This is a genomic window from Corynebacterium senegalense, assembly GCF_900411315.1.
In the GTDB taxonomy this organism is placed as follows: domain Bacteria; phylum Actinomycetota; class Actinomycetes; order Mycobacteriales; family Mycobacteriaceae; genus Corynebacterium; species Corynebacterium senegalense.
Genome location: NZ_LS990887.1, coordinates 2179737 through 2264124, shown reverse-complemented (window position 1 = coordinate 2264124; position 84388 = coordinate 2179737). Strand labels below are relative to the sequence as shown.

The following is an 84388-nucleotide window of genomic DNA, read 5'->3' as shown; positions in this document are numbered from 1 at the left end:
CGCTGAAGAGGAGTCTGTCGGCATGTTTTGCCTGTGTGCTCCGAGCCGTGCTGGACGTTGCACAGGGAGGTTCGTGGACGGCGCCAGAGGTGTATAAGGGACATTGTTATCAATTTATCAACCACCCGCATTTATCAATTTATCAACCCGCACGCCCCGCCAGCGCTACACTAAACCCATGCACAACCCCTTCCGCCCCACCTTCGGCGCCAGCCCGCGCGTCTGGGCCGGCCGCGAGGCCGTCCTGGACGAGTTCGGCCGCGCCCTCGACAACGGCCCCGGCGACCCCCACCGCAGCATCATCGTGTCGGGGTCGAGGGGTATCGGCAAGACGGTGCTGCTCACGGAGCTGGAGGACATCGCGCGCAAGCGCGGCTGGATCGTGCTGCGCGCCTCGGGCCGGGAGGGGATGGCCGACACGCTGACCAACTCGACCATCCCGGAGGCGATCCACGACGTGAACCCGCAACCGGAGCGAAAGGTGACCGGGGTTTCGGTGGCGGGTATCGGCTCGATTCGCACGGACATCAACGAAACAGCGCCGCAGCCGCGGCTGACCACCCGGCTGCGGGAGCTGCTCGGGGCGATCGAGACGGGGGTCCTCGTCACCATCGACGAGGTGCAGGACGCCGACCCCGACGACCTGAGCCGCATCGCGGTCGCCTACCAGGACCTTGTCCGCGACGACGCCGAGATCGCCCTGGCGATGGCCGGCCTGACCCGCGGGGTCAACCGCCTGCTCGATCTTCCCGGCGCGACCTTTCTGCGCCGCGCCCGCCACTACGAGCTCGGCCCGCTCACGCTTGACGACGCCACCCGAACCCTCACCCTCACAGCCGCCGAGGCCGGCACACAGTTCACTCCGGAGGCCGCCGACGCCGCGGCCCGCTTCACGCAGGGCTACCCCTACCTCGTGCAGCTCATCGGCTACCTGGCGTGGGAGCAGGCCACCGGGGTGATCGATGCCGGGGCTGTGGAGTCGGTGCGTCGGGAAGCGATCGAGCGTTTGGGCACCCAGGTGCACCAGCCCTCGCTTCGCGACGTCCCACCCCGCCAGCGGGAGTACCTCGACGCGATGGCCCGCCTCGGCGGGCAGGACGTGACCAGCGCCGACCTCGCGGAAACTCTGGGCCGGCCGGTGACCAGCCTGAGCGACACGCGCGCCAAGCTCATCGAGCGCGACCTCATCACGCCGTCCGGCTGGGGCGCCGTCTCGTTCGCGCAGCCCTACCTGGGCGAGTACATCACCAGCCACCAGGGCCCGCGGCGCGTCAGCTAGCCCGCAGCACCGTGTATCGGGCGTTGCGCGCGACCTCGTCGACCGCGGAGAAGCGCCGGGCCACCGCGGGGCGGTAGCGCAGGTGGGAGTTGTGCACCATGTACAGGGCGCCGCCGGGGGCGAGGAGGCGCTGTGAGGCGTCGAGAAGCCCCTCGACGAGGGTGGCGTCGACGGTAGTGCCCTCGTGGAAGGGCGGGTTGAGCGCGATGGTGTCGAAGCTGCCCGGCGCGAAGCGCGAGCCGGCGTCGTCCCAGGTCGCCTCCAGTCCGATGGCGCGGGCGGAGAGCACCGCGTCGGCGGACGAGTCGGTGGCGACGGCGCCGCGGATGCCCCGGGAGACGGATCCGTTGCCGCAGCCGAGGTCGAACAGGCGGCCCGGCTCGGCGGGCAGCACGGAGCGAAGCAGCTCGCCGCCGTGGTCGGGGCTGGCGCCGGAGAAGACCCCGCCGACGGCGACGAGGCCATCTCCGCGGACCGGCTCGTAGGTGACCGGGCGCGGCCCGGAGGCGACCAGGCAGCGGTACTTGCCCCGGCCGCGCGAGGCGGAGACCTCGGTGAACGATTCCCCCAGCACCGCGTTCATGGAGCGCGCGAGGTGCTTGTTGTTCGCCCCGAGCACCAGGCGCGCGGAGGAGAAGCCGGCGCCCGCGATGGAGCGGGCCAGGTAGTCGAGCCGGGCCAGGGACTTCGGCATCTCGCCGAGCGCGACCGCGGAACCGGAGGACCCGGCGAGGAAGGAGTCCAGCCGCACGTCCCCCGCGATGGACGCGCCCGCGGCCGACGCGCGCTGGCAGCGGGAGTAGTCGGCGTCCAGGAACACGACCCGCTTACCCGAGTCGACGGCCGCCCGAGTCAGGTCCCCGGTGGCGTCCTCGCAGACCAGGACGGTCTCGGCCTCAAACCCGGCGGTGTCGACGATCAGCTGGTCAAGCGTGCGCAAGGCCCGCCACCTCCCCGATGACGTAGACGGCCGGGGAGGCGACCCGCTCGCGCTCCATCACATCGGGCAGCTCGGACAACGAGGTGAAAAACGCCCGCTGCGCGGCGGTCTCGCCCTCCTGGATCACAGCCGCCGGCGTTCCCCCACCAAGACCGGCGGCGAGCAGCTCGCCGCAGATCGCGTGGGCGTTGCGCACCCCCATGATGACCACGATCGTCCCGCCGACGCGGGCGAGGGCTGGCCAGTCCACAAGCGAGGACGGGTGCCCGGGAGGCAGGTGGCCCGAGACAACCGTGAAGGCGTGCGTCACACCGCGCTGGGTCACCGGCACCCCGGCGGCCGCGGGGACGGAGACGGCGCTGGTCACGCCCGGGACGACGGAGCAGGTCAGGCCCGCGGCGGCGCAGGCCTGCAACTCCTCGTAGCCGCGGCCGAAGACGTAGGGGTCGCCGCCCTTCAGGCGGGCCACGTTGCGCCCGGCCAGGGCGTGCTCGACCAGCAGCCCGTTGATGCGCTCCTGGGCGACCTGCCTGCCGTAGGGCAGCTTGGAGACGTCGATAAGCTCCTTGCCCGAGGTGTCGAGGAATTCCTCGACCTGGTCGGCGGGCCCGAGGTGGTCGGTGAGGATCACGTCCGCGGCCTCGAGCGCGCGCAGCCCCCGGATGGTCAGCAGGTCCCAGCCGCCCGGACCGCCTCCAACGAGCGTCACCGTCCCAGAAGTCCCATGAGTCATAGGCAACAAGTCTAGGGTGGTCCCATGAGCACGACAGCACAGCCCAACCTCAACCACTCCTTCGCGGAGGCGCTGCCCGAGCTCTGCGCCGAGTCCCGCGCCGCGGATTTCCCCGCGCCCGCGATCGTGGCGCTCAACGAGCCGCTGGCGCACGAGCTCGGGCTCGACCCCGGGTGGCTGCGCAGCGCCGAGGGCACCGCCTGGCTCGCCGGTTCCGCGGGCGGGCACGCCACGGCCTACGCGGGCCACCAGTTCGGCCAGTTCGTGCCTTTGCTTGGCGACGGCCGCGCGCTGCTCCTCGGGGACCTCAACGGCAGGGAGATCCAGCTCAAGGGCTCCGGACCCACCCCCTTCTCCCGCCCGGGCTCGGACGGGCTGGGCGCGGTCGGGCCGATGCTGCGCGAGTACCTGGTCAGCGAGTTCATGCACGCCGTCGGGGTCCCCACCACCCGCTCCCTGGCGGTGCTGACCACCGGCGCGAAGGTGCTGCGTCAGCAGGGCGCGGTGGCCGGCGGCATCGTGGTGCGGGTGGCGCGCTCACACCTGCGGGTGGGCACGGTGCAGTACGCGGCGACGCAGTCGGCGGAGCTGGTGGACAAGGTCGTGCGCGCGGCGGGCTTCAGCGATGCGCCGGAGCTGCTGCGCACGGTAATGGACCGGCAGCTCGAGCTGGTCGTGCGGTGGATGCGCCTCGGCTTCGTCCACGGCGTGATGAACACCGACAACACAGCGCTGTCCGGGGAGACCATCGACTACGGGCCGTGCGCCTTCACCGAGCGCTTCGTCGGATCGGCGAAGTACTCCTCCATCGACGTCGCGGGGCGCTACGCCTTCGGCAACCAGCCCACCATCATCGCCTGGAACCTGACCCGCCTGGCCGAGGCACTGCTGCCGGTCATGGACCAGGGCGCGGCCGAGGAGATCCTCGGCACCGTCCAGCAGCGCTGGGACCACCACTGGGCGCGGCACTTCGAGGGCGCCGAGGGTATCGCCGAAGCTGCCGACATCACCACCTTCAACCGCGAGCACGGCGGCGGCCCCGTCTTCGTGCCGCGCAACCATATGCTCGAGCGCGCCATCACGACGGCCGAGCGCGACGGGGACTACGCGCCCTACCGCGAGCTGCTCGCCGCGGTGACCGACCCGTACAACCCGGCGGCCGGGCCGGAGTGGATGGCCCGGCCGGAGGGAGACGAAAACCCCTTCGTCACGTACTGCGGGACGTGACGAAGGGGCGTCGACAAGCGGGCTCTAGGCCTCCAGGCCGAGGGTCTTCTGGGTCCAGTCCCACTGCTTCTGGAAGGCAGCGGCGTCGGACTTCAGGGAGACGCCGTAGGTCGGGAACATGTCGTGGAGCTTGTCGGCCCACTCGATCATGTGCTCACCGAAGCAGCGCTCCAGGAGCTCGAGCATCGCGGCCGGGGTGATGGAGGCGCCCGGGGAGGCGCCGAGGATACCGGCGATCGAGCCGTCCTGGTCGTTGACCAGGGCGGTGCCGAACTCGAGGGAGCCGAAGCTCGGGGCCGGGGCGGGCTTGATCACCTGGACGCGCTGGCCGGCGACGACGATGTCCCAGTCCTTGCCGTCGGCCTCCGGGTAGTACTCGTGCAGGGCCTCGAGGCGGCCGTCGAAGTCCTTGAACACCTCGGAGACGAGGTACTTGACCAGGTCGATGTTGGTCGCGGCCACGCCGAGGTAGGACGGGATGTTGTCCGGGCGGATCGAGGTGAACAGGTCGAGGTAGGAGCCCTTCTTCAGGAACTTCGGGCTCCAGCCGCCGTAGGGGCCGAAGAGCAGGGACTGCTCGCCGTCGATGACGCGCAGGTCGAGGTGCGGCACGGACATCGGCGGGGCGCCGACCTTGGCCTTGCCGTAGACCTTCGCCTGGTGCTGCGCGACAAGCTCCTGGTTGGTGGTGCGCAGCCACAGGCCGGAGATGGGGAAGCCCGCGTAGCCGCGGACCTCGGGCACGCCCGCCTTGCGCAGCAGGTCGAGGGCGTAGCCGCCGGCGCCGACGAAGACGAAGCGGGCGGTGACAACCTGCTTGTCGCCCGTGTGGACGTTGCGGACGGTGACCTTCCACTTGCCGCCGTCGCGCTTGAGGTTGATCACCTCGTGGCCGTAGCGGACGACGGTGCCGTTCTGCTTGGCGGTCTCCACGAACTTGGTGGTCAGCGCGCCGTAGTTGATGTCAGTGCCCTCGTCGATCCAGGAGATCGCGACGGGCTCCTCGGCGAAGTTGCGGCCCTTCGCCATGAGCGGCAGCTTCTCGGAGAACTCGGCCTCGTCCTGGGTGAACTTCATGTTCGGGAACATGTGGTTGCCGGAGAGGTTCTCGTAGCGGCGGCGCAGGTAGTCGATCTGGTCCTCACCCTGCGCGAAGGAGACGTGCGGGACGGGGTTGATGAAGTCCTGCGGGTCGCTCAGCAGCCCGGCCTCGAGCTGGTGGGACCAGAACTGGCGGGCCAGCTGGAACTTCTCGTTGATGGCCATCGCCTTGGAGACGTCGATGCGCCCGTTCTTCTCCGGCGTGTAGTTCAGCTCGCAGAGCGCGGAGTGGCCGGTGCCGGCATTGTTCAGCGGGTAGCTGGACTCCTCCGCGGGCCCGTCGAGGCGCTCGTAGATCGCCTGGGACCAGTCCGGCTCGAGCTCCCGGAGCATGGCGCTCAGGGTGGCGCTCATGATGCCTGCACCAATCAGCAGAACATCCACTTCGCCGCTAAAGTTATTGCCTTGTTCTTCAGACATCCGTTCAACCCTCTTCGCTTTAGATTGTCAGTGCGGATTCGGTGCTTCATACCCATTGTGGCCGACCGCTTGGATGGACACCCGCGCCGCAGGCCCGTTTCGGGTCCCGCATGGCAGGGGTGTCCGCAAATCGACTTGCCACTACACTCTACGCCCCTTCGCGGACGCGAGAACAATAGACCGCGCACTCATTTCCCCGGGCGCGGCCGCTTTCGGTTGTGGCCTACCATCTACGGCATGAGCAACAACGACAGCACGAGCACGCTTCTCGACGCCCTCCCCTGGCGCCCCGACATCCTCGGCGAGAGTTTCGAGGCCGCCACCCTCACCACCCCCGATACTCCCGAACACGCCACGCTGGTCCGGGCGCTGCCCGACGCGCCCACGGGCAAGCCCGCGCTGCTGTGGATCCACGGCATGTCCGACTACTTCTTCCAGGCCCACGTGGCGGAGCATTTCCTCGCCCAGGGCCACCCCTTTTACGCCATTGACCTGCGCCGCTGCGGCCGCTCCCGCCAGGACGGCGAGTACTGGCACTACACCACGGACCTCGCCGAGTACTTCCCCGAGCTGAACGAGGCGCTGCGGCTGGTGGCGGCGAAGCACCACCGGGTCGTCCCCGTCGCCCACTCCACCGGCGGGCTCATCGCGGCGCTGTGGCTGGATCACCTGCGCCGCGAGCGGCCGGCCGAGCATGCGGCCGTCGCCGGGCTCCTCCTGGACAGCCCCTGGCTCGACATGCAGTTCCCCCCGTTGGTGGTCAGGGCGCTGCGGGGGCCGGTCTCGGTGCTGGGCAAGCGCTTTCCCGGGCTCAAGCTGCCGAAGAGCGGCACGGGCACCTACGGGGAGTCGATCTCCGCCTCCGCCCACGGGCGCTGGGAGTTCGACACGGACATGAAACCCATCAGCGGCCACCTCGTGCGGCTCGGCTGGCTCCGGGCAATCTTCCGCGGCCAGGAGGAGATCCATTCGGGCGTCGATACCGGCGTGCCCACCCTGACGCTGTGTTCCTCGCACTCGTATCTGAACAAGCCGTACTCGGCCGCCGCAGACACCGCGGACACGGTTCTCGACGTCGAGCAGATCCGCCGCTGGGCCCCGACCCTGGCGCAGGGCGCGCGGGTGGAGACGATCAACGGCGCGCTCCACGACGTGTTCCTCTCTGAGCCGCACCCCCGCGAGGCCGCGTTCCACGCCGCCGACGCCTGGCTCGAGGCCCTGCCGGCCGGAAACTAAGACCTCCGCTTAGACCTTATATATTAGGAGAACAAAACTTTCATGACTGAGACTCAGGCGCAGCCCGCTGCAGACCGCGTCGACGCGCACTATGACCTCATCATCATCGGGGCGGGTTCCGGCAACTCGATCCCCACGCCCGACTTCGACGACTGGTCGATAGCCATCATCGAGGAGAACCGCTTCGGCGGGACCTGCATGAACGTGGGCTGCATCCCCACCAAGATGTACGTCAAGGCCGCCGACCTCGCCTTCAGCGCCCAACACGCCGACCGCCTCAACCTCGACATCGAGTACCGGGGCGCGGACTGGCCGGGGATCGTCGAGCGCGTCTTCCACAACCGCATCGACCTCATCGCCGAGGGCGGCGAGGCCTTCCGCCGCGGCGAGGGCTCGCCCAACGTGACCGTCTACGACCGCCACGCGACCTTCGTGGCCCCCAAGACGCTCAAGACGGGCCAGGGCGAGGAGACGAAGATCATCTCCGGCGAGACGATCATCGTCGCCGCGGGCGCGCGTCCCGTCGTCCCCGAGTGGGCGGAGGCGGTGCCGCACCACACCAGCGACGACATCATGCGCCTGGAGCGCCAGCCGGAGTCCCTCACCGTCGTCGGCGGCGGGTTCATCGCCATGGAGTTCGCCCACATCTTCAACGCGCTGGGCACGAAGGTGCGCATCGTGAACCGCTCCCCGCTCCTGCGCGCCCTCGACGCCGACCTCACACGGCACTTCAACGAGATCGCCGAGCAGACCTACGAGACCCACCTCGGGCGCACGGTCACCTCCGCCGAGGGCGACGAGCACTCGGTCACGCTCACGCTTGACGACGGCACCCGGGTGACCTCGGAGGCCCTCCTCGTGGCCACCGGCCGCCGGCCCAACGGCGACCTGCTCAACCTCCCGGCCGCGGGCATCGAGGTGCGCGAGGACGGACGGATCCGCGTTGACGAGTACGGGCGCACCACCGCCGACGGCGTGTGGGCCCTCGGTGACGCCTCCTCCCCCTACCAGCTCAAGCACGTGGCCAACGCGGAGACCCGCGCCGTGCGCCACAACATCCTCCACCCCGACGACATGGTGGCGATGCCGCACGAGCACGTCCCCTACGCCGTGTTCACCCACCCGCAGATCGCCACCGTCGGCTTGACCGAGGAACAGGCGCGCGAGGCGGGCCACGACGTGACCGTGAAGATCCAGAACTACGGCGACGTGGCCTACGGCTGGGCGCTCGAGGACACGACGGGCATCGTCAAGCTCGTCGCGGACCGGACTTCGGGCAAGCTCCTCGGCGCGCACTACATGGGCCCTCAGGCCTCCACACTCATTCAGCAGATGATCACGGTAATGGTTTACGGCCTCGATCTGCGCTCCTTCCCCCGCGCGCAATACTGGATCCACCCCGCGCTTGCCGAGGTCACGGAGAACGCGATCCTGGGGCTCGACCTGGAATTTCCCGAGGTGTGACGCCTCCTGCCTCTCCCCCTTTCCGGGGGGCGACATATAAACGCTTTGAATTGCGTTCGCGCGCGACGTTTTCCCACGTGAGACGGTCGCGGTGTAACGAAGCACAGGCCCTCGGCAATAGCCAAATTCACGGGCTAGTATAGCTTCTTTGCATTTAATTGCCAGGTTTTTGTGCAAGAACCGAAAGGGTTCCGTTATCGTTCCTTCGCGACACCGGGAAATCGCCGGAAACGGCACGACATCGGTCTACACCCCCAGGGGAGTTTCCCGAAGCCCGCCCGGACGTCTCGCAAGCACTCAAAGAGAAGGATTTCGTCTCATGCGTAATTTCCGTAAGGCAGCCCTCGCCGGCGCCACCGCCGTCGCCCTCGCATTCGGCTCCGCTTCCGGCGCCACCGCCGCCGAGACCCAGGTTGTCACCGACACCAAGGGTGAGGGCGGCTCCTCCACCAACCTCGGCCACTCCCTCGAGGTCTGGGAGAAGGACGAGGCCGGCAACACGGTCAAGACTGGTGCCGATGGGCAGGCTCTCTTCGGCTCCTCCAAGGAGAACGGCGGCTTCGAGGCTCAGCCCCTGTGGGCTCAGCTGTTCTACGTGACCACCATCTTCACCAGCGTCTCCGCCATCGTCGGCCTCATCGTTGGCCCGGCCTACAACTTCTTCGTCCACGGCCCCTTCGCCGCGTAACCTGCGCCCCTCCGCCGATCACCACTCCCTTTTCCCGAAAGTAGGAATTCCCATGCGCAACTTCCGCACCGCAGCCGTTGCTTCCGCAACCGCACTGACCATCGCCTTCGGTGGCGTCGCCACCGCCTCCGCCCAGAGCTCCGACGCGGAGAACAACGCTGAGACCACCACCTCCGGTTCCGCTGTCTTCTCCGGCAAGCAGGACGGCGACAAGGACTTCGGCGACGTCATCAAGGACGGCACCAAGGGCCTGTTCAACAACCAGGGTTCCTCCCAGTACTTCAACGACACCGATGAGCCCTTCTTCGCTGCCGATGCCGGCGGCAAGGAGAAGGACATCGACAACATCCCGCAGTGGGGCCGCTACTGGGTCGACGGCACCGTCGTTGCCACCATCGGCTCCCTCGTCGGCCTGGTCATCGCCGGCTTCAACTGGGCTTCCTACAACGGCTGGATCAAGTTCTAAGATCCCCGCGTAGCTCCCTGAGCTGACAAGCATTCAACGGCCCTCCCGCGTCGAGCGGGAGGGCCGTTTCGCGTGCCCGGGGTGGCGGCAGGTTAGGCGTCGCCAAGCATGAGCATGCCGGAGGCAACTGCGGCGTCGGGGACCGTGAGGATCTCGTTGCCCGTCTCCGTGATGACGATGGTGTGCTCGAACTGAGCGGTGTACTCGCCGTCGAGGTTCTGCACCGTCCAGTCGTCGTCCCAGATGCGGTAGGGCAGAGCGCCGAGGTTGATCATGGGCTCAATAGTCAGGGTCATGCCCGGCTCGAGGACGTCGCGGTAGGCGTCGGAGTCGTAGTGCAGCACCACCAGGCCGTTGTGGAAGGTGGGGCCGACGCCGTGGCCGGTGAAGTCCGTGACCACGTTGTAGCCGAAGCGCTTGGCGTAGGACTCGATGACGCGGCCGATGACGTTGATCTCGCGGCCCGGCTTCGCCGCCTTGATGCCCCGCATCATCGCCTGGTAGGTGCGTTCCACGAGCTCGCGGTGGCGCGGCTCTACCTCCCCGGCGAGGAAGGTGGCGTTGGTGTCACCGTGCACCCCGTTCTTGTAGGCGGTGACGTCGATGTTGACGATGTCGCCCTCCTCGATCACCGTCGTGTCCGGGATGCCGTGGCAGACGATTTCGTTGAGCGAGACGCAGCACGACTTCGGGTAACCGCGGTAGCCCAGCGTGGAGGGGTAGGCGCCGTGGTCGAGCATGTACTCGTGCGCGACGCGGTCCACCTCGTCCGTGGTTACACCGGGCTTGACGGCCGCGCCCGCAACGGCAAGGGCGTTCGCCGCGATCTTGGACGCCTCGCGCATCCTCTCGATCGTCTCCGGGGTCTGGACGAAGGGCTCGCCGATGTTTTCCTGCACGTCCTCCTTCCACGCGTACTCCGGGCGCTCAATGTCCTCCGGGACGGTGCGGACGGGGGTGGGCTTTCCGGGCGTTAGCAATCCTCTTCTGCTCATAGAGGACATGCTAGCCCCGTCTCCGCGGACCCCTCACTCCCCTCCCGGGTTGCGCGCCTGGTCGAGGTTGACGAACATCCTGTCCGTCACCGCCACGGCGGCCTCCGAGCCCCCGCCGAGGACAATGAGGGTGGCAAACGCGATGTCGTCGTCGGCGCGGTAGCCGGTGAACCAGGCGTGCGATCCGCCGTTGATCTCCGCCTCGCCCGTCTTGCCGCGGATATCGCCCCCGGCGCTCATCCCGGCCGCGGTGCCGCCGGGCGCCGTCACTGCAGCCATCAGCTGCTGCAGCTGCCCTATGACCTCGGGCGGCGGCGCCGCCGCGGGCTCTGTCATCTCGGTTTTCTGCCCCTCGATGAGGAAGGGCACCGGCATCGAGCCGTGAGCCGCGGTGGCGGAGACCAGCGCCATGCCGAATGGGCTCGCCAGGTCGTGACCCTGGCCGTAGCCGGCCTCGGTGCGGTCGAGCGGCTCCTCCCCCTCGGGGATCGAGCCGGTCACGGTATCCAGCCCGGGGATCGTCAGGTCGATGCCCAGCCCGAACTGCTTGCCGACGTCCCTCAGCTGCCCCGGCTCCAGCTGCGTCGAGATGTCCGCGAAGGTCGTGTTGCACGAGCGCGCGAACGCGGTCTCGAGCGGAACGCTGCCGAGGGCGAAGCCTGCGTAGTTGGTCACCACTCGCCCGTACAGGTTCATCGCCCCCGGGCACGGCACGATGCTGCCCGGGTTGAGCCCGCGCAGCTGCAGCCCGGCGGCGCTGGTGATGATCTTGAACGTCGAGCCCGGCGGGTACTGGCCCATCGTGGCGATGTTGCCCTGTTTGTCCGCCGCGGGCGTCTGCGCGACGGCGAGGATCCCGCCCGTCGACGGCCTGATGGCCACCAACATCGCCTCCTGCCCGGCGATCGGTTCCAGGGCCTTCTCGGCCGCCAGCTGCACCGCGTGGTCCAGGCTGATGTGGATCGCCGGGGAGGGCTCCGCCTGCTCGCCAGTGAGCTCCTCGAGCGCGTTGCCGTTCGCGTTGACCACGCTGACGTTCCAACCGGAGGTGCCCTCCAGGTCATCGCGGACCAGCTCCCCGACGCGCGCCATGATGTCCGGGGCGAAGCCGGGGTCCGAGTTGACCATCGCGGCTTCCTCGTTCAGGCGCACCTCGGGGGCGTCGCCGAGCGCCTCCTGGAACGCGCCCTGCGCGGCCGCGGGGATGAGGGCCACCGAGTAGCTTCCCGACGCCCCCTCGAGCGCCCTCGCCACCTCCTCCGCATCCCGGACCGGCACCGACTCGTCGGCGGCGTGCGCTCGGGCCAGCGCCGCGGCGACGCGCGAGGCGGTGTCGCGGGCATTGCGGACCTGGGTGGTGTCCACGAGCACCCGGTAGGCCACCCCCGGTTTGAGCAGCTCGACCCCGTCGGAGGAGACCACGCTGGCCTTGTCCGCGGGCTCGCTGCGCAGCTCCAGGTGCTGGCCGGCGCCCAGGCGCGGGTTCATCACGGCGGGCTGCCAGCGCACGGTCCACTTCTCCCCCGACTGCGTGAGCGTCATGGAGGAGTCGTAGGAGTAGGAGCGCTCGCGCGGCAGATCCCAGTCCATGGTGTAGCGGACGGTGGCGACGTTGTCCTGCTGGGATACCTCGCGCACCTCGGCGTCCAGGCCCTCGGCCTGCAGGCCCTCCCACGTCTCGCGGACAGAGCCGGTGGCGGTGGCGGGGTCGTCGACAAGCGCCGCGAGCGCGTCGTAGTCCTGCGCCTTCACGGCGTCGAGGAAGTCGGCGGCCGTCGGCTCGGCGTCGTTCGGCTTCGGCGTGCAGGCGGACAGCGAAGCGAGCAGCGCACAGGCGGTGCCCACGGCACCCGCTGCGACCACGGATCGGTTCATGGGCAAAAAGTAACAGCGCCGGGCGTGTGCCCGGCGCCACCACTCCGAGTGGACCCGAAAGTCTAGCGGGTAACCTTGACTTCCGCCTTCGCCCCGGCGACCTCCTCGAGGCCCTCCTCCTCCGCGATGCGCAGGGCGTGGGCGATGAGGGTTTCCACGATCTTCGACTCCGGCACCGTCTCTACGACCTCACCCTTGACGAAGATCTGCCCCTTGCCGTTGCCCGAGGCCACCCCGAGGTCGGCGTCGCGCGCCTCGCCCGGGCCGTTGACCACGCAGCCCATGACGGCGACGCGCAGCGGGAACTCCATGCCCTCCAGGCCGGCGGTGACCTCCTCGGCCAGCTTGTACACATCCACCTGCGCGCGGCCGCAGGACGGGCAGGAGACGATCTCCAGCTTGCGGGGGCGCAGGTTGAGCGACTGCAGGATCTGGTCGCCCACCTTGATCTCCTCCACCGGGTCCGCGGACAGGGAGACGCGGATGGTGTCGCCGATGCCCTGGGACAGCAGCGCGCCGAACGCGACGGAGGACTTGATGGTGCCCATGAACTTCGGGCCCGCCTCGGTCACGCCCAGGTGCAGCGGGTAGTCCGTGACCTCCGCGAGCTGGCGGTAGGCCTCCACCATGAGCACCGGGTCGGAGTGCTTCACCGAGATGGCGATGTCGCCGAAGCCGTGCTCCTCGAACAGACCGGCCTCGTACACCGCGGACTCGACCAGCGCCTCCGGGGTGGCCTTGCCGTACTTCTCCAGCAGCCGCTTGTCCAGCGAGCCGCCGTTGACGCCGATGCGGATCGGGATGCCCGCATCCCCGGCCGCCTTGGCGACCTCCTTGACGCGGCCGTCGAACTCCTTGATGTTGCCCGGGTTCACGCGCACCGCCGCGCAGCCGGCGTCGATGGCGGCGAAGATGTACTTCGGCTGGAAGTGGATGTCCGCGATCACCGGGATCGGGGACTTCGCCGCGATCGCCGGCAGCGCCTCCGCGTCCACCGTCTTCGGACAGGCCACGCGCACGATGTCGCAGCCCGCCGTGGTGAGCTGCGCGATCTGCTGGAGCGTGGAGTTGATGTCGTGGGTCTTCGTCGTGGTCATCGACTGGACCGAAATCGGGTGCTCGGAACCGACCCCGACGCCACCGACCATCAGCTGACGGGTTTTGCGCCGGGGCGCAAGGGTCGGGGGCGGGCCGTCGGGGATTCCCAAAGCAATAGGCTGATTCATAGGCCCCAACTCTAGCACCGCTAGCCGAATACCCTGACGGGGTTCACCACGTCCGCAACCATGACGAACACGCCCACGACGAGCAGCGCCGACGCCATCGCGTAGGTCAACGGCATGAGCTTCTCGTAGTTCGCCGGGCCGCCCGGCGGCAGGCCGCGGAGGCGGCGCAGGGCGTCGCGAAGCTTCTCGTAGAAGATCACCGCGATGTGCCCGCCGTCGAGGGGCGGCAGGGGCACGATGTTGAACAGGGCCAAGAAGAAGTTCAGGGAGGCGAGCAGCATCCAGAACACCGACCACATGTCGCGCTCCACGAGCTCGCCGCCGGCCCGCGACGCCCCGACAACGCTCACCGGTCCCGCCGCGTCGCGCTGCGCCCCGAAGATCGAGGCCACCACCCCGGGGATCTTCCCCGGGAAGGCAATGAGCCCCTCGACGGTGCCGCGCAGCATCTGCCCCGTCAGCGCAAACGTGGCGGGGACAGCCTCCACCGGGCCGAAGGACGCCGTGGGGTTGGCGACGGGCCTGCTGCTCACCCCGATCGCCCCGGCCTTCACACGCTCGCCGGAGGTGGCGTCGATGCGCTCGACCTCCGCGACGCGCACCAGGACGTCGAGCTCCTCGCCGTCGCGGCGCAGGTGCAGGGTGACGGTCTCGCCCGGGCGGGCCAGCACGTAGGTGCGCAGCTCGTCGAACGTCGCGATGCGCGTGCCGTCGACCGCAAGGACCTGGTCGCCCGCGCGCACCCCGGCCTCGCCCGCTGGGCCCGGGCCCGCGCACTCCGCCAGCTTATCCGGCGCCACCTGGTCCGAGGTGCAGGAAACCTCCCCCACCGTCGGCGTGCGGTCGGCGTAGGGGTTCGGGATCGCGGCGAACACCGCCACCAGGTAGGTGATCACCAGGCCCAGAAGCAGGTTCATCGCGATGCCGCCGCTCATCACCGCCACGCGCTGCCACCACGGCTTCTTGTACATCGCCACCGGCTCTTCCTCCGGCGTCAGCGGGTCCTGGGCGGTCATGCCCGCGATGTCACAGAAGCCGCCGAAGGGCAGCGCCGCCACCCCGTAGGTCGTCTGACCCCGCGTGGTCTGCCACACCGGCGGCCCGAAGCCGATGAAGTAGCGCCGCACCCGCATGCCGAAGGCGCGGGCGGTGACCATGTGGCCGGCCTCGTGCAGCGCGATCGAGGCCGCGATGCCGAGGGCGAAAAGGACGATCCCGAGCGCGAAACCCACCTGCGCCCCCTACCCTGCCGCCAGCTCGTCGAGCCGGGCCCGGGCGCGGCGGCGCGCCTCGTCCTCGACTCCGGTCACGTCCTCGAACGACGCCGGGGCGACCACGAACTCCGCGGCGGAGTCGAGCACCTCGGCCACCACGTCCACGATCTGCGGGAAGCGCAGCCGGCCCGCCAGGAAGGCGGCGGCCGCCTCCTCGTTCGCCGCGTTGTAGACCGCCGGGTACGTCTGCCCCGCAGCCGCCGCCTCCCGCGCCAGGCGCACCGCGGGGAAGGCGACATCGTCCAGCGGCTCGAAGCGCCAGTCCATCGCGCCGGAGAAGTCCAGCGCCGGCTGCGCCCCCGGCAGGCGGTGCGGCCAGGCGAGCGCGTGCGCGATCGGCAGCTTCATCGACGGCGGGGACGCCTGGGCGATCGTCGCCCCGTCCACGAAGGTGACCATGGAGTGGACGATCGACTGGGGGTGCACGGTGACGTCGATAAGCTCGGGCTCGACGTCGAAGAGCAGGCTGGCCTCGATCAGCTCGAGGCCCTTGTTCACCAGCGTCGCCGAGTTCAGGGTGTTCATCTGCCCCATTGACCACGTCGGGTGCGCCGCCGCCTGCTGCGGGGTGACGTCCCACATCTCCTCGCGGGTTCTGCCGCGGAAGGGCCCGCCCGACGCGGTGAGCACGAAGCGCGCGACCTCACCGCGCTCGCCGGAGCGCAGGCACTGCGCCATCGCAGAGTGCTCCGAATCCACCGGCACGAGCTGGCCCGGCGCAGCGCGGTCGAGCACCAGCCGGCCGCCCGCCACGAGCGACTCCTTGTTCGCCAGCGCGAGTGTCGCCCCCGTCTCCAGCGCGGCCAGCGTGGATGCCAGCCCCAGGGAGCCGACCAGGGCGTTCAGCACGGTGTCCGCCGGCTGAGCGCGCACGAGCTCCTCGGGGCTTCCCAGCACCCGCCCGCCGAGCTCGGCGGAGACCTCGCGCGCCGCCTCGGGGCGGGACACGGCCACGGCCTCGGGCCCGAGGCCGAAGGCGCGAGCCTGCTTCACGACGGCCCCCGGGTCCCTCCCCCCGGCTGCGATGCCCACCACCTCGAAGGCGCCGGGGTTGGACGCGATCACCTCCTCGGCCTGGGTGCCGATGGAGCCGGTCGAGCCGAGAATCACAATCTTTTTCACCCCGCCATTGTGGCACGCCCCCGGGCCGGCGCGGCGGCGGCGTGCCCCGCCGGCACCCTCCGGGCACCCTCCCGGAGCCCTCAATGAAAAGTATGAAACATTTGGGGGGTATCCACTCACCACTCGGCGCGCCCGTATGGGAAGATGGAACGCAGGTATCATTCCGCCCGGCCGCCCGGGCTCATACGGTTTAGCAAGGAGAAAGCTGTGGCCCACCACGCGCACGAAAAGGCACCCCAGGTGTACAACGGTGTTTCCGAAGCGGACGTCCCCTCCGCCAAGTTCGGCTGGAGCGAGTTCACCCCGGCCACCATCCAGATCGCGGGCTGGATCTCCGTCGCCTTCCTGGTGGCCTACAACTTCGGCAACCACAAGGGCCACGTGGAGACCATCTGGCTGATTGCCCTCGCCGTGCTCATCGCCATCGGGCTGATCCTCTTCGCCGTGCGCCCGCAGCTGAACCAGGTGCGCACCGTCACCGCCCACAACAAGCCGGTCGGTTACGAGGAGCGCGACTGGGCCTACGACCAGGCCACCCTCTCCGGCGCCTACGCGGACCTGGAAGACCGCTCCCTGCGAGCCCTGAACATCGACCCCTCCCGCGTCGCGCACCTGCGCGGCCACCAGAACGCGGTCAACGCCGCCAACGCCATCGAGGCCGAGCGCTAATCCCCCGCTAGCCGCACAGCGAACGGCGGGCCCCACGGTAGGAACTCCGTGGGGCCCGCCCCTTTTTGTGTGTCGGACCTCAGCCCGCTTTAGCCCGCCTTCTCGTCGGCGGCGAGCTGGCCGCACGCGGCGGCGATCTCCTGGCCCTTGGTGTCGCGCACGGTGCACGTCACACCCTGGGCGATAACCCGGCGCACGAACTCATCCTGGCGCTGCCGCGGCGAGGCGTCCCACTTCGACCCGGGCGTCGGGTTCAGGGGGATGAGGTTGACGTGGACGAGGGGGCCGAGGGCGTCGTGGAGCTTCTTGCCCAGCATGTCGGCGCGGAAGTCCTGGTCGTTGATGTCGCGGATCAGGGCGTACTCGATGGACACGCGGCGGCCCGTCTGGTCCGCGTAGTAGCGCGCGGCATCGAGGACGTCGGCGACCGCAAAGCGGTTGTTCATCGGCACGAGCTCGTCGCGCAGCTCGTCATCCGGGGTGTGCAGCGACACCGCCAGGGTGCACGACAGGCCCTCGTCCGCCAGCCGGCGGATCTGCGGGGCGAGGCCCACCGTGGAGACGGTGACGTTGCGCTGCGAGATGCCGAAGCCGTCCGGCGCGGGGCCGGTGATCTGGCGCACCGCGGAGACGACGCGGTTGTAGTTGGCCAGCGGCTCACCCATGCCCATGAACACGACGTTGGACAGCCGCGAGCCCTCGCGCTGCATCGCCGCGGCCGCCTCGCGGACCTGGTCCACGATCTCCGCGGTGGACAGGTTCCTGTCCAGACCGCCCTGCCCCGTCGCACAGAAGGGGCATGCCATGCCGCAGCCGGCCTGGGAGGAGATGCACAGCGTCGCCCGGCCCGGGTAGCGCATGAGAACCGACTCGAGCAGGATGCCGTCGTGAAGCCTCCACAGCGTCTTCGTCGTGTCCCCCTCGTCGGTCTCCACCGTGCGCACGGGGGACAGCAGCTGCGGGAACAGTGCGTCCTTGACCGTCTGGCGCTGCGCCTCAGGCAGATCCGTCATGGTCAGCGGGTCGGCCTCGAACTTGCCGTAGTAGTGGCGCGCGATCTGGTTCGCGCGGAACTTCGGCAGCCCCAGCTCGGACAGCGCCTCGACTCGCTCCTCGGCGCTCAGGTCGGCGAAGTGCTTGGGCGGCATGCCGCGCTTGGGGGCCAGCAGCTGGATTTTGGGGAAGTCGCTCATAACGCCCCCATCTTTGCACGGCGTGGGGCGTTTGACGAATCCCCCGCAATGCTCCCGGAGCGGCTAAAGGGCCGCGACGAGGCTGAGCACGAGCCAGGTGGAAGCGGCCGCCGGGAGCACCCCGTCCAGTCGGTCCATGATCCCCCCGTGGCCCGGCAGCAGGTGCGACATGTCCTTGATGCCCAGCTCGCGCTTGAACTGGCTTTCCACCAGGTCGCCCATCGTCGCGCAGATCACCAACGCCACGCCGAGCAGCACGCCCAGCCACCACGGCCGGTCGAGCAGGTAGGTCACCACGAGGATCCCCGTGGTCACGCCGAAAACCACCGAGCCGGCGAAGCCCTCCCAGCTCTTGTTCGGGCTGACCGCCGGGGCCATCGGGTGCGAGCCGAACATGACTCCGGCGGTGTAGCCGCCGATGTCGGAGGCCACCACCCCGAGCATGAAGGTGAGGATGAAGAGGCTGCCGGACTGGCCGTCGCCGTCGACAAGCGAGATCAGCGCGGCGAAAGAGCCGAACAGCGGGATCCAGGCGAGGACGAAGATGCCCACCGCCGTGTCGCGCAGGTAGTTCTCCGGCTTGCGCTGCCGGCCGTTGTGGAACAGTCGGTAGAACATGAGGAACAGAACACTGAAGGCGAAGGCGGAGACGAGCCCCTCGACGCCGAACGGGGCGGAGGCCCAGAGCATGGCCTGCCCCAGGATGATAAGGAAGGTGCGCGGCTGGCGGTAGCCCGCCTCGCGCAGGCGCGTGAGCACCTCCCACATGGCGAGCCCCACCGCCACGGCCACGAGCGGGTACCAGGCGACGGGGCCGGCCCACGCTGCCAACAGCACGAGCGCGCCGAGGGCGAGGCCCGTCGCGGTGGCGACGGGCAGGTTGCGCCCCGCCTTGTTCTTCGGCCGGGGTGCCCGGATGACTCGGGAGTGGCCGTCGGCGCGGATCTCCGCTGGCGAATCAGACACGTGACCTGGCTTTCTAGCGCGGGGGCGCTCGTTGCGTGGGCGGGCGCGGGACGGAGGGTTAGACCTCCATCAGTTCGGCTTCCTTGCGCGTGACAACCTCGTCGATCTGCGCGACGTACTGCGAGGTGGTCTTGTCCAGCGCCTTCTCCGCGGTGACGACCTCGTCCTCGCCGGCGTCGCCGTCCTTCTGGATCTTCTTCAGCGCCTCCATGCCGTGGCGGCGGATGTTGCGGATGGCGATCTTCCCCTCCTCACCCTTCTGCTTCGCCTGTTTGACCAGGTCGCGGCGGCGCTCCTCGGTCAGCTGGGGGATGGTGACGCGGATGACCTGGCCGTCGTCAGTCGGGTTGACGCCGAGGTCGGAGTTGCGGATCGCGTTCTCGATGACTTTGAGGGTGGACATGTCGTAGGGCTTGACCAGCAGCATGCGCGGCTCCGGGACCGAGATGGTGGCCATCTGGTTGATCGGGGTCGGGGCGCCGTAGAACTCGGCCATCACGCCGTTGAACATCGCCGGGTTGGCGCGGCCGGTGCGGATGGTGGCGAGCTCGTCGCGGGCGTGCTCGACGGAGCTGGTCATGCGCTCTTCGGCGTCGAGGAGTACGTCGTCAATCATGCTGATCCTTCGGTTTCATCGGGTGCGGGGGCCGTCCCCGCGCGCTTCTCCAACAATCTACCAGTGGGGCCGGGCTTATCGACGTCCCCTCACTGAACCAGGGTCCCGATCTGCTCCCCCGCCACGGCGCGGGCGATGTTGCCCTCCTTCAGCAGGTTGAACACCAGGATGGGCATCTTGTTGTCCATGCACAGGGAGAAGGCGGTCGCGTCGGCTACCTTGAGGCCCTTCTCCAGCACCTCGCGCGGGGTGACCTCGGAGTAGAGGTTGGCGTCGGGGTTGACGCGCGGGTCGTCGTCGTAGACGCCGTCGACGCCCTTGGCCATGAGCAGCACCTCGCACCCGATCTCCAGGGCGCGCTGCGCGGCCGTGGTGTCGGTGGAGAAGTAGGGCATGCCCATGCCGGCGCCGAAGATGACCACGCGCCCCTTCTCCAGGTGGCGGGCGGCGCGCAGCGGCAGGTAGGGCTCGGCGATCTGGGCCATGTTGATGGCCGTCTGCACGCGGCAGTCCACGCCCTTCTGCTGCAGGAAGTCCTGCAGCGCCAGGCAGTTCATCACCGTGCCGAGCATGCCCATGTAGTCCGAGCGAGCCCGGTCCATGCCGCGCTGCTGGAGCTGGGCGCCGCGGAAGAAATTGCCGCCGCCGATCACCACGGCGACCTCGGTGCCGCCCTGGGCGACCTCGGCGATCTGCGCCGCGACGCTCTCGACGACGTCCGGGTCGATGCCGACCTTGCCGCCGCCGAACATCTCACCTCCGAGCTTGAGCATCACGCGCTTGTATCCGCTGCGGGCGTGGGGGGCTTCAGTCACCTGTGGGCTCCTTCGTGGCGAGGGGTGGTCGTTGGGTCCATCAGACGATACTAGCGATCCCCCGGAGCCCATCCGTAACGGCCGTGGTGGGCGCGCGTTGGGGCGTCGAAAAGCGAAAAGCCCCGCACGGGGCGGGGCTGGACGCGGACCGGCTTAAGCCTGGCCGACCTCGAAGCGGACGAAGTCGGTGACCTCGATGCCGTTCTCGTCGGCGAACTGCTTGACGGTCTTCTTGGAGTCAGCCAGGGAGGGCTGGTCGAGCAGGACGACGTCCTTGAAGAAGCCGCCCATGCGGCCCTCGACGATCTTGGCGATGGCAGCCTCGGGCTTGCCCTCGTTGCGGGTGATCTCCTCCTGGACCGCGCGCTCCTTCTCAATGACCTCGGCCGGGATGTCGGACTGGTTGAGGAAGCGGGCCTTCATCGCGGCGATCTGCAGGGCGACCTGGTGGGCAGCCTCGGCGTTGTCGCCGGTGTAGGCGACGAGGACGCCGACGGCCGGCGGCAGGTCAGCGGAACGCTGGTGGAGGTAGGTGGCCAGCTTCTCGCCCTCGATGGTGGCGGCGCGCCGCAGCTCGAGCTTCTCGCCGATCTTGGCGGAGAGGCGCTCGATGACGTCGTGGGCGGTCTCGCCGTTGACGTCGGCGTTAGCCAGCTCCTCCTGGGAGTTCGCCTTCACCGCTGCGGCGGCCTTGGCGATCTCGTCAGCGATGTCCTTGAACTCCTGGTTCTTGGCCACGAAGTCGGTCTCGGAGTTGATCTCGACGATGGTGTTGCCGGAGACGGCGACGAGGCCCTCGAGGGCGTTGCGCTCGGCGCGCTTGCCCACGTCCTTGGCGCCCTTGATGCGCAGGACCTCGACGGCCTTCTCGAAGTCGCCGTTGGTCTCTTCCAGGGCCTTCTTGCAGTCGAGCATGCCGGACCCGGTGGTCTCGCGGAGCTTCTTGACGTCTGCAGCGGTGTAGTTCGCCATAATGGGGCGATCCTCCTCGTTTCTCAAAACTGTTTGTTCACCCTCGCGCCCCGTCGGCTTCTCAGCTTCGGGTAACGCGGCAGGGCTCAACGTTCATGATCGGTTTTACAGAGTAGCCGACATCTGTGCGGCGGGCACTCCCAGCCGCGCGCCCAGCGACGCGAAACACCCCGCACCCTGTCCTCGCCCTGCCTGGTAAGCGGACGGGAACAGGACGCGGGGTGTTCTAGCGCACGTGAGCCTTTACAACCGCGGGGTCTTACTCGCCCTGCGCCTGCTCGGCGGCGCGCACTGCGTGCGGCTGCTCGACCGGGGCGACCTCCTGCGGAGCGGCGGCCTCAGCTGCGACAGCGGCCTTGGCGGCGTCGGCGGCGGAGACGTCCTCGGAGGCTGCGGCGTCGGCGGCGGCCTGCGCTGCCTCTGCCTGGCGCTTCGCGTCGGTGTCGCCGGCGGCGTCACGCGCGGCGGAGAGCTGACGCTCCTCGCGCTGCTGCTTGCCCGCCACGACGGCCTCGCCCACGATGTGGGTGAGAAGCTTGACGGAGCGGATGGCGTCGTCGTTGCCCGGGATCGGGAAGTCGACGACGTCCGGGTCGCAGTTGGTGTCCAGCACGGCCACGACGGGGATGCGCAGCTTCTGGGCCTCGGAGACGGCGATGTGCTCCTTGTTGGTGTCCACGATCCACAGCGCGGACGGCGCCTTGGTCATGTCGGAGATGCCGCCGAGAACGCGCTCGAGCTTGATGCGCTCGCGGTTGAGCATGAGGACTTCCTTCTTGCCGCGGCCAGCGTAGCCGTCCTCGGCGGCCTCCATGGCCTGAAGCTCCTTCATGCGGGCGATGCGCTTGGAGACGGTCTGGAAGTTGGTGAGCATGCCACCGAGCCAGCGGTGGGTGACGTAAGGCATGCCGACGCGCTGCGCCTCTTCCTGGATGGGCTCCTGGGCCTGCTTCTTGGTACCGACGAACAGGATGGTGCCGCCGTGGGCGACGGTCTCCTTGACGAACTCGAAGGCCTCGTCAATGTAGGTCAGCGTCTGCTGCAGGTCGATGATGTAGATGCCGTTGCGGTCCGTGAAGATGAAGCGGCGCATCTTCGGGTTCCAGCGACGCGTCTGGTGGCCGAAGTGCACACCGGCGTCGAGGAGTTCGCGCATGGTAACAACTGCCATGGGAATTGTCTCCTTCGGAGAAAAGTAGTTCGGTTGATCGTGTACTGCGCGGGTTTTTATCCCGCGCCCTGGCACCGTGCCCGCCCGGCACCCTCGTACTGTGGGACCGTTGCTGAGCTGGCATTTTCCGGCGCGCGTAGTCAGCCCAAAAAGACTGCCGCAACAACATTACTTCCCCCGCCCGGAAAACGCCAATTGAGCTGCGACGTTGTGGATGGTTCCCGCGGGTATCCACAGCCCGCCCGCTTCTCGACGCCCCCACCCCGCGCCCCGGTGCTACCCCTTGTGGCATGAGACAGCCTTGGTCCGCGCCCCTCACGATTCTTTTGGCCCTGGCGGCGCTACTTTCCTGCGTTTTCTGCGCCCCGCCCGCTGCCGCCTGGGTCGACCCCTCCACCGGCTCCCCCTCCGCCTCGCGGGTCACCCGGGCGCCGTCGATTCCGGCGAAGAACTGGATGCCGGGGCACCGCGGCGTCGACCTCGCGCTCTCCCCCGGCGGGGACGTCCGGGCCGCGGGCGACGGCATGGTGGCCTTCGTCGGCGTGGTGGCGGGGGTGCCGAGCGTGTCCATCGAGCACGACGGCGGCATCCGCACCACCTACCTGCCCGTCCACGCCCGCGTGCGCGCCGGCGAGGAGGTGACGGAGGGGCAGGTGGTCGGAACGCTCGGCCGTTCCCCCGACCACGAGGGCCTGCACTGGGGCGCCCTGACCGGGCCGGACGCCTATATCAACCCGCTGACGCTGCTCGCCGCCCCGACCATCCGCCTCAAGCCCGTCGGCGCTGAGTAGGGTGAGTGGGTCCGGGTTAGCGAGGAGGGTGCGTTGGAGCAGAAGGTCTCGCGCGGCGCCGCGGCAGCGGTGGCGCTGAACTACTTCGTGTGGGGCATCCTGCCCCTGTTCTGGATCCTCCTGAGCCACGTCGACTCCCTCTACATCTTGGCCCAGCGCATCATGTGGGCGGCGCTGATCAGCGGGTGCTGGGTGCTCGCCACCTCCCGGCGCGCTGGCGGAGCTGCCGTGTTCGCGGGGGCCTCGCCAGCGCTCGTGCTTTCCGCAGCGGCGATCGCGGTGAACTGGGGGCTCTACATCTGGGCGGTGGGAAACGGCTACGTCTCGTACGCGGCGCTGGCCTACTTCGTCTCCCCGCTGCTGAGTGTCTTCCTCGGCGCGGCCGTCTTCGGGGAGCGTTTGTCGCCGGCCCAGTGTGCGTCGATCGCCCTCGCCGCGGGCGGCGCGGCGCTGTTCGGCTGGGGCCAGGCGGGCGCCGGCCTCCTCGTGGTCTTCGGCGTGGCCGGGTCCTTCTCGGTGTACGCGGCGCTGAAGAAGACGGTGCGCGTCAAGACGGTGCCCGGGCTGTTCATCGAGTCGGCCGTCCTCGCCCCCGTCGCCCTCGCGCTGGTCTGCACGGGTGTGCTCCGGCCCGGGAGCGAGCTGAACCTGCGCACCTGGCTCCTGTTCGTCGCGGCCGGCCTGGTGACCTTCCTGCCCCTGGTGGTGATGTCGCACTACGCGCGCCGCGTCCCCCTCTCGCTGCTCGGGATGCTGCAGTTCATCTCCCCCGTCGCCCAGCTCGCCCTCGGGGTGACGGTCTTCGGCGAGGAGCTCTCCGGCCGCCAGGTCGCGGCTCTGGCGCTGATCCTTCTCGGCGTCACCATCTTCCTCGGCCAGGCGCGGGCCTCCCGTCACACGCGGCGCAGCCAGGTGTAGAGCTAGGTGTGCGGCTAGGCGCGGGGGTGCGCCTGGTCGTAGACCTTTTTCAGCCGCTGCGCCGAGACGTGGGTGTAGATCTGCGTGGTCTGCAGGCTGGAGTGGCCCAGCAGCTCCTGCACCACGCGGAGGTCCGCCCCGCCCTCGAGCATGTGGGTGGCGGCGCTGTGACGCAGCGAGTGCGGGCTGAGATGCCCGGGCTGCCCGGGTTCGCCCTCCCCCGTGCGCGTCGCGGCCCGCTCCACCACGCGGCGCACCTGACGCGGGTCAATCCTCCTGCCGCGCGAGCCGACGAACAGGGCCGTCTCGCCTTCGGCGGCGAGCTCGGGGCGCCCCCGGCGCAGCCACCCCTCGAGGGCGTCGGCCGCCCGCTGGCCGTAGGGCACGACGCGCTGCTTGTTTCCCTTGCCCGTGACGCGCAGCGTGCGGCGGGCGGCGTCGACGTCTCCCGCGCCCAGTCCCGTCAGCTCGGAGACGCGCATGCCGGTGGCGTAGAGCAGCTCGAGCATCGCGGCGTCACGAAGCGCCTCCGCAGTGTGGTCCTCGTCGTTGATGTCCGCCTCGACGAGCTGCCCGGCGCGCTCGGCGGTGAGCACCTTGGGGAGGTGCCGGTTCACCTTCGGCACCGCGAGCCTCGCCGCCACGTCGGAGTCGAGGTGGCCCTGGTTGTAGGCCCAGGTGGAAAAGGCGCGCACGGCCGCCGTGCGCCGAGCCATGGTCGAGCGGGCGAGGCCGCGCGCGAGGGCGTCGGCAAGCCAGGCGCGCAGGGCGGGCAGCGTGAAGTCCGCGAAGCCGCCGACGAACGCGCCGAGGGTGGCGAGGTCCGAGCAGTAGGCCCGCACGGTGGCCTCGCTTCGCCCCAGCACGAGGCGGGCGTGCTCGGCGAAGTCCTCGATGGCCTCCGCCAACTGCGTCCCACATGTATCACTCATGCACGGGAGTTTACCCCTGCCCCGCGGCTGCCGGCACGCGCCGCCAGAGCGCACCCTCCCGCGCGACCATGCCCCGCTTGCTCAGCTCCACGAGGAGGTGCACGGTGAGCGCCACCGAGAGCCCCGCCTCGCGCGCCACGGCGTCAGCCCCCGCGCCCTTGGACGTGGTCGCCGGCAGGGCGTCGAAGACGCGCAGTTCGTTGCGGGAGAGGGACTGCACGGGGTCGGCGGCGAAGTCCAGCTCGCGCTGGCCGTCGACGTCGACCTCCCCCACCCGGCTCAGCATCTCGTGGATGTCGCCCGCGCTCAGCGCCATCGCCGCCTTGCCGTCCCGGATGGCCAGGTTCGTGCCCAGGGACCCGGGTCCGAGGATGGGGCCCGGCACCGCCATCGCCCGTCGGCCGTAGTAGTTGGCCCAGCTCAGGGTGTTCAGGGCGCCGGAGCGAAACGCCGCCTCCACGATCACGGTGCCCTGGGTGAGGGCGGCGACGAGCCTGTTGCGCGTGAGGAAGCGGTGCCGGTCGGGCGCCGTGCCGGGCGGGTATTCCGAGACGACGCAGCCCCCGCTGCCCGCCACCGTGTCGAACAACCCGGTGTTGGCCCGCGGGTAGGACACGCCGGGGCCGCACGCTGCGACCACGACGGTCGGGGCGCCGTTGGCCAGGGCCGTCTCGTGCGCGACGGTGTCGATGCCCAGCGCGCCGCCGGAGACGATGGTGTACTGGTGCTTCGCCAGGCCGCGGCAGAGGTCCGCGGCAGCGTGGTGGCCGTAGGCGGAGGAGGCGCGTGTTCCCACCACGCCCACCGAGCGGGCGAACAGAGAGGCGAGGTCGCGGTTGCCCCTCACCCACAGCGCGTGCGGCGCCGCGCCCCGGTCCCGCACCTGCTCCAGGTTCGCGGCCCCGGCGGCCACGCCCGCGTCGAAGGCGGCGCTGATCTCTTCCCCCGGCCACCCGGCGTGGTCGGGGGTGAGCAGCGCGAAGCCGAGCCGTTCCGCTTCGTGGAGGTCCTCGCCGGGGCGGTCCCAGGCGTGGCGCGCCTCCGTCTCGCCGGCCAGGCCGCCCAGCCAGCTGGCGCGGGCGCGGACCCCGGCCGCGATCTCGTCTGCGTCCCGGCCCGCGCGCAGCAACCGCTGGAGGTGGTGGCTGGGCCCCTCGATCACCCGGCTGAGGTAGGCCCAGGATTCGATGCGGCTCACGCGAACACCCCCTCGGAATGGGGCGTGCGCAGCTCGACGGCCCGGGCGACGTGGTCCAGGTTCGGCCGCGCCTGCTCGTCGAGGTCGGCGAGCGTCCAGGCGAGCCTGAGCACGCGGTCCACTCCCCGCTGGGTGAGGGTGCCGTCGGCGAGGTACGCCCCCACCAGCGCCATGGCGTCCTCCGTGGCGGGGTGATCGCGGCGCAGCAGGGCGGCGCTGACGCGCGCATTGACCCGGGCGGTGAGGCCGGCGCGCAACCACCGGTGCGCCGCCCTGTCCCGCGCCGCGGCCACGCGCTGGGCGATGTCCGCGGAGGCCTCCGCGCCCCGGGCGCTGACCACCGCGTCCTGCGCCGTGATGTGCAGGGAGATGTCCAGCCTATCGCGCAGCGGGCCCGAGAGGTTGCGCAGGTGCGCCGCCCGCTCGTGGGCCCTGCACACGCAGCGGCTCGGCGTGGCGGCGCCGCACTTGCACGTGTTCGCCGCCAGCACCAGCTGAAAGTCGGCGGGGTAGACCACCTCGCGCCGCGTCCGGCTCAGGCGCACCGCCCCGGACTCCAGCGGGATGCGCAGCGCGTCGAGGACGGCGGCGGGGATCTCGGACGCCTCGTCGAGGAAGAGCACCCCGTGGTGGGCGAGGCTCACCGCACCCGGGCGGGGGCGCCCGGAACCCCCGCCGATCAGGGCGGCGCGGCTCACCGAGGGGTGGGGCGCGACGAACGGGCGACGGTTGACCACCCCGCGGTGGGGCCCGCCCGCGACCGAGTGGAGCGCCGTCGCCTCGATCACCTCCGCCGGGTCAAGCGGCGGCAGGATGGACGGCAGCCGCTCCGCCAGCATCGACTTGCCCACCCCGGGCGGGCCGACCATCATCACGTGGTGCCCGCCGGCGGCGGCGACCTCGAGGGCGTGGCGCTCGGGGAGCTGGCCGGCGATGTCGCGGAAGTCCGGGGCTGGCGATGTGGCGTCGTGAAGCTGTGCGGGCCCAGGGCGCTCGAGCGGCGCGATACCGAGCAGCCAGTTCCACACCTCCGACAGCGAGCGGGCGACCAGCACCCGCTCCGAGCCCAGCAGCGCCGCCTCGGCGGCGTTCTCGGCGGGAACGACGAGCCACTCCAGGTGCTCGGGCGCGGCGAGCAGCATCGGCAGGATCCCCTCCACCCGGCGCAGCGTGCCGCTGAGCCCGAGCTCGCCGAGCACCATCGCGGACTCGAGACGGAGCTGGGCGCGCGGGTCCATCCCCGCGATCACGGCCAGCGCCACGGGCAGGTCGAAGTGCGACCCGGCCTTCGGGATGTGCGCGGGCGAGAGCGACACCATGACCTTCGTGCGCGGCCACGGCAGCGCCGAGTTCGCCACGGCGGTGCGGATGCGCTCGCGCGATTCCTTCACCGCCGCGTCCCCCAGGCCCACCATGTGCACCCCGGGCAGGCCGGGGCCGATGTTCGCCTCCACCGTGACCAGGTGGGCGCTGACTCCCTCGAGGGTCGCCGCGTGGGTGCTAGCAAGCGCCATGATCGACGTCCTCGTAGATCTGGATGCGCACCTCGTCGTCCGTGAACAGGACCTCGGCCACGTCGAAGCGCACGGGCCCGTAATCGCGGCCGTCGAGCCACTCTGCGGCGCAGCGCCGCATCGTGGCCAGCTTCTTCGGGGTCACCGCCTCCGCCGCCCCGAAGTCGAGGCCGTGTCGGGTCTTCACCTCCACGAAGACGGTCTCGCCGTCGGGTGCGGCGAGGATGAGGTCGATCTCCCCCAACCTCGTGCGCACCCGCGTGCCCACGAGGGCGTAGCCCGCTCCCTCGTAGAACCCGCAGGCGAAGCCCTCCCCGGCCACCGCGAGCAGATGGTTGTCGGCGTACGTCGATTGCGCCATATGAATTTCCCCCCGGAAATCGTCCAACAAAAACTGTCCCACTATTGGACTGCCCCGAGCCCCGAACAGTTCCCCCGGAACACAAAAAAGGGGCGGCACACGCCGCCCACGAAGCAGAGAGCCCCTAGCGCTCCGGGAAGGTCAGGTCCGGTTTGTCCAGCTCCTCGATGTTGACGTCCTTGTAGGTGATCACGCGGACGTAGCGCACGAAGCGCACCGCCCGGTACATGTCCCACACCCAGCAGTCCGACATCCGGACCTCGTAGTAGACGTCCTTGCCCTCGCTGTGCGGGATCAGCTCGACGGCGTTGGCCAGGTAGAAGCGGCGGTCGGTCTCGACGACGTAAGAGAACTGGCTAACCACGTCCCGGTACTCGCGGTACAGGGAGAGCTCTACCTCGGCCTCGTAGTTGTCCAGATCTTCAGCGCTCATAGTGACCTCTCGAATTCCTCGTGGGCGGATTTCACGTTGGCATAACTATAACGATGATGCGGGCTCGCGCCGTGGCGGCGCACCGCAGCCATGTGGGCGGCCGTCCCGTAGCCCTTGTGGCCCTCCAGGCCGTAGACCGGGTAGTCGCGCGCCATCTCCCGCACCAGCCGGTCGCGGCTCACCTTCGCCAGGACGCTGGCCGCGGCGATGCAGCGGGCGGTGTAGTCCCCGCCGATGATCGGCAGCTGCGGCGCGGTCAGGCCGGGCACGCGGAAGGCGTCGACAAGCACGTAGCCGGGGCGCTTGCTTAACGACGCCACAGCGCGCCTCGCCCCGTCGAGGTTGGCCGCCTGGATGCCCCGGCGGTCGATCTCCGCGGCGCTGACGTGGATGACGGCGGTGGCGAGGGCGTGGGCGGAGATGGCGTCGAAAAGCTCCTCGCGCCGTTTCGGGCTGAGCTTCTTGGAGTCGGTCAGCCCGTCGAGCGCCGCGAGGGGCTGCGGGGGCAGGACGCAGGCCGCGACGGTGACGGGGCCGAAGCAGGCGCCGCGGCCGGCCTCATCGATGCCCGCGACGGGGCCGAGTCCGGCCTTGTGCAGGGCGACCTCGTAGGTGCGCAGCTGTTTCAGGCGGCGCACTTAGCCCTGGATGTCCGGGTCCGCGACCCCGCCCATCCTGCCCAGCGGGAAGACGACGGCGGCGACCTTGCCGCGCACGTTCTCCCTGGGAATCGTGCCCTGGAACTCGTCGCCGAGGTGGTAGCGGGAGTCGAGGGAGTTGGTGCGGTTGTCGCCCATCATGAAGTAGTGGCCCTCGGGCACCGTGACGGGGCCGAAGTACTGGCCGCCGCAGGCGTCGGAGCCGGTCTCCGGGTCGACCGGGTAGAAGTTCGGCTGCAGGATGTAGGACTGGTCGATCGGCGCGCCGTCAACCATCACCGCCGAGTCGCCCTCCTGGCAGGACACGGTCTGCCCGCCGGTGGCGATGACGCGCTTGACCAGGTCGTTCTCGTCCGGGGGCACGACGCCCGCCCAGGAGCCGACCTGCTGCAGCCCCGCGATGAGGGGGTTGGTGGAGCGGTTGGACTGGTACTGGGTGTTCCAGGAGTCGGTGCCCTCGAAGACGATGACGTCGCCGGGCTCGGGGTCGGAGAAGTAGTAGCTGATCTTCTCCACCGCGATGCGGTCGCCCTTGCCGTTCTGCCCGTGCAGGGTGGGCTCCATCGAGGCGGAGGGGATCACGTAGACGCGCCCGATGAAGGTCTGGATGAGGAAGATGAACACCAGCGTCAGGGCAATGACCAGCGGCACCTCGAGGTACCAGGGCATCGTCTTCGCTTCGTCGCGGCCCTCGGCCCCGTCGACGGTGTAGGCGGGGTCGGCCGGCGCTGCGGTCGGCCCTGTGGTCGGGCGGTTCTGATTCGTCACCCGCAACACTCTAGCACCGCGCCGCGACACGGCCCCCGGACGCGCGAACGCCCCGCACTCCGGCGTGGAGTGCGGGGCTTTCCGGCGCTGAAGACTAGCGGCGCTCCTTGATGCGGGCGGCCTTGCCGCGCAGCTCGCGCATGTAGTACAGCTTGGCGCGGCGGACGTCGCCCTTGCGCAGGACCTCGATCTTCTCGATGTTCGGGGAGTGGACCGGGAAGGTGCGCTCGACGCCGATGCCGAAGGAGACCTTGCGGGCGGTGAAGGTCTCGCGGATGCCGCCGCCCTGGCGGCGGACGACGAAGCCCTCGAAGAGCTGGGTACGGGTGACGGAGCCCTCGATAACCTTGACGTGAACGCCCAGGGTGTCGCCGGGGCGGAAGTCGGGGATGTCGTCGCGCAGCTGGCCTGCGTCAACAAGGTCAATAATGCCGTTGCTCATCTAAGCAATCCTTTACGTTTAAGGACAGAGGACCCTAGCGGCTTTTCCCCTGCGGGGCGCTCGGCTGGTTCATGTCTCCTACAACAACCTGTGCGATTTTACATAGGCGCCGGTCAGTTACCAAATCCGGCCTTCTTCAGGGCGTCAGCCATGGAGCCTCCCGCTTGTCGACGCCCTCCCCCGCGCCCCTTCTTCCCCGCGGCGTTTCCGGCGTCCCTCCCCTGGCCGCGCCCACCGCCCTTGGGGGCCGGGGTGCCCGGCTCGTCGCTGAGCCTGAGGCTCAGCCCGATGCGCTGGCGCTCCACGTCGACGTCCATGACCTTCACCTTGACCACCTGGCCGGAGCGGACGACGTCGTGGGGGTCGGAGACGAACTTCTCGCTCATGGCGGAGACGTGGACGAGCCCGTCCTGGTGCACCCCGACGTCGACGAAAGCGCCGAAGGCGGCGACGTTGGTCACGGTGCCCTCGAGGATCATCCCCGGGGTGAGGTCGGAAACCTTCTCCACCCCTTCCTTAAAGGTCGCGGTGACAAACTCGGGACGCGGGTCGCGCCCAGGCTTGTCCAGCTCGGCGATGATGTCGGTGACGGTGGGCACGCCGAAGGTCTCGTCGGCGAACTGCGCCGGGTCGAGGCGGGTCAGGACCTGCGTGTTGCCGATCAGCTCGACGGTGGCCAGCCCGGTCGCGGCGGCGATGCGCTCGACCACCGGGTAGGCCTCGGGGTGCACCGCGGAGGCGTCGAGGGGGTTCGACCCGCCGCGGATGCGCAGGAATCCGGCCGACTGCTCGAAGGCCTTGGGGCCGAGGCGGGCCACCTTGCCCAGCTCCTTGCGGGTGGTGAACGAGCCCTTCTCGTCGCGGTAATCGACGATGTTCTTCGCGATTGTCGGCGAGACGCCGGCAACGCGCTCGAGCAGCGGGACGGACGCGGTGTTGAGGTCCACGCCGACGGCGTTGACGGCGTCCTCGACCACCGCGTCGAGCGCGTGGGCAAGGGCCGCCTGGTTCACGTCGTGCTGGTACTGCCCCACCCCAATAGACTTCGGGTCCACCTTCACCAGCTCCGCCAGCGGGTCCTGCAGGCGGCGGGCGATGGAGACAGCCGAGCGCAGCGAGACGTCCATGTCCGGAAACTCGGCCGCGGCGATCTCGGAGGCGGAGTAGACGGACGCCCCGGACTCGGAGACCACGACGGGCGTGGGCCGCGCGCCGCCGGCCGCGGCGATGAGGTCCGCGACTTCGCCCGCGAGCTTCTCCGACTCGCGCGAGGCGGTGCCGTTGCCCACCGCGATCAGCTCGACGCCGTGGGTGGCCGCCAGCGAGGACAGCTCCTTGACGGCCTCGGACCAGCGGTTCTGCGGCTGGTGCGGGTAGACGATCGTGGTGCCCAGCACCTTGCCGGTGCCGTCGACGACGGCGCACTTCACCCCGTTGCGGTAGCCCGGATCGAGCGCCAGCGTCGCGCGCTGGCCGGCGGGCGCGGCGAGCAGCACGTCGCGCAGGTTGGTGGTGAACACCTCGAGCGCACCCTGCTCCGCCTTCTCCCGCAGGCGGGTGCGCGTGTCCAGGTTGGAGGAGACCTGCAGCTTGGTGCGCCAGCCCCACCGCACCGCCTTGGCCAGCCAGGCGCTGGTGTGAACGTCGAGGTCGAAACGCCCGGCGATCATGCCCTCGTAGACGGCGTCCTCCCCCGGGTCGAGGTCGAGGGTGAGCACGCCCTCCGACTCACCGCGCAGCAGCGCGAGGATGCGGTGGCTGGGAAGGGAGGAAAACGGCTCGGAGAAGTCGAAGTAATCGCGGAACTTCGCGCCCTCGGTCTCCTTGCCCTCCACGGCGGAGGCCTTCATCGTGCCGGTGGAGTAGAAGCGCTCGCGGACTTCGCCGACCAGGTCGGCGTCCGTGGTGAAGCGGTCGACGAGGATGGCGCGGGCGCCCTCGAGCGCGGCCTTCTCATCCGCGAAGCCCTCGGTGGTGAAGCGGCTGGCGAGGGCCTCCGGGTCGGCGGAGGGGTCGTCGACAAGCAACTGCGTGAGCTCCTCGAGCCCCGCCTCGCGCGCGATGTCGGCCTTGGTCTTGCGGCGCTTCTTGAAGGGCAGGTAGAGGTCCTCCACGCGGGCCTTGGTGTCGGCCTCGGCGATCTGGCGGCGCAGCTCGTCGGTGAGTTTTCCCTGCTCCTCGATGGCGGCGAGCACCGCCTCCTTGCGCTCGGCGAGCTCGGTGAGGTACGCGTTGCGCTCCTCGATGTGGCGCAGCTGGGCGTCGTCGAGCCCGCCCGTGGCCTCCTTGCGGTAGCGGGAGATGAAGGGGACGGTGTTGCCGGCGGCGAGCAGCTCGAGCGCCGCCGCCACCTGCTTGTCCGCCACCCCGAGTTCTTTCGCGATGGTGCCTGCGATGAATGTCATTCGTGTAACTTTAGCCCGCCTCGACCGTGCTCCCCTCCCAGTGCCCCTTCATCCCCGCCGTCCGCGCGACGGCGGCGGTGGCCTCCTCGCAGCCGAGCGCGGTGCGCCCGCGGACCGTCACCTCGCCCTCCCCGAGGGTCACCTCCGGGTCGCGGTAGCCCGCCTTGCGCAGCGCGCGGCGCATCCGCTTGACGACGTCCCCCTCCCGCCCCCGGGGCACCTCCCCGCGCAGGGTGGTCACCACGTCCCGGCCGTGCAGCGCAAAGACGTCGTCCTCGTCGAGCTCGACGGCGTCCAGCAGCTCCGGGCGCACCCGGCGGGTACGCAGGAGCGACTGGTCGCGCCGCCACCGCCGCACCCTGGCGTGGTCGCCGGAGAACAGGACCTCGGGGGCGTCGAGCCCGCGCCAGGAGCGCGGCCGGGTGTAGGACGGGCCCTCGAGCAGGCCGTCGGAGAAGCTGTCCTCCTCGTGGCTCTCCGTGTTGCCGAGGACCCCCGGGATGAGCCTCGTGACGGCCTCGGCGATCACCAGCGCCGCGACCTCGCCGCCGATGAGCACGTAGTCGCCGATGGAGACCTCGCGCACCCGGTAGCGCTTCTCCGCGTCCTCGAAGACGCGCTGGTCGATGCCCTCGTAGCGCCCGCAGGCCACCACGATGTGCTCCTCGCGCGACCACGCGCGGGCGTCCGCCTGCGTGAACGGCGCGCCTGCCGGGCTGGGCACGAGGAGCAGGGGCCGCGCGCGGTCCTCCCCCGAGTCGGCGTAGGGGCGCGGGGCGACGGATTCGACGTCGTCGTGGCGCGGCCGGTCGTTGCGGTGCAGGGCGGCGGAGTCGAGGGCGCGGCCGGAGCGGCCGGCGGCGACGTCGTCGAGCGCCGGGCCCCACACCTCGGGCTTCATCACCATGCCGGGGCCGCCGCCGAGCGGGGGCGCGTCGACGGACTTGTGGTTGCCGGTGGCCCAGTCGCGCAGGTCGTGGACCCCGACCTCGACGATGCCCTGCTCGATCGCCTTGCCGAGCAGCGCGTGGCGCAGCGGCTCGAGGTACTCGGGGAAGATGGTGATGACGTCCAGGCGCAGCCGCGGGCTAGACATCGAGCAGCCCCTCGGGCGGGGTGATGGTCAGGGTGCCGCCATCCAGGTCGATCTCGGGGACGAAGTCGATGACGAAGGGAACGAGGACCTCGCGGCCCGCGTAGTCGATCTCGAGGATCTTGCGGTTCGGGGTGTCCATCACCCCGGTTACCTCGCCGACCTGCTCGCCCTCGTGGATCACCTTCAGGCTGATCAGCTCGTGGTCGTAGTACTCCTCGGATTCCTCCTCGCGCTCGAGCGGGGCGGCGAAGAACTGCATGCCGCGGAGGCTGTCCGCGGCCGTCCGGTCGGGGACCTCCTCGAAGCTGAGCAGGAGGCGCTTCTGGTGCGGCCGGCAGGTCTTGACCGTCAGGTCGCGCTTCTTGCCCGCCTGCTTGCCGTGCAGCACCTCCCCGACTGCGAAGCGGACGTCGGGCTCGTCCGTGAAGACCTCGACGGCCACCTCTCCCCTGATCCCGTGGGACTTCACGACCTTGCCAATCAGTAGCTCCATGGGCGTACACAGTAGCAGGCGGGCCCGACACGGCCGCCTCCGCAGACAGCAAAAATCCCGGCCCCGCCGAGCGGATGCTCGTGGTGCGGGAACCGGGATCGCAGAGGCCAGTAAGGCTTCTGCCTTAGTTCTCCTCGGATGCCTCGGCGTCGGCGGACTCAGACTCGGCAGCCTCAGCCTCAGCAGCCTCGGCGGCGGCGGCAGCCTCGGCCTCGGCAGCGGCCTTGGCCTCCGCCTCCTCCTTGGCCTTCTTGCGCTTCTCGGTGATGGCCTCGGCGGACGGGCCGTTGTTGGCTTCCTCGAGGGCCTTGTTGAACAGCTCGAGCTTGGACGGCTTCTCCTCGGCAACCTTAAGGGTGCCCTCGGCGCCCTCAAGGCCCTTGTGCTTCTGCCAGTCGCCGGTGATCTTCAGCAGGGCGAGGACGGGCTCGGTCGGCTGGGCGCCGACGCCGAGCCAGTACTGGGCGCGCTCGGAATCGATGCGGATGAGCGAGGGCTCTTCCTTCGGGTGGTAGATGCCGATGTTCTCGATGACCTTGCCGTCGCGGCGGGCGCGGGCATCGGCGATGACGACGCGGTACTGTGCGTTGCGGATCTTGCCGAGACGCTGGAGCTTGATCTTGACAGCCATGAAAGTTCCTTCGTGAGTCACTGGGCAGTTCAGACACCCGCCGCGGATCGGCGGGCCGGTTCAACCCTTCTTCTTTTACCTGCGCGTGACAGGCCGGCCGACCAGTGGGACGGACCCGGCGCTTACGCAGAATGATCGTGTGGCACGCTGGCACGCCTCGCGGCAACCGGCACACAACCCGCATTACACTACCCGGGCGGTGGGCGCCAGCCAAATCCCTCCGGGGCACGCGGGCAGCCGATTCACCTGAAATTAACCAAGCCCGTCGCGCGCTGGGTATGGTCGTGAGACGTCTTCCGGCGCGAACGATGAGCGCCGGACGGGAGAAGCGGCAGTCCAGAAAAAAGAGAAGCGAGGTTCGTCCCCATGGGCGGTTCCACACCGCAGCAGCGAGCGAGCTCCTACCGGGTCGACCTCGACGGGCTGCGCGGTATCGCCATCGCGCTCGTAGTCATCTTCCACGTCTTCGTCGGCAGGGTCTCCGGCGGCGTCGACGTATTCCTGCTGCTGTCGGGGTACTTCTTCCTCGGCTCGCAGCTGCGCTACGCGCTGCGCCCCGGGCCCAACCTCAACCCCTGGTGGCCGATCTGGCGGACGCTGCGCCGCCTCGTCCCCGCGCTGGCCGTGGTCATCGCGGCGACGGCCGCGCTGGTGTTCACGCTCACGCCGGGCCTGATGAACACCGAGCTGGCCCGCCAGTTCACCGCCTCCCTGCTCTACTACCAGAACTGGGAGCTGCTCCGACAGGAGGCGGACTACGCGGCCGCCGGTCAGGGCACGTCGCCGCTGCAGCACTTGTGGTCGATGAGTGTGCAGAGCCAGTTCTACCTGGCGGGCATCCTCCTTGGCGTGGCCCTGGCCTGGGTCACCTCGCGCGGCGGCCTGGCCACGCGAACTGCCCGCAGGGCGGCGGCAGTCGTGCTCGCAACGGTAACCGTCGCCTCCTTCCTCTGGGCCTCGCGCTACGGCCTCGTCGGCACGGCCGCGAACTACTACTCAACGTTCTCCCGCGCCTGGGAGCTCACGCTGGGCGGCCTGCTCGCGCTGCTGCCCTCCACGGTGCGCATCCCCCGCAGGTGGGCGGGCTGGACCGCCGGGACGGGCCTGGCGATGATCGCCCTGACCGGCGTTGTCATCCCCACCTCGCTCGCCTTCCCCGGCCCCCTGACGCTCCTGCCGCTGACAGGAGCCGCGCTGGTGATCCTCAGCGGCAACGACAACCCCGTGTCCGCGGCGCTCGCCTCCCGTCCGGCCACGTGGCTCGGCGAGACGGCCTATTCCCTGTATCTGTGGCACTGGCCGCTGCTCATCCTCGTCTCGGTCCTCGGCGGCTACGACACGCCTCCGTACTGGGCCGGGCTCGCGGTGATCGCGGTCTCCCTCGCCCTCGCCCACGCCACCCACCAGCTGGTGGAGCAGCCGCTGCGGCAGCACAGGAAGCGCCCCTCCGCCGGGGACGCACCCGTGGACGGGGCGCGCCAAAGCCTGCGCACCAGGGAAGGAGCCGGCCGCGCGGCGGGGGGCGTCGTCATCGCGGGGCTCGCCGCCGCGGTGCTGGCGGTGCAGCCGTACTGGCACCAGCGCGTCGTGGAATCAGACGGGCCCCTCGACCCCTACCGCTACCCCGGCGCCATGGCGCTGCGCGGGGCGGAGGTACCGGATCTTCCCCCGCTGCCGGACCCCGGCATCGTCTCCAGCATTTACCCGCCGATCGGGGTCGACGGCTGCATGGTCTTCATGACCCAGGGCGCCGACGACATGCCGGGGCCCGAGTGCGTCTACGGCGACGCGGCGGCCTCGACCACGGTCGTTCTCGCCGGCGGCTCGCACGTCGAGCCGCTCGGGGTCCCCCTGGACATCCTGGGCAGGCAGCACGGGTTCCGTGTGGTCCCAATGGTGCGGCAGGAGTGCCCCATCGTCGTGCGCTACGACGACGTCGTCTCCGACGTGTGCGCCGAGTGGTCCCGCAACGCCCTCGACGCGATCGAGACTTTGGACCCCGACCTGGTCATCTCCACCTCCACCCGGCCCGGCGGCCGCGCGGGCGGGGCCAAGCTGAGCGTCGACGAGGTGCCGGAAAGCTACCGCGAGGTCTGGGCGGAACTGGCCGACTACGGCATCCCCTTCCTCGGGCTGCGCGACAACCCGTGGATCTTCACCCCCGAGGGCGACCACATGGATCCGAACCTGTGCCTGGTCAGCGGCGCGAACGAAGAGGACTGCTCCATGGCGGCCGAGCTCGTGTACGGTCCGGCCGACCCGGCCGCGCTCTACCTCGACGGCACGGGCAAGCAGTGGGGGGCGGACACGGCGGGCTGGTACTGCCCGGGCACGACGTGTCCGCCGTCGATAGGCAATGTTTCCGTCTACCGCGACCAGAACCACATTTCCAACGCCTACGCCGCGACGCTGGCGCCCCTTCTGTGGGAGGTCATCGAGCCGATTTTCGACGACCTCGGCACCGTCTACAGCAAAAAGCCCGCTCCCCTGCCCGAGTAGGGCTGAGGGAGCGGGCCGCCGGTCCAGCTACTTGCGCTTCTTGCCCAGGTTCTTCATCGCCTGGTTGAAGTCGAGGTTGTTCAGGTCGAGGCCCTCCATCCCCGGGGGCATCTGACCCGTCTGACCCATTTGACCCATCTCGCCCTGGAGCTTCTTCAGCTCGTTCATGTCGGGCATCCCGCCCGGCATCGGGGGCATTCCGGGCATCCCGCCGGGCATCTGCGGCATGCCCGGGTTGCGGCGTTTCGCGGGCTTGCGCTTGCCGCTCTTGGTCTTGCGCCCCTTGGGCTTCTTCTTCGTGGCGGAGCGGCCCCCGCCCACGCCGGGCATGCCGGGCATGCCGAACTGGCTGGCCATCTGCCCCATCATCTTCTTGGCCTCGAAGAAGCGCTCGACCAGCTGGTTGACCTCGGAGACGGAGACGCCGGAGCCGTTGGCGATGCGCTTGCGGCGCGATGCGTTGAGGATCTTCGGGTCCTCGCGCTCGGCGGGGGTCATGCCGCGGATGATCGCCTGGATGCGGTCGAGCTGCTTCTCGTCGACCATGTCGGCCATCTCGTTCATGGCCTTGCCGCCAGGCATCATCTTCAGCAGGTTGCCGATGGGCCCCATGCGGCGCACCATGAGCAGCTGGTTGAGGAAGTCCTCGAGCGTCAGCTCGCCGGAACCGAGGCGCGAGGCGGCCTTTTCCGCCTCCTTTTCGTCGAAGACGGTCTCCGCCTGCTCGATGAGGGAGAGCAGGTCGCCCATGCCGAGGATGCGGCTGGACATGCGGTCGGGGTGGAAGACGTCGAAGTCGTCGAGCTTCTCGCCGGTGGAGGCGAACAGGATCGGCTTGCCGGTGACCTCGCGGATGGACAGGGCGGCACCGCCGCGGGCGTCGCCGTCGAGCTTGGTCAGGACGACACCGGTGAAGTCGACGCCGTCGGCGAAGGCCTGCGCGGTGCTCACCGCGTCCTGGCCGATCATCGCGTCGATGACGAAGAGGACCTCGTCGGGGTTGACGGCATCGCGGATGTTGCGCGCCTGGGTCATCAGGGTCTCGTCGATGCCGAGGCGGCCGGCGGTATCGATGATGACCACGTCGTTCTTGTTCTGCCGCGCGTATTCGACGCCACGCTTGGCGACGTCAACCGGGTCGCCGTGGGAGGTCCCCATCTCGTGGCCGTAGGAGTCCGTGGACGTACCCGGGTCCGGCGCGAAGGTGGGCACGCCGGCGCGCTCCCCGACGATCTGGAGCTGCTGGACGGCGCCGGGGCGCTGCAGGTCGCATGCGACGAGGACCGGGGTGTGGCCCTGCTTCTCCAGGTGCTTGGCCAGCTTGCCGGCCAGGGTCGTCTTACCGGCACCCTGCAGGCCGGCGAGCATGATGACGGTCGGCGGGTTCTTGGCCAGGTGGAGGCGCCTCGTCTCGCCGCCGAGGATGTTGGTGAGCTCCTCGTCGACGATCTTGATCACCTGCTGCGCTGGGTTGAGAGCCGCCGAGACGTCGGCGCCGAGCGCGCGCTCCTTGACGCGCTTGATGAAGGCGCGCACCACCGGCAGCGACACGTCCGCCTCGAGCAGCGCGATGCGGATCTCGCGGGCGGTGGCGTTGATGTCCGCCTCGGTGAGCTTGCCCTTGCCGCGCAGGCCCCCCAAGGCTGTTTGTAGGCGGTCGGACAGAGACTCAAACACGGTGGGCACTCCCTTTGCTGCTTGTTCGGGGCTGAAACGAGCGTGAAATCAACTCGCTACAGCCTAGCGCGTGCGCCGCTCGGCGGGCACATCCACCCGATCAGATCGCGTCGTGGTCGGTCTCCCCCGTGCGCACGCGGATGACCTTGCAGACGTCGCTGACCCACACCTTCCCGTCGCCGATCTCGCCGGTGTAGGCGGCGCCGACGATGGCGTCGAGGGCGTCGTCGGCCTGCTCGTCGGTGACGAGCACCTCGATCTTCGCCTTGGTGACGAAGGCGGAGGAGTACTTCGCCCCGCGGTAGTACTCGACGCTGGCGATCTGCCTGCCCGCCCCCTGCACCTCGGTCACTGTGATGCCGTGCACGCCGACGCCGTCGAGGGCCTCGCGGATGTCGCTGACGGTGAACGGTTTGACCACTGCGGTGATGAGTTTCATTCTCCACTCCCTCCTTGCGTCGCGGCGGCCGGGGCCGACGCTTTCTTGGCGGAAACCTTACCTTGCGGCACCGGGCGCGCGGAACGGCGCTTCGCTTCCTCGCCGTGCGGCTCGCGGGCCTCGTTGAGGCCGAGCTCGGCTGCGGACTTGTTTCCCGCCGGGACCCCGCCCGGGCGCATCCCGGGCCCGCCGAGGTCGTAGCCCGTCTCGCGGTGGACGGAGTAGTCGACACCGTCGAACTCTTGCTCGCGGCTCACGCGCCAGCCGATGGTGTACTTGATTGCCAGCGCGATGAGAAGGGTGAGGACACCGGCGAAGACCATGGCGGCGAGTGCGATGACGGTCTGCACGACTAGGAGACGCCAGCCGTCCGCGCCACCGCCGGTGAAGATGCCGTTGCCCGCGGAGAAGAACGCCAGCCCGATCGTGCCCCACACGCCGGCGACGAGGTGGACACCGACGACGTCGAGCGAATCGTCGTAATTGAACCTGTATTTCAGGCCGACGCCGTAGCAGGCCAGCACTCCCCCGATGAAACCGAGGGCCAGTGAGGACACCGGCGAGAGAGCCCCGGCGGCCGGCGTGATTGCCACGAGCCCGGCGACCACGCCCGAGGATGCGCCGAGGGAGGTGGCGTAGCCGTCGCGAAGCTTCTCGATGGCGAGCCAGCCGAGCATCGCCGCGGCCGCGGAAGCCGTGGTGTTGACCCAGGCCAGGCCCGCGAGCCCGTCTGCCGCGAAGGCGGAGCCGCCGTTGAAGCCGAACCATCCGAACCACAGAAGCGCCGCGCCGAGCATCACCATCGGCAGGTTGTGGGGCCTGGAGTTGGACTTCGGGAAGCCTTGACGACGCCCAATCACCACCGCGAGCACCAGAGCGGCGGTACCCGCGGAGATGTGCACGACGGTGCCGCCGGCGAAGTCGATCGGCGCGATGCGCGCCTCGCCGTTCTCGGTGCCGTACATCCACGCCGCGATGGAGTGTTCGTGATGGCTGAGAAGGCCGCCACCCCACACCATGTGGGCGAGGGGGAAGTACACGAGGGTGGACCACACGCCCGCGAACAGCACCCACGCGCCGATCTTCACGCGGCTGGCGATCGCACCCGAGATGATGGCCGCGGTGATGGCGGCGAAGGTGAGCTGGAAGCCGACGTCGATGATCGCCGGGTAACCGTTCGCGCCGGCGACGTAGTTTCCGTTGGCGTCCATGACCGCGTTCCTCAGCCCGAAGAACTCGAAGGGATTGGCCACCACCCCGGCCAGCGACTGGGTGCCGTAGGACATCGACCAACCCCAGAGGATGTATACGACCGTGATGATCCCCAGCGCCGTGAAGGACATCATCATCATGTTGAGCACGCTGCGGCGCGAGGACATCCCGCCGTAGAACAGTGCGAGCGCCGGTGTCATGAGCAAGACCAGGGACGCCGATACGAGTATCCAGCTCGCATTTCCTGATGCCGCAAGTTGATCTGCAGTCACCGCCATCACCTCTTTCGCATTATCTATCTATCGTTCGATTGTTTTCAATCCCCTAAACCGTAGAACGACAACCAAAACCTTGGGAATACCCGTCGATTAATTGAGATGCACATCACATGGTGGGTAGTCGTGCGTCTTTCATGGACCGGCTGCGGGTTTTTGTGGGCGCGGGAGAGTCGAAACTACGTACGGTACTTTTGCGCATTTTTCCATTGCTTGGTCTTTCGAGCCGTTCATATGTTCGATATAATAAAAGCAGGAAAACAAGGGGGACATATACATGGACCAGCGCACTGACCCGCGCCTGGCGGGGGCACAACTCATCATCGACGGCGAGCACCTCATCTTCCGCCGCTTCGCCGACCCCGACGACGACATCCTCGACGGTGACGTCGAAGAGATCACCACCGAAACGATGCTGCTCACCCGGCGGGGCAAAAGCTACGTCGAAAACGGCATCTTCGCCTACGCGCGCTTGCGCGACCTGCCCCAATTACGGGAACTGCACAACCGCCACAAACACCTGGACATCCCTCGCCTCAATGCCATCGACCGCACCCTCAACGTCCTGCCCGCCGATACCTCCGAAGAAGTCTGGCAGACTATCGACGCCATGCTCAGCGACATGCTCTCCCCCACCCACCCGACGCGCCCGTTGCCGACCATCTGGGCGATCACCCGCCGCCTGCGCCGCCTGATTGCCACCATCGACGCATCGGTCAACTTCGACCCCGTCGCGCGAAAGAAGCGTTCCATCCCCACCGCCACGCAGGCCAGCATCTATCCCATCAACATCAACGGCCAGCCCCTCGGCGAACTCACGCTCACCACCAACAACGCCACCATGGCGGGAATCCGCGCACACCTGACCGCGACCGCCCGCCACCACAAGCTCTCTCTGCCCGACGCCATCATCAAGCTCCTCGCTGGCGACATCACCCCCGCGGTACAACCCGTGATCTACCTCTACACCCCCACCACTCCCGGCCAGACCCCACACATCCCCGGCTTCGGCCCCGCAACCGCCGATGACCTCGAAACACTTCACCGCATCTACGACGCCAGTCCGCCCCGCACCATCAATCTCGACGCAGCCAGCGAGGCGCACACCGACGCCTATCGACCCACCGACGCCATGGCCGCCTACATCCACGCCCGCAACCCCACGTGCATCTACCCCGACTGCCACCAGCCGGCCCACCGCTGTCAGCTCGATCACCGCATCCCCCACGACCAGGGCGGACCCACTACTCCCGCCAATCTGTATCCCCTGTGCCAACACCACCACAACACGAAAACAGACAAGCGCGCCTTCTACATCCCCGATCCCCACACTGGAGACATCATCTGGCTCTTCCCCAACGGCACCTGGACCACCGCCGCCACAGACTCCATCATCCGCCACCACACAACCCCCACCAACCCCCGCTGGGCGGTCAGCCTCGCCCAGGAGCGCCACGAACGGGCCACCGTGGAGCGCTTCCACGCCGCCTGCCACACCTTGTGTGACACCTACGACGAAACCGGAGACCTCGAAGAATGCCTCACCGGGATCCGCGCACTGGAACGGGAATACGGCCTCACCTTCGACTTTGCGCCCCAGCCCGACACCTCCTGGCTCCCACCCGAACCGGACCCGCACGAGCCTCCCTACCCCGACCCCCTCGATACCACGGCCGACGAACCGCTGGCCAACGCAATGTAGGCCCCACCGAACGGCAGGGCCTACACCACAAACGAACTACCCGAGCAAGGCGTCGACGAAGCTCTCTACCTCGAAGGGAGCCAGATCATCCGCGCCCTCGCCGAGGCCGACGAGCTTGACGGGCACACCCAGTTCTTCCTGGACCTGGAAGACAATGCCGCCCTTCGCGGTGCCGTCCAGCTTGGTCAGCACCACGCCAGTGATGTCCACAACGTCCCGGAAAACCCTCGCCTGCGTGATGCCGTTCTGCCCGACCGTCGCGTCGAGAACAAGCAAAACCTCGTCAACATGGGTCTTCTTCTCCACGACCCTCTTGACCTTGCCCAGCTGGTCCATCAGGCCGGTCGCGGTGTGCAGGCGGCCCGCGGTGTCCACCAGGACCACGTCCGCGCCCTGGTCCACGCCGGTGGCGACTGCATCGAAGGCCACGGCCGCCGGGTCCGCACCCTCCTTGCCGCGCACGGTGGAGGCACCCACGCGGCGCCCCCAGGTTTCCAGCTGATCCGCCGCAGCCGCGCGGAAGGTGTCAGCGGCGCCGAGAACCACGGAGTGCCCCATCGAGACGAGGACTCGCGCCAGCTTGCCGGTCGTGGTGGTCTTGCCGGTGCCGTTGACGCCGACAACAAGGATGACGGCGGGTTTGCCGTCGTTAGGCATGGCCTTGATGGAGCGGTCCATCTCGGGCCGCGCGGCCTCGATGAGGGTCTCGCGCAGCATCGCCCGGGCCTCGGCCTCGGAGGTCACGCCACGCTCGGCGATCTTCTCGCGCAGGCTGTCGGTCACCTTCATGGTCAGCTGCGCGCCGAGGTCCGCCATGATGAGGGTGTCCTCGATCTCCTCCCAAGCGTCCTCGTCGAGGTCGCCCGCGGTGAGGATGCCGAGAAGCCCCTGGCCAATCGCGTTCTGCGAGCGGGACAGGCGCCCGCGCAGCTTGCCGATGCGCCCCGCGGCCGGCTCAATCTCATCGAGGGGCTCGCCCGGCTCGGGCTCCGCCACAACCGCGTCCTCCGACGGCTCGGCCCCCTCGCGGAGCGCCTCGTCGGCCGCCTCCGCGGTCACAGCAGCGGCCTCGGCGGCCTCCTCGGCTTCCTCCTCCACGGCACGCTGCTTATCGACGTCCGCGGGCTCTACAGGCTCCACCTCCTCAACCGGCTCCGCTGCCTGGTCCTGCGCGGGTTCGGTGGGCTGAGCGGGCTCTACGGGCTCAACCTCCTCAGCCGGCTCCGCCTGGGGCTCCGCCGGCTCGGCAGGCTTAGCGGGCTCTACCGGCTCCACCTTCTCAACCAGCTCCGCAACCTCAGGCTCTACCGGCGCGGACGCGGCCTCGAACTCGGGGTCGTCCGGGGCGACGGGCTCCTTCGGCGTCTCCGCGACCTTGGGCGCCTCATCAGCCTTGGATGCGACGGTGCTGCCGTCGCGGCGGACGAGATCGGGCTGGGCGGCCGCGGGAGCGAAGTTGAATCCGCCCGTGGCCTGGTAGTTGCCAGACTTATCCTGCTGGGTCAGCTCCTTCGGCTCCTCCTTCTTTTCGAAGGTCACCGTCTTCGACTTCTTGCGGCGGTTGCCGGCGACGATCACGCCCGCGACGATGAGGACGAGCGCCACCAGGGCAACGATGATCCAGAGAAGGGTCGTACTAGTCATGGTGTCCATAGTGCCAGCAACCCGGTGCGTCGCGCGCGATTACTCCCCGGCGGGGTTCATCCGCTGGGAGATGACGCGGGTGACACCGTCGCCGCGCATCGTGACGCCGTAGAGGACGTTCGCGACGTCCATCGTGGGCTTCTGGTGGGTGATCACCAGCAGCTGGGAGTCGCGGCGCAGCTCCTCGAGCAGGGCGATGAGGCGGCGCAGGTTGACGTCGTCGAGCGCGGCCTCGACCTCGTCGAGCACGTAGAACGGGCTGGGGCGCGCGCGGAAGATCGCCACCAAAAACGCCAGCGCCGTCAGCGACTTCTCCCCGCCCGACAGCAGGGAAAGGCGCTTGACCCGCTTGCCGGGCGGGCGGGCCTCGATCTCGATGCCGGTGGCGAGCATGTCCTCCGGCTCGGTGAGGACGAGGCGGGCCTCGCCGCCCGGGAAGAGCGTCTGGAAGACCCGGGGGAACTCGGCCTCCACGTCGCGCCACGCGTCGGTGAACAGCTGGAGGATCTGGGCGTCCACTTCGGTGATGACGCCGCTGAGGTCCCGGCGCGCCTGGATGACGTCGTCAAGCTGCGTGGACAGGAAGCTGTAGCGCTCCTCGAGTGCCTTGTACTCCTCGAGCGCGAGGGGGTTGACCTTGCCCAGCGCACGCAGGTCCTTCTCGGCCTGGCGCAGGCGGCGCTCCTCGGCGGCGCGGTCGAAATCCTCGCCGGGGGTGTATCCGGCGAGGAGGTCGGAGATGGCGATGCCGAGAGACTCCGTGATCTTCGCCTCCGCCTCATCGATGCGGACCTGCGCCTGCGAGCGGGCGATGTCGGAGGAGTGCGCGCTGTCCGTCAGCCGCTCGAGCTGTTGGCGGGTCGCGCTGACCTTCGACCGGGCCTGCTGCAGCTGGGCGCGCAACGAGTTGACGGTCGCGGCGAGCTCGTCGCGCTCCGCGGTGGCGCGCTCGAGCGCGGCGGTGGCACGTGCCACGATGTCGCGGGCGTGCCCCGCCACGACGCGGGCCAGCTCCGCCTGCGCGCGGCGCTTCGCCACCGCGGCCTCGTGGCGGGCCTTCGCCTGGCGCTCGTGCTCCGCCTGCCGCCGCAGGGCGTCACCCCGGCCCGAGAGGGAGTCCGCGGCCTGCTGGGCGCTGCGGGCGGCGAGGGTGGCCTCCATCTCCACGGCCTTGGCCTGGCCCAGGGCAGCGCTGGCGCGGTCGCGCTCCGCGGTGGAGGGCTCGTCCGGGTTGTCTTCACCATCGACGCGGGCGAGGCGCTCGCGGGTCTCGGCGAGCTCTCTGCGGCGCTCGGCCAGGCGCGCCTCCGCCTCGGTGGCGCGGTCGCTGGCGCGCCTGTGCTCGGCCTCGTTCGCCTCCAGCTGCTTCTGCAGGCGCTGGTGGTCGCGGCGCCACGCCTCAAGGTTCGTGTCGTGCTCGCGCAGCGCCGCCTTCGCACCAGCCGCCGCGACGCGGGCGTCCTCCGCCGCGATCTTCGCCCCCTCCAACGTGCCGGAGAGCTCCTCCAGCTGGGCCTGGGCGACCTCGAGCTCGGCGGTGGCGCGGTCGATGTCCCCGCTGAGCTCAACGGAGGTGGCGCGGCCCGACCCGGCCGCCACCCAGCCCTCGCCGACCACGACGCCCTCGCGGGTGACGGCGCGCAGCCGGGGATCCGACTCGACGAGGCGGCGGGCGTGCTCCGGGGTGTCTGCGAGGGCGACGTCGACGAGCAGGCGCGTCAGCGGGCCCCGGATCTCGGGGGCTACGTCGAGGTGGTCGAGGAGCCAGTCCACCTGCCGGTCGCTGTCGAGGCGCCACGTGCCGCCGCCCTCCGGGCGGATCACCACCGTGCGCTCCGCTGCGGCGAGCCTGTCCACCACGTCCTCCGCGCTGCCGACGAGCGCCTCCGCGTAGGGCCCGAGCACCGCCGCGAGCGCCGTCGAGGTGCCGTCGCGCGCCGTGAGCAGCCCAGCGAGACGCGCGAAGCCCTCCCCCAGCACATCAGCCGCCGCGCCCTTCGGGGTCTGCTCGCGCAGGGTGTCGATGCGCGCGGAAAGGGTGAACACCGCGCGCTCCCGCTCGAGCTGGGCGGCCCGCAGCTGCTCCAGTCGCTTCTCGGCGGCGCCGGACTCGGTGTAGGCGCGCACGTGAGCCTCGTCCAGCGGGTCGCGCTCCGCCTCCAGGTCGGCGAGGCGCTCGGCGACACCGGCGGCCTCGCGCTGCGCGGCGCGGGAGCGCTCCCGGGTTTCGGCGAGCGTCTCCCCCAGCCGGGCGATCTCCGCCTCGGCCGCCTCCACCGCGGCGCTCTGCGACTCCTCCTGCGCCAGCAGGCGGACCACGCCCTCGCGGCGGTCGGCGATCGCCCGGACCTGCGCGAGGTGCTCGCGCTCCGCCTCGTCGAAAGCCTTCTGCAGGTCAGCGACCTCCTCGCGGACCGACTCCAGGCGCTCCGCCGCCTCCTCCGCCTGCTCCAGGGCCTCGGCGAACTGCTCGTCGGCAGCGGCCGCGCGCGCGGCCAAGTCATCCGGGTCCTGCCCGTGGTAGGCCACCTCGGCGCGGGCGTTGCCGGCGCGCTCGGTCGCGATGCGCACGGTGGCCCCGGCGCGCTCCACCAGCGTCGACAGGGCGAACCACACCTGCTGCGCCTCCTCGGCGCGCGGCTGAACGTCCTGCTGCTCCTGCTCGATCGCCTCCTGCGCCTCCACGGCCTCCTCCAGCGCGGCGGAAACCGTCTCGACCTGCTCGGCGAGGATCTGCGCGTTGCGGGTGGCGTCGGAAAGCTGGGCACGCAGCGTGACCACCTGGTCCCCGGCGAGGGTCAGTCGGGCGTCGCGAAGCGTCGACTGCACCGTCGCGGCGCGCTTGGCGGCCTCGGCTTGGCGGGCCAGGGGCTTGAGCTGCTTGCCCAGCTCGTCCGTGAGGTCCTGGAGCCTGTCGAGGTTGCCCTGCATGCTGGCCAGCTTGCGCTGCGCCTTCTCCTTGCGACGGCGGTGCTTGAGCACACCGGCGGCCTCCTCGATGAACGCGCGGCGGTCCTCGGGGCGCGACTCGAGGATTTCCGAGAGTTTGCCCTGGCCGACGATGATGTGCATCTCGCGGCCGATTCCGGAATCCGAGAGCAGCTCCTGGATGTCCATCAGGCGCGCCTTCGCGCCGTTGATCTCGTACTCGGAGGCCCCGTCGCGGAACATGCGGCGGGTGATCGCCACCTCGGTGTACTCGATCGGAAGGTGCTTGTCCGAGTTGTCGAAGGTCAGTGTGACCTCCGCGCGCCCGAGGGGTTTGCGCTCGCCCGCGCCAGCGAAGATGACATCCTCCATCTTCCCGCCGCGCAGGTTCTTCGCCCCCTGCTCGCCCATCACCCACGCCAGCGCGTCCACCACGTTCGACTTGCCCGAGCCGTTCGGTCCGACCACGGCGCAGATGCCGGGCTCGAATTTCATCGTCGTCGCAGACGCGAAGGACTTGAAGCCCTTGAGCGTCAGCGATTTGAGGTGCATTGGGGTGATTTTAGCGGGTTCGGGCCCTACCGCTCCTCAAAGCCCTCCGCGCCGCGCGGCTGCGAGTACTGCTCGACCACGGTGTCGACCCTCCCCGGCCGCTGCGCGGTGGAGGGCTCTTCCCGCAGGAGCTCGAGAAGCTTCTCGACGCCCCCTTCCGCGCCCTCGGCGACCACCTCCACGCGCCCGTCGTCGAGGTTCTGGGCGTAGCCGGTAAGGCCCAGTTCGAGGGCGCGAGAGCGCGTCCACCAGCGGAAGCCCACGCCCTGGACCCGACCGTGCACAAAGGCCGTCATTCGCGTTTCGCTCATGACGGCCAGTGTATCGGGTGTGGGTTCTAGAACTCGCGCAGCGAGCGGCGGTCCTCCCAGGTGCGGCGGGTGACCGGGTCGGAGCCGTCCCACACCTCGACGTTGGGCAGCTCGGGGAGCATGTCGCGGTGGAAGACGGGGTCGATGCCCTTGGTGCGCTGCTCATTGAAGTTCTTGAGCAGCTTGATGGCCACCCCGCCCAGCGGGACGAGGGCGATGATGTTGATCGTGGCCATGATGCCCGCCATCGTGTCGCCCAGGGACCACACCAGCGGCACCGATCCGAAGGCGCCGAAGAAGACGAAGGCGATGACGCCGAGGCGAAACAGCGTCATGACGGTCTTGGACTCGGAGAGGTACTCGATGTTCGCCTGCGCGAGGTAGTAGTTGCCGATCACAGAGGAGAACGCCAGGAAGAACAGGATGAAGGTGATGAAGTGTGCGCCCCAGGCACCGACGGAATCGGCGAGGGCGGACTGGGTCAGCGAGGCGCCCTGGATGTCGTCCTTTCCGTAGGTGACCGCCGGGCCGAGGAGCACGATGAACGCGGTGATCGAGCAGACGACGAGGGTGTCGAAGTAGACGCCGAGCGTCTGCACCAGGCCCTGCTTCACCGGGTGCGACACCGTCGCGGTGGCGGCGGCGTTGGGCGCGGAGCCCTGCCCGGCCTCGTTGGAGAACAGGCCGCGGCGCATGCCCCACATGAACGCCATGCCCAGCGTCGCGCCGCCGACCTGCTTCAGGCCGATGGCGTGGCCGACGATGAGGGCGAACATGCCCGGCACCTCACGGATGTTCAGGGCGACCACGATCAGGCCGACGATGATGTATGCGATTGCCATGAACGGAACGATGATCTGGGTGGCGCTGGCGATGCGGGTGACACCGCCGAAGATGATGGAGGCCGTCAGGGCCGCGATGACGACGGCGACGACCAGCTTCAGCGTGTTGGAGTCGCTGCCGAGGGAGCCGCCGACCGCCTCGACGATGGAGTTGGTCTGAATGGCGTTGTAGACGAAGCCGTAGGTGAACGACAGCGCCACCGCGAAGACGACGGCCAGGGGCTTCCAGCCCAGGCCGCGGGTCATGTAGAAGGCCGGCCCGCCGTGGTAGTGGCCCTCGGGGTCGCGGGACTTCCACAGCTGCGCCAGGGTCGACTCGACGAAGGCGGTGGCGCCGCCGACCAGGGCGATCGTCCACATCCAGAAGACGGCACCCGGCCCGCCGACCGAAATGGCCAACGCGACACCGGCGATGTTGCCGGTGCCCACGCGGGAGGCGGCGGAGATGGTGAAGGCTTTGAAGGCGGAGATGCCGTCGTGGTCCTCGTCCAGCTGGTTGCCGTTGGCGTCGACAGCCTTCGGCTTCTCGGTCACCGCCTTGAACATCTCGGGCAGCAGGCGCACCTGGACGAAGAAGGTGCGCAGCCCGAAGTAAATGCCCGCGGCGAGCAGCAGCCAGGGCACGATGTTCCAGATGATCCCGTTGAGAGTCCCGTCGACGAACTCCGTAGCTTTATCCATGGGGGAGATCTTAGGCGTAGATCACAGAATCACCACACCGAGCTGTCAGCTCACTACAGCACCTGGCACTCCGGGCAGTGGTGGCTCGAGCGACCGTTGACCACCACGCGCCGCAGCGGGGTGCCGCACCTGGCGCAGGGCAACCCCGCCCGCCCGTAGGCGTTGAGCGAGCGTGAGAAGTACCCCGAGGCGCCGTTGACGTTGACGTAGAGCGAGTCGAAGCTCGTCCCGCCCTGCTCGAGGGCTCGGGCCATCACGGCGCGGGACTCCTCCAGCAGCCGCACCGCGTCGCGCTGCCGCAGCGAGCGCGCCCGCCGGGTGGGTTTCACCCCGGCCGCCCACATCGCCTCGTCGGCGTAGATGGAGCCGATCCCGCTGACCAGCGACTGATCCAGCAGCACCGTCTTGACCGCCGAGTTCCGCTTCCTCATCAGCCGCGCAGTGCCCACCAGGTCGAAGGCCGGTTCGAAGGGGTCGGGGGCGACGTGGGTGACTGTTGCGGGGATGCGGCGCCCGGTGGGCATCAGGGGGTCGTCGATAAGCGCGGCATATTGCCAGGAGCCGAAGGTCCGCTGGTCCACGAACGCGAGCTCGCCATCGCCTATCGACGCCCGAATCCGCAGGTGCGGGCTGCGCACCGCCCCCGGCTGCCCCACGAGCATCTGGCCGCTCATGCGCAGGTGGACAACGAGCGCTGCGCCGTCCGACAGCTCGAGCCAGAGGAACTTGCCGCGCCTCCCCGTCCCCGTGACGCTCAGGCCGGGAAGGACCTGGGTCAGATCGACGGAATTGCCGCGCGCCGCGCGCGGGTGGAGCACCTCGACGGTGCCGAAGGTGCGACCGACGACGTGGTCCGCCAGGCCGCGGCGCACCACCTCCACCTCGGGAAGTTCCGGCACCCGGCTACCCCCTGTTCGCGAGCGCGACGACCTCGGGGTGGTCGTGGAGGAAGAAGACGGCCTCGCGGGCGGCGTTCTGTTCCGCGGTCTTCTTGTTCTGCCCACGGCCGCGGCCGCGCGACTGCCCCTCGATGAGGACGTCCGCCGTGAAGACCTGCTCGTGCTCGGGGCCCTCCACGGTGGCCCGGTACTCGGGCTGCTCCCCGCCCAGCTCGGCGACGCGCTCCTGCAGGGCGGTCTTCCAGTCCTGGTTCGGCTGCGCCTCGTCCATCTTCTTGCCGAACAGCCGCACGATGACGTCGCGCGTCACCTCGAAGCCGTGCTGGCGGTAGATCGCGCCGAGCAGGGCCTCGGTGGTGTCGGCCAGAATGGAGTCCTTGTCGCGCCCGCCCGTGACCTCCTCGCCCTTGCCCAGCAGGAGGTGTGGGCCGAGGCCGATCTCCCGGGCGACGTCGGCCAGCGCGTAGCGCGAGACCACCCGGGAGCGCATCGGGGACAGATCCGACTCCGGGCGCGAGGGGTAGCGCTCGAACAGCGCGTTGGCCACCGACAGCCCCAGCACGGCGTCGCCGACGAACTCGAGGCGCTCGTTGTTCGGCAGGTTGTCGTGCTCGTTGGCGAAGGAGCGGTGCGTCAGGGCGAGACGCAGAAGCTCCGGCTCGACCTCCGCGCCGAGGCTGGCAAGCAGCGGGGCGTGGTCGACGGCCGCGAAGCCCGCGTCCCAGGCCTCCTCGCCGGTGATCCTGTTCTTCCGGGAGCGCCGGCTCACAGGAACTTCTCCAGTCCGGCCCAGCGGGGATCGAGCAGGTCGTTCTCCTCCCCCGAGACCCCGTCCGGCTCCGGCACCTCCGAGTCCGCCGCGCACTCCGGCAGGCAGGTGGGGTTGAACGGCAGGTTCATCCCCATCTCGTCCACGAACGCCTGCTCCAGGTCGACGGTGGTGCCCACCATCTCCGGGACCTCGTCCCCCGAGCCCTTGTCCTCCTCGGCCTCCGGGTCGCCGACGATGAAGTCCCCGCCGCCGGAGAAGACCTGGTTGACCGTGACGTCAAACTCGGGCGTGAGCGGGGCCAGGCAGCGGGCGCACTCCCCCGCCAGGCGGCCGGTGGCCGTGGCGTCGACCATGACGCCCGAACCGAGCGGCGTGACGACGGCTTCGACGGTGACCTCCCCGCCCTCGGGCAGGGCGATCATCTCCGGGCCGATGCGCGAGGGTGAGGGGCCGGTCTGGGTGAACGTGACCGGCAGGCCGTCGCCCCCCAGCGCCTCAGCGACGTCGAAAACAAAGGGATTAGTAGCCATAACAGCCACTACACTACAACGAAACCGGGTTCCTAGTAATCCACGTCGGAGTCGGCCCGATCCGCCCGCTCAGCGCGCGGGCGGCGGGTGTATTCGCGGCGCTCCCCGCGCCCGTAGCGCTCGTGGGGCTCGTAGGCCTCGCCCGAGATCCCGGCGCCGCGGCGCAGCGCCGAGCGGTCGGAGGAGACGGTCCGCAGGACGGAGGTTAGCGACTCCTCGAACTCCGCGAGCTTGGAGTCGACGTAGTCGTCGCACTCGGAGCGCAGCCGTGCCGAGTCGGAGTGGGCCGACTCGACCAGGCGGCGCGCCTCCTCGTCCGCGCGGCGCATGACCTCGGACTCGCTGATGAGGCGCTGCTGCTCCGCCAGGCCGTCGTCGACGCTGCGCTGGTACTCCTGGTTGCCCGTCTCCACCAGGCGGTCCGCCTCCGCGCGCGCCGAGGCCACCGCGGCGTCCGCGTCCTCGTGGGCGCGGGCCACGGTGCGCTCCGCGTCCTCCTCCGCGTTGGACACGAGGAGGGTGGCGCGCGACTGGGCGTCGGCAAGCATGCTCTCGGTCTGGTTGTGAACGTCGCGCATGATGCGCTCGGCCTCGTCCTCGGCCTCGCCCACGACCGTCGCCGCGCGCTCCTGCGCCCCCCGGAGGATCTCGTCCTGCTGGTCCAGCACGTCCTGCGCGTCGTCGATCTCGACGGGCAGGGCGTTGCGCAGGTCGTCGAGAAGCTCGAGCATCTGGTTGCGCGGGACCATGCAGTTGGCGGTCATCGGCACGCCGTAGGCCTGCTCCACCGTCTGGACGAGTTCATCGAGGGCTTCAAAAACGCGGTACATGATTACTCAGCGTACTGATTAACGGCGCGGCCGGTGATAGCGCGCGCTAGATCACGCCCTGCGCGAGCATCGCGTCGGCGACCTTCTTGAAGCCGGCGATGTTCGCGCCGACGACGTAGTCGCCCTCGCGGCCGTACTCCTTCGCGGTCGTGTCGGCCATCTTGAAGATGTTCGACATGATCTGGTGCAGGCGCTGGTCGGTGTAGTCGAAGGTCCAGGAGTCGCGCGAGGCGTTCTGCTGCATCTCCAGAGCCGAGGTGGCCACGCCGCCGGCGTTGGCGGCCTTGCCCGGGCCGAAGCTGATCTTGTTGTCGCGGTAGACCTCGACGGCCTCCGGGGTCGAGGGCATGTTCGCGCCCTCCGCGACGTACTTCACGCCGTTGGCCACCAGGTTCTTGGCGTCCTGGCCGGTCAGCTCGTTCTGCGTCGCGCACGGCAGGGCCACGTCCGCCTGCAGGTTCCAGATGCAGCCGTCCTCGTGGAAGGTCGCGCCCTGCGCCTCGGACACGTAGGAGGAGACGCGCTCGCGGCGGACCTCCTTGACGTCCTTGAGCAGCTCGACGTCGACGCCGTTCGGGGTCTCCACCCAGCCGGAGGAATCGGAGAAGCCGACGACGGTGGCTCCGAGCTCCTGGGCCTTCTCGATGGCGTAGATGGCCACGTTGCCGGAGCCGGAGACGATGACCTTGGCGCCGTCGAGGGACTCGCCGCGGGCCTTCATCATCTCGTCGGTGAAGTAGACGCAGCCGTAGCCGGTGGCCTCGGTGCGCACCAGCGAGCCACCCCAGGTCAGGCCCTTGCCGGTGAGCACGCCGGACTCGTGGTTGTTGGCCAGGCGGCGGTACTGGCCGAAGAGGTAGCCGATCTCGCGGCCGCCGACGCCGATGTCACCGGCGGGGACGTCGCGGTACTCGCCGATGTGGCGCCACAGCTCCGTCATGAAGGACTGGCAGAAGCGCATGATCTCGGCGTCGGACTTGCCCTTCGGGTCGAAGTCGGAGCCGCCCTTGCCGCCGCCGATGGGCAGGCCGGTCAGGGAGTTCTTGAAGATCTGCTCGAAGCCGAGGAACTTGATGATGCCGAGGTTCACCGACGGGTGGAAGCGCAGCCCGCCCTTGTAGGGGCCGAGGGCGGAGTTGAACTGGACGCGGAAGCCGCGGTTGACGCGGACCTCGTTGTTGTCGTCGATCCACGGGACGCGGAAGATGATCTGGCGCTCCGGCTCGCAGAGGCGCTCGATGAGGCCGTAGTCGGCGTAGTGGGAGTCCTTCTCGAGGACGATCTTGAGGGAGTCGAGGACTTCCGCGACAGCCTGGTGAAATTCGGGCTCCCCCGCGTTTCGCTTGAGGAGCTTGTCGTAGTAGCCAGCTACTTCCTGGTCAATGGAGGTCATGCGATGCACCTTTCTGTTGCGGCGACATGTGGTGGAGCTGCCCGGGCGGGCCGTCCCGTAAACCGAATACCTAACGAACGGCAGGTTTACAACGTCCCTAACAATACGCCCACCCACCGAACGCGCAATAGTTATTCCCGCATTTTCCCGCCCCGCCGCGTGAGCCGCCGGGCCGGGCCGCCGTCTAAAATGGCCCGGAGCACACGTTTTCTCCCCCACCCCGGAAGCAACTATGACGCACATCACTACAGTTCCCGCCCCGTCGACGAAGGTCATCGTGGCCCCGGACGCCTTCAAGGGCACCGCCAGCGCCGAGAAGGCCGCGGAGTGGCTCGGCGAGGGCATCCGCAGCATCATCAAGGACGCCGAGGTCACCCTCGTGCCCATGGCCGACGGCGGCGAGGGCACCTCCGCCCTCTTCGCCGGCGAGCGCATCACCCTGCCCACCACCGACGCCGCCGGGCGCCTCACCGAGGCCAGCTACACCTTCGACGCCTCCACCGCCACCGCCTTCATCGACGTCTCCGCCGCCTCCGGGCTTCCGGCGGTCAAGGACAACCCCGTAGCCGCCACCGGCGACACCTACGGCACCGGCGTGCTCATCGCCGACGCGCAGACCCGCGGGGCGACGAGGGTGGTCCTCGGCCTGGGCGGCTCGGCCACCGTCGACGGCGGCACCGGCATCCTCGTCGCCCTCGGCGCGCAGCCCGTCGACGCGGCCGGGTACAACCTCCCGCCCGGCGGCCGCGCCCTCGAGCGGCTCGCCGACATCGACACCGCCACCGTGAACATCCCGGCAGGCTCCGTCGAGTGGCTCTTGCTTGCCGACGCCCTCGTCCCCGCCACCGGAGACCGCGGAGCCGCCCGGGTCTTCGGCCCGCAGAAGGGCGCGACCGAGGAGGACGTCGAGGCGCTCGACCGCGGCCTCGCCCACCTCTGCGAGTTCGCCGGCGTCGACCCGGACCTGCCCGGCTACGGCGCGGCCGGCGGCGTCGCCATCGGTATTACCTGGCTCTCCCGCCTCCTCCACGGCACGGACGAGCACGTCCGGGTCGTGCCCGGCGCGCGCCTCGCCGCGGAGACACACGGCCTCGCCGAGCTCGTCTCCTCGGCCTCTCTGGTGGTCACGGGGGAGGGCCGCTTCGACGACCAGAGCCCCGAGGGCAAGGTCGTCTCCACCGTGCTCGACATCGCCGCGCAGGCGGGCACCGCCGCCGCCGTGGCCGCGGGTGCCATCGAGCACGAGCTTCCCGCAGGTGTCATCGGCGTCGAGCTGGAGGACAACCCGGACACCCGCGAGCAGCTCATCCGCGCGGGCGCCGAGATCGCGGTGAACTACCTGCGGATCTCCACCGTCCAGGGGTAGATCGAGGGCACCTCGAAGCGCTCCTGCACCATCAGGGCCGCCGGGTCCCGCGGCAGCTCCGCCTTCGGGGTGAGCACCCGCGACAGGCCCATCGCCAGGCGGTTGTAGCTGTCGGCCCCTCCGGCGTCGATGCGGAAGCGGTGCACGCGCGCGCCCTCAGCGTCCGGGTCCGCCCCGCGGTCGGCGCGGTAGACCTCGCGCAGCTGGGCGTCGGTGGTGGCGTCGACAAGCGGCGGCTCCGCGTGCTCGGCCGTGCCCGAGGTGAGCATCCCGCGGCGCACGAGGATGTCGAGCGCGCGCTGGAAGGCGGCCCCGACCTCGGGGGCGGCGGCGTCGGGGACGAGGACGTCAAACTGGATGATCGGCATGGACCAAGGCTAACTAATACCCTTGGCACACATGACTTCCTACATCCACGGACACACCGAACCCCTCCTGACGATGGCCGACGGAACCATCAAGCAGATCAACCCGTTCTCGGGAACCGAGGTGTGGACCGTGCCGGGCCGCGGGGACCGGCCCCTCAGCGCCCCGGTGAAGGATGCCCGCCCGCTGCAGCCCGAGGACTTCACCCACTCCTGCGCCTTCTGCTCCGCCAACCAGCTCAGCACGCCGCCCGAGAAGGCGCGGATGGTGCGCATCGGCGAGGAGTGGAAGATCCTCCGCCGGCTTCTGCCCAGCGAGCTCGACCGGGAGCAGGCCGAGTTCCGCCGCGTGCCCAACCTCTTCGAGATCGTCTCCTACAACTACTGGCACGAAAACTACGGCTACGAGATGACCGAGAAGCAGCGCTGGTGGATGGAGACCTACCTCGCCGACCCCGAGGGCCGCGAGCACCTGCTCGCCGTGGCCCGCCGCAGGCTCGGCGCCAGGGCGGCCGGCGCCGGGGAGGAGGAGCTGCTGCGGCTCGCGCCCGCCTACTTCGGCGGGGGCCACGACGTCATCATCGCGCGGCGCCACTTCGTCGACGGCGCGACTGACGACTCCCAGCTCGCCTCCTCCGGCACGCTCACCCCCGAGGAGCACCACGGCTTCATCGCTTTGACCATCGACGCGATGCGCGACCTCTACGACACCAACCGCTATGCGCCCTACGTCGCCGTGTTCCAGAACTGGCTCGCTCCCGCCGGCGCCTCCTTCGACCACCTGCACAAGCAGCTCGTCGCCATCGACGAGCGCGGAGTGCACAACGACCAGGAGATCGCCAAGCTGCGGCAGAACCCGAACATCTACAACGAGCACGCCGTCAACCACGCCTTCTACAACAACCTGGTCATCGCGGAGACCGACCACGCCATCCTCATCGCCGGTGTGGGCCACCGCTATCCCACCGTCGTGGTCTACTCCAAGTCCAGCGCCCCCGAACCGTGGGAGCACACTCCCGAGGAAATGCGCAGCTTCTCCGACCTGCTGCACGCGGCGCACGCGGCTACGGGCCCGCGGGTGCCCTGCAACGAAGAGTGGCACTACAAGCCGATCGACCTCGACATCCCCATGCCCATGCGCGTGAACCTGAAGTGGCGCGTGTCCACCCTGGCGGGCTTCGAGGGCGGGACGAAGATCTACGTCAACACCCTGTCCCCCCAGGACATCCGCGACCGCATGGTCTCCAGCCTCTACGCGCTGCGTGACCAGGGGCGCATCGCGGGAAACATCCGCATCGCCACCGAGTGCCACCCGGTGCGCAACTGCCTGCGCTACAACCGGGCGCTAGGTTAGAACCCGACGCCCACCCACCGGACCGACCCCACAAGGAGCCCTGGACACCCGATGAGCGAGACCGACGAGCCCACCCTGGCCGGGAAGCTGGAGCGCATCTCATCCTCCTACGAGATCGACCCCGTCTGGCAGCGCCGCCTCTACGAGATCCTCCACGCCAACCCCGAGCTGTCCATGCAGGAGACGGAGACCCACCGGCGCATCCTCACCGAGCTGGGCCGCTTCGACTGCGAGGTCGTCGCGCCCGTCGGCGAGTACGGCATCGTGGCGGTCTTCCGCAACGGTGACGGCCCGAGCGTGCTCTACCGCGCGGACTTCGACGGCCTGCCCGTCACCGAGGACACCGCGGTGTCCTACGCCTCGCACAAGGTCGTCCCCGGGCCGGACGGCAAGCCCGTGGGCACCATGCACGCCTGCGGCCACGACGTGCACACCACGGCCCTGCTGGGCCTGTGCGACGTCATGGACCACACCCGCGAGCACTGGTCCGGCACCTTCATCGCCCTGTTCCAGCCGGGCGAGGAGATCGGGGCGGGTGCCGGCGCCATGGTCGACGACGGGCTGGTCGAGCGCGTCCCGCGCCCCGACGTCTGCTTCGGCATGCACGTCATGCCGGGCCGCGCCGGCCAGGTGATGAGCAAGGCGGGCCCCCAGTTCGCGGCCTGCGACTCGATCCGGGTGACCATCCCCGGGCGCAGCGCCCACGGCTCGATGCCGCACGCCGCGGTCGACCCGACGTTCACCGCCGCGATGATCATCACCCGCATGCAGGGCATCGTGGGCCGCGAGGTGGACCCCGACGACTTCGCCGTGGTGACCGTCGCGCGCATGCGCGCGGGCTCGACGAACAACATCATCCCCGCCGAGGCCGAGCTGACCCTCAACTGCCGCTTCTACAGCGACAAGACCAAGGCCAAGGTCTACGCCTCCATCGAGCGCGTCGTCCACGCCGAGGTCCTCGCCTCCGGCATCACCGACGCCCCCACCATCGAGTACTTCGCCCACGGCGAGCTGCTCAGCAACGACGCCGTCGTCTACAACAAGGTCCGCCCCAACTTCGACGCCGTCTTCGGCACCGACTCGGTGCGCGCCCCGCGCAAGACTGTTTCCGAGGACTTCCCCAGCATCCCCCTGGCCTTCGGCGTGCCCTACTTCTTCTGGCTCATCGGCTGCACCCCGCGCGGGCAGTGGGACGCCGCCGTGCGCTCGGACCGGGTCAACGAGGACGTCCCCGTCAACCACATGTCCACCTTCCTGCCCGAGTACGAGCCGACAATCGATGCGGCCAACCGGGCCGCGCTCACCGCCGTGATGACCTACCTGGCGCGCTGAGGCGAGCGCGTCGGCGCCGCCGGGAATAGGTAGGCTCGGGGGCGTTGCAGCCCGGCGCGCCGCGCCCGGCACCACCGCCAGCCCGACAGAAACGAACACGTCCAACCAGCGAGGGAGACGCATGACCACACCAGCACACCCGCGAGAGTTCGATTCCACCGTGGAGGGCCACGTCCGCGCCTTCTCCGGCGCGACGCCCCGCACCGCCACGGTGAAGAAGTTCTGGACGGGCATGTCCGCCGCCGTCATGGAACAGATCGCCGACGACTGGGACGCCACCCGCGCCGCCTACGCCGCGACGCGCCAGCAGGCCTACTTCTCGGCCGAGTTCCTGCAGGGCCGCGCACTGCTGAACAACCTGACCAACCTCGGCCTCGTTGAGGAGGCCGCCCGGGTGGCGTCGGAAAGCGGGCGCGAGCTCAGCGACGTCCTCGAGGCCGAGCACGACGCCGCCCTCGGAAACGGCGGCCTGGGCCGCCTCGCCGCCTGCTTCCTCGACTCCGCCGTCACGCAGGACTACCCCGTCACCGGATACGGGCTGCTCTACCGCTACGGGCTGTTCCGCCAGGAGCTGGTCGACGGCTTCCAGAAGGAGCACCCCGACGCCTGGAAAGAGTCCTTCTACCCCTTCATCGTGCGCCGCGGCTCCCAGCAGCGCATCGTGCGCTTCGACGACATGACCGTGCGCGCCGTGCCCTACGACATGCCGATCACCGGTTACGGCACCCGCAACGTCGGCACCCTCCGTCTGTGGGACGCGAAGCCGATGCACGAGTTCGACTACGACGCCTTCAACCACCAGCGCTTCACCGACGCCATCCTCGAGCGCGAGGCTGTCCACGACCTGACCCGCGTGCTCTACCCGAACGACTCCTCCTTCGCCGGCAAGGTGCTGCGCGTGCGCCAGCAGTACTTCTTCGTCTCCGCCTCCCTGCAGGAGATGCTGGACAACTACATCGAGCACCACGGCACCGACCTGCGCGGGTTCCACACCTACAACTCAGTGCAGCTCAACGACACCCACCCCGTCATCGGCATCCCGGAGCTGATGCGCCTGCTCATGGACGAGCACGGCCTCGGCTGGGAGGAGGCCTGGGAGGTCACCACCAACACCTTCGCCTACACCAACCACACGGTGCTGCAGGAGGCCCTCGAAACCTGGGACGTGGCCATCTTCAAGCAGCTGTTCTGGCGGATCTGGGAGATCATCGTGGAGATCGACCGGCGCTACCGCATCGACATGCAGGCACGCGGCATCGACCCCGACGCGGCCCACCACTACTCGCCCGTCCACGACGGCAAGGTGCACATGGCGTGGATCGCCGCCTACGCCTCCTACTCCATCAACGGCGTCGCGGCGCTGCACACGGAGATCATCAAGCGCGACACCCTGGGCTACTGGCACGACCTGTTCCCGGAGAAGTTCAACAACAAGACGAACGGGGTCACACCCCGGCGTTGGCTGCGCATGTGCAACCCGAAGCTCTCCGCGCTGCTCGACCGCCTCTCCGGCTCCGACGAGTGGGTCACCGACCTGGACAAACTCGCCGATCTGCGCCACTTCGCCGAGGACGACGAGGTGATGCGCGAGCTGCGCGACATCAAGGCCTCCAACAAGTCCGATTTCGCCGCCTGGCTGGCCGCGCACCAGGGCGAGACGGTGGACGTCGCCTCCATCTTCGACACGCAGATCAAGCGCCTGCACGAGTACAAACGCCAGCTGATGAACGCGCTCTACATCCTCGACCTCTACTTCCGCATCAAGGAGGACGGGGAGACGGACGTGCCGAAGCGCACCTTCATCTTCGGCGCCAAGGCGGCCCCCGGTTACACGCGCGCCAAGCGCATCATCAAGCTGATCAACGCCATCGGCGAACTGGTCAACAACGACCCCGAGGTCTCCCCGATCCTGCACGTGGTCTTCGTGGAGAACTACAACGTCTCCCCCGCCGAGCAGATCATCCCCGCCACAGACGTCTCCGAGCAGATCTCCACCGCCGGCAAGGAGGCCTCGGGCACCTCGAACATGAAGTTCATGATGAACGGCGCGCTCACCCTGGGCACGATGGACGGCGCGAACGTGGAGATCGTCGACGCCGTCGGCGAGGACAACGCCTACATCTTCGGCGCCCGCGAGGAGGAGCTCGACACCCTGCGCCAGCGCTACAACCCGCAGGCCCACTACGAGCAGGTCCCGGGCCTCAAGCGCGCGCTTGACGCTCTCACCGACGGCACGCTTGACGACGCCGGAACCGGCGCCTTCCACGACATCCGCGGCTCCCTGCTGGACGGCAACGGCTGGGAGACCCCGGACGTGTACTACGTGCTCGGTGACTTCGCCGACTACCGCGACACCCGCGACCGCATGGCCCGGGAGTACTACGCGGACCCGCTGCACTGGGCGCGCATGTGCTGGATCAACATCTGCGAGTCCGGCCGTTTCTCCTCCGACCGCACGATCCGCGACTACGCCACAGAGGTGTGGAAGATCGAGCCGACCCCGATCGAGGGCCAGTAAGTGCCCGACCACCTCGCCCGCGCCATCGAGATCGCCGAGCGCTCCGCCGCCACCGGCGGAGGGCCCTTCGGCTGCGTCGTCGTCGCCGCCGACGGCGGCCTCCACGAGGGCAGCAACGAGGTGGTGGCCCGGCGCGACCCCACCGCGCACGCCGAGATCCAGGCCATCCGCGCCGCCTGCGCCGCCGCGGGCACGCACGACCTGACCGGGGCCGTGCTGTACTCCTCGGCCCGCCCCTGCCCGATGTGCTTCGCCGCCATCCACTGGGCGGGCGTCGAGTCGGTGGTCTACGCCGCCGCGTCCGCCCAGGCCGCGGCGGCGGGTTTCGATGACTCCTGGATCGAGGAGATCCTCGCCGGCACGCGCCGCGACCCGGTGCCTTTCGTCCACGACCCTCGGCCCGGCGACAACGCGCCCTTCGACACGTGGGCGGCCAACCCAGACAGGGCGGAATACTGACCGTGGCCGCCACCCCACCCGCGGTTCTGCTCGTGGACAACCGCGACTCCTACACGTTCAACCTGGCCCACCTCATTGCCCGGGCGGCGGGGCGCGAGCCCGAGGTGGTGCGCGCGGATGACGTCGAGAAGCTCGGCGTCGCCGCGAAGGTCGCGGCCGGGCGCTACACCCACGTGGTGATCTCCCCGGGCCCCGGGGCCCCGGAGGACTCCGGCGACTTCGGGGCATCGCGGCAGGTCATCGAGGCCGCCGCGAACATCCCGGTGCTCGGCGTGTGCCTCGGCCACCAGGGCCTCGGGCACCTCGCGGGCGCGCCGGTCGCGCGGACCGCCCCGCACCACGGCCACGTCAGCCGCATCAGGCACTCGGGCGAGGGCATCTTCGACGGGGTGCCGCAGGGCTTTGCGGCCGTGCGCTACCACTCCCTGCGCGTCGAACCGGTCGCCGCGGAGTCCGGGATCCGCGTGCACGCGCGCAGCGAGGACGGGGTGGTGCAGGCGCTCGAGGTGCCCGGCCGGCCGCACTGGGGAGTGCAGTTCCACCCGGAGTCCGTGCTCAGCGAGCACGGCGAGCGGATCATGCGCAATTTCCTCGCGCTGCGCGGCACGGGGCGCCCGGGGCAGGTTGGACAGGCTGGGCGGGCGCAGTGGGCGGTGACGCACGAGGCGGTGGACATCGACCTCGACACCGAGGCCACCTTCCGGGCCCTGTCCGCCCAGGGCGCCGAGGCGTTCTGGCTGGACTCCGCCACCGGCGAGGGGTTCACCATCATGGGCACGGACGCCGGGCCGCTGTCGCGCCGGATCGTCTACCGCAGGGGCGGCGACGGCCCGGACGTGCTCGCGGCCCTCGAGGCGGAGCTAGGCGAGACCGTCGACACCTCCGGCGTGCCCGAGCTGCCCTTTGCCGGCGGGTGGGTCGGCTACCTCGGCTACGAGTGCGCCGCGCTGACCCTGCCCGACTTTTCTCCGCGGCACACCAGCCTCCACCCCGACGCCTGCTTCGTGCGCCCGCAGTCCTTCCTCGTCTACGACCACGCCGCCCGCCGCGCGCACCTCATGGTGCTGCACCGCCGCGCACCGGACGATGAAGCCCGGGACGACGGCACGCGCCAGCTCGCCGAGGACCTGCGCTCGGCGCTGCGCGAGGACCGGTGTGAGGCTGGTGGGGCGTCGATTGGCGAGGGCTCCTGGCGCCTCGGGCGCGGAGCCTACCTCGAGCGACTCGCGGCGATCAGGGAGGCCCTGGCGCGCGGCGACTCCTACGAGGTCTGCCTCACCGACACCTACGAGGCGGCGGCGCGCGGCGAGGGCATCGACCTCTACGCGCGGCTGCGGCGCTCCAACCCCGCGCCCTACGCCGCCTACCTGCGCCTCGGCGGCATCGAGGTGCTCTCCAGCTCCCCCGAGCGCTTCCTGCGCGTGCGCGGGCGCGAGGTGGAGACCAAGCCCATCAAGGGCACGCTGCCGCGCGAGCGCCGCGCGGAGGAGCTGCAGGAAGACGCCAAAACGCGGGCGGAAAACCTGATGATCGTCGACCTGTTGCGCAACGACCTCGCACGGGTCTGCCTCCCCGGCACCGTGGCTGTCCCGCAGCTCATGGCCGTGGAAACGTACGCGACCGTGCACCAGCTCGTCTCCACCATCACCGGGCGGCTGCGCCCCGACCGCGGCCTAATCGACCTGGTGCGCGCGACCTTCCCGCCCGGCTCCATGACGGGGGCGCCGAAGGAGCGCACGTGCACGCTTATCGGCGCCCTCGAGCCCGGCCCGCGCGGGGTGTACTCGGGCGCGATCGGATACCTCGGTTTCGACGGAAACGCGGAGCTCAGCGTGGTGATCCGCACCGCGGTCAAGCAGGCGGACACGCTCACCGTCGGCGCTGGCGGCGCGATCGTGTGGAACTCCGACGCCGACGCCGAGTACGCCGAGCTTCAGCTCAAGGCGGCCGCGGTGATCGCGGGGCTGACGTGACCTCCTACGTCTGGGAGGGGCGCTGGCTGCCCACGCGCGACGAACCGCGGGGGTTCGACTGCGCCGACTCGTGGCGCCACGATCACGGCCGCGCCCGCGGGCTCGAGCTGCACCGCGAGCGCTTCGCCGCCGGCGCCGGCCCGCTTCCGGCCGGGATGTGGGACAGCGCGCTTGAGCTTCTCGACGCCTCCTCCGACCTGTTTCCCCGCATCTCGGTGTTTGATGGAAGGTTCCGCTTCGACATCCGGCCGGCGCCGCCGGCGCGGCAGACGACCGACCTGACGCTGGCAGCCGCGCCGGACCCGAGGACGGCACCGCTGATCAAGGGCCCGGACCTGGTGCGCCTTGCCGAGCATCGGCGCGCGCACGCCATCGCGGGGACGGACGACATCGTCCTCGGCGACTTCGCCGAAACCACCACGGGCACGCTCGTCGGCTGGGTCGGAGACACCCTCGTGCTTGCCGACGCCACGCGCCTGCCCAGCACGACCGAGGCTCTGGTGGCCGAGCGCGCCAAGGCGCTGGGTCACGACATCACGGGCGGCGTCCTAGACCCGGCCAACCCGATGTGGTTCCTCAACGCGCTGCACGGAATCAGCCCGGTGCGAAGGGTGGTTTCTCCGACCGCGACGATCGTGCTGCCCCGCCACCCCGGCGAGGACGAGTGGCGGCGCTGGTGGCGCGGCGAGCTGGGTCCCGAACCACAGTTCTAGAAAAGTTTTGAAGTTCTTATTGCGCTCTTGAGCAGAGCGAACACGCGTTCGCCCGCAGCCAAACGGCCTTATTGAAAATGATTACTGACACGTCATACACATCGGGCGTAGCGAAGCATTCGTACCCGTTGGACGCGCCCGATGGGCGCTCCACACCCGACGAAAGGACTAGCAATGAAGGCATTGACGTGGCAAGGGACCGACAAGGTTTCGGTAGAAACCGTCGACGACCCCACGATTCAGGAACCCACCGACGCGATTATCGAGGTCACCTCTAGCGGTGTCTGCGGCTCTGACCTCCACCTCATGTCCGTTCTCGCCCCGTACATGAACGAGGGCGACATTATGGGCCACGAGCCGATGGGCCGCGTCGTTGAGGCCGGCTCGTAGTCCGGCCTGAAGGTCGGCGACCGCATCGTCGTGCCGTTTAACATCTCCTGCGGCCACTGCTGGATGTGCGACCACAGCCTGTACTCCCAGTGCGAAACCACCCAGGTCACCGAGAAGGGCTCCGGCGCTTCCCTGCTCGGCTTCTCCGAGCTGTACGGTTCCGTTCCCGGCGGCCAGGCCCAGTACCTGCGCGTGCCGCACGCCGACTTCGGTGCCATCAAGGTGGGCAACGAGCTTGAGGACCACCGCTACGTGTTCCTCAGCGACGTGCTGCCGACTGCATGGCAGGGCGTGAAGTACGCCGACGTGGGCGAGGGCGACACCATCGCCGTGTACGGCCTTGGCCCGATCGGCCAGATGGCAGCCCGCATGGCGCGCCACATGGGCGCGCGCGTGTTCGGCATTGACCCCGTCGCGGAGCGCCGCGAGATGGCTGCACGCCACGGCATCGAGGTTTACACCGACGGTGCCGACACCATCGCCGAGCTCAAGGACATCACCGACGGCCGCGGCCCCGATGCGGTTCTCGACGCCGTCGGCATGGAGGCCCACGGCTCCCCGGTGGGTGGCGCCATTCAGACCGCGGCCGGGTTCCTTCCCGACGCCGCAGCACAGAAGGTCATGGAGACCGCGGGCGTCGACCGCCTCAGCGTCCTGCACGACGCGATCGACCTGGTCCGCCGCGGCGGCACCATCTCCATCAGCGGCGTTTACGGCGGCACTGCAAGCCCGATGCCGCTGATGACCTTGTTTGACAAGCAGATTCAGATGCGCATGGGCCAGTGCAACGTGAAGAAGTGGATCTCCGACCTCATGCCGCTGGTTGAGGATCCCTCCGACCCGCTCGGCGTCGACGACCTGGTCACCCACCGCGTGTCGCTGTCTGAGGCACCAGAGGCGTACAAGAAGTTCCGAGACAAGGAGGACAACTGCATCAAGGTCGTCCTCGACCCCGTCGCTGGCTAACACCCCCTGATTAAAAACGCGTTCCCGGCACCTGCAGGTGCCGGGAACGATGTCGTTTCTGTGCGCTATCGCGCGAGTTTTAGGGGTTGCGCGTGTCCTCGCCGAGTTGGTGGACGTGGATCGTGTTCGTCGTGCCGCTGACCCCGGGGGGCGTGCCGGCGACCATGACCATCGCGTCACCCTCGTTGTACTCGTCCATGGACAGCAGGATCTCGTCGACGACCTTGATCATCTCGTCGGTGCTGTCGACCTGCGGGCAGAGGAAGGTCTCCGCTCCCCAGCTCAGGGCGAGCTGGGAGCGCACCTGCTGCACCGGGGTGAACACGAGCAGCGGCAGGTCCGGGTGGAGCCGGGCCACGCGGCGGGCGGTGTCGCCCGAGGTGGTGAACGTAACGATCGCCCGGGCGTTGAGGCGGGTGGCGATGTCGTTGGCGGAGTAGGAGATCACGCCGCGCTTTGTGCGCGGGATGTGGTTGAGCGGCGGAACGAAGCCCATCGTCTCCGCGACGCGGACGATGCGGCTCATGGTGCGCACGACGTTGTGCGGGTCGACGCCCACCGAGGTCTCACCGGAGAGCATGACGGCGTCGGCGCCGTCGAGCACCGCGTTGGCCACGTCCGAGGCCTCGGCGCGGGTCGGGCGGGAGTTGTCGATCATCGAGTCGAGCATCTGCGTGGCCACGATGACAGGCTTCGCGTTCTCGCGCGCGATCTGGATGACGCGCTTCTGCACCAGCGGCACCTGCTCCAGCGGGATCTCCACGCCCAGGTCGCCGCGGGCGACCATGACGGCGTCGAAGGCGAGGATGATCGATTCGAGCGCCTCCACCGCCTCCGGCTTCTCCAGCTTGGCGATCACCGGCACGCGGCGGCCCACCTCGTCCATGATCTCGTGGACCAGGTCGATGTCCGAGGGCGAGCGGACGAAGGACAGTGCGATGAGGTCGACGCCCAGGTTGAGGGCGAAGCGCAGGTCGTCCTTGTCCTTCTCCGACAGCGCGGGCACGGAGATGTCCATGCCGGGCAGCGAGACGCCCTTGTTGTTGGACACCGGGCCGCCCTCGGTCACCTTGGCCACCACATCGTTGCCGTCAACCTCGGTGACGACCAGGGCGACCTTTCCGTCGTCGACAAGCAGGCGATCGCCGGGCTTGGCGTCCTGCGCGAGCTGCTTGTAGGTGGTGGAGACGCGGTCGTGCGTGCCGGGGACGTCGTCGACCGTGATACGCACCTCCTCGCCCGTCTCCCAGTAGGTCGAGCCCTCCTCGAAGCGGCCGAGGCGGATCTTCGGGCCCTGCAGGTCGGCGAGGATGCCGACGGCGTGCCCGGTCGTGTCGGTCGCCTCGCGCACCCATCGGTAGTTCTGCTCGTGGTCGGCGTGGTCGCCGTGCGAGAAGTTCAGGCGGGCGACGTCCATGCCGTCGCGAACGAGCCCGAGGATGGCATCTTTGTTGGCCACCGCGGGCCCGAGGGTACAAACGATCTTTGTTCTTCTATCCACGTTCTTCCACCCTAGTTAGCTTGCGTGCGCCGTGCCCGGCGCAGGTTCGGTTCCGGGCTCCACGCTACCCGTCCGCGCCGGCGGCTGCGGGCGTCGGCTGAGCCGGAGGAACACGACCAGCGCGGTGACGAAGAGGATCCCGCTGACCCACGTGTTCACGCGCAGGCCGAGGATCATGGTCGCCTCGTCCGCGCGCATCAGCTCCACGAGGAAGCGCCCGAAGGAGTAGCCGGCGACGTAGAGCGCGAAGACCCGCCCGCGGTCCAGGCGGAAGCGCCGGTCGGCCCAGATGAGCAGGGCGAAGACGAGGACGTTCCACAGCAGCTCGTAGAGGAATGTCGGGTGCACACTGGCGACCACCTCGCCGGTGGAGTGGCCCGTCAGCGGCGCGTACCTGCCCGCCTCGTCGACGCGGTAGTAGATGTCCAAGGCCCACGGCACGTCGGTGGGCCGGCCGTAGAGCTCCTGGTTGAACCAGTTGCCCAGCCGGCCGATCCCCTGCGCGAGGATGATGCCCGGGGCCGCCGCATCGGCGAACGGCGCCAGCGGCAGGCCCTTGCGGCGGAAGAGCACCCACACGGCGAGGGTCCCCAGCGCCACCGCGCCCCAGATGCCCAGCCCGCCCCCGCTGATGTTGAACGCCTTCCACGGGTCGCGGCCGGGCCCGAAGTACTTGTCGTAGTCCGTGATGACGTGGTACAGCCTGCCGCCGACGATCCCGGCCGGGATGGCCACGATCGCCGCGTCCCACACCACCTCGGGGTCTCCGCCGCGGGCGGCGTAGCGGCGCAGTGTCAGCCAGAGGGCGACGGCGACGCCCGTGATGATGCACAGTGCGTAGGCGCGGACCGGCACCGGGCCGAGGTGCCACACGCCCTGGGGCGGCGAGGGGATGTTTGCCAGGATCAAGGTTTCCACGCCCAACAGTGTGCCTTACGACGCCCCCTCCCCGCGCACCGGCACGTTACGGGTGCCTCAGGTGCGCGAGGGGCAGGCCGGGTGCTGCCCGGCGGCCGCGAGGCGGCGGGTGGCGGCGAGGACGTCGTCCTGGCTCATCACGGCCTCCGCGGCGAGGACCGCGTCGGCGCCGGAGGCGGCGGCGTCGATGAGGTCGCGGGCGTTGCGCACCCCGCCGAGGCTGATTTTCAGCACCTCGGTGGGCAGGCCGGGCGCGATGTCGGCGAAGGCGTGGCGGTTGAGCGAGTTCGTGTCGAAGGACCAGGAGTTCACCGCAACGATGCTCGCCCCGGCCCGCAGCGCCCGGTCGGCGTCCTCGGGGGTGCGCACCTCCGCCATGACCTCCATGCCCAGGCTCTCAGCGCGGTCCAGCAGCGCCTCCAGCCGGTGCTGGTCCAGGATCCCCACCTGCAGCGGGATCATGTCGGCGCCGTAGCAGCGGGCCTCGTGGATCTGGTACGGGTCGACCACCACATCGCGGCACACCATCGGCAGGCGCACCGCGGCGCGGGCGGCGGACATGTCGGCCAGGGAGCCGTCGAAACGAAGCTGCTCGGTCTGGCAGGCGATGAGATGGGCGCCGCCGTCCTCAATGGCGCCGGCCACATCCTCCACCGTCTGCCCCGACGCCGTGAAGGACGTGGTGGGCCCGTAGACGGGGGAATTGCGTTTGATCTCCACGATGACGCCGCAGCCCGAGCGAAGCAGCGCGCCGCGCGCGTCGCGGGTGGGTTCCATGTCCCGCGAGCGCGCCTTGATCTCCTGAAAGGGCACCTTGGCTTCGCGCTTCGCGACGTCACGAAGCACCGCGGCAACCACGCTGTCGAGCGCGCCGGCAGCCTGCATCTCCACCACCCCTCCCGTCGGAGGCAACGAGTACATACCTGGCTTAAGCGTATCCCCAGGCCAGGCGGCGGCGAAATCGCACGGGGGTAAACGATGTGCTGAGCGCGCTCAGCGGCGTGTGCCAGGGTCGGTGGAGTCGGCGGGGTCGGTGGAGTCGGCGGGGTCGGCGGGGTCGGCGGGGTCGGTGGGGTCGAGGTCGGCGTCGAGCGCGTCCCACATCACCCGGCCCGAGTCGGGGCTGGAGGTGAGGTCCTCCTCGATCTTCTCGCGGCGTACCGCCTCCGTCTCGTACTTGTTCAGCTTCGCGGAGTCCTCGCCGGGGCGCAGCGCGACAAGCGCGCCACCCAGCGCGGCGAGCACGCACCCCAGGGCCACGAGCGCCGGGTTCACCGGGTGCAGGGTGACCTCCGTGATCTGCGCCCAGCCCGGGATGGCGTCGGAGCGCGACTGCATCTCCTCGTAGCCCGCGGTCAGGATCGCGTGGACCCGGTCGACGTCCGCCCCGCGCGCCAGGAGCGTGACGGGGGCGACGAGGGCGCCGAGGGCGGCCACGGCGGCGACGGCCCCGACGATGCGGCGGCCGAGGCGTCGTAAAGCGAGCACCGCGATCGCGGCGACGATGAAGAGCAGCGAGACGGCGGAGGCCTCGGTGGACCAGTCGGCGCCGGTGACCTCGACGTCACCTCCCCCCGCGCGGTCGTCGAAGTAGGTGGCCGTCATCCAGCTCAGGCGGGTGAAACCCGCCACGAGCACGCCCCCGGCCGCGAGGAGCGCGGCGCCGGGGCGGGTGAAGCCCTTGGACGGTGCGGGCGAGGTGGTCTTCTCAGTCATCGTTTCCCCTTGCAAGGAGTTCGTCGGCGTCGAAGCAGGAGTGGTCCCCGGTGTGGCACGCACCGCCGACCTGCCGGACGCGCAGGAGGAGGGTGTCGCCGTCGCAGTCCAGGCGGACGTCGGTGACCTCCTGGGTGTGCCCGCTGGTCAGGCCCTTGATCCAGTACTCGCCGCGGGACCGCGAGTAGTAGGTGCCCCGGCGGGTGGCCAGGGTGTGGGCGAGCGCGTGGTCGTCCATCCACGCCATCATGAGCACGTCGCCGGTGCCCTCCTCCTGCACGATCGCGGGCACGAGGCCGGCGTCGTTGCGCTTCAGGCGGGCGGCGATGGCCGGGTCGAGCTCGTAGTCGGCCGGGTTCTGCGAACCGTTGTGCGTTGCCGTCACCGCACGACCTCCCCCGCCTCGCGCAGGGCCTGCTTGACCTCGCCGATGGAGACCTCCCCGAAGTGGAAGATCGAGGCCGCCAGCACGGCGTCCGCCCCCGCCTCCACGGCCGGCGGGAAGTGCTCAGCGGCCCCGGCGCCGCCCGAGGCGATGACGGGGATGGTCACTGCGGCGCGCACCGCGCGGATCAGCTCGAGGTCGAAGCCCGACTTCGTGCCGTCACCGTCCATCGAGTTAAGGAGGATCTCGCCGACGCCCAGGTCCTGGCCGGTGCGGGCCCACTCCACGGCGTCGATGCCGGCGGAGCGGGTGCCGCCGTGGGTGGTGACCTCGAAGCCAGAGGGCTGCGGCTGGCCGCCCTCGGGCACGCGGCGGGCGTCGACGGACAGGACGATGCACTGAGCGCCGAACTCCTCCGACAGCGTGCGCAGCAACGTCGGTTCCGCGATCGCGGCGGTGTTCACGCTGACCTTGTCCGCCCCGGCGAGCAGCAGCTCGCGCACGTCTTCGGCGGTGCGCACCCCGCCGCCGACGGTGAGGGGGATGAAGACCTGGTCGGCGGTGCGGCGCACCACCTCGAGCATCGTGCCGCGGCCCTGCCGGGAGGCGGTGACGTCGAGGAAGGTCAGCTCGTCGGCGCCCTCCTCGCCGTAGCGCTTCGCCAGCTCCACGGGGTCGCCCGCGTCGCGGAGGTTCTCGAAGTTGACGCCCTTGACCACGCGGCCGTCATCGACGTCGAGACACGGAATTACACGAACGGAGACTCCCACGGCGGGCACCGAATCCTTCCACCTAGCTACCGGGCCGCGCGGGCGCGGCCCGCGGGCATGACATTCCCCTCGTGACACAAGGGACACAGTGGCCCAGAGTCACAGCATCACGAGGAGGCGACGGACTTCATCGTACTCAGGGCCACCCGGTGGGCCCGCGCCGTCCCCGCAATCGCGCCGATGGAGCGCATCGTCCACGGCTCGCCGTCCGGGCCCGTCACGACCGCCCCGGCGCTGCGCGCCAGCAGGATTCCGGCGCTGTTGTCCCACAGGTGCGGCGAGAAGCTCACCGCCGCCTGGTAAATGCCCTGGGCGACGAAGGCGAAGTCCACCCCCACGGATCCGGAGATGCGCGGGCGCAGGTTCGTCTCGGACAGGGTGGCCATCACGTCCAGGCGCAGGTCCGCCGGGTAGCGCTGCGAGTTGGGGGAACGCACGGACCCGACGCCGACCTGCGCGGCGGCGTGGCTGTCCGGGCGCAGGCGCGGCAGCGCCCGGCCGTTGAGGTGCACGGGCTCGCCCTCGATGGCGGTCAGGTGCATGTTCAGCAGGGGGATCTCGGTGATGGCGACCACCGGCTGGCCGCGGTGCAGCAGCGAGACGAGGATGGAGCAATTCGGGTTGCCCGAGGAGTAGTTGGAGGTGCCGTCGATCGGGTCGACCACCCAGCACGCCTCGTTGTTCAGGTTTCCGCCCTGCTCCTCCCCGTAGACGGGGATGCCCGTCGCCGCGGTGAGCTTGCGGCGCAGCAGGGTCTCGATCGCCACGTCGGCCTCGGTGGCGAAGTCCCCGCCACCCTTGAACAGGGCCGGTGCGGCCCCGAGGTGGGAGACGAACAGCTCGCGCGCCTCCGCGACGATCTCCTCCGCGATCTCGAGGTAGCGGGCATTGGAATCCATAGCGTCACCCTACCCTTTCAGCGCGATCTATAGGACTGTTTTATGCGTTTCCCACGGCGTCGAGCGCCTCGCGCAGCGTGAAGCGGGACTCGTAGAGCGCCTTGCCGATGATCGCCGAGTCGATGCCCTCCTCCACGTAGCCCGACAGGGCGACGACGTCCTCCAGCGTGGCGATGCCCCCGGAGGCGGTGACCATGGCGTCGGTCGCCGCGGAGACGTCGCGAAGCAGCTCGACGTTGGGGCCGGTGAGCGTGCCGTCCCGGCTGACGTCGGTGACCACGAAGCGGCGGCACCCTGCGCTGTCGAAGAACTCGAGGACCTCCCAGAGGTCGCCGCCGTCGGCCGTCCACCCCTCGCCTTTGGTGCGCCACTGGCCGTTTTCCTCGCGCACGGCGATGTCGATGGCGATCTTGTCGCCGTGGCGCGCGATCGCCTCGGCCGTCCACTCGGGGTTGCGTAGCGCCGCGGTGCCGATGTTGACGCGCCGTGCGCCCGTCGCCAGCGCCCGCTCGAGCGAGGCGTCGTCGCGGATCCCGCCGGTCAGCTCCACGTTGATGTCGAGCCGGCCGGTGATCTCCGCCATGAGCTCGTGGTTCGAACCGCGCCCGAAGGCGGCGTCGAGGTCGACGAAGTGGAGCCACTCGGCCCCCTGCTCCTGCCAGTTCAGGGCCGCCTCGAGGGGCGAGCCGTAGCTCTTTTCCGTCCCCGCCTCGCCCTGGTCGAGGCGCACCGCCTGGCCGTCTACGACGTCGACCGCGGGAAGAAGTGTGAAGTCCATGACCGCCATCCTATCGGAGGGTGTCGACCCAGTTTCTCAGCAGCTGCAGGCCCGCGTCCCCCGATTTCTCCGGGTGGAACTGCGTCGCCCACAGCGGGCCGTTCTCCACCGCCGCGACGAAGCGGCTCTCGCCATGCTCCGCCCACGACACCTTCGGGGCGGCGATGAACTCGTCGGCCTCCATCTCCCAGCGCTGCACGCCGTAGGAGTGGACGAAGTAGAACCGCGTCGTGTCGTCGCACCCGGCGAACATCCGCGAGCGCTCCGCGATGTCCACGGTGTTCCACCCCATGTGGGGAAGCACGGGGGCACGCAGCTTCTCGACGACCCCCGGCCACTCCCCCATTCCCTGGGTGTCCACGCCGTGCTCGACGCCGCTCTCGAACATTACCTGCAGCCCCACGCAGATGCCCAGCACCGGCCGCCCCCCGGCGAGGCGCTGGCCGACGATCCGGGGCCCGTTGACGGCGCGCAGCCCGCGCATGCAGGCGTCGAAGGCCCCCACGCCGGGCACGACGAGTCCGTCCGCCTCCGTGGCGAGGGCTGCGTCGCGCGTGACCTCCACCTCCGCGCCGACGTGCTCGAGGGCGCGCTGGGCAGAGCGGAGGTTGCCCGCCCCGTAATCGAGCAGGGCGACGTGGGGCCGGGGAGCGTGGGTGCTGGCGCGGGTCATGGTTGCGTAGTTTAGCGCCCGCCGCTCTTGTAGAAGCGGGGGGGCTTGCACCGAGCGCAGGCGCACAGCGAGGTTGTTGACCTCCACGACGCGGTGGCGCCCGAGCGTGCGGTCGGTCATGGTCACGAGCACGCCGATGAGGATGACCGCCCCGGCGACCGCGTACATCGGGCCGACCGTCATGTACCCCAGCAGCATGCCGTAGACGAGCGAGCCGATGCCGGTACCCGAATCGAAGGCGATGTTCCACATCGCCGAGGCCTCCGAGACCTTGGAGCGGGGCAGGCGGTAGAAGAGCTGGGTCAGCGACTCGTTCTGCACCGCGCCGAACCCGGCGCCGTAGAGGATTGCCGCGGGCACGAGCCACCAGACGGAGACGTCGGCGAGCAGCACCCCGGAAATGAGCAGGATGCCGGCCGCGGCCGCAACCTGGAAGGGGATCATGACCGTGCCGGGCAGGCCGCGGCGGTCGAAGACCATCCCGGCGAAGTAGCGGGCCACCATCGCCGCGAAGTTCATCACCGACAGCAGCACGCCCGCGAACGCGGCGCCGGCCGCCGGGTCGAGGATGCGCACGCTGACCGGCAGGAAGTTCGTCACGGCGCCGTAGGCGGTGGTGACGAACGTCAGCGCGATCATGGGCACCGCCACGAGGCGCCAGGTGGGCACGTGGACGGCGCTGAGCTCGCCCTCGTCGGGCACGTGCGGCGGGATCGTCGGGATGAGCAGGCACACCACCAGCCCGATCAGCCCGATCGCGGTGGCCAGGACGTAGACCAGCGAGTACCCGATCTGCCCCGAGAGCCACAGGCCCAGCGGCAGGGAGGTCATCTGCGCGGCGCCGACGCAGGCGCCGAAGATCCCGGTGGTCCGCCCCAGCAGCCGCGTCGGAACGAGCTCGGCGATAATGGCCGCCTCAGCCACGCTCAGCGCGCCGAAGCCGCTGCCGCGCACCAGACTGACGGCGATGACCACCGGCGCGTCCATGCCGATGATGAAGCCGAGGGCCGGCAGCCCCAGCAGCAGCGAGGACACCGCGATGACCGTGCGGTAGCCGAAGCGGCGCAGCAGCTGCGGCATGAAGAGCTGGGTGAGCACGGTCGAGAGCATGAACAGACCCGTGCTGGCGCCGGCCAGCGTCTCGGAGCCGCCCGCGTCCAGCACGGCCGTGGGCACCACCGGAAGCAGCAGCGCCCAGGCCCCGAAAGCCGCTGCGACGGCCACCAGAGCCGGTTTCAGCCCGCGGGCCTGCCACGGGCTGGTGACGGATTCGACCTCGGCGGGTGTCAGCACTCCCGCAGAGCGTCCGCGCGACATCAACGCACCTCCCCAAAAATTGTTCTCACTAAATGTTCCGAAAAGTCGTCGCGGCGGCTGGCGGCGCCCCAGCCGGACCTACAGCGCGCCCTTGGTCGAGGGCACGCCGCGCAGCTCCGGGTCCTTCTCCACGGCGGCGCGCAGGGCGCGGGCCACGGCCTTGTACTCGGCCTCGGTGACGTGGTGCGGGTCGCGGCCGTAGCGCACGTTGACGTGCAGGGTGATCCGCGAGTTCGCGGCCAGCGTCTCGAAGAAGTGCCGGTTGATCACCGTGGCGTAGTGCCCGCCGATGATCTGCCACTGCATGTGCTCGGGCTCGCCGTTCATCACGAAGTACGGCCGGCCCGAAATGTCCACCACGCCCTCGACCAGGGTCTCGTCCATGGGCAGGAGGCAGGAGCCGAAGCGGCGGATGCCCTTTTTGTCCCCCAGGGCGTCGAGAAGCGCCCAGCCGAGCGTGATGGCGGTGTCCTCGACGGTGTGGTGGGCGTCGATGTGCGTGTCACCTTTGGCGCGGACGGTGAGGTCGAAGGCGCCGTGGGTGCCGAAGGCGGTGAGCATGTGGTCGAAGAACGGCAGCCCCGTGTCGACGTCAACGCGGCCCGAGCCGTCGAGGTTGATTTCCACGGTGATGTCGGACTCGGAGGTTGTCCGGGTCGCCGTGCCGATGCGTTCAGCCATGTTTCACGTCCTTCGCTGCAGCCAAAAAGATGTCGTTTTCCTTGTCCAGGCCGATGGTCACCCGCAGGTAACCCTCCACCCCCACGTCGCGCACGAGCACCCCGCGGTCGAGGAAAGCCTGCCACGCCTCGTGCGAGTCGTCGAAATGCCCAAAGAAGAGGAAGTTCGACTCGCTCGGCACCACATCGTAGCCAAGGTCGGTCAGCCCCGCCTGGACGCGCTCGCGCTCGCGGGCAAGCTTGTCGACGGTCGCCAGCGTCTCCCCCGAGTGACGCAGCGCCACCCGCGCCGCCGCCTGGGCGAGCACCGACAGGTGGTAGGGCAGGCGCACCAGCATCACGGCCTCGATGAACGCGGGGGCGGCCACGAAGTAGCCGAGGCGCCCTCCCGCGAAGTCGAAGGCCTTGGACATCGTGCGCGAGACCACCAGCTTGGCGGGGTAGTGCTGCAGCAGAGTGAGCGCCGAGGGCGAGTCGGAGAACTCCGCGTAGGCCTCGTCGACGATGACGATCCCCGGCGCGGCGCGGACGATACGCTCGATGTCGGCGAGCGCGGTGACGTCGCCGGTCGGGTTGTTCGGGGTGGTGACGAAGACGATGTCGGGGCGCTTCTCGGACATCGCGGCGAGCGCCGCGTCCACGTCGATGCGGAAGTCCCGCCCGCGGGGCACGGAGATGAACTCCGTCTGCGTTCCAGCCGAGAGGATCGGGTGCATCGAGTAGCTCGGGGTGAAGCCCATCGCGCTGCGGCCCGGGCCGCCGAACGCCTGGAGCAGCTGCTGCAGCACCTCGTTCGAACCGTTGGCCGCCCACACGTTGTCGCGGGTGACCGTCACCCCGGTCTGGGCCGAGACGTAGGCGGCGAGGTCGTCGCGCAGCTCGACGGCGTCGCGCTCCGGGTAGCGGTTCAGCGTCGAGCCGAGCCGAGCCACCTCAGCGACGAGGTCGTCGACGAGCTCCTGCGAGGGCGGGTACGGGTTCTCGTTGGTGTTCAGCGCCACCGGGACCTCGAGCTGCGGCGCGCCGTAGGCGGACTTGCCGCGCAGTTCCTCGCGCAGCGGCAGCTCGCCCAGCGTCGTGCCGGCGGCCAGCGTGTTGTCTGCGAAAAAGTGCATCTACTTCTCCTCCCCGTCCTGTGCGGCGTCGATGCCGCGGGCCTTGATCGCCTCGCCGTGGGCGGGCAGCTGCTCCGCGTCGGCGAGCGCGATGATGTGCGGGCCGACCTCCTCGAGGGCGGTGCGGTCGTACTCGATGAGGTTCACCGGCTTGAGGAAGGTGTGGGTGGTCAGCCCCGCGGTGAAGCGCGCCGTGCCCGACGTGGGCAGCACGTGGTTCGAGCCCGCCGCGTAGTCGCCCAGCGGCACCGGCGAGTAGGCGCCGACGAAGATCGCGCCGGCGTTGGCGATGCGCCCCGCGACCTCCCGCGGGCTGCGCGTGTGGATCTCGAGGTGCTCCGGGGCGTAGGCGTTGGTCGCGGCGACGGCGGTCTCCAGATCGTCGACAAGCACGATACCGGACTGCTTCCCGCCGAGGGCGGAGCCGGCGCGCTCCGAGTTCAGGGTGCGCGCCGCGAGGCGCTCCACCTCCGCGGCGACCGCCTCGGCCAGCTCCGCGGAATCCGTGATGAGCACGGAGGCCGCCTGCTCGTCGTGCTCGGCCTGCGAGATCAGGTCGGCGGCGACGAAAGTGGCGTCGGCGGTGGCGTCGGCGAGCACCGCGATCTCGCTCGGCCCGGCCTCCGCGTCGATGCCCACGACCCCGTTGACCACGCGCTTCGCGGCGGCGACGAAGATGTTGCCTGGGCCGGTGACCTTGTCCACCGGCTCGAGGCCGGCCGCGTCGTCGCCGTAGGCCATCAGCGCGATGGCCTGCGCCCCGCCGACGGCCCACATCTCCTCGATGCCCAGCAGCGCGCACGCCGCCAGCGTCGTCGGGTGGGGCCAGCCGCCGAACTCCTCCTGCGGCGGGGTGCACACCACCATCGACTCCGCCCCCGCCTCCTGGGCAGGGATGACGTTCATGAGCACGCTCGAGGGGTAGACCGCCTTGCCGCCGGGGACGTAGAGGCCCACGCGGCGCACGGGCAGGAAGACCTCGGTGACGGTTGCACCGGGGCCGAGCGTTGTCGTGTGCGCGGCGGGCTTCTGCTCGGCGTGGACGGCGCGGATGCGGCGGATCGACTCCTCGAGAGCCGCGCGCACCTGCGGGTCGAGGCCCTCGACGGCACGCTTCACGACGTCCCCGGGCACCCGCACGGCCTCCGGTCGCACCCGGTCGTACTTCTCCCCGTAGTCCAGCGCCGCCTCGGCACCGCGGGCGCGCACGTCCTCGACGATCGGCGTCACCGTCGGGAGGACGGCGTTGACGTCCACCCCGCCGCGCGGCAGGACCCGGCGCAGCTCGGAGGTGGTGGGCCTGTGCCCCCTGAGATCGATCACGTTCAGCATTTCGTCCTCCCGGCTCGTCCCCACGCTCGCCCGCGTGGTCAGGTGTTTTCCCCTGTCATTGTAGGCTTTGGCGCCGCGGCCCCGGCCGTCGGGGCCGTCGCGGGCTGGTACGCTTTGATGCCGAGAGACGCGCGCCGAGTGGCACCCCGGCTGCGGCGCGCTCCGATCACCGCGGAAGACAGCCATCCGAGGAGGCGGAGATGGGCAAACACGGCGCCCGCGGCGGCCCGCCCGGCATCGGCGAGGACGTCGCGGAGGTCACGCTACCTCGGGTCGCCGACGCGCTGCGCGGCCTGGGCTTCGAGCCCCTCGAACGGACCGACCGGGTTGTCGTGCCCGCCTACAGCCACATCGCGTCGTTCTGGGTGAGCCACGAAAAGCCCCTCATGCTGGTCGGCGACTGCCAGCAGCGCATCCCCGTCGACTTCGAGTACGGCACCGCGCTCGCCCGCTTCCTCAACACGTGGAACCACGACCGGGTCGGCCCGACCGCCTCCTACCGGCTGGCCGACTCGGGCGACATCGACGTGCATCTGCGCTCCGGCATCCGGATCAAGTACGGGCTGAGCGACGAGCAGCTGCTGCAGGAGCTCGCCGACGCCCTCGAGCACATGGCCGCGTTCTCCCTCCAGCTGCGCGAGCGCTTCCTGCCCGCGGGCTTCGACCACCCGCTGCCGCCGACGCTCTCGCGCGCCCAGGACGCCGAGGCTCTCCTCGGCCGCCACCCCTGCGAGCGGCACCTGCCCCGCGGCGGCGAGCTCGACGTGGGCGACGTGCCCGACCTCTACTCCCCCTTCGACCGGGCGGCTGGCGCGGGGGTGTGCCGCCAGGTGGGCATCCCGGAGTTCGAGGACGCCTTCGACACCCTCGATTTCGCCTACGCGCTGACGCCGGAGGAGGTCATCGCCACCGGGGTCAACGGCGTACCCTTCGCGGTGTGCATCGACGGGGAGGCCTACGCCCGTGTCACCTCCATGTGGGACTCCGGGCGGGACCCGCGCTCCGGGTTCCTCCCCCTGTGGCTGATGTGCAACAGCGTCAACGAGAAGTCGGAGGGGCTGAGGGCCTACCTCCACGAGATGGACGACCACCTCCACGTGCATGTGGAGACCACCTGCCTGATCAGCGCGGGGCTCACGCCGCACCAGCTGGACAACTATGTGCTCACCTCGCTCGTCGCCGTCCTCGGCGCCGTTGACGCAATCAGCACCCAGAGCCAGGGGGCGACGGTGGTGAACTGGCCCTCAGCCGGGCAGTAGCGGCCGGGCCCTAGTCCTCTTTCCTGTCCTCGTCGGTGCCCGGGCCGTCGACCGTGGAGACGAGCGCGAGCATCCAGTACGTCAGCGTCGCCACGAACGGGCCGGACAGCCACCCGACGCCGGGGTGCAGCGGCGGGACGATGTGGAAGCGCGCCCCCTCCGCCACCTCCCCGTGGCCGGGGGTGTCGGAGACGAACCCTGCGGACCACACGCCGAAGGTGTGCACCGCGAACGCCCCCGCCCCGGCCGCGACGAAGACCCAGGCGAGCATCCCCGCCGACACGGCTCCGCCAGCGCGGGCGTAGGCGCCCACGGCGAGCGCGAGACCGAGCAGGCCCGTGAGGATGGCGAACCACCCGAAGGAGGCGAAATCGACGTTGTCCGGGCTGGCCGCCAGGTCCACCACGATGTCACCGTCCCGCACCACCGCCTCGTAGCCGGGGCGCAGGCACCCCCACACCGCGCCGACCAGGCTGCCCACCGCCAGCGCGACGACGAGCAGACCCGCGCCCGCCCCCACGGGGCTTACCCGGCGTCGGGCGCGGGCGTTAGTTGCATCAGCGTCTCGGGTTTCCCGGTCCTGGCGGGCGGCGGTGTCGGTGCGCGTGGGCGAAACGGTCATGTCGCCCTACGCTAGTGCGCGTCTACCCCGGCGGCCCAGTCCCGCACCGCAGAGGCGCCGATTGGGTGCAGTGATGAGTCGCAGGGGCTTAGTTGCAGAGCTTCCAGCGCCCGTCCTCGCGCTCGAAGATCTGGGTCTGGGTCTCCGTGCCGTTGGCGTTGGTCGCCGTGACGGAGGCGGATGCCCGGTTGCCTTCGATCCGGACGTCGTCGAGCGTGACCTCGGTGGCGGGCATCTCGATGGCGTCCCCCGCCTCCTGCTGAAGGCGGGCGGTCTGCTCGACCTGATCGAGGGTCATGCCCATGCGGTCGAGCTCGGCCTGGATGGGATCGGTCACCTTGCGGCATGAGTTCTCCATCAGCGCGCGGGTCCACTTCTCATAGCTGCCCGGGTTCATCGCCGCATGCACGGTGCGCTGCATCTCCTCGCGGTCGGAGTCGGCGCCGGGCTTGCCACCCTGCAGCGGCTCGTGGCTGGGCACCGTCATGTTGGGATCCTCGAGGGGGTTCTTCATCGACGGCGGGGCCGCCTCGCCGGAGGCGTCCTTGGCCTCCCCGGACTTCTCCGCTTCGTTCGCCTTGGCCTCGTCGCCCGCACCATCCGTACCCTGCTCCCCGGTCTTCCCGGCCGCGTTCGCCGTGCTCGCGGACGCGGCGGTGGACAGGCCGCCGGAGGCGGCCCCCTCCTCGGAGCCGCAGGCGGCAAGTCCAAGGGCGAGGGCGACGACGGAGGCCGCAGCAGCGGCGGAGCGGGTCGTACGGGTGGTAAGCATTGCGAAGATCTCCTTGGGAGGATGTTTGTGGACAACACCACGTGATAGCTCCGAACAGTCAACACAGTTATTCTGCTCGGGCCGTTGGCCAGCCATGACAATAATCTGCACAATCCCTGTGAGGATGTCTCACGGGCCACTTCCCCGGTAATGTCTACCCTCATGCAGCTCTCCCGCGGATCGATCAGCCAGGTCGCCCTCGGTATCCTGGACGAGTACGGTCTCGCCGACGTCTCGATGCGCCGAATCGCCACAGCCCTCGGCGTCGCCCCGGGCGCACTGTACTGGCACATTGAGAACAAGCAGGAGCTCATCTCCAACCTCGCCGCACTCATCCTCGAGCCGCTTTTCGAGGCCCCCGGCCACGCCGGCACCCCCGCCACTGCCAGTGCCACTGCCTCCGACTTCTGCGCCCGTCTGCGCCGCGAGCTGCTCGCCCACCGCGACGGCGCCGAGGTGGTCATCGCAGCGGTGTCCCAGCCCGCCTCGCCCGTCGCGCGCCAGCTGCTGGACGCCCTACTCGCCGCCGTGGAGGGCGAGCGCCCCGGGGCCCGGCCGGAGGACGCGGCTGCCGCGGCGGAGGGGCTCATGCACATGACCCTGGGTGCGGCCTACGTGCACCAGTCGACGACGCAGTTGGCGCAGGCGACGGGCGGGCGCGGCGCCGCGGGCGAACCTGGGGAGGAAGGTGGCGTCGATAAGGCGATCGGCTTCCTCCTCGCGGGCCTGCGCTCGGCGGGCGCGGAATCGGCGATGTCTGCGGAGTCAGCGGCGCGGGGCTTTTCCTATACGATAAACCCCCATGACTGACCTCAACGCCGCACCGGCCCCGGCCTACGCTGTCTGGCCCGGATCCTCCTACCCGCTCGGATCCACCTACGACGGCGCGGGGACCAATTTCGCCCTCTTCTCCTCCGTCGCGGAGAAGGTGGAGCTGTGCCTCATCGACGACGAGGGCGCCGAAACCCGCGTCGCGCTGGAAGAAGTGGACAACTTCGTGTGGCACGCCTACCTGCCCGGCGTGACACCCGGCCAGCGCTACGGCTACCGCGTGCACGGGCCGTGGGACCCCCACAACGGCAAGCGCTGCGACCCCTCCAAGCTGCTCGTCGACCCCTACGCACGGGCCTTCGACGGCGACTTCGACCAACACTCCTCCCTGTTCTCGTACGACATTCACGCAGAAGAGCCGGGCACCGGCCGCAACGAGGAGGACTCGCTGGGCCACACGATGCTCTCCGTGGTGATCAACCCCTTCTTCGACTGGGGCGATGACCGCAACCCCAACATCCCGGACGAAGAGACCATCATCTACGAGTGCCACGTCAAGGGCATGACGCAGACCCACCCGGACATCCCGGAGAACCTGCGCGGCACCTACGCCGGCATGGCGCACCCCGCGATGATCGACTACCTCACCGACCTCGGCATCACCTCCGTCGAGCTCCTGCCCGTCCACCAGTTCCTCCAGGACGACCGCCTGCGCGACCTGGGCCTGCGCAACTACTGGGGCTACAACACCTTCGGCTTCTTCGCCCCGGAGAACAACTACGCCTCTTCCTCGCGGCCCGGTGACGCCGTCGCGGAGTTCAAGGGCATGGTGCGCGCCTACCACGAGGCGGGCATCGAAGTCATCCTCGACGTGGTCTACAACCACACCGCCGAAGGCAACCACCTCGGCCCCACCATCGCCTTCCGCGGCATCGACAACGAGGCCTACTACCGGCTCGTCGACGGCGACAAGTTCCACTACATGGACTACACGGGCACCGGCAACTCCCTGAACGTGCGAGACCCGCACTCGCTGCAGCTCATCATGGACTCCCTGCGCTACTGGGTCACCGAGATGCACGTCGACGGCTTCCGCTTCGACCTCGCCTCCACCCTGGCGCGCGAGTTTTCGGACGTCGACCGCCTGGCCACCTTCTTCGACCTCTGCCAGCAGGACCCCGTCGTCTCCCAGGTCAAGCTCATCGCAGAGCCCTGGGACGTCGGCGAGGGCGGCTACCAGGTGGGCAACTTCCCGGCGCTGTGGAGCGAGTGGAACGGCAAGTACCGCGACACGGTGCGCGACTTCTGGCGCGGTGAGCCCGCCACCCTCGGCGAGTTCGCCTCCCGCCTCACCGGCTCCTCCGACCTGTACCAGCACAACGGGCGCCGCCCGACCGCCTCGATCAACTTCATCACCGCCCACGACGGGTTCACCCTCAACGACCTCGTTTCCTACAACGAGAAGCACAACGAGGCCAACGGGGAGGACAACCGCGACGGCGAGAGCCACAACCGCTCGTGGAACTGCGGCGTGGAGGGCCCGACGGACGACCCGGAGATCGCCCAGCTGCGCGCCCAGCAGCGCCGCAACTTCCTCACCACCCTCCTGCTGTCCCAGGGCACGCCGATGATCGCGCACGGCGACGAGTTCGCCCGCACCCAGAACGGCAACAACAACGTCTACTGCCAGGACAACGAGCTGGCCTGGATGAACTGGGAGCACCTGGACATCGCCGAGGAGCTGCACGACTTCACCCGCCGGCTCATCGCCATCCGCAAGCGGCACCCGGTGTTCCGCCGCCGCCGCTTCCTCGAGGGTGGCGCCCTGGGCAAGGACGCCAACGGCCGCGAGATCGCCTGGCTCGTGCCCTCGGGCAAGCTGATGAAGCAGGAGGACTGGGACTTCGCCTTCGGCAAGGCGCTCATGGCCTACCTCAACGGCGACGCCATCTCCGAAGCCGACCGGCGCGGGCAGCGCATCGTGGACGACTCGTTCATCCTCATGTTCAACGCCCACTACGAGGACATCGAGTTCACGCTGCCCGACCAGACGCTCGGCTCGACCTGGGAGGTGCTCATCGACACCACCAAGCCGCTCGGCTACCCCGCGGAGAAGGAGAACATCCCCGCCGGTGGGACGAAGACGGTGCCGGCGCGCTCGACGGTGGTGCTCAAGCAGATCGACCCGCCTGTCTTCGACGAGCCCGGCCAGGCCGCGGCGGAGGACGACGAACTCTCCGCCGTCTAACCGGACGGAGCCGGGGCGCGGGTAGGATGTGCCGGAGCATCCCCCGCGCCTTTTCAAGTTCCCAGGAGTAGCACACGTGATTTCCGTACACGGCGCCACCGTCTCGGTGACCAACACCGCCCTCATCCTCCAGCCGACGCCACTGACGGCCGCGCTGACGGGCGCCGGGGGCGAGCGGCGCATCCCGGTCGCGGACATCGAGAAGGCAGCCGTCGTGCGCGAGCCCGATTCCTGGGACGGCGGCGTGGTCGAGCTGCTGCTCGCCGGCGAGCCCGCCGCGGCCGAGGTCGCCTTCGGCCCAGGCGACGAGGAGGGGCCCGCGGAGCTTCTTTCGCTTCTCGACGCCGCCCGGCACGGCGCCGCGCCCGACCAGGCTGCCCCCGCCGGGAAGGCGGGCATCCCGGGCTTCAGCTTCGTCGGCTTCGACGTGGAGACGGCGAACCAGCGCTGGGGGTCCATCTGCCAGATCGGCCTAGTCAGGATCGTCGACGGCGAGGAGACCGAACGCGCCACCTGGCTGTGCACTCCCCCTCCCGGGCTGGACGATTTCGACCCGTTCAACTTGTCCATCCACGGCATCACGGCCGAGGGCGTCGCCGGCCAACCCCGCTTCGGCGACCTGGTGGAGCGCTTCACCGAGTTCGTGGGCGACCTGCCCGTGGTCGCGCACAACGCGCAGTTCGACGCGAGCGCCCTGCGCGACGCCTGCCTCGCCTCCGGCCGCGACGTACCCCCGGTGCTGTTCGCCTGCACGCTGGCGCAGACGAGGGCGAGCCGGCTCGACGTGCGCAACCACAAGCTGCCCACGCTCGCCGAGCACTTCGGTGTTCCGCTCGAGGCTCACCACGACGCCGGGGCCGATGCCGCCGCCTGCGCGGGGATCATGGTCGAGCTCGCCCGCGCCGCCGGGCACGAGGGCTC

At 69.7% G+C, this 84388-nt stretch carries 75 protein-coding genes and 2 pseudogenes (1 of these 77 running past the window's edge); 23 read left to right on the top strand and 54 right to left on the bottom strand.

Features of this window, described 5'->3' with window-relative positions:
• The first annotated feature begins 178 nt into the window (after positions 1 to 178).
• The gene (locus DYZ02_RS10965) at positions 179 to 1279 is read left to right on the top strand and encodes an ATP-binding protein (RefSeq protein WP_115686283.1); all 1101 of its coding nucleotides are present in this window, start codon (positions 179 to 181) and stop codon (positions 1277 to 1279) included.
• Here DYZ02_RS10965 and DYZ02_RS10960 read toward each other — a convergent pair.
• A complete protein-coding gene (locus tag DYZ02_RS10960) occupies positions 1272 to 2219 on the bottom strand; it encodes a class I SAM-dependent methyltransferase (RefSeq protein WP_115686282.1) in 948 nt (315 codons plus the stop codon). The genes DYZ02_RS10965 and DYZ02_RS10960 overlap by 8 nt on opposite strands.
• Positions 2206 to 2952 carry a uroporphyrinogen-III C-methyltransferase gene (gene cobA / locus DYZ02_RS10955; RefSeq protein ID WP_115686281.1) on the bottom strand — a complete coding sequence of 249 codons (747 nt, stop codon included), beginning with the start codon at positions 2950 to 2952 and terminating at the stop codon, positions 2206 to 2208. Before cobA ends, DYZ02_RS10960 begins: the two co-directional genes overlap by 14 nt.
• 24 nt (positions 2953 to 2976) lie before the next feature.
• Here cobA and DYZ02_RS10950 point away from each other — a divergent pair, with 24 nt between their 5' ends.
• Positions 2977 to 4179, top strand: a complete 1203-nt coding sequence (locus DYZ02_RS10950; protein ID WP_115686280.1) for a protein adenylyltransferase SelO family protein — start codon at positions 2977 to 2979, stop codon at positions 4177 to 4179.
• A 24-nt stretch (positions 4180 to 4203) separates the two neighbouring features.
• Here DYZ02_RS10950 and mqo read toward each other — a convergent pair whose 3' ends face one another.
• Positions 4204 to 5700, bottom strand: a complete 1497-nt coding sequence (gene mqo / locus DYZ02_RS10945) for a malate dehydrogenase (quinone) (protein ID WP_115686279.1) — start codon at positions 5698 to 5700, stop codon at positions 4204 to 4206.
• Between the two features lie 237 nt (positions 5701 to 5937).
• Here mqo and DYZ02_RS10940 point away from each other — a divergent pair, with 237 nt between their 5' ends.
• From DYZ02_RS10940 to DYZ02_RS10925, 4 genes are all read left to right on the top strand, one after another.
• The gene (locus DYZ02_RS10940; protein WP_115686278.1) at positions 5938 to 6936 is read left to right on the top strand and encodes an alpha/beta hydrolase; all 999 of its coding nucleotides are present in this window, start codon (positions 5938 to 5940) and stop codon (positions 6934 to 6936) included.
• A gap of 42 nt (positions 6937 to 6978) precedes the next feature.
• A complete protein-coding gene (mtr, locus tag DYZ02_RS10935) occupies positions 6979 to 8400 on the top strand; it encodes a mycothione reductase (RefSeq protein WP_115686277.1) in 1422 nt (473 codons plus the stop codon).
• A 319-nt stretch (positions 8401 to 8719) separates the two neighbouring features.
• Positions 8720 to 9088 (top strand): hypothetical protein, encoded by a 369-nt coding sequence (locus DYZ02_RS10930; RefSeq protein ID WP_115686276.1) that lies wholly within the window; start codon positions 8720 to 8722, stop codon positions 9086 to 9088.
• A gap of 52 nt (positions 9089 to 9140) precedes the next feature.
• Complete coding sequence (locus DYZ02_RS10925) at positions 9141 to 9554, top strand: hypothetical protein (protein WP_115686275.1); 414 nt, start codon at positions 9141 to 9143, stop codon at positions 9552 to 9554.
• Between the two features lie 92 nt (positions 9555 to 9646).
• Here the strand turns inward: DYZ02_RS10925 and map are convergent, their stop codons facing one another.
• From map to dxr, 5 genes are all read right to left on the bottom strand, one after another.
• Positions 9647 to 10549: a type I methionyl aminopeptidase gene (gene map, locus DYZ02_RS10920; RefSeq protein ID WP_115686274.1), complete on the bottom strand. Its 903-nt coding sequence runs from the start codon at positions 10547 to 10549 to the stop codon at positions 9647 to 9649.
• A 33-nt stretch (positions 10550 to 10582) separates the two neighbouring features.
• Positions 10583 to 12424, bottom strand: coding sequence for a penicillin-binding transpeptidase domain-containing protein (locus tag DYZ02_RS10915; protein WP_115686273.1), 1842 nt, complete (start codon positions 12422 to 12424; stop codon positions 10583 to 10585).
• 62 nt (positions 12425 to 12486) lie between these two features.
• The gene (gene ispG, locus DYZ02_RS10910) at positions 12487 to 13650 is read right to left on the bottom strand and encodes a flavodoxin-dependent (E)-4-hydroxy-3-methylbut-2-enyl-diphosphate synthase (RefSeq protein WP_115686272.1); all 1164 of its coding nucleotides are present in this window, start codon (positions 13648 to 13650) and stop codon (positions 12487 to 12489) included.
• Positions 13651 to 13670: 20 nt separating this feature from the next.
• Complete coding sequence (locus tag DYZ02_RS10905) at positions 13671 to 14882, bottom strand: M50 family metallopeptidase (RefSeq protein WP_115686271.1); 1212 nt, start codon at positions 14880 to 14882, stop codon at positions 13671 to 13673.
• A 9-nt stretch (positions 14883 to 14891) separates the two neighbouring features.
• Positions 14892 to 16046 carry a 1-deoxy-D-xylulose-5-phosphate reductoisomerase gene (dxr, locus tag DYZ02_RS10900; RefSeq protein ID WP_245945790.1) on the bottom strand — a complete coding sequence of 385 codons (1155 nt, stop codon included), beginning with the start codon at positions 16044 to 16046 and terminating at the stop codon, positions 14892 to 14894.
• 207 nt (positions 16047 to 16253) lie between these two features.
• Here dxr and DYZ02_RS10895 point away from each other — a divergent pair, with 207 nt between their 5' ends.
• On the top strand, positions 16254 to 16715 hold the full coding sequence (locus DYZ02_RS10895; RefSeq protein WP_245945788.1) for a DUF2631 domain-containing protein: 462 nt from the start codon (positions 16254 to 16256) through the stop codon (positions 16713 to 16715).
• 89 nt (positions 16716 to 16804) lie between these two features.
• Here the strand turns inward: DYZ02_RS10895 and rlmN are convergent, their stop codons facing one another.
• The 6 genes from rlmN to rpsB all read right to left on the bottom strand — a co-directional run bounded on the left by rlmN (position 16805) and on the right by rpsB (position 22448).
• A complete protein-coding gene (rlmN, locus tag DYZ02_RS10890) occupies positions 16805 to 17908 on the bottom strand; it encodes a dual-specificity RNA methyltransferase RlmN (RefSeq protein ID WP_115686268.1) in 1104 nt (367 codons plus the stop codon).
• Positions 17909 to 17971: 63 nt separating this feature from the next.
• Positions 17972 to 18874, bottom strand: coding sequence for a phosphatidate cytidylyltransferase (locus tag DYZ02_RS10885; protein WP_115686267.1), 903 nt, complete (start codon positions 18872 to 18874; stop codon positions 17972 to 17974).
• A 58-nt stretch (positions 18875 to 18932) separates the two neighbouring features.
• Positions 18933 to 19490: a ribosome recycling factor gene (frr, locus tag DYZ02_RS10880; RefSeq protein ID WP_115686266.1), complete on the bottom strand. Its 558-nt coding sequence runs from the start codon at positions 19488 to 19490 to the stop codon at positions 18933 to 18935.
• 89 nt (positions 19491 to 19579) lie between these two features.
• Positions 19580 to 20263 carry a UMP kinase gene (gene pyrH, locus DYZ02_RS10875; protein ID WP_245945896.1) on the bottom strand — a complete coding sequence of 228 codons (684 nt, stop codon included), beginning with the start codon at positions 20261 to 20263 and terminating at the stop codon, positions 19580 to 19582.
• A 195-nt stretch (positions 20264 to 20458) separates the two neighbouring features.
• Positions 20459 to 21277, bottom strand: coding sequence for a translation elongation factor Ts (tsf, locus tag DYZ02_RS10870; RefSeq protein WP_115686264.1), 819 nt, complete (start codon positions 21275 to 21277; stop codon positions 20459 to 20461).
• Positions 21278 to 21536: 259 nt separating this feature from the next.
• A complete protein-coding gene (rpsB, locus tag DYZ02_RS10865) occupies positions 21537 to 22448 on the bottom strand; it encodes a 30S ribosomal protein S2 (RefSeq protein WP_115686263.1) in 912 nt (303 codons plus the stop codon).
• A 290-nt stretch (positions 22449 to 22738) separates the two neighbouring features.
• Here rpsB and DYZ02_RS10860 point away from each other — a divergent pair, with 290 nt between their 5' ends.
• Both DYZ02_RS10860 and DYZ02_RS10855 read left to right on the top strand, forming a co-directional pair.
• Positions 22739 to 23239 (top strand): M23 family metallopeptidase, encoded by a 501-nt coding sequence (locus DYZ02_RS10860; protein ID WP_115686262.1) that lies wholly within the window; start codon positions 22739 to 22741, stop codon positions 23237 to 23239.
• Positions 23240 to 23272: 33 nt separating this feature from the next.
• A complete protein-coding gene (locus DYZ02_RS10855; RefSeq protein ID WP_115686261.1) occupies positions 23273 to 24157 on the top strand; it encodes an EamA family transporter in 885 nt (294 codons plus the stop codon).
• A 14-nt stretch (positions 24158 to 24171) separates the two neighbouring features.
• Here DYZ02_RS10855 and DYZ02_RS10850 read toward each other — a convergent pair whose 3' ends face one another.
• From DYZ02_RS10850 to rpsP, 12 genes are all read right to left on the bottom strand, one after another.
• Complete coding sequence (locus tag DYZ02_RS10850) at positions 24172 to 25089, bottom strand: tyrosine recombinase XerC (protein ID WP_115686260.1); 918 nt, start codon at positions 25087 to 25089, stop codon at positions 24172 to 24174.
• 10 nt (positions 25090 to 25099) lie between these two features.
• Positions 25100 to 26287 carry a DNA-processing protein DprA gene (locus tag DYZ02_RS10845; RefSeq protein ID WP_115686259.1) on the bottom strand — a complete coding sequence of 396 codons (1188 nt, stop codon included), beginning with the start codon at positions 26285 to 26287 and terminating at the stop codon, positions 25100 to 25102.
• Positions 26284 to 27801: a YifB family Mg chelatase-like AAA ATPase gene (locus DYZ02_RS10840; protein WP_115686258.1), complete on the bottom strand. Its 1518-nt coding sequence runs from the start codon at positions 27799 to 27801 to the stop codon at positions 26284 to 26286. The genes DYZ02_RS10845 and DYZ02_RS10840 overlap by 4 nt, the downstream gene beginning before the upstream one ends.
• The gene (locus tag DYZ02_RS10835) at positions 27788 to 28162 is read right to left on the bottom strand and encodes a YraN family protein (RefSeq protein ID WP_115686257.1); all 375 of its coding nucleotides are present in this window, start codon (positions 28160 to 28162) and stop codon (positions 27788 to 27790) included. Before DYZ02_RS10835 ends, DYZ02_RS10840 begins: the two co-directional genes overlap by 14 nt.
• A 124-nt stretch (positions 28163 to 28286) precedes the next feature.
• Positions 28287 to 28595, bottom strand: coding sequence for a DUF2469 domain-containing protein (locus DYZ02_RS10830; protein ID WP_115686256.1), 309 nt, complete (start codon positions 28593 to 28595; stop codon positions 28287 to 28289).
• Positions 28592 to 29233 (bottom strand): ribonuclease HII, encoded by a 642-nt coding sequence (locus DYZ02_RS10825; protein WP_115686255.1) that lies wholly within the window; start codon positions 29231 to 29233, stop codon positions 28592 to 28594. The genes DYZ02_RS10830 and DYZ02_RS10825 overlap by 4 nt, the downstream gene beginning before the upstream one ends.
• On the bottom strand, positions 29234 to 30052 hold the full coding sequence (gene lepB, locus DYZ02_RS10820; protein ID WP_425451028.1) for a signal peptidase I: 819 nt from the start codon (positions 30050 to 30052) through the stop codon (positions 29234 to 29236). It lies immediately after the preceding gene.
• Between the two features lie 64 nt (positions 30053 to 30116).
• Positions 30117 to 30464, bottom strand: coding sequence for a 50S ribosomal protein L19 (gene rplS, locus DYZ02_RS10815; RefSeq protein WP_115686254.1), 348 nt, complete (start codon positions 30462 to 30464; stop codon positions 30117 to 30119).
• Between the two features lie 113 nt (positions 30465 to 30577).
• Entirely contained in the window at positions 30578 to 32869 is a 2292-nt protein-coding gene (locus DYZ02_RS10810) for a Tex family protein (protein WP_115686253.1), read from the bottom strand.
• Positions 32870 to 32879: 10 nt separating this feature from the next.
• The gene (gene trmD / locus DYZ02_RS10805) at positions 32880 to 33965 is read right to left on the bottom strand and encodes a tRNA (guanosine(37)-N1)-methyltransferase TrmD (protein WP_115686252.1); all 1086 of its coding nucleotides are present in this window, start codon (positions 33963 to 33965) and stop codon (positions 32880 to 32882) included.
• Entirely contained in the window at positions 33958 to 34458 is a 501-nt protein-coding gene (gene rimM / locus DYZ02_RS10800) for a ribosome maturation factor RimM (protein ID WP_115686251.1), read from the bottom strand. Before rimM ends, trmD begins: the two co-directional genes overlap by 8 nt.
• 124 nt (positions 34459 to 34582) lie before the next feature.
• The gene (gene rpsP, locus DYZ02_RS10795) at positions 34583 to 35089 is read right to left on the bottom strand and encodes a 30S ribosomal protein S16 (RefSeq protein WP_115686250.1); all 507 of its coding nucleotides are present in this window, start codon (positions 35087 to 35089) and stop codon (positions 34583 to 34585) included.
• 366 nt (positions 35090 to 35455) lie between these two features.
• Here rpsP and DYZ02_RS10790 point away from each other — a divergent pair, with 366 nt between their 5' ends.
• A complete protein-coding gene (locus DYZ02_RS10790) occupies positions 35456 to 37588 on the top strand; it encodes an acyltransferase family protein (RefSeq protein WP_115686249.1) in 2133 nt (710 codons plus the stop codon).
• Positions 37589 to 37615: 27 nt separating this feature from the next.
• Here DYZ02_RS10790 and ffh read toward each other — a convergent pair whose 3' ends face one another.
• From ffh to DYZ02_RS10775, 3 genes are all read right to left on the bottom strand, one after another.
• Positions 37616 to 39265, bottom strand: a complete 1650-nt coding sequence (ffh, locus tag DYZ02_RS10785; protein WP_115686248.1) for a signal recognition particle protein — start codon at positions 39263 to 39265, stop codon at positions 37616 to 37618.
• Between the two features lie 100 nt (positions 39266 to 39365).
• Positions 39366 to 39704: a P-II family nitrogen regulator gene (locus DYZ02_RS10780; RefSeq protein ID WP_115686247.1), complete on the bottom strand. Its 339-nt coding sequence runs from the start codon at positions 39702 to 39704 to the stop codon at positions 39366 to 39368.
• Positions 39701 to 41188, bottom strand: a complete 1488-nt coding sequence (locus tag DYZ02_RS10775) for an ammonium transporter (protein WP_115686474.1) — start codon at positions 41186 to 41188, stop codon at positions 39701 to 39703. Before DYZ02_RS10775 ends, DYZ02_RS10780 begins: the two co-directional genes overlap by 4 nt.
• Before the next feature lie 280 nt (positions 41189 to 41468).
• Between DYZ02_RS10775 and DYZ02_RS10770 the strand changes: the two genes are divergently transcribed.
• Positions 41469 to 42893, top strand: coding sequence for an HNH endonuclease signature motif containing protein (locus DYZ02_RS10770; protein WP_115686246.1), 1425 nt, complete (start codon positions 41469 to 41471; stop codon positions 42891 to 42893).
• Between the two features lie 36 nt (positions 42894 to 42929).
• Here DYZ02_RS10770 and ftsY read toward each other — a convergent pair whose 3' ends face one another.
• Genes ftsY through gdhA form a run of 9 tightly spaced genes read right to left on the bottom strand, consistent with a single transcriptional unit; the run spans position 42930 to position 54275 of the window.
• Positions 42930 to 44537: a signal recognition particle-docking protein FtsY gene (ftsY, locus tag DYZ02_RS10765; protein WP_425451027.1), complete on the bottom strand. Its 1608-nt coding sequence runs from the start codon at positions 44535 to 44537 to the stop codon at positions 42930 to 42932.
• A 39-nt stretch (positions 44538 to 44576) separates the two neighbouring features.
• Positions 44577 to 48017 carry a chromosome segregation protein SMC gene (gene smc, locus DYZ02_RS10760; protein WP_115686244.1) on the bottom strand — a complete coding sequence of 1147 codons (3441 nt, stop codon included), beginning with the start codon at positions 48015 to 48017 and terminating at the stop codon, positions 44577 to 44579.
• A gap of 26 nt (positions 48018 to 48043) precedes the next feature.
• Positions 48044 to 48328 carry an acylphosphatase gene (locus tag DYZ02_RS10755; protein ID WP_115686243.1) on the bottom strand — a complete coding sequence of 95 codons (285 nt, stop codon included), beginning with the start codon at positions 48326 to 48328 and terminating at the stop codon, positions 48044 to 48046.
• 26 nt (positions 48329 to 48354) lie between these two features.
• Complete coding sequence (locus tag DYZ02_RS10750) at positions 48355 to 49851, bottom strand: alanine/glycine:cation symporter family protein (protein ID WP_115686242.1); 1497 nt, start codon at positions 49849 to 49851, stop codon at positions 48355 to 48357.
• A gap of 53 nt (positions 49852 to 49904) precedes the next feature.
• Positions 49905 to 50750: a bifunctional DNA-formamidopyrimidine glycosylase/DNA-(apurinic or apyrimidinic site) lyase gene (gene mutM / locus DYZ02_RS10745; protein ID WP_115686241.1), complete on the bottom strand. Its 846-nt coding sequence runs from the start codon at positions 50748 to 50750 to the stop codon at positions 49905 to 49907.
• Between the two features lie 4 nt (positions 50751 to 50754).
• A complete protein-coding gene (rnc, locus tag DYZ02_RS10740; RefSeq protein WP_115686240.1) occupies positions 50755 to 51519 on the bottom strand; it encodes a ribonuclease III in 765 nt (254 codons plus the stop codon).
• Positions 51516 to 52052: a YceD family protein gene (locus DYZ02_RS10735; RefSeq protein ID WP_115686239.1), complete on the bottom strand. Its 537-nt coding sequence runs from the start codon at positions 52050 to 52052 to the stop codon at positions 51516 to 51518. Before DYZ02_RS10735 ends, rnc begins: the two co-directional genes overlap by 4 nt.
• 32 nt (positions 52053 to 52084) lie before the next feature.
• On the bottom strand, positions 52085 to 52882 hold the full coding sequence (locus DYZ02_RS10730) for an ATP synthase subunit B family protein (RefSeq protein ID WP_115686238.1): 798 nt from the start codon (positions 52880 to 52882) through the stop codon (positions 52085 to 52087).
• A gap of 46 nt (positions 52883 to 52928) precedes the next feature.
• Positions 52929 to 54275 carry an NADP-specific glutamate dehydrogenase gene (gene gdhA, locus DYZ02_RS10725; RefSeq protein WP_115686237.1) on the bottom strand — a complete coding sequence of 449 codons (1347 nt, stop codon included), beginning with the start codon at positions 54273 to 54275 and terminating at the stop codon, positions 52929 to 52931.
• 232 nt (positions 54276 to 54507) lie between these two features.
• Here gdhA and DYZ02_RS10720 point away from each other — a divergent pair, with 232 nt between their 5' ends.
• Positions 54508 to 55641: a glycerate kinase gene (locus tag DYZ02_RS10720; RefSeq protein WP_115686236.1), complete on the top strand. Its 1134-nt coding sequence runs from the start codon at positions 54508 to 54510 to the stop codon at positions 55639 to 55641.
• Here DYZ02_RS10720 and DYZ02_RS10715 read toward each other — a convergent pair.
• Positions 55611 to 56009: a hypothetical protein gene (locus tag DYZ02_RS10715; protein ID WP_115686235.1), complete on the bottom strand. Its 399-nt coding sequence runs from the start codon at positions 56007 to 56009 to the stop codon at positions 55611 to 55613. The two genes, DYZ02_RS10720 and DYZ02_RS10715, sit on opposite strands and share 31 nt — an antisense overlap.
• A gap of 31 nt (positions 56010 to 56040) precedes the next feature.
• On the opposite strand from DYZ02_RS10715, the gene DYZ02_RS10710 reads away from it, so the two are divergent.
• From DYZ02_RS10710 to DYZ02_RS10680, 7 genes and pseudogenes are all read left to right on the top strand, one after another.
• On the top strand, positions 56041 to 57360 hold the full coding sequence (locus DYZ02_RS10710; protein WP_115686234.1) for a DUF4921 family protein: 1320 nt from the start codon (positions 56041 to 56043) through the stop codon (positions 57358 to 57360).
• Positions 57361 to 57411: 51 nt separating this feature from the next.
• Entirely contained in the window at positions 57412 to 58692 is a 1281-nt protein-coding gene (locus DYZ02_RS10705) for an amidohydrolase (RefSeq protein WP_115686233.1), read from the top strand.
• 121 nt (positions 58693 to 58813) lie between these two features.
• On the top strand, positions 58814 to 61210 hold the full coding sequence (locus DYZ02_RS10700; RefSeq protein WP_115686232.1) for a glycogen/starch/alpha-glucan phosphorylase: 2397 nt from the start codon (positions 58814 to 58816) through the stop codon (positions 61208 to 61210).
• On the top strand, positions 61211 to 61669 hold the full coding sequence (locus tag DYZ02_RS10695) for a nucleoside deaminase (protein ID WP_115686231.1): 459 nt from the start codon (positions 61211 to 61213) through the stop codon (positions 61667 to 61669).
• Between the two features lie 2 nt (positions 61670 to 61671).
• Positions 61672 to 63642, top strand: a complete 1971-nt coding sequence (gene pabB / locus DYZ02_RS10690) for an aminodeoxychorismate synthase component I (RefSeq protein WP_115686230.1) — start codon at positions 61672 to 61674, stop codon at positions 63640 to 63642.
• Positions 63639 to 64355, top strand: coding sequence for an aminotransferase class IV (locus DYZ02_RS10685; protein ID WP_115686229.1), 717 nt, complete (start codon positions 63639 to 63641; stop codon positions 64353 to 64355). Before pabB ends, DYZ02_RS10685 begins: the two co-directional genes overlap by 4 nt.
• 174 nt (positions 64356 to 64529) lie before the next feature.
• Positions 64530 to 65711: pseudogene (locus DYZ02_RS10680) on the top strand (zinc-binding dehydrogenase).
• Positions 65712 to 65790: 79 nt separating this feature from the next.
• On the opposite strand, the gene pyk reads toward DYZ02_RS10680, so the two are convergent.
• The 13 genes and pseudogenes from pyk to hisD form a co-directional block, all read right to left on the bottom strand.
• On the bottom strand, positions 65791 to 67212 hold the full coding sequence (pyk, locus tag DYZ02_RS10675; protein WP_115686228.1) for a pyruvate kinase: 1422 nt from the start codon (positions 67210 to 67212) through the stop codon (positions 65791 to 65793).
• Between the two features lie 15 nt (positions 67213 to 67227).
• Positions 67228 to 68130: a prolipoprotein diacylglyceryl transferase gene (lgt, locus tag DYZ02_RS10670; RefSeq protein WP_115686472.1), complete on the bottom strand. Its 903-nt coding sequence runs from the start codon at positions 68128 to 68130 to the stop codon at positions 67228 to 67230.
• A gap of 57 nt (positions 68131 to 68187) precedes the next feature.
• Positions 68188 to 69015: an indole-3-glycerol phosphate synthase TrpC gene (locus tag DYZ02_RS10665; RefSeq protein ID WP_115686473.1), complete on the bottom strand. Its 828-nt coding sequence runs from the start codon at positions 69013 to 69015 to the stop codon at positions 68188 to 68190.
• Positions 69016 to 69123: 108 nt separating this feature from the next.
• Positions 69124 to 69846: a TIGR02234 family membrane protein gene (locus DYZ02_RS10660; protein WP_115686227.1), complete on the bottom strand. Its 723-nt coding sequence runs from the start codon at positions 69844 to 69846 to the stop codon at positions 69124 to 69126.
• Entirely contained in the window at positions 69839 to 70231 is a 393-nt protein-coding gene (gene hisI, locus DYZ02_RS10655) for a phosphoribosyl-AMP cyclohydrolase (RefSeq protein ID WP_115686226.1), read from the bottom strand. The genes DYZ02_RS10660 and hisI overlap by 8 nt, the downstream gene beginning before the upstream one ends.
• Positions 70228 to 71001 (bottom strand): imidazole glycerol phosphate synthase subunit HisF, encoded by a 774-nt coding sequence (hisF, locus tag DYZ02_RS10650; RefSeq protein WP_115686225.1) that lies wholly within the window; start codon positions 70999 to 71001, stop codon positions 70228 to 70230. Before hisF ends, hisI begins: the two co-directional genes overlap by 4 nt.
• 107 nt (positions 71002 to 71108) lie before the next feature.
• On the bottom strand, positions 71109 to 71900 hold the full coding sequence (locus DYZ02_RS10645; protein WP_115686224.1) for an inositol monophosphatase family protein: 792 nt from the start codon (positions 71898 to 71900) through the stop codon (positions 71109 to 71111).
• Between the two features lie 40 nt (positions 71901 to 71940).
• The gene (gene priA / locus DYZ02_RS10640; protein ID WP_115686223.1) at positions 71941 to 72678 is read right to left on the bottom strand and encodes a bifunctional 1-(5-phosphoribosyl)-5-((5-phosphoribosylamino)methylideneamino)imidazole-4-carboxamide isomerase/phosphoribosylanthranilate isomerase PriA; all 738 of its coding nucleotides are present in this window, start codon (positions 72676 to 72678) and stop codon (positions 71941 to 71943) included.
• Positions 72679 to 72688: 10 nt separating this feature from the next.
• Positions 72689 to 73351, bottom strand: coding sequence for an imidazole glycerol phosphate synthase subunit HisH (gene hisH / locus DYZ02_RS10635; RefSeq protein ID WP_115686471.1), 663 nt, complete (start codon positions 73349 to 73351; stop codon positions 72689 to 72691).
• Positions 73352 to 73624: 273 nt separating this feature from the next.
• Positions 73625 to 74668 (bottom strand): annotated as a pseudogene (locus DYZ02_RS10630) (MFS transporter); the annotation flags it as partial.
• Positions 74669 to 74746: 78 nt separating this feature from the next.
• Positions 74747 to 75349: an imidazoleglycerol-phosphate dehydratase HisB gene (gene hisB / locus DYZ02_RS10625; protein ID WP_115686222.1), complete on the bottom strand. Its 603-nt coding sequence runs from the start codon at positions 75347 to 75349 to the stop codon at positions 74747 to 74749.
• Positions 75342 to 76463, bottom strand: coding sequence for a histidinol-phosphate transaminase (locus tag DYZ02_RS10620; protein ID WP_115686221.1), 1122 nt, complete (start codon positions 76461 to 76463; stop codon positions 75342 to 75344). Before DYZ02_RS10620 ends, hisB begins: the two co-directional genes overlap by 8 nt.
• Positions 76464 to 77795: a histidinol dehydrogenase gene (gene hisD, locus DYZ02_RS10615; RefSeq protein WP_115686220.1), complete on the bottom strand. Its 1332-nt coding sequence runs from the start codon at positions 77793 to 77795 to the stop codon at positions 76464 to 76466.
• A gap of 200 nt (positions 77796 to 77995) precedes the next feature.
• Here hisD and DYZ02_RS10610 point away from each other — a divergent pair, with 200 nt between their 5' ends.
• Positions 77996 to 79054, top strand: coding sequence for a YbjN domain-containing protein (locus tag DYZ02_RS10610; protein WP_115686219.1), 1059 nt, complete (start codon positions 77996 to 77998; stop codon positions 79052 to 79054).
• 10 nt (positions 79055 to 79064) lie between these two features.
• Here DYZ02_RS10610 and DYZ02_RS10605 read toward each other — a convergent pair whose 3' ends face one another.
• Together DYZ02_RS10605 and DYZ02_RS10600 are read right to left on the bottom strand one after the other, a co-directional pair.
• Positions 79065 to 79676 carry a hypothetical protein gene (locus DYZ02_RS10605; protein ID WP_147291509.1) on the bottom strand — a complete coding sequence of 204 codons (612 nt, stop codon included), beginning with the start codon at positions 79674 to 79676 and terminating at the stop codon, positions 79065 to 79067.
• Between the two features lie 88 nt (positions 79677 to 79764).
• On the bottom strand, positions 79765 to 80448 hold the full coding sequence (locus tag DYZ02_RS10600) for a hypothetical protein (RefSeq protein WP_115686217.1): 684 nt from the start codon (positions 80446 to 80448) through the stop codon (positions 79765 to 79767).
• A 162-nt stretch (positions 80449 to 80610) separates the two neighbouring features.
• Here DYZ02_RS10600 and DYZ02_RS10595 point away from each other — a divergent pair, with 162 nt between their 5' ends.
• From DYZ02_RS10595 to DYZ02_RS10585, 3 genes are all read left to right on the top strand, one after another.
• The gene (locus DYZ02_RS10595; RefSeq protein ID WP_115686470.1) at positions 80611 to 81258 is read left to right on the top strand and encodes a TetR/AcrR family transcriptional regulator; all 648 of its coding nucleotides are present in this window, start codon (positions 80611 to 80613) and stop codon (positions 81256 to 81258) included.
• Positions 81251 to 83467 (top strand): glycogen debranching protein GlgX, encoded by a 2217-nt coding sequence (glgX, locus tag DYZ02_RS10590; protein WP_115686216.1) that lies wholly within the window; start codon positions 81251 to 81253, stop codon positions 83465 to 83467. Before DYZ02_RS10595 ends, glgX begins: the two co-directional genes overlap by 8 nt.
• A 76-nt stretch (positions 83468 to 83543) precedes the next feature.
• Positions 83544 to 84388: the 5' portion of an exonuclease domain-containing protein gene (locus DYZ02_RS10585; protein ID WP_115686215.1), read on the top strand. Its footprint extends 541 nt past the window's final position; only the first 845 of its 1386 coding nucleotides appear in the window; the start codon lies at positions 83544 to 83546; its stop codon lies off the right edge, out of view.

Bases quoted from the DNA above. Each gene is read 5' to 3' on its own strand.
- DYZ02_RS10605 (WP_147291509.1), bottom strand. From the start codon at position 79,676: ATGACCGTTTCGCCCACGCGCACCGACACCGCCGCCCGCCAGGACCGG.
- DYZ02_RS10830 (WP_115686256.1), bottom strand. From the start codon at position 28,595: ATGAGCGCTGAAGATCTGGACAACTACGAGGCCGAGGTAGAGCTCTCC.
- DYZ02_RS10780 (WP_115686247.1), bottom strand. From the start codon at position 39,704: ATGAAACTCATCACCGCAGTGGTCAAACCGTTCACCGTCAGCGACATC.
- DYZ02_RS10950 (WP_115686280.1), top strand. From the start codon at position 2,977: ATGAGCACGACAGCACAGCCCAACCTCAACCACTCCTTCGCGGAGGCG.
- hisB (WP_115686222.1), bottom strand. From the start codon at position 75,349: ATGGCTGAACGCATCGGCACGGCGACCCGGACAACCTCCGAGTCCGAC.
- mtr (WP_115686277.1), top strand. From the start codon at position 6,979: ATGACTGAGACTCAGGCGCAGCCCGCTGCAGACCGCGTCGACGCGCAC.
- DYZ02_RS10735 (WP_115686239.1), bottom strand. From the start codon at position 52,052: ATGGCTACTAATCCCTTTGTTTTCGACGTCGCTGAGGCGCTGGGGGGC.
- DYZ02_RS10710 (WP_115686234.1), top strand. From the start codon at position 56,041: ATGACTTCCTACATCCACGGACACACCGAACCCCTCCTGACGATGGCC.
- DYZ02_RS10790 (WP_115686249.1), top strand. From the start codon at position 35,456: ATGGGCGGTTCCACACCGCAGCAGCGAGCGAGCTCCTACCGGGTCGAC.
- DYZ02_RS10595 (WP_115686470.1), top strand. From the start codon at position 80,611: ATGCAGCTCTCCCGCGGATCGATCAGCCAGGTCGCCCTCGGTATCCTG.
- ftsY (WP_425451027.1), bottom strand. From the start codon at position 44,537: ATGACTAGTACGACCCTTCTCTGGATCATCGTTGCCCTGGTGGCGCTC.
- DYZ02_RS10925 (WP_115686275.1), top strand. From the start codon at position 9,141: ATGCGCAACTTCCGCACCGCAGCCGTTGCTTCCGCAACCGCACTGACC.
- cobA (WP_115686281.1), bottom strand. From the start codon at position 2,952: ATGACTCATGGGACTTCTGGGACGGTGACGCTCGTTGGAGGCGGTCCG.
- DYZ02_RS10665 (WP_115686473.1), bottom strand. From the start codon at position 69,015: ATGCAGGCTGCCGGCGCGCTCGACAGCGTGGTTGCCGCGGTGCTTCGT.
- pyrH (WP_245945896.1), bottom strand. From the start codon at position 20,263: ATGCTCAAGCTCGGAGGTGAGATGTTCGGCGGCGGCAAGGTCGGCATC.
- DYZ02_RS10730 (WP_115686238.1), bottom strand. From the start codon at position 52,882: ATGTACCGCGTTTTTGAAGCCCTCGATGAACTCGTCCAGACGGTGGAG.
- DYZ02_RS10835 (WP_115686257.1), bottom strand. From the start codon at position 28,162: ATGGCGCAATCGACGTACGCCGACAACCATCTGCTCGCGGTGGCCGGG.
- map (WP_115686274.1), bottom strand. From the start codon at position 10,549: ATGAGCAGAAGAGGATTGCTAACGCCCGGAAAGCCCACCCCCGTCCGC.
- DYZ02_RS10720 (WP_115686236.1), top strand. From the start codon at position 54,508: ATGACGCACATCACTACAGTTCCCGCCCCGTCGACGAAGGTCATCGTG.
- smc (WP_115686244.1), bottom strand. From the start codon at position 48,017: ATGCACCTCAAATCGCTGACGCTCAAGGGCTTCAAGTCCTTCGCGTCT.
- hisD (WP_115686220.1), bottom strand. From the start codon at position 77,795: ATGCTGAACGTGATCGATCTCAGGGGGCACAGGCCCACCACCTCCGAG.
- DYZ02_RS10915 (WP_115686273.1), bottom strand. From the start codon at position 12,424: ATGAACCGATCCGTGGTCGCAGCGGGTGCCGTGGGCACCGCCTGTGCG.
- DYZ02_RS10840 (WP_115686258.1), bottom strand. From the start codon at position 27,801: ATGGCGCTTGCTAGCACCCACGCGGCGACCCTCGAGGGAGTCAGCGCC.
- DYZ02_RS10600 (WP_115686217.1), bottom strand. From the start codon at position 80,448: ATGCTTACCACCCGTACGACCCGCTCCGCCGCTGCTGCGGCCTCCGTC.
- DYZ02_RS10715 (WP_115686235.1), bottom strand. From the start codon at position 56,009: ATGCCGATCATCCAGTTTGACGTCCTCGTCCCCGACGCCGCCGCCCCC.
- mqo (WP_115686279.1), bottom strand. From the start codon at position 5,700: ATGTCTGAAGAACAAGGCAATAACTTTAGCGGCGAAGTGGATGTTCTG.
- rplS (WP_115686254.1), bottom strand. From the start codon at position 30,464: ATGAGCAACGGCATTATTGACCTTGTTGACGCAGGCCAGCTGCGCGAC.
- DYZ02_RS10705 (WP_115686233.1), top strand. From the start codon at position 57,412: ATGAGCGAGACCGACGAGCCCACCCTGGCCGGGAAGCTGGAGCGCATC.
- DYZ02_RS10965 (WP_115686283.1), top strand. From the start codon at position 179: ATGCACAACCCCTTCCGCCCCACCTTCGGCGCCAGCCCGCGCGTCTGG.
- DYZ02_RS10620 (WP_115686221.1), bottom strand. From the start codon at position 76,463: ATGCACTTTTTCGCAGACAACACGCTGGCCGCCGGCACGACGCTGGGC.
- rimM (WP_115686251.1), bottom strand. From the start codon at position 34,458: ATGGAGCTACTGATTGGCAAGGTCGTGAAGTCCCACGGGATCAGGGGA.
- DYZ02_RS10755 (WP_115686243.1), bottom strand. From the start codon at position 48,328: ATGAGCGAAACGCGAATGACGGCCTTTGTGCACGGTCGGGTCCAGGGC.
- glgX (WP_115686216.1), top strand. From the start codon at position 81,251: ATGACTGACCTCAACGCCGCACCGGCCCCGGCCTACGCTGTCTGGCCC.
- hisH (WP_115686471.1), bottom strand. From the start codon at position 73,351: ATGACCCGCGCCAGCACCCACGCTCCCCGGCCCCACGTCGCCCTGCTC.
- rlmN (WP_115686268.1), bottom strand. From the start codon at position 17,908: ATGAGCGACTTCCCCAAAATCCAGCTGCTGGCCCCCAAGCGCGGCATG.
- DYZ02_RS10750 (WP_115686242.1), bottom strand. From the start codon at position 49,851: ATGGATAAAGCTACGGAGTTCGTCGACGGGACTCTCAACGGGATCATC.
- tsf (WP_115686264.1), bottom strand. From the start codon at position 21,277: ATGGCGAACTACACCGCTGCAGACGTCAAGAAGCTCCGCGAGACCACC.
- trmD (WP_115686252.1), bottom strand. From the start codon at position 33,965: ATGTCTAGCCCGCGGCTGCGCCTGGACGTCATCACCATCTTCCCCGAG.
- DYZ02_RS10860 (WP_115686262.1), top strand. From the start codon at position 22,739: ATGAGACAGCCTTGGTCCGCGCCCCTCACGATTCTTTTGGCCCTGGCG.
- gdhA (WP_115686237.1), bottom strand. From the start codon at position 54,275: ATGACCTCCATTGACCAGGAAGTAGCTGGCTACTACGACAAGCTCCTC.
- DYZ02_RS10770 (WP_115686246.1), top strand. From the start codon at position 41,469: ATGGACCAGCGCACTGACCCGCGCCTGGCGGGGGCACAACTCATCATC.
- DYZ02_RS10645 (WP_115686224.1), bottom strand. From the start codon at position 71,900: ATGGATTCCAATGCCCGCTACCTCGAGATCGCGGAGGAGATCGTCGCG.
- DYZ02_RS10940 (WP_115686278.1), top strand. From the start codon at position 5,938: ATGAGCAACAACGACAGCACGAGCACGCTTCTCGACGCCCTCCCCTGG.
- priA (WP_115686223.1), bottom strand. From the start codon at position 72,678: ATGGACTTCACACTTCTTCCCGCGGTCGACGTCGTAGACGGCCAGGCG.
- DYZ02_RS10700 (WP_115686232.1), top strand. From the start codon at position 58,814: ATGACCACACCAGCACACCCGCGAGAGTTCGATTCCACCGTGGAGGGC.
- rpsP (WP_115686250.1), bottom strand. From the start codon at position 35,089: ATGGCTGTCAAGATCAAGCTCCAGCGTCTCGGCAAGATCCGCAACGCA.
- DYZ02_RS10810 (WP_115686253.1), bottom strand. From the start codon at position 32,869: ATGACATTCATCGCAGGCACCATCGCGAAAGAACTCGGGGTGGCGGAC.
- DYZ02_RS10850 (WP_115686260.1), bottom strand. From the start codon at position 25,089: ATGAGTGATACATGTGGGACGCAGTTGGCGGAGGCCATCGAGGACTTC.
- DYZ02_RS10660 (WP_115686227.1), bottom strand. From the start codon at position 69,846: ATGACTGAGAAGACCACCTCGCCCGCACCGTCCAAGGGCTTCACCCGC.
- ispG (WP_115686272.1), bottom strand. From the start codon at position 13,650: ATGAATCAGCCTATTGCTTTGGGAATCCCCGACGGCCCGCCCCCGACC.
- DYZ02_RS10610 (WP_115686219.1), top strand. From the start codon at position 77,996: ATGGGCAAACACGGCGCCCGCGGCGGCCCGCCCGGCATCGGCGAGGAC.
- DYZ02_RS10930 (WP_115686276.1), top strand. From the start codon at position 8,720: ATGCGTAATTTCCGTAAGGCAGCCCTCGCCGGCGCCACCGCCGTCGCC.
- frr (WP_115686266.1), bottom strand. From the start codon at position 19,490: ATGATTGACGACGTACTCCTCGACGCCGAAGAGCGCATGACCAGCTCC.
- rpsB (WP_115686263.1), bottom strand. From the start codon at position 22,448: ATGGCAGTTGTTACCATGCGCGAACTCCTCGACGCCGGTGTGCACTTC.